At 72.5% G+C, this 97,626-nt stretch carries 97 protein-coding genes and 1 pseudogene (1 of these 98 cut by a window edge); 50 read left to right on the forward strand and 48 right to left on the reverse strand.

Annotated elements, in window-relative coordinates; all coding sequences use genetic code 11:
* Position 1, reverse strand: partial view of an aldo/keto reductase family protein gene (locus IG84_RS0114105; RefSeq protein WP_031055892.1) — a 1-nt sliver only. 992 nt of this gene lie to the left of the window's left edge; only 1 of the gene's 993 nt is visible here; its start codon straddles the left edge of the window (only 1 of its three bases is visible, at position 1); its stop codon lies beyond the left edge, outside the window.
* A 211-nt stretch (positions 2 to 212) separates the two neighbouring features.
* Here IG84_RS0114105 and IG84_RS0114110 point away from each other — a divergent pair, with 211 nt between their 5' ends.
* The 9 genes from IG84_RS0114110 to IG84_RS0114150 all read left to right on the forward strand — a co-directional run bounded on the left by IG84_RS0114110 (position 213) and on the right by IG84_RS0114150 (position 8,263).
* Positions 213 to 1,514, forward strand: coding sequence for an ATP-grasp domain-containing protein (locus tag IG84_RS0114110; protein WP_031055894.1), 1,302 nt, complete (start codon positions 213 to 215; stop codon positions 1,512 to 1,514).
* Between the two features lie 61 nt (positions 1,515 to 1,575).
* Positions 1,576 to 3,627 carry a CocE/NonD family hydrolase gene (locus IG84_RS0114115; RefSeq protein WP_031055897.1) on the forward strand — a complete coding sequence of 684 codons (2,052 nt, stop codon included), beginning with the start codon at positions 1,576 to 1,578 and terminating at the stop codon, positions 3,625 to 3,627.
* 42 nt (positions 3,628 to 3,669) lie between these two features.
* Positions 3,670 to 3,870 (forward strand): hypothetical protein, encoded by a 201-nt coding sequence (locus tag IG84_RS0114120; protein ID WP_342668431.1) that lies wholly within the window; start codon positions 3,670 to 3,672, stop codon positions 3,868 to 3,870.
* Positions 3,867 to 4,325 (forward strand): MrpF/PhaF family protein, encoded by a 459-nt coding sequence (locus IG84_RS0114125; RefSeq protein ID WP_031055903.1) that lies wholly within the window; start codon positions 3,867 to 3,869, stop codon positions 4,323 to 4,325. The genes IG84_RS0114120 and IG84_RS0114125 overlap by 4 nt, the downstream gene beginning before the upstream one ends.
* Positions 4,318 to 4,602, forward strand: a complete 285-nt coding sequence (locus tag IG84_RS0114130) for a Na(+)/H(+) antiporter subunit B (protein WP_031055905.1) — start codon at positions 4,318 to 4,320, stop codon at positions 4,600 to 4,602. The genes IG84_RS0114125 and IG84_RS0114130 overlap by 8 nt, the downstream gene beginning before the upstream one ends.
* Complete coding sequence (locus IG84_RS0114135; RefSeq protein ID WP_031055908.1) at positions 4,599 to 5,372, forward strand: MnhB domain-containing protein; 774 nt, start codon at positions 4,599 to 4,601, stop codon at positions 5,370 to 5,372. Before IG84_RS0114130 ends, IG84_RS0114135 begins: the two co-directional genes overlap by 4 nt.
* The gene (locus IG84_RS0114140) at positions 5,369 to 5,719 is read left to right on the forward strand and encodes a sodium:proton antiporter (protein WP_031055910.1); all 351 of its coding nucleotides are present in this window, start codon (positions 5,369 to 5,371) and stop codon (positions 5,717 to 5,719) included. The genes IG84_RS0114135 and IG84_RS0114140 overlap by 4 nt, the downstream gene beginning before the upstream one ends.
* Positions 5,716 to 7,476, forward strand: a complete 1,761-nt coding sequence (locus tag IG84_RS0114145; RefSeq protein ID WP_031055912.1) for a complex I subunit 5 family protein — start codon at positions 5,716 to 5,718, stop codon at positions 7,474 to 7,476. The genes IG84_RS0114140 and IG84_RS0114145 overlap by 4 nt, the downstream gene beginning before the upstream one ends.
* 46 nt (positions 7,477 to 7,522) lie before the next feature.
* Positions 7,523 to 8,263, forward strand: a complete 741-nt coding sequence (locus IG84_RS0114150) for a class I SAM-dependent DNA methyltransferase (RefSeq protein WP_031055913.1) — start codon at positions 7,523 to 7,525, stop codon at positions 8,261 to 8,263.
* Between the two features lie 10 nt (positions 8,264 to 8,273).
* Here the strand turns inward: IG84_RS0114150 and IG84_RS0114155 are convergent, their stop codons facing one another.
* Positions 8,274 to 9,380: a M20 family metallopeptidase gene (locus tag IG84_RS0114155; RefSeq protein WP_031055914.1), complete on the reverse strand. Its 1,107-nt coding sequence runs from the start codon at positions 9,378 to 9,380 to the stop codon at positions 8,274 to 8,276.
* 29 nt (positions 9,381 to 9,409) lie between these two features.
* Positions 9,410 to 10,357, reverse strand: a complete 948-nt coding sequence (locus IG84_RS0114160; RefSeq protein WP_051861704.1) for a cation diffusion facilitator family transporter — start codon at positions 10,355 to 10,357, stop codon at positions 9,410 to 9,412.
* A 145-nt stretch (positions 10,358 to 10,502) separates the two neighbouring features.
* Between IG84_RS0114160 and IG84_RS0114165 the strand changes: the two genes are divergently transcribed.
* Positions 10,503 to 11,468 carry an LLM class F420-dependent oxidoreductase gene (locus IG84_RS0114165; RefSeq protein WP_031055920.1) on the forward strand — a complete coding sequence of 322 codons (966 nt, stop codon included), beginning with the start codon at positions 10,503 to 10,505 and terminating at the stop codon, positions 11,466 to 11,468.
* 3 nt (positions 11,469 to 11,471) lie between these two features.
* Here the strand turns inward: IG84_RS0114165 and IG84_RS0114170 are convergent, their stop codons facing one another.
* The 4 genes from IG84_RS0114170 to fdh are packed head-to-tail and all read right to left on the reverse strand — an operon-like array spanning position 11,472 to position 17,659.
* Positions 11,472 to 12,500 (reverse strand): protein kinase family protein, encoded by a 1,029-nt coding sequence (locus IG84_RS0114170; protein WP_031055925.1) that lies wholly within the window; start codon positions 12,498 to 12,500, stop codon positions 11,472 to 11,474.
* A 4-nt stretch (positions 12,501 to 12,504) separates the two neighbouring features.
* Positions 12,505 to 13,446, reverse strand: a complete 942-nt coding sequence (gene nrfD / locus IG84_RS0114175) for an NrfD/PsrC family molybdoenzyme membrane anchor subunit (RefSeq protein ID WP_169749877.1) — start codon at positions 13,444 to 13,446, stop codon at positions 12,505 to 12,507.
* Positions 13,443 to 14,387 (reverse strand): 4Fe-4S dicluster domain-containing protein, encoded by a 945-nt coding sequence (locus IG84_RS0114180; RefSeq protein WP_031055933.1) that lies wholly within the window; start codon positions 14,385 to 14,387, stop codon positions 13,443 to 13,445. The genes nrfD and IG84_RS0114180 overlap by 4 nt, the downstream gene beginning before the upstream one ends.
* Positions 14,384 to 17,659: a formate dehydrogenase gene (gene fdh, locus IG84_RS0114185; protein ID WP_031055936.1), complete on the reverse strand. Its 3,276-nt coding sequence runs from the start codon at positions 17,657 to 17,659 to the stop codon at positions 14,384 to 14,386. The genes IG84_RS0114180 and fdh overlap by 4 nt, the downstream gene beginning before the upstream one ends.
* A 176-nt stretch (positions 17,660 to 17,835) precedes the next feature.
* On the opposite strand from fdh, the gene IG84_RS0114190 reads away from it, so the two are divergent.
* Positions 17,836 to 18,393 carry a cysteine hydrolase family protein gene (locus tag IG84_RS0114190; RefSeq protein ID WP_031055939.1) on the forward strand — a complete coding sequence of 186 codons (558 nt, stop codon included), beginning with the start codon at positions 17,836 to 17,838 and terminating at the stop codon, positions 18,391 to 18,393.
* An 83-nt stretch (positions 18,394 to 18,476) separates the two neighbouring features.
* Entirely contained in the window at positions 18,477 to 18,809 is a 333-nt protein-coding gene (locus IG84_RS0114195; RefSeq protein WP_030254970.1) for a hypothetical protein, read from the forward strand.
* 33 nt (positions 18,810 to 18,842) lie between these two features.
* Here the strand turns inward: IG84_RS0114195 and IG84_RS0114200 are convergent, their stop codons facing one another.
* The 6 genes from IG84_RS0114200 to IG84_RS0114225 are packed head-to-tail and all read right to left on the reverse strand — an operon-like array spanning position 18,843 to position 25,454.
* Positions 18,843 to 20,243 (reverse strand): alpha/beta hydrolase family protein, encoded by a 1,401-nt coding sequence (locus IG84_RS0114200; RefSeq protein WP_037800253.1) that lies wholly within the window; start codon positions 20,241 to 20,243, stop codon positions 18,843 to 18,845.
* Complete coding sequence (locus IG84_RS0114205) at positions 20,240 to 21,574, reverse strand: MFS transporter (RefSeq protein WP_031055945.1); 1,335 nt, start codon at positions 21,572 to 21,574, stop codon at positions 20,240 to 20,242. The genes IG84_RS0114200 and IG84_RS0114205 overlap by 4 nt, the downstream gene beginning before the upstream one ends.
* Positions 21,571 to 22,026: a MaoC family dehydratase gene (locus IG84_RS0114210; RefSeq protein WP_031055947.1), complete on the reverse strand. Its 456-nt coding sequence runs from the start codon at positions 22,024 to 22,026 to the stop codon at positions 21,571 to 21,573. Before IG84_RS0114210 ends, IG84_RS0114205 begins: the two co-directional genes overlap by 4 nt.
* A gap of 44 nt (positions 22,027 to 22,070) precedes the next feature.
* Complete coding sequence (menE, locus tag IG84_RS0114215; protein ID WP_031055949.1) at positions 22,071 to 23,579, reverse strand: o-succinylbenzoate--CoA ligase; 1,509 nt, start codon at positions 23,577 to 23,579, stop codon at positions 22,071 to 22,073.
* 54 nt (positions 23,580 to 23,633) lie between these two features.
* Positions 23,634 to 24,500 carry an amidohydrolase family protein gene (locus tag IG84_RS0114220; RefSeq protein ID WP_031055953.1) on the reverse strand — a complete coding sequence of 289 codons (867 nt, stop codon included), beginning with the start codon at positions 24,498 to 24,500 and terminating at the stop codon, positions 23,634 to 23,636.
* A gap of 18 nt (positions 24,501 to 24,518) precedes the next feature.
* Positions 24,519 to 25,454, reverse strand: coding sequence for an SDR family NAD(P)-dependent oxidoreductase (locus IG84_RS0114225; RefSeq protein WP_031055956.1), 936 nt, complete (start codon positions 25,452 to 25,454; stop codon positions 24,519 to 24,521).
* A 232-nt stretch (positions 25,455 to 25,686) separates the two neighbouring features.
* On the opposite strand from IG84_RS0114225, the gene IG84_RS0114230 reads away from it, so the two are divergent.
* The gene (locus tag IG84_RS0114230) at positions 25,687 to 26,181 is read left to right on the forward strand and encodes a MarR family winged helix-turn-helix transcriptional regulator (RefSeq protein WP_245659350.1); all 495 of its coding nucleotides are present in this window, start codon (positions 25,687 to 25,689) and stop codon (positions 26,179 to 26,181) included.
* A gap of 28 nt (positions 26,182 to 26,209) precedes the next feature.
* On the opposite strand, the gene IG84_RS0114235 is transcribed toward IG84_RS0114230, so the two are convergent.
* Together IG84_RS0114235 and IG84_RS0114240 are read right to left on the reverse strand one after the other, a co-directional pair.
* On the reverse strand, positions 26,210 to 26,740 hold the full coding sequence (locus tag IG84_RS0114235; protein WP_031055962.1) for a hypothetical protein: 531 nt from the start codon (positions 26,738 to 26,740) through the stop codon (positions 26,210 to 26,212).
* Between the two features lie 243 nt (positions 26,741 to 26,983).
* Positions 26,984 to 28,696: an IclR family transcriptional regulator domain-containing protein gene (locus IG84_RS0114240; RefSeq protein WP_031055965.1), complete on the reverse strand. Its 1,713-nt coding sequence runs from the start codon at positions 28,694 to 28,696 to the stop codon at positions 26,984 to 26,986.
* 184 nt (positions 28,697 to 28,880) lie between these two features.
* Between IG84_RS0114240 and IG84_RS0114245 the strand changes: the two genes are divergently transcribed.
* From IG84_RS0114245 to IG84_RS0114265, 5 genes are all read left to right on the forward strand, one after another.
* Complete coding sequence (locus tag IG84_RS0114245) at positions 28,881 to 30,077, forward strand: 4-hydroxybenzoate 3-monooxygenase (RefSeq protein WP_031055969.1); 1,197 nt, start codon at positions 28,881 to 28,883, stop codon at positions 30,075 to 30,077.
* A 120-nt stretch (positions 30,078 to 30,197) separates the two neighbouring features.
* Positions 30,198 to 30,872, forward strand: coding sequence for an HAD family hydrolase (locus tag IG84_RS0114250; protein ID WP_031055971.1), 675 nt, complete (start codon positions 30,198 to 30,200; stop codon positions 30,870 to 30,872).
* A 153-nt stretch (positions 30,873 to 31,025) separates the two neighbouring features.
* Positions 31,026 to 31,340, forward strand: a complete 315-nt coding sequence (locus IG84_RS0114255) for a hypothetical protein (RefSeq protein ID WP_031055974.1) — start codon at positions 31,026 to 31,028, stop codon at positions 31,338 to 31,340.
* A 35-nt stretch (positions 31,341 to 31,375) separates the two neighbouring features.
* The gene (locus IG84_RS0114260) at positions 31,376 to 32,608 is read left to right on the forward strand and encodes a cytochrome P450 (RefSeq protein ID WP_031055975.1); all 1,233 of its coding nucleotides are present in this window, start codon (positions 31,376 to 31,378) and stop codon (positions 32,606 to 32,608) included.
* Positions 32,609 to 32,633: 25 nt separating this feature from the next.
* Positions 32,634 to 33,305 (forward strand): chemotaxis protein CheB, encoded by a 672-nt coding sequence (locus IG84_RS0114265; RefSeq protein ID WP_051861706.1) that lies wholly within the window; start codon positions 32,634 to 32,636, stop codon positions 33,303 to 33,305.
* A gap of 22 nt (positions 33,306 to 33,327) precedes the next feature.
* Here the strand turns inward: IG84_RS0114265 and ligD are convergent, their stop codons facing one another.
* The 8 genes from ligD to IG84_RS0114305 form a co-directional block, all read right to left on the reverse strand.
* Positions 33,328 to 34,344 carry a non-homologous end-joining DNA ligase gene (ligD, locus tag IG84_RS0114270; RefSeq protein ID WP_031055982.1) on the reverse strand — a complete coding sequence of 339 codons (1,017 nt, stop codon included), beginning with the start codon at positions 34,342 to 34,344 and terminating at the stop codon, positions 33,328 to 33,330.
* 2 nt (positions 34,345 to 34,346) lie between these two features.
* Positions 34,347 to 34,985: a DNA polymerase ligase N-terminal domain-containing protein gene (locus tag IG84_RS0114275; protein ID WP_031055983.1), complete on the reverse strand. Its 639-nt coding sequence runs from the start codon at positions 34,983 to 34,985 to the stop codon at positions 34,347 to 34,349.
* Between the two features lie 118 nt (positions 34,986 to 35,103).
* Entirely contained in the window at positions 35,104 to 35,526 is a 423-nt protein-coding gene (locus tag IG84_RS0114280) for a VOC family protein (protein ID WP_245659351.1), read from the reverse strand.
* 258 nt (positions 35,527 to 35,784) lie between these two features.
* Positions 35,785 to 36,225 carry an SPW repeat protein gene (locus IG84_RS0114285; RefSeq protein WP_031055986.1) on the reverse strand — a complete coding sequence of 147 codons (441 nt, stop codon included), beginning with the start codon at positions 36,223 to 36,225 and terminating at the stop codon, positions 35,785 to 35,787.
* Between the two features lie 115 nt (positions 36,226 to 36,340).
* Positions 36,341 to 37,177 (reverse strand): polysaccharide deacetylase family protein, encoded by an 837-nt coding sequence (locus IG84_RS0114290; protein WP_051861707.1) that lies wholly within the window; start codon positions 37,175 to 37,177, stop codon positions 36,341 to 36,343.
* On the reverse strand, positions 37,174 to 37,542 hold the full coding sequence (locus IG84_RS40630) for a hypothetical protein (RefSeq protein WP_031055990.1): 369 nt from the start codon (positions 37,540 to 37,542) through the stop codon (positions 37,174 to 37,176). Before IG84_RS40630 ends, IG84_RS0114290 begins: the two co-directional genes overlap by 4 nt.
* A gap of 407 nt (positions 37,543 to 37,949) precedes the next feature.
* The gene (locus tag IG84_RS0114300) at positions 37,950 to 40,082 is read right to left on the reverse strand and encodes a putative bifunctional diguanylate cyclase/phosphodiesterase (RefSeq protein WP_063761795.1); all 2,133 of its coding nucleotides are present in this window, start codon (positions 40,080 to 40,082) and stop codon (positions 37,950 to 37,952) included.
* The gene (locus IG84_RS0114305; protein ID WP_031055995.1) at positions 40,079 to 40,888 is read right to left on the reverse strand and encodes an SAM-dependent methyltransferase; all 810 of its coding nucleotides are present in this window, start codon (positions 40,886 to 40,888) and stop codon (positions 40,079 to 40,081) included. Before IG84_RS0114305 ends, IG84_RS0114300 begins: the two co-directional genes overlap by 4 nt.
* Before the next feature lie 161 nt (positions 40,889 to 41,049).
* On the opposite strand from IG84_RS0114305, the gene IG84_RS0114310 reads away from it, so the two are divergent.
* Positions 41,050 to 42,867, forward strand: a complete 1,818-nt coding sequence (locus IG84_RS0114310) for a glycoside hydrolase family 15 protein (RefSeq protein WP_031055998.1) — start codon at positions 41,050 to 41,052, stop codon at positions 42,865 to 42,867.
* 101 nt (positions 42,868 to 42,968) lie between these two features.
* A complete protein-coding gene (locus tag IG84_RS0114315) occupies positions 42,969 to 43,526 on the forward strand; it encodes a hemerythrin domain-containing protein (RefSeq protein WP_031055999.1) in 558 nt (185 codons plus the stop codon).
* A 90-nt stretch (positions 43,527 to 43,616) separates the two neighbouring features.
* On the opposite strand, the gene IG84_RS0114320 is transcribed toward IG84_RS0114315, so the two are convergent.
* From IG84_RS0114320 to IG84_RS0114365, 10 genes are read right to left on the reverse strand one after another with little or no spacing between them, the layout of a single operon-like run.
* Positions 43,617 to 43,901 carry a gas vesicle protein K gene (locus IG84_RS0114320; RefSeq protein ID WP_031056001.1) on the reverse strand — a complete coding sequence of 95 codons (285 nt, stop codon included), beginning with the start codon at positions 43,899 to 43,901 and terminating at the stop codon, positions 43,617 to 43,619.
* Positions 43,898 to 44,149: a gas vesicle protein gene (locus IG84_RS0114325; RefSeq protein ID WP_051861708.1), complete on the reverse strand. Its 252-nt coding sequence runs from the start codon at positions 44,147 to 44,149 to the stop codon at positions 43,898 to 43,900. The genes IG84_RS0114320 and IG84_RS0114325 overlap by 4 nt, the downstream gene beginning before the upstream one ends.
* Entirely contained in the window at positions 44,146 to 45,033 is an 888-nt protein-coding gene (locus IG84_RS0114330; RefSeq protein WP_245659352.1) for a GvpL/GvpF family gas vesicle protein, read from the reverse strand. Before IG84_RS0114330 ends, IG84_RS0114325 begins: the two co-directional genes overlap by 4 nt.
* Positions 45,030 to 45,416 (reverse strand): gas vesicle protein, encoded by a 387-nt coding sequence (locus IG84_RS0114335; RefSeq protein WP_031056007.1) that lies wholly within the window; start codon positions 45,414 to 45,416, stop codon positions 45,030 to 45,032. The genes IG84_RS0114330 and IG84_RS0114335 overlap by 4 nt, the downstream gene beginning before the upstream one ends.
* Before the next feature lie 11 nt (positions 45,417 to 45,427).
* On the reverse strand, positions 45,428 to 46,414 hold the full coding sequence (locus IG84_RS0114340; RefSeq protein WP_037800255.1) for an SRPBCC family protein: 987 nt from the start codon (positions 46,412 to 46,414) through the stop codon (positions 45,428 to 45,430).
* Entirely contained in the window at positions 46,407 to 47,003 is a 597-nt protein-coding gene (locus IG84_RS41165) for a hypothetical protein (protein ID WP_031056012.1), read from the reverse strand. Before IG84_RS41165 ends, IG84_RS0114340 begins: the two co-directional genes overlap by 8 nt.
* Before the next feature lie 22 nt (positions 47,004 to 47,025).
* A complete protein-coding gene (locus tag IG84_RS0114350; RefSeq protein WP_031056016.1) occupies positions 47,026 to 47,274 on the reverse strand; it encodes a gas vesicle protein GvpG in 249 nt (82 codons plus the stop codon).
* On the reverse strand, positions 47,274 to 48,026 hold the full coding sequence (locus IG84_RS0114355) for a GvpL/GvpF family gas vesicle protein (protein ID WP_031056018.1): 753 nt from the start codon (positions 48,024 to 48,026) through the stop codon (positions 47,274 to 47,276). Before IG84_RS0114355 ends, IG84_RS0114350 begins: the two co-directional genes overlap by 1 nt.
* The gene (locus IG84_RS0114360) at positions 48,026 to 48,472 is read right to left on the reverse strand and encodes a gas vesicle structural protein GvpA (RefSeq protein WP_031056020.1); all 447 of its coding nucleotides are present in this window, start codon (positions 48,470 to 48,472) and stop codon (positions 48,026 to 48,028) included. The genes IG84_RS0114355 and IG84_RS0114360 overlap by 1 nt, the downstream gene beginning before the upstream one ends.
* A 2-nt stretch (positions 48,473 to 48,474) precedes the next feature.
* Positions 48,475 to 48,783 (reverse strand): gas vesicle protein GvpO, encoded by a 309-nt coding sequence (locus IG84_RS0114365; protein WP_063761796.1) that lies wholly within the window; start codon positions 48,781 to 48,783, stop codon positions 48,475 to 48,477.
* 257 nt (positions 48,784 to 49,040) lie between these two features.
* Here IG84_RS0114365 and IG84_RS0114370 point away from each other — a divergent pair, with 257 nt between their 5' ends.
* Both IG84_RS0114370 and IG84_RS0114375 read left to right on the forward strand, forming a co-directional pair.
* The gene (locus IG84_RS0114370) at positions 49,041 to 49,970 is read left to right on the forward strand and encodes an SDR family oxidoreductase (protein WP_051861709.1); all 930 of its coding nucleotides are present in this window, start codon (positions 49,041 to 49,043) and stop codon (positions 49,968 to 49,970) included.
* Positions 49,970 to 51,127 carry an FUSC family protein gene (locus IG84_RS0114375; RefSeq protein WP_037800258.1) on the forward strand — a complete coding sequence of 386 codons (1,158 nt, stop codon included), beginning with the start codon at positions 49,970 to 49,972 and terminating at the stop codon, positions 51,125 to 51,127. The genes IG84_RS0114370 and IG84_RS0114375 overlap by 1 nt, the downstream gene beginning before the upstream one ends.
* Positions 51,128 to 51,160: 33 nt before the next feature.
* Here the strand turns inward: IG84_RS0114375 and ku are convergent, their stop codons facing one another.
* From ku to IG84_RS0114395, 4 genes are all read right to left on the reverse strand, one after another.
* Positions 51,161 to 52,075 (reverse strand): non-homologous end joining protein Ku, encoded by a 915-nt coding sequence (ku, locus tag IG84_RS0114380; protein ID WP_031056027.1) that lies wholly within the window; start codon positions 52,073 to 52,075, stop codon positions 51,161 to 51,163.
* A gap of 242 nt (positions 52,076 to 52,317) precedes the next feature.
* Positions 52,318 to 52,731 carry a DUF2795 domain-containing protein gene (locus IG84_RS0114385; protein ID WP_031056029.1) on the reverse strand — a complete coding sequence of 138 codons (414 nt, stop codon included), beginning with the start codon at positions 52,729 to 52,731 and terminating at the stop codon, positions 52,318 to 52,320.
* Between the two features lie 184 nt (positions 52,732 to 52,915).
* On the reverse strand, positions 52,916 to 53,956 hold the full coding sequence (locus IG84_RS0114390) for an NAD-dependent epimerase/dehydratase family protein (protein ID WP_031056032.1): 1,041 nt from the start codon (positions 53,954 to 53,956) through the stop codon (positions 52,916 to 52,918).
* A 102-nt stretch (positions 53,957 to 54,058) separates the two neighbouring features.
* Positions 54,059 to 55,603 carry an FAD-dependent oxidoreductase gene (locus IG84_RS0114395; RefSeq protein WP_031056037.1) on the reverse strand — a complete coding sequence of 515 codons (1,545 nt, stop codon included), beginning with the start codon at positions 55,601 to 55,603 and terminating at the stop codon, positions 54,059 to 54,061.
* Positions 55,604 to 55,779: 176 nt separating this feature from the next.
* On the opposite strand from IG84_RS0114395, the gene IG84_RS0114400 reads away from it, so the two are divergent.
* The 8 genes from IG84_RS0114400 to IG84_RS0114435 all read left to right on the forward strand — a co-directional run bounded on the left by IG84_RS0114400 (position 55,780) and on the right by IG84_RS0114435 (position 66,135).
* Complete coding sequence (locus IG84_RS0114400) at positions 55,780 to 56,175, forward strand: DUF2267 domain-containing protein (protein ID WP_031056040.1); 396 nt, start codon at positions 55,780 to 55,782, stop codon at positions 56,173 to 56,175.
* Positions 56,176 to 56,456: 281 nt separating this feature from the next.
* Entirely contained in the window at positions 56,457 to 57,017 is a 561-nt protein-coding gene (locus tag IG84_RS0114405) for a hemerythrin domain-containing protein (protein WP_031056043.1), read from the forward strand.
* An 80-nt stretch (positions 57,018 to 57,097) separates the two neighbouring features.
* Positions 57,098 to 57,514 carry a CBS domain-containing protein gene (locus tag IG84_RS0114410; RefSeq protein ID WP_031056046.1) on the forward strand — a complete coding sequence of 139 codons (417 nt, stop codon included), beginning with the start codon at positions 57,098 to 57,100 and terminating at the stop codon, positions 57,512 to 57,514.
* Positions 57,515 to 57,642: 128 nt separating this feature from the next.
* Positions 57,643 to 60,765, forward strand: a complete 3,123-nt coding sequence (locus tag IG84_RS0114415) for an FAD-binding and (Fe-S)-binding domain-containing protein (RefSeq protein ID WP_078648821.1) — start codon at positions 57,643 to 57,645, stop codon at positions 60,763 to 60,765.
* An 18-nt stretch (positions 60,766 to 60,783) separates the two neighbouring features.
* Positions 60,784 to 62,610: a thiamine pyrophosphate-requiring protein gene (locus IG84_RS0114420; protein WP_037800303.1), complete on the forward strand. Its 1,827-nt coding sequence runs from the start codon at positions 60,784 to 60,786 to the stop codon at positions 62,608 to 62,610.
* Positions 62,607 to 63,734, forward strand: a complete 1,128-nt coding sequence (locus IG84_RS0114425; RefSeq protein WP_031056055.1) for an enolase C-terminal domain-like protein — start codon at positions 62,607 to 62,609, stop codon at positions 63,732 to 63,734. The genes IG84_RS0114420 and IG84_RS0114425 overlap by 4 nt, the downstream gene beginning before the upstream one ends.
* A gap of 46 nt (positions 63,735 to 63,780) precedes the next feature.
* On the forward strand, positions 63,781 to 65,733 hold the full coding sequence (locus IG84_RS42225; RefSeq protein WP_037800260.1) for a glycoside hydrolase family 15 protein: 1,953 nt from the start codon (positions 63,781 to 63,783) through the stop codon (positions 65,731 to 65,733).
* Between the two features lie 69 nt (positions 65,734 to 65,802).
* Positions 65,803 to 66,135 carry a hypothetical protein gene (locus tag IG84_RS0114435; RefSeq protein WP_031056061.1) on the forward strand — a complete coding sequence of 111 codons (333 nt, stop codon included), beginning with the start codon at positions 65,803 to 65,805 and terminating at the stop codon, positions 66,133 to 66,135.
* Between the two features lie 25 nt (positions 66,136 to 66,160).
* On the opposite strand, the gene guaD is transcribed toward IG84_RS0114435, so the two are convergent.
* Both guaD and IG84_RS0114445 read right to left on the reverse strand, forming a co-directional pair.
* Entirely contained in the window at positions 66,161 to 67,501 is a 1,341-nt protein-coding gene (guaD, locus tag IG84_RS0114440) for a guanine deaminase (protein ID WP_031056064.1), read from the reverse strand.
* A 58-nt stretch (positions 67,502 to 67,559) separates the two neighbouring features.
* Positions 67,560 to 68,054 (reverse strand): DUF5709 domain-containing protein, encoded by a 495-nt coding sequence (locus IG84_RS0114445; RefSeq protein WP_031056065.1) that lies wholly within the window; start codon positions 68,052 to 68,054, stop codon positions 67,560 to 67,562.
* Between the two features lie 612 nt (positions 68,055 to 68,666).
* Between IG84_RS0114445 and IG84_RS0114450 the strand changes: the two genes are divergently transcribed.
* Entirely contained in the window at positions 68,667 to 70,079 is a 1,413-nt protein-coding gene (locus IG84_RS0114450) for an MFS transporter (protein ID WP_425424031.1), read from the forward strand.
* A 92-nt stretch (positions 70,080 to 70,171) separates the two neighbouring features.
* On the opposite strand, the gene IG84_RS0114455 is transcribed toward IG84_RS0114450, so the two are convergent.
* From IG84_RS0114455 to IG84_RS0114465, 3 genes are all read right to left on the reverse strand, one after another.
* A complete protein-coding gene (locus IG84_RS0114455; RefSeq protein WP_031056069.1) occupies positions 70,172 to 70,822 on the reverse strand; it encodes an HhH-GDP family DNA glycosylase in 651 nt (216 codons plus the stop codon).
* A 28-nt stretch (positions 70,823 to 70,850) separates the two neighbouring features.
* Positions 70,851 to 70,970: an LPFR motif small protein gene (locus IG84_RS42610; RefSeq protein WP_281179349.1), complete on the reverse strand. Its 120-nt coding sequence runs from the start codon at positions 70,968 to 70,970 to the stop codon at positions 70,851 to 70,853.
* 63 nt (positions 70,971 to 71,033) lie between these two features.
* On the reverse strand, positions 71,034 to 71,954 hold the full coding sequence (locus tag IG84_RS0114465) for a polysaccharide pyruvyl transferase family protein (protein WP_031056071.1): 921 nt from the start codon (positions 71,952 to 71,954) through the stop codon (positions 71,034 to 71,036).
* Positions 71,955 to 72,113: 159 nt separating this feature from the next.
* Between IG84_RS0114465 and IG84_RS0114470 the strand changes: the two genes are divergently transcribed.
* The 14 genes from IG84_RS0114470 (at position 72,114) to IG84_RS0114535 (ending at position 86,736) form a co-directional block, all read left to right on the forward strand.
* Complete coding sequence (locus IG84_RS0114470; RefSeq protein ID WP_245659353.1) at positions 72,114 to 73,160, forward strand: NAD-dependent epimerase/dehydratase family protein; 1,047 nt, start codon at positions 72,114 to 72,116, stop codon at positions 73,158 to 73,160.
* A 12-nt stretch (positions 73,161 to 73,172) separates the two neighbouring features.
* Positions 73,173 to 74,816 carry a carbamoyltransferase family protein gene (locus tag IG84_RS0114475; protein WP_031056075.1) on the forward strand — a complete coding sequence of 548 codons (1,644 nt, stop codon included), beginning with the start codon at positions 73,173 to 73,175 and terminating at the stop codon, positions 74,814 to 74,816.
* Positions 74,813 to 75,871, forward strand: coding sequence for a glycosyltransferase family 2 protein (locus IG84_RS0114480; protein ID WP_078648823.1), 1,059 nt, complete (start codon positions 74,813 to 74,815; stop codon positions 75,869 to 75,871). The genes IG84_RS0114475 and IG84_RS0114480 overlap by 4 nt, the downstream gene beginning before the upstream one ends.
* Complete coding sequence (locus IG84_RS0114485) at positions 75,868 to 76,494, forward strand: D-glycero-alpha-D-manno-heptose-1,7-bisphosphate 7-phosphatase (RefSeq protein ID WP_051861710.1); 627 nt, start codon at positions 75,868 to 75,870, stop codon at positions 76,492 to 76,494. The genes IG84_RS0114480 and IG84_RS0114485 overlap by 4 nt, the downstream gene beginning before the upstream one ends.
* Positions 76,491 to 77,498, forward strand: coding sequence for a glycosyltransferase family 9 protein (locus tag IG84_RS0114490; protein ID WP_031056083.1), 1,008 nt, complete (start codon positions 76,491 to 76,493; stop codon positions 77,496 to 77,498). The genes IG84_RS0114485 and IG84_RS0114490 overlap by 4 nt, the downstream gene beginning before the upstream one ends.
* Positions 77,495 to 78,457: a glycosyltransferase gene (locus IG84_RS0114495; protein WP_031056087.1), complete on the forward strand. Its 963-nt coding sequence runs from the start codon at positions 77,495 to 77,497 to the stop codon at positions 78,455 to 78,457. The genes IG84_RS0114490 and IG84_RS0114495 overlap by 4 nt, the downstream gene beginning before the upstream one ends.
* A complete protein-coding gene (locus IG84_RS0114500) occupies positions 78,454 to 79,683 on the forward strand; it encodes a glycosyltransferase (RefSeq protein ID WP_031056090.1) in 1,230 nt (409 codons plus the stop codon). Before IG84_RS0114495 ends, IG84_RS0114500 begins: the two co-directional genes overlap by 4 nt.
* Positions 79,680 to 80,306 (forward strand): D-sedoheptulose-7-phosphate isomerase, encoded by a 627-nt coding sequence (locus IG84_RS0114505; RefSeq protein WP_031056093.1) that lies wholly within the window; start codon positions 79,680 to 79,682, stop codon positions 80,304 to 80,306. Before IG84_RS0114500 ends, IG84_RS0114505 begins: the two co-directional genes overlap by 4 nt.
* Positions 80,303 to 81,784 carry a D-glycero-beta-D-manno-heptose 1-phosphate adenylyltransferase gene (rfaE2, locus tag IG84_RS0114510; RefSeq protein WP_031056095.1) on the forward strand — a complete coding sequence of 494 codons (1,482 nt, stop codon included), beginning with the start codon at positions 80,303 to 80,305 and terminating at the stop codon, positions 81,782 to 81,784. The genes IG84_RS0114505 and rfaE2 overlap by 4 nt, the downstream gene beginning before the upstream one ends.
* Positions 81,784 to 82,908 carry a glycosyltransferase family 9 protein gene (locus IG84_RS0114515; protein ID WP_063761797.1) on the forward strand — a complete coding sequence of 375 codons (1,125 nt, stop codon included), beginning with the start codon at positions 81,784 to 81,786 and terminating at the stop codon, positions 82,906 to 82,908. Before rfaE2 ends, IG84_RS0114515 begins: the two co-directional genes overlap by 1 nt.
* Positions 82,905 to 83,858 carry a glycosyltransferase family 2 protein gene (locus IG84_RS0114520; protein WP_051861711.1) on the forward strand — a complete coding sequence of 318 codons (954 nt, stop codon included), beginning with the start codon at positions 82,905 to 82,907 and terminating at the stop codon, positions 83,856 to 83,858. The genes IG84_RS0114515 and IG84_RS0114520 overlap by 4 nt, the downstream gene beginning before the upstream one ends.
* Positions 83,855 to 84,814, forward strand: a complete 960-nt coding sequence (locus tag IG84_RS0114525) for a glycosyltransferase family 2 protein (RefSeq protein WP_078648824.1) — start codon at positions 83,855 to 83,857, stop codon at positions 84,812 to 84,814. The genes IG84_RS0114520 and IG84_RS0114525 overlap by 4 nt, the downstream gene beginning before the upstream one ends.
* A 143-nt stretch (positions 84,815 to 84,957) precedes the next feature.
* Positions 84,958 to 85,506: a type 1 glutamine amidotransferase domain-containing protein gene (locus tag IG84_RS0114530; protein WP_031056101.1), complete on the forward strand. Its 549-nt coding sequence runs from the start codon at positions 84,958 to 84,960 to the stop codon at positions 85,504 to 85,506.
* Positions 85,507 to 85,551: 45 nt separating this feature from the next.
* Positions 85,552 to 86,736: a zinc-dependent alcohol dehydrogenase gene (locus IG84_RS0114535; protein WP_031056103.1), complete on the forward strand. Its 1,185-nt coding sequence runs from the start codon at positions 85,552 to 85,554 to the stop codon at positions 86,734 to 86,736.
* 37 nt (positions 86,737 to 86,773) lie between these two features.
* Here IG84_RS0114535 and IG84_RS0114540 read toward each other — a convergent pair whose 3' ends face one another.
* The 3 genes from IG84_RS0114540 to IG84_RS0114550 form a co-directional block, all read right to left on the reverse strand.
* Positions 86,774 to 87,736: a threonine/serine dehydratase family protein gene (locus IG84_RS0114540; protein WP_031056104.1), complete on the reverse strand. Its 963-nt coding sequence runs from the start codon at positions 87,734 to 87,736 to the stop codon at positions 86,774 to 86,776.
* A gap of 160 nt (positions 87,737 to 87,896) precedes the next feature.
* Positions 87,897 to 89,468 carry a glycoside hydrolase family 32 protein gene (locus IG84_RS0114545; protein ID WP_078648825.1) on the reverse strand — a complete coding sequence of 524 codons (1,572 nt, stop codon included), beginning with the start codon at positions 89,466 to 89,468 and terminating at the stop codon, positions 87,897 to 87,899.
* 192 nt (positions 89,469 to 89,660) lie between these two features.
* Positions 89,661 to 90,674: a LacI family DNA-binding transcriptional regulator gene (locus tag IG84_RS0114550; RefSeq protein WP_031056108.1), complete on the reverse strand. Its 1,014-nt coding sequence runs from the start codon at positions 90,672 to 90,674 to the stop codon at positions 89,661 to 89,663.
* Between the two features lie 350 nt (positions 90,675 to 91,024).
* On the opposite strand from IG84_RS0114550, the gene IG84_RS0114555 reads away from it, so the two are divergent.
* The 5 genes from IG84_RS0114555 (at position 91,025) to IG84_RS40650 (ending at position 96,495) form a co-directional block, all read left to right on the forward strand.
* Entirely contained in the window at positions 91,025 to 92,425 is a 1,401-nt protein-coding gene (locus tag IG84_RS0114555) for a sugar porter family MFS transporter (RefSeq protein WP_031056110.1), read from the forward strand.
* A gap of 192 nt (positions 92,426 to 92,617) precedes the next feature.
* Complete coding sequence (locus IG84_RS0114560) at positions 92,618 to 93,889, forward strand: aspartate aminotransferase family protein (RefSeq protein WP_031056112.1); 1,272 nt, start codon at positions 92,618 to 92,620, stop codon at positions 93,887 to 93,889.
* 100 nt (positions 93,890 to 93,989) lie between these two features.
* On the forward strand, positions 93,990 to 95,501 hold the full coding sequence (locus tag IG84_RS0114565) for an NAD-dependent succinate-semialdehyde dehydrogenase (protein WP_078648826.1): 1,512 nt from the start codon (positions 93,990 to 93,992) through the stop codon (positions 95,499 to 95,501).
* Positions 95,502 to 95,647: 146 nt separating this feature from the next.
* The gene (locus IG84_RS0114570) at positions 95,648 to 95,911 is read left to right on the forward strand and encodes a chaplin (protein WP_031056114.1); all 264 of its coding nucleotides are present in this window, start codon (positions 95,648 to 95,650) and stop codon (positions 95,909 to 95,911) included.
* A gap of 116 nt (positions 95,912 to 96,027) precedes the next feature.
* Positions 96,028 to 96,495: a PPC domain-containing DNA-binding protein gene (locus IG84_RS40650; protein ID WP_051861713.1), complete on the forward strand. Its 468-nt coding sequence runs from the start codon at positions 96,028 to 96,030 to the stop codon at positions 96,493 to 96,495.
* Between the two features lie 11 nt (positions 96,496 to 96,506).
* Here IG84_RS40650 and IG84_RS42795 read toward each other — a convergent pair.
* The 3 genes and pseudogenes from IG84_RS42795 to IG84_RS38905 form a co-directional block, all read right to left on the reverse strand.
* A pseudogene (locus tag IG84_RS42795) lies at positions 96,507 to 96,743 on the reverse strand (SMI1/KNR4 family protein); the annotation flags it as partial.
* Positions 96,740 to 97,213, reverse strand: coding sequence for a hypothetical protein (locus tag IG84_RS0114580; protein WP_051861714.1), 474 nt, complete (start codon positions 97,211 to 97,213; stop codon positions 96,740 to 96,742). The pseudogene IG84_RS42795 and the gene IG84_RS0114580, both read right to left, overlap by 4 nt.
* A partial coding sequence (locus IG84_RS38905; protein ID WP_211266462.1) for a hypothetical protein occupies positions 97,210 to 97,626 on the reverse strand: 417 nt, incomplete at its 5' end. The genes IG84_RS38905 and IG84_RS0114580, both read right to left, overlap by 4 nt.

Here is a 97,626-nt window from a genome sequence, read left to right on the forward strand (position 1 = left end):
CGGTGTCAGCTCTCCTCAGTAGGACTTCTGCCCCTTCGGCACCATCCTGCCCCGTGGCTGCATGACTCCGGTGACGTGGGTACTCGGCTGATCGATCCCGGGGCAGGCGCGTGGCGCGCCGGTCTTCACGCGTGTCTGTGATGACTCGGGCGGCCGTCGCACGGTAGAAGGACGGGTAACCGGGCCCCCGCCGCCAATACGAAGGAGGTCCCTTGAGTAGGAAGAATATCTTTGTCGTCGGTCTGGACGAGGGAAACCTGACCGAGCTGGAGGCTCTTCCCGACGCCGGGGAATACGCCTTTCACGGCCTGCTCACCCCCGAGGAGCTGCAGGTCGGAGAGGTGTCCGTGCCGCAGCTCCTGGAAAAGGCGTACGGCATTCTGGACGCCTTCGAAGGCAGCATCGACGCCATCGTGACCTACTGGGACTTTCCCGCGAGCACTCTCGTGCCGATTCTGGGCGAGCGGTACGGAACGCGTACCACCAGCCTGGAGTCCATCGTCAAGTGCGAGCACAAATACTGGAGCCGGCTGGAACAGCAGAAGGTCATCGATGAACACCCGCGGTTCGGGATGGTCGATCTCTCCGCCGAGCACCCAGAGCCGCCCGAGGGTGTGCGCTTCCCGATGTGGCTCAAGCCTGCTCTGTCCTATTCCTCGGAACTCGCCTACGGAGTGAAGGACGAGAAGGAGTTCCAGGAGGCCGTGGCGAAGATCCGCGAGGGCATCAGCCGGGTCGGGCGCCCCTTCGAATACATCATGGAGCAGATGGAGCTGCCCCCGGAAATGGCCGGAGTCGGCGGCCAGGTATGCCTCGCGGAAGAGGCGATCGCCGGAATACAGGTGGCCGTGGAGGGCTACGTCCTCAACGGTGAGGTCACCGTCTACGGCACGCTGGACTCCATCAATTACCCCGACAGCTCCAGCTTCCTGCGCCACCAGTACCCCTCTACCCTGCCGCCGGACGTCGTGCAACGGCTGCGCATCGCCAGCGAGCGGGTGATGCGGCAGATCGGCATGGAGTCGGCGACCTTCAGCATTGAATTCTTCTACGACCCGCACACCGACGCGATCAATCTGCTGGAGATCAATCCCCGGCACTCGCAGTCGCACGCGCAGATCTTCCACTACGTCGAAGGCGTGCCGAACCACCACATCATGGTCGCCCTGGCCCTCGACAAGGACCCGCGGCTGACGTACGGCACGGGCCCCTACCGCATGGGCGCCAAGTGGTACTACCGCTGGTTCACCGACGCGGTGGTGAAGGACGTGCCCTCCGACGCGGACATCGAGCGCATGGAGCAGGAGATCCCCGGCGTCCGCATCGACATGGTGCCGGAACCGGGCAAGCGTCTCTCCGACAGCCCGCAGCAGGACAGCTACAGCTGCGAACTGGCCCACATCTTCACCGGCGCCGACAGCGTGGAGGAGATGACGGAGAAGTACGACCGCTGCGTGGCGGCCCTGAACCACCACTTCGAGGGCACCCCGCCGCCGGACGGCACCGGACGCTGACCGCCGGCCCGCCGGCGAGGCGGGCGAACCCCGGCACCCAGGAAAGGAGCACGGCAGCCGCATGCAGTACGTGAGCGACCTGCCCTACGCGACGAAGGAAGAGGACCACGTCGCGATCCCCATGCCCGACGGCACCCGGCTCTCCGCGCACATCTGGCGCCCCGTCACCTCCGACGGAGAGCCGGTACCGGCGATCCTGGAGTACATCCCGTACCGCAAACGGGACCTCACCTCCGTCCGCGACTCGATCCACCACCCCTATATCGCCGGACACGGCTACGCCTGCGTCCGCGTCGACCTGCGCGGCACCGGCGACTCCGAGGGCGTCCTGCTGGACGAGTACCTGGAACAGGAACAGGCCGACGCCGAAGAGGTACTGGCCTGGCTCGCCGCCCAGCCCTGGTGCGACGGGAACACCGGCATGATGGGCATCTCCTGGGGCGCCTTCGCTTCCCTCCAGGTCGCCGCCCGCCGGCCGGCGAGCCTGCGTGCCATCGTCATCGCGTCCTTCACCGACGACCGGTACTCCGACGACATGCACTACATGGGCGGCACGCTGCTCTCGGACAACCTCGCCGAGGCCGGCACCATGTTCGCCTACGCCACCTGCCCGCCCGACCCTGAAGTGGTCGGCGACCGCTGGCGCGACATGTGGCACGAGCGGATGGAGGCCAGCCGCCCCTGGGCCCTGGAGTGGCTGCGCCACCAGCGCCGCGACGACTACTGGCGGCACGCCTCGGTCTGCGAGGACTACGACGCCGTCCAGGTGCCCGTCCTCGCCTCCAGCGGCTGGGCGGACGGCTACTCCAACGCCGTGTGCCGGCTGCTGAGCAACCTCGACGTGCCGCGCAAGGGACTCATCGGCCCCTGGTCGCACAAGTTCCCGCACCTGGGCGAGCCCGGCCCCGCCATCGGCTACCTCCAGGAAGTCGTGCGCTGGTGGGACCACTGGCTCAAGGGCGCCGACAACGGCGCGATGGACGGCCCCATGCTCCGCACCTGGATGCAGGACAGCATGCCGCCCTCCACCTCCTACGAGCAGCGGCCAGGCCGCTGGGTCGGCGAACCCGTCTGGCCCTCGCCGCGCATCAAGCCGAGCGTCCACCCCCTCAGCCGGCACCGCATCGGCCCGGCACGTACGGAGGACGCGGCGGAGACCGACGACGAGACGGTGAGAGGCGACGCGCTGACCGTCGAATCCCCGCTGTCCGTCGGCCAGTTCGCCGGCAAATGGGCCTCCTACAACGCGCCGCCCGACCTGCCGTACGACCAGCGCGAGGAGGACGGCGGCTCGCTCGTCTTCGACAGCCCGCCGCTCACCGAACGTCTTGAGCTCATGGGCACCGCCACCGTCGAACTGGAGGTCTCCGCCTCCGAGCCCGTCGCGATGGTCGCCGCCCGGCTCTCCGACGTCGCCCCCGACGGCGGCGCCACCCGCGTGACGTACGGCCTGCTCAACCTCACCCGTCGGGACGGGACCGGCGAACCGCAGCCCCTCGAACCGGGCCGCCGCTACCGCGCCACCGTCCAGCTCAACTGCACCGCGCAGTCGTTCCCGGCCGGCCACCGCGTCCGCCTCTCGCTCTCCACCTCCTACTGGCCGCTGGCCTGGCCGCCGCCCCGCCCGGTCCGGCTGAGCGTCTACGAGGGGACGAGCACCCTCACCCTCCCGGTCCGGCCCAACGACGTACCCGACGACGTGCCCGACCCCGCCTTCGGCGAACCCGAGGGCACCGAGCCGGTCCCCGCCACCCAGTTGCTGCCCAAGGAACAGCGCTGGGACGTCAAACGCGACCTGGTCAACTACAACAACGCGCTGGAGATCGTGAAGGACGCCGGGCTGGTGCGGTACGAACAGCCCGGGATCGACGTCGGCCGCCGCGCGTACGAGCGGTACACCTCCGTCGCCGACGACTTCACCTCCGTACGCGGCGAATCGACCTGGACCATGCGCTTCCGGCGCGGCGACTGGGACGTGCACGTCGTCACCCACACCACCCTGTGGTCCAGCGAGGACTGCTTCTGCATCGACGCCACCCTCGACGGCTACGAAAGCGACCGCCGGGTCTTCTCCCGCACCTGGAACGAGACCCTGCCGCGCGACTCCCTGTGACCCGGGGTACCCGTCCAGCGCGTCGTCGGGAAAGGGGCGGACATGCGGTGTTCTGATGGCGGCATGGCGTGGGGCCGGGTGAGCAGCGTGGTCGAGGTGGCCGTGTGGTGGGCCGCGCTCTTCGCCCTCTGGCTGTTCCTGATCAGCACGGTCGACGCCCTGGAGATTCTCGTGGGCGGCTTGGTCTCGCTGGTCGGCGCGGCCGCCGCCGCGGCCGCACGCCGGGCGGTGACCGACCGGTGAACGCCTGGCTGGTGGCCGCCGCCGTCCTGATGGTGGCCGGCCTCGGCCCGGTCCTGTGGTGCGTGGCCACCGGACCGCTCCGCCGCCGCGTCGCCGCCCAGAACACCGGCACGCTGCTGGTCTGCCTCGTCCTGCTGCTGCTCGCCCGTGGCTACGCCCGCCCGCCGTACACCGACGTGGCCCTGGTCGTCGCCCTCCTCGGCCCGGTCGGCACCCTCGTGTACGCCCGGCTCCTCGGGCCCGAGATGGGCGACGACCCGCAGCAGGGGCCGCTCACCAAAGCCTTCGCGGTGATCGCCTCGGCGGCCGTCGTGCTGCCGCTGTGCGTCGCCGAGGGCCCCGGCCGGTCCCTGGTCAAACTCCTGCTCATCGGCGCGATCCTGGTCGGCGGCAATCTGATCTCCTCCAAGGCGCTGGCCGGCGCCCGCCCGAAGGAGGCGGACGACCATGGCTGACGTACTGATCGCCGTCGCGCTGCTGCTGGTCGCCGCCACCGCCACCGCCGCCGTCGCGGTCCGCGACCCGGCCCGCCAGGCCCTGGTCCTCTCCGTCCTCGGCCTCACCCTCACCCTGCTCTTCACCGTGCTGCAGGCCCCCGACGTGGCCCTCTCCCAGCTCGCCGTCGGCTCGGCGCTGACCCCGCTGCTGATCCTGCTGTCCGTACGCAAGGCCCGCCGCCGCTCCCTCGACCAAGTACGCGCGGAAAAGGAAGCGGAGGAGGGCGGCACATGAACCGACGGCTGCGGATGTGGGTGCTCCTGCTCGGGCTCGCCGGCACGGCGGCGCTGCTGGTCGCCGCCGCCTTCCGGCTCCCCGCCTTCGGCACCGGCTTCCACCCCTACGGCGACCGCGCCGTCCACGAGGCGCTGGCCCGGCAGACCGCCAACACGGTCGCCGCCGTCAACTTCGACCAGCGCGCCTTCGACACCCTCGGCGAGGAGACCATCCTCTTCGCCGCCGTCCTCGGCACCGTCGTCCTACTACGCCAGGCCCGCGACGAACGCCATGTCGAGCCGGCGCCGGCCGACGTCGCCGCGCCCGTACGCCGTTACGCCCTCGTCCTGCTGCCCGTCACGCTCGTCGCCGGGCTCTACATCGTCGCCCACGGCCAGCTCACCCCCGGCGGCGGCTTCCAGGGCGGCGTGGTCGCGGCCACTGCGCTGCACCTGCTCTACATCGCCGTGGACTACCGCGCACTGGAACGCATCCGCCCCCTCGGCCTCTTCGAAGTCGGCGACGCGGCCGGCGAAGCCGCGTACCTCGTCATCGGCGTCGCCGGACTGCTGGCCGGGTCCTCCTACCTCGCCAACACGATCCTGCCGCACGGCACGTTCAACACCCTCTCCTCCGGCGGCACCGTCCCGCTGCTCAACGCCGCCATCGGGATGGAGGTCGCCTGCGCGGTCGTCGTGCTCCTCGCCCGCTTCCTGGACCAGGCCGTCGAGATCGAGGGAGAAGGGGCAAACGAAGGAGAAAACGAAGGGGAAGGGGAACGGACATGATGGACGTACTGCCCTACCTGGTCGCCGCGTGGGTCTTCCTCGTCGGCTGCTACGGCCTCGCCACCAGCCGCAACCTCATCCACGCCGTCGGCTGCCTGGCCGTCTGCCAGGCAGCCACCTATGTCCTGCTGCTCGCCGTCGGCTACCGCAAGGGCGGCACCTCCCCGGTCTTCGCCGACTTCACCCCCGGCGCGCGCGCCGTCGTCGACCCCGTCGTCCAGGCCCTCGCCCTCACCGACGTCGTCGTCGGCGCCACCGTCACCGCCCTCCTCCTCGCCCTGGTCATACAGGTCGCCAAACGGCACCACACCCTCGACCCGGACGAACTGTCGGAGCTGCGCGGATGAACCACCTGCTGCCGCTGGCCGTCGCGGGACCGCTGCTGGGCGCCGCCCTCCTCGTCGCCGCAGGCCGCTTCGTACCGCGTGTCGTCGCGGAGGCCGTGGGCGGCGCCGTCGCCGCCGCCACCGCGGCCCTCATCCTCTACCTCCTGCTCGCCGTCCCCTCCCCGGTGATCGAATGGGTCGGCGGCTGGACCCCGCGCCACGGACACAGCGTCGGCATCGTCCTGCACGCCGACCACCTCGCCCTCGGCATGGCGGCGCTCGTCTCCCTCCTCGTTCTCGCCGTCCTTGTCTACTCCTGGCGCTACTTCGACGAACCGCCGCACAAACACGCCGGCTCCTTCCCGGCCCTGGTACTCCTCTTCCAGGCCGGCATGTGCGGCTTCGTCCTCACCGGCGACCTCTTCAACGCCTTCGTCTTCTTCGAACTCATGGGCGTGGTCGCCTACGCGCTGACCGGATACCGCGTGGAAGCCGCCAAGGCCGTCCAGGGCGGCCTCACCTTCGGCGTCGTCAACTCCCTCGGCGCTTACGCCATGCTGCTGGGCATCGGCCTGCTCTACTCCCGCACCGGCGAACTCGCCATGCGGCACATCGGCGCCGGGCTCGACGCCCGCGGCGCCCCCGACGCACTCGTTCTCGCCGCCTTCGTCCTCCTCCTCACCGGGCTGCTCGTCAAGGCCGCCGCCGTCCCCTTCCACTTCTGGCTCCCCGACGCGCACGCCGTCGCCCCGACCCCGGTCTGCATGCTGCTCTCGGGTGTCATGGTCGAACTCGGTGTGTACGGCACGGCACGCGTGTACTGGACGATCTTCGCCGGCCCCGGCGGCATCCCGCCCGAGGCCGTCACTCGCACGCTCCTCACCTTCGGCGTGCTCTCCGCCGCCGTCGGCGCGGTCATGTGCTGGTACCAACGCCACGTCAAACGACTGCTGGCCTACTCCACGGTCGCCCACACCGGCCTCTTCCTCATCGGCCTCGGACTGCTGAAGCCCGAGGCGACGAGCGGCATCGCGCTGTACGTCCTCGGGCACGCGGGTGTGAAGGCGGCGCTCTTCGCGTGCGCGGGCATCCTGCTGGACCGCTACGGCTCCATCGACGAGTACGAACTGCACGGCCGGGCCCCCGAACTACGCCTGACCGCCCTCTACTTCGTCGCGGGCGGACTGGCGCTCGCGGGGCTGCCCCCGTTCGGTACGGGTCTGGGCAAGGCCGTCACGGAAGAGGCCGCCGGGCCCTGGCTCACCGTCGTGTTCGTCCTGGTCTCCGCGGTCACCGGGGGAGCGGTACTGCGCGTCGCCGCCCGCGTCTTCGGCGGCTTCGGCCCGGCCCCGGCGGACGACGCGGAGTGCGAGACCAGCGGCGAACGCGAACAACCGGAGACCGAACAGCAGTTGACCCGGGTCCCCGACACCATGCTGGCCGTCCCGGGCGCACTGCTCGCCGGGGCACTGCTGGTGGGAGTGGTACCGGCCGTCCGTGCCGCCGTGGGGAGCGCGACGGACGAGGCGGCGGCCGGCGTGTCCGTGATTCCCGTACCGCCGCACTGGCCGGCCGCCGGAATGCTGCTCGGCGTACTCTCCGCGGCCGTCGCCGCCGCCCTCGCGTTCCTCGCCGTCCGCCGCCCCCAGCACACCCGCAGCCGCCACTGGGTCGACCCCCTGCGCCTCCTCCACTCCGGCCACATCGGCGATTACGTCGCCTGGACCGTCGCGGGGACGGCGCTGCTGGGGGCGCTGGCCCTGTCGGGGGTGCTCTGATAAATCCGTCGACAGCGCCCCTCCGCACCCGGCAAAGTGGCCGCCCGTGACGAGCAGTGAGCTGTGGACCCGTGCGACCGCCGACCGCTACGACGCCGAGGAGACCGAGATGTCCTCGGCCGCCGTCCTCGGACCGACTCTCGCCTTCCTCGCAGAGCTCGCCGGAGACGGCCGGGCACTGGAGTTCGCCATCGGAACCGGACGAGTGGGCGTCCCGCTCCGGGAACGCGGCGTGCCGGTGGTGGGCGTCGAACTGTCCGAGCACATGGCAGCGGTCCTGCGGAACAAGATCGACGAGGACACGCTCCCGGTAGCCATCGGGGACATGGCCACGACCGTCGTCCCCGGCGAGTTCACCCTGGTCTATCTCGTCTACAACACCATCACGAACCTGCTCACGCAGGACGAGCAGGTCGAGTGCTTCCGCAACGCCGCACGTCATCTGGGGCCCGGCGGCCGGTTTGTCATCGAGCTGGGCGTGCCGCCGCTGCGGTTCCTGCCGCCCGGCCAGGTCGCGGTGCCGTTCGACGTCTCCGAGCAGCATCTCGGCTTCGACACCTTCGACCTGGTCGAGCAGATTCTCGTCTCGCACCACTTCACCCGCGACGGCGGCGACGGCCGCTACCGCCGCGGCAGCTCCCGGCACCGGTACGCCTGGCCGGCGGAGCTCGACCTGATGGCACGGATCGCCGGGCTCGAGCTGGAACGCCGCGTCGCGGACTGGGACGGGACACCGTTCACCCAGGACTCCGCGAAGCACATCTCCGTGTGGCGCAAGCCGACCTGAGGTCGCTCGATCACCGCCCACACCTCGTCATCGACTTCACCAGGCCCGCGACGAGGTTCGCCCGCTCGGTCATGGCGTCGATCACCAGGTACTCGTGGTCGGCGTGTGCGCCGCCGCCGACCGCTCCGAGGCCGTCGAGTGTCGGCACCCCCAGCGCGGCCGTGAAGTTGCCGTCGCTGCCACCGCCGACCGCCATGCCGTCAATGCCGGGCAGCAACTGCCTTGCCAGCGCGAAGAGTTCGGCCGACGCCGAATCGGGCATCGGGGGACGGCCGACGGCTCCCTGAACCGTGATCCGAGCGCCTTCGAGATGCGGAGCCAGTGCCGCGAACGCGGACTCGATGCGCTCCTTCTCGCCGGCCGACTCGACCCGGACGTCGACGATGACGGTGGCCTCCGCCGGAACGACGTTGTCCAGGGTGCCGGCGGACGCGACGGTCGGGGTGACGGTCGTGCCGATCTCGGGCCGGCCGAGCGCCGCGATGTCCAGTACCTGGTGCGCCGCTTCGACCAGGGCGTTGATCCCGGCCGCGGGCTCCAGGCCCGCGTGCGAGGCCCGGCCCGCGATCGACACCTGGAACGTCCCGCAGCCCTTGCGGCCGGTCTTCAGGGCGCCGCCCTCGGCGGCGCCTTCGAGGACGAGCACAGCGCCACAGGCAAGGGCGCGTTCTTCGAGGAGCGCGCGGGAGGAGCGGGAGCCGACCTCCTCGTCGGCGGTCACCAGGATCTCCACGCCCGACCGGTCGTCGAGCGCCGCCACGCCGTGAATGGCCTGCACCAGACCGCCGAGCATGTCGAAGACCCCGGGACCGGTCGCCTGCCCGTCCTCCACCCTGAACGGGCGGCGGGCAAGGGTGCCCAGCGGAAACACCGTGTCATGGTGGCCGAGGATCAGCACGCGGGGATCGCCGCCGCCCGACCAGTGGACATGCGGCCCGGCCTCGCTCTCGACGAGGATCGCCTGCCCGCCGAGGCGGCTCTCGATGACCGCGGCGACCGCCTTGGCCGATGCCGTCAAGGCGTCGACATCGCGCGACGGGGACTCGACTTCGACGAGCGTCCTGAGGTCCTCGAGCATCGCCTCAACACGCACGGGAACGGCCTTGTGCATCACCATGCGGCAAGGGTAGTCGGCACGCCCTGGACTCAGCCGGTCCCCTCCGCCGTCGACGCGGAGGAGCCGCTGGGCGCATCGGCCGGGGCCTCCGTGATGTCCAGGAAGACATGGTCGGCCTGCGGCCAGGTGTGCTCGACCTCGCGCTTGATCCGTACGCACACCAGCTCCACCCGCTCGCTGTCCAGCCCCGGAGCCAGATCGATACGGGCCGCCACCAGCCATGAGTCCTCGCCGAGCCGCATCGTCAGCAGCGCCGCCACATTGTCGACCTCGGGCTGCGAGATGAGCAGCGCCCGGATGCGGTCCCGCAGGTCCTGGTCGACGGACTCACCGATCAGATGGTCGCGCGCCTCCTTGCCGAGCCGGTACGCCACGTACACCAGCAACAGCCCGATCGCGAACGATGCCGACGCCTCCCACGCCACCTCGCCCGTGAGCAGATGCAGCCCCATCCCGGCCGCCGCCAGCAGCACGCCGAGCACCGCGGCGCCGTCCTCCGCGAGGACCGTGCGCAGCGCCGGATCGCCGCCGCCGTCCTTCTGTACGCGTAGCTGATACACCGCCCTGACCAGCGAACTCCCCTCGGCGACAAAGGCCACGCCGAGCACGATCAGCCCCGCCGTATAGCCGCTCGGCGACTCCTGGGAGCCCTCGCTCAGCGCGCTGATCCCCTGGAAGAAGGAGAAGCAGCCGCCCATCACGAAGATGCCGACCGCGGCCAGCAGCGCCCAGAAGTACCGCTCCATGCCGTACCCGAAGGGGTGGCGGCGGTCGGCGGGGCGGCGGCTGCGGCGCAGCGCGGCGAGCAGGAACAGCTCGTTGAGGCTGTCGGCGACGGAGTGCGCGGCCTCGGACAGCAGCGCGGGGGAACTGGAGACCAGACCGCCGACCGCCTTTGCGACCGCGATGACGAGATTGGCGGCGAGCGCCACGACGACCGTCACCCGGGTCCGGCCGTCGGACTTCTTTCGATTCACCGTGATTCACCGCCGCCATTCGGGGGACGCGGAGGTTCCGGGAGATCAGCAATACACATCAACGGAGCGTGTACCCGGTTCGATGAAAGGGAACCACGGAAAACCCCGCAGGGGATTCCGCAACCAGCCGAAAAGGTGAGTGACGATGGTGGACGTCGGATACACGATGATGACCGAACAGGCCGGTCCGCGCGAACTGGTCGACCATGTGGTCATGGCCGAGCGCGCCGGTTTTGATTTCTCGGTCACATCGGACCATTACTTCCCGTGGCTGGCCTCGCAGGGCCACGCCCCGTACGCCTGGAGCGTGCTCGGGGCCGCCGCGCAGGCCACCTCCCGCATTCCGCTGATGACATATGTGACGTGCCCGACGACCCGGTACCACCCCGCGATCGTCGCCCAGAAGGCGGCGACGATGCAGTTGCTCGCGCAGGGCCGGTTCCGGCTCGGCCTCGGTTCGGGCGAGAACCTCAATGAGCACGTCGTCGGGCAGGGCTGGCCCACGGCGCCGGTGCGCCTGGAGAAGCTGGAGGAGGCCATCGAGATCATCCGGGCGTTGTTCTCCGGTGACGAGGTGACCTATCACGGTGAGCATTTCGATGTGGACCAGGCCATGCTGTGGGACCTGCCCGAGGAGCCGCCGAAGATCGGCGTCGCGGTCTCCGGCGGCTACTCCTGCGCGCTCGCGGGCCGGCTCGGCGACCTGGTCATCGCCACCGAGCCGAAGAGCGAGCTGCTGAAGGCGTTCGACAAGCACGGCGGCACGGGGAAGCCGCGCGTCGGCCAGATCCCGGTCTCCTACGATCCCGACCGGGACACGGCGATCGCCCGGGCGCACGACCAGTTCCGCTGGATGGTCGGCGGCTGGCCGGTCAACGCGGAACTTCCCGGCCCGTCCGGCTTCAGCGGCGCGACGCAGTACGTACGCAAGGAGGACATCGCGCAGGCATTCCCGTGCGGCGACGACGTCGGTACATACGTGGAAGCGGTCAAGGCATACGCGGACGCCGGCTTCACGGAGGTCGCCCTCGTCCAGATCGGCGGTGACCAGCAGGAACCGTTCATCGAGTGGGCACAGAAGAACCTGCTGCACGAGCTCCGGGCGTTGTGACCTCTATGGCCGCTCTGCCGGGACCGGCTGAAGTGCGGGCCAGCGGGCGAGCATGCGTTGGCGCATCGCGGTGCCGAGGCTGCTCAGTCCGCTGAGGGTGGCGTGGCCGGCCGTCATCCGGCCGACGACCCCGAGCCGGTGGACGAGCCGTTGCCGGGCCGTCGCGGTGCCCCACTTCCAGTCCCGGTGCGGAATCCGGGCCAGATGATCCGTGCTGTCGCGGTGTGCCCGCTGCACCAGCGCGTCGCCGCGGAGCAGCCAGCCGGCGCACGCGTCAGCGAGCCCGTCCGGGGTTTCGGCGCCGGTCAGGGCGCGCCACTCCGCGCGGTATGCGTGCTCGGCCCGTGCCAGCAGCGGCTCGGCAGCCGAAGTGACGCACCAGCAGGTCGGAAAGCCAATGCGCAGATAGGCGAGCTCCATCAGACCGCTGCCCAGCGACGCCTGCTCGAAGTCGATGAACCGGAGCCCCGTGTCGGTGTGGAGATCGTTGCCGGGGCAGGGATCTCCGTGGAGCAGGGCATGCCCAGGTGCCTGGCCGAGCCGGTTCACGAGGTCGTGGAGTTCGCCGGGCACACCGGAGGGGACCGGTACCTCCAGAGCCTCGGCCAGCCGCAGGAAGGACGCGATATCGGCCTGGTTCGGGCCCTGCCAGCGGGGGAGTGCCCCGGCGTCCTCCGGGCGGGCGGTGGCATGCAGCCGTGCCAGCGCGGTGGCGTAGGCGACGATCCAGTCGCCGGCCGGGCGCCGGTGATCCAGATGCTCCAGTACCAGGACCCGCTCGCCGGGATCGGTGGCCAACAGCGCGGGCACCACGGGGGTTTCGGCCCGTGCGGCGAGCCGCAGGGCTGCCACCTCACGGGCGTACCGGTCGTCGGCATCAGGAGCGTCGACGAGCTGCTTCACCACCGCCGTTGTGTCCGGCAAATCGACGCGCCACACGCGCGAGCGTGGGCTGCTGCTCAGCTTGCGGGAGCGCGCGGGCGAACCCAACGCGGCCCGTAACTCGTCCCCGAACGGCAGTCGCGACCACATGCGCTCATTCTTTCCCCCTCCGCTGCGGTTCCACCGTGTACTTCGGGTCTTCCGCCGACGCGATGCCGGCGTGGAAGACGCCGAAGCGGGTGAGGGCCGAGCCGGTCAGGAGGGCGAGGCCGCCCGCCACCGCCGCCGGACGGCTGCGGCCGCCCAGCAGGCCGGCGGTCGCGGCGCCCGCTACGGTGATCGCCTGAGCACAGCGCAGCAGCTTGCCGGCCCTGCCCGAGCGGTAGGTCTCGGCGACCATGCCGAGCCGCCGCTCGGCCGCGGTCATGGCCGCCTTGTCGGCCGCGGCGGCCAGCAGCGCGGCGCCCCGCGCGGGCGCGTTCTCCCTGGTCGGGGACGTCACCAGGGCCATACCCGAGGCGGCGGCGGTCGCCGAGGCGGCGAAGAGGTACGGCAGTTCGCGGTGGGCGCCGTGCCAGGCGGGCACCGCCGTGTCCGCGGCGAGTACCGCCGTGTACGTCGCGACGGCAGGGCCGAGCAGCGCGGCCGCCCCGGTCGCGGCGGCGCCCGCCCGCGGCAGCCACCCGGTCACCGCGCTCGCGGCCGCCGCGCCCGCCATCGGCCCGTACCCTGCCAGCAGCCACGAGCCGACACTCATCGGTGAGGTCGGCTTGCACACCCGCAGCATGTTGAGGAAGCGGTCGGGCCGGCCCAGGTCGTGGACGAGGGCCGCGGTCGAGAGGGAGATCGCCGCCAGGGACGAGACCTTCAGCGTCTTCGCCATCGTGCGGCGGCCGGTGAGCTGGGCGCCCGCGGCCAGTACGGAACCGGCGCCGGCCAGGCCGCCCGTGAAGAAGTATCCGGCGATGTCGCGGGGCTCCCACGCCGGTGCCTTGATGACGGGCCGTCCGTAGTACGAGTCGAACTCGGCGCGGGGGACCATCAGTTGCTCGCCCTTGCGCCGCCGCTCGCTCTTCCTGGCCGGGGTGCCGGTCATCGCCGTCCCTTCCGTCGCAGGAGCGCGGGGAGTACGAAGGACGTCACCGCGCCGGCCGCCAGGGACAGGGCCGCCGCTCCCGCGTGTTTCCACATCGCCGGGAGGTCGCGCGTGGTGACCACCGGGTCCGGCGGCAGCCCGTACACCTCCGGTTCGTCCAGGAGCAGGAAGAACGCGCCGTCGCCGCCGACACCGTCCTCCGGGTCGTGTCCGTAGAGCTGGGCTCCTGGCACACCCGCCTCCTGGAGCCGGTCCACGCGCAGCGCGGCCCGCCGGCGCAGTTCGTCCAGCGGGCCGAACTGGATCGAGTCGGTGGGGCACGCTTTGGCGCAGGCCGGTTCCTGCCCGGCGCCGAGCCGGTCGTAGCACATCGTGCACTTGAAGGCCCGGCCGTCGTCCTTGCGCTGTTCGATCACGCCGTACGGGCAGGCCGGTACGCAGTAGCCGCAGCCGTTGCAGATGTCCTCCTGGACCACGACCGTGCCGTACTCGGTGCGGAACAGCGAGCCGGTCGGGCAGACGTCCAGGCAGGCCGCGTGCGTGCAGTGCTTGCAGACGTCGGAGGACATCAGCCAGCGCATGTCCCCGGCGGGCTGTTGCGGGTCCTCTTCGGCGAGCGGGAGTTGCGTACGGCCGTCCGGTGCGGGCGGCTCACCCGGTACCCGGCGCGGTGCCGACTGTTCGATGAAGGCGACATGCCGCCACGTCGAGGCGCCCAGGCCCTGGGTGTTGTCGTACGACATGCCGGTGAGGGACAGGCCGTCCTCGGGGATCGCGTTCCACTCCTTGCACGCCACCTCGCACGCCTTGCAGCCGATGCAGACGGAGGTGTCGGTGAAGAAGCCGACGCGCTCGGGCGGGTCCGGGTGGCCCGCGTCCCCGGCCGGGTCCGGTTCCGGGCCGCTGAAGAGACTGCCGGTCTCGAAGAAGACGCCGGTCATGACGGCTGCTCGCTTCCCGTGAGCTCGGTGATGCCGGCGCGCCGCCGGTAGTCGGCGACCAGCCGCGGCAGGTCGGGGCCGCGCGGCCGGCGGCCCGGCCGGATGTCGGCGGTCAGCGCCTTGTCCTCCTGGATGTGCGCGTTGGGATCCAGCGCGATGGCCACCAGCTCGTTTGCCGCGTCACCGGTGACCGTGCCGTTGGGGCCCCAGTGGAACGGCAGGCCGATCTGGTGCACCGTGCGGCCCTGTACCGTCAGCGGCTTCATCCGCTCCGTCACCAGCACCCGCGCCTCGATCGCGTTGCGGGCCGTGATGACCGTGGCCCAGCCGGTGTGCTCAAGGCCCCGCTCCGCCGCCAGTTCCGGGGAGACCTCGCAGAAGAACTCCGGCTGGAGCTCCGAAAGGTACGGCGACCAGCGGCTCATGCCGCCCGCGGTGAAGTGCTCGGTGAGCCGGTAGGTGGTGACCACGTACGGATAGGTGCCGGCGCCCGGCTCGTCGCCGCTGGGGTGGTAGCGATTGCCCGGGCGGGAGTGGACCTCCCGCGCGGGCGACCGGGAACGGGACGGGTACAGGGCGTTGGTGAACGGCGAGTCCTGCGGCTCGTAGTGCGTGGGCAGCGGCCCGTCCAGCAGCCCGGAGGGCGCGAACAGCCAGCCCTTGCCATCGGCCTGCATGATGAACGGGTCGTCGCCGCGCAGCGCATCCGGCCCCTCGGCGTCGTCCGGCGGCACGTACCCCGGCTCCTTGTCCGGTACAAAGTCCGGCACGTCGCGCCCGGTCCACTTGCCCGCCTCGGCGTCCCACCAGATGTACGCCTTGCGGTCACTCCACGGCGTGCCGTCGGGCCGGGCCGAGGCGCGGTTGTAGAGGATGCGGCGGTTGGCGGGCCAGGCCCAGGCCCATTCCGCGGCGACCCAGTCCTGTTCGGTGTGCGGCTTGCGCCGGTCCGCCTGGTTCACGCCGTCCGCGTACACCCCGCAGTAGATCCAACAGCCGCAGCTCGTCGAACCGTCGTCCTTGAGCTGGGTGTACGCGGAGAGGGGAGCGCCGTCCGGGGCGCGGCCGTTGATCTCGGCGAGCACGGCGTCGGCGACCGGCTCGGCCAGCTCGCCCTGTACGGGATAGTCCCAGGCCAGGTCCTGGATCGCGCGGTCCATCGGGTCGGTGGAGGCGGCCAGCTTCGCCTTGATGCGGCGGCCGAGGTGGTACATGAACCACAGGTCGCTGCGCGCGTCGCCCTCGGGCTCGACCGCGGCGTGGTGCCACTGCAGCCAGCGGTTGGTGTTGGTGAAGGAGCCGGACTTCTCGGTGTGCGAGGCGGCGGGGAGGAAGAACACCTCCGTACCGATGTCCTCGGTGCGCAGCTCGCCGGATTCGATCTCCGGGCCGTCCTGCCACCAGGTCGCCGACTCGATGAGGGAGAAGTCGCGGACCACCAGCCAGTCGAGGTTGGCCATGCCGAGCCGTTGCAGGCGGGTGTTGGCGGAGCCGACGGCCGGGTTCTCGCCCATCAGGAAGTAGCCCTTGCAGGCGCCGTCGAGCTGGGCGAGGACGATGTCGTACGCGCCGTGCGAGCCGGTCAGCCGCGGCAGGTGGTCGAAGCAGAAGTCGTTGTCGGGCTGCGCGGCGTCCCCGTAATAAGCCTTCAGCAGGCTGACGAGGTAAGCCCGCATATTGCTCCAGAATCCCTTGTCCGTACGGCTCGCCGTGACGAACGTGTCGAGATCCTCGTGCGCGTGGGCGTGCGGCATCGGCAGATATCCGGGCAGCAGATTGAAGAGCGTGGGAATGTCGCTGGAGCCCTGGATGGAGGCGTGGCCGCGGAGCGCCTGAATTCCGCCGCCGGGCCGTCCGATGTTGCCCAGCAGCAATTGCAGCACGCTCGCCGCGCGAATGTACTGCGAGCCGACCGTGTGCTGCGTCCAGCCCACCGCGTACACGAAAGCGCTGGTGCGTTCCGGCCCTGAATTCTCGGTGAGCGCTTCGCACACGCGCAGGAACGTCTCCCGCGGCACGCCGCAGATCTCCGCGACCATCTCGGGGGTATAGCGCGCGTAGTGCCGCTTGAGGATCTGGAAGACGCAGCGCGGGTGCTGGAGCGTCGGGTCCTGCTCGGCGCTGGACTCGGCCTGGGCGCCGCCCGAGCCGTGGGTCTCGGCGTGCCCCGCCGCGTGGAGATGGCGCCCGGTCTCCGGGTCCTTCTGCAGCCGCTGGTCATGCCGCTGTTCCACGTCGCCCGAGGGCGCCTGCACGTCGGCGCCCTCGTACTGCCAGGTCTCCGCGTCGTAGCGGTGCTTCTCCTCGTCCAGGCCCGAGAAGATCCCGTCCAGGTCCTCGGTGTCCCGGAAGTCCTCGCCGACCAGGGTGGCGGCGTTGGTGTACGCCAGGACGTAGTCGCGGAACTCCTTGCCCTCGGTCAGTACGTGGTTGATGATCCCGCCGAGGAACGCGATGTCCGTGCCGGCCCGCAGCGGTACATGCAGGTCGGCGAGGGCGCTGGTGCGCGTGAAGCGCGGGTCGACGTGGATGACCGTCGCGCCGCGGGCCTTGGCCTCCATGACCCACTGGAAGCCGACCGGGTGCGCCTCGGCGAAGTTGGAGCCCTCGATGACGATGCAGTCGGCGTGCTGGAGGTCCTGCATGAAGGTGGTCGCGCCGCCGCGCCCGAAGGACGTGCCGAGCCCGGCGACCGTGGAGCTGTGGCAGACCCGCGCCTGGTTCTCCACCTGGACCACGCCGAGCCCGGTCAGCAACTTCTTGATCAGGTAGTTCTCTTCGTTGTCCAGCGTCGCGCCGCCGAGGCTCGCGATCCCGAGGGTGCGGGCCACGCGTGCGCCGTCGACCTCCCACTCCCAGGTCTCGCGGCGGGTCTCGATCACCCGGTCGGCGATCATGTCCATGGCGGTGTTGAGGTCGAGCGGCTCCCAGTCGGTGCCGTGCGGACGCCGGTACAGCACCTCGTGGCGGCGCGCGTCGCCCGTCGTGAGCTGGAGCGTCGCCGATCCCTTGGGGCACAGCCGGCCCCGGCTGACGGGGGAGTCCGGGTCGCCCTCGATCTGGACGACCCGCTCGTCCTTGACGTACACCTGCTGGCCGCAGCCGACCGCGCAGTACGGACAGACCGACTGCACCACCCGGTCGGCGGTGTCCGTACGCGGGCGCAGCTCTTCGGTGTACGCGGACATCGCGGCGCGGCCGCGGCCGAGCGGGTCCCCGCCGGTGAGCTGCCGGTACACGGGCCAGTCGCGGATCAGCCGCTGCACGCCCATGGGTCCTCCCGCCGTCGGCGCCCGGTGCCGTGATGAATGCCTCCAGGGTTGCCCCTGACGCGGCCGGGTGCCCGCCGACAGGCCGCTCACACCCGCCAATCGGACGAGCGGCGCCCGAGGTGGGGCCCGCGGGCCCCGAGGTGAGAAGCGCGTCTCGCCGGTCAACCCTGAAAGGCGTGAGTACTACCGCCCTCATCGTCATCGACATGATCAACACCTACGACCACGAGGACGCCGAGCTGCTGCTGCCCTCGGTACGCAAGGCGCTGCCCGCCGTCGTCCGGCTCATCGAACGCGCCCGCGAGGACGGCGTACCGGTGATCTACGCCAACGACAACTTCGGCGAGTGGCGCTCCCACCACGGCGAGATCCTGCAGACCGCGCTCGCCGGACCGCACGCGGAACTGGTGGACCCCATCCGCCCCGACGACTCCTCGCTGTTCATCGTCAAGGCCCGGCACTCGATCTTCTACGAGACGCCGCTGGCCTACCTGCTGTCCCAGCTCGGCATCGACCACGTCGTGCTGTGCGGCCAGGTCACCGAGCAGTGCGTGATGTACTCCGCGCTGGACGCACACATCCGGCACCTGAAGGTCACCGTCCCGGACGACGCCGTCGCCCCCATCCACCCCGACCTCGCCGAAGCGGCGCTGCGCATGATGGAACGGAACATGAACACCCGCATCTGTACGGTCGCGACGCTGGACTGGGACGCGGCCGCGCGGCGTGATTGACGGCTGCCGTGCCGGGCACTCGGGTGGCGGAAAGCAAGCCGAGCGGAACGCGAGGCGCGTTCCGTGTACGGAAGGAGCGCATGATGCCCAGCGGCTCCAACGCCAAGCGCGAGCGTCAGTACGAACACATCAAGGAAGGCGCCGAGAAGCGTGGCACCTCCTCCGGCCGGGCGAAGGAGATCGCCGCGCGGACGGTCAACAAGGAGCGGGCCCGCTCCGGCGAGGCGAAGTCGGCGAGCAAGTCCTCCACGCAGGACACGAAGTCCGCACCGGAGCGGGGCGGCCAGCGCTCCGGCAACCGCACGGGTCCCAAGGGCCCGACGAAGGACCAGCTCTACAACGAGGCCAAGCAGAAGAACATCGACGGCCGCTCCTCGATGACCAAGGACGAGCTGGCCAAGGCCCTCGGCCGCTGACCGGAGGCGTCGCGCGGCCGCTGACTGCCGGTGTTACGACCCCGGCCGGACCGGCTCCGCCGGATCGTCGCTGTGCGCGAGATCGTACGGACGCGGATACGGTCCCGGGCGGAAAGCCAGGTAACGCGCCTCCGTCGTCGGGTCGGACCGCCGCGCCTCCGCGTTGAGCGCGCCGGGCGAGGTGTCGCCCCAGCGCCCGGTCTCGACCCGGCGGCCGACCGTGTGCAGCGCCGCGAGCTGCTCGGCGGGGCTGAACGTGCAGTGCCCGGCATTATCGACAAAGCCCTGGCGCAGCAGCGCCCCGGACCCGGCGGCCGTGACGGCCCGCTCGTGCGCCGAGGTGACCTGGACCGGGACCAGCGCGTCGCCGGTGGTGTGCACGTCCAACTGCGGAGTGCGCAGCTTCCCCGTGAAGGCGATGTTGCGGGTCATGTAGCGGACGGCCGCCGGGTCCGCCTTGACGCGGGGCGCGTCGGCGAGCGTACGGAGATCGTTCCGCAGCGAGAGCCCCGCCGACTTGTAGAGCGCCTCGACCTCCTTGAAACCGGATGACTTCCGCAGCATCGCCGCGTAGTCCACGCCCGTGTTCCAGGACATGTTCCCGCCGGCCCGCTGCTCGGCCTCCTGGCGGCGCCGGAAGGCGGCGTCCAGCATCGTGCTGACCGCCTGGTACTGGTTGGCCTGCTGCGCCTCGTAGTCGTGCGGCGCGGGGCGCTCCTGCTTCGGGTCGTTCCAGCCGGGGATGTTGTGCAGGGCGGCGGCCAGCGCGATCCGCGCCCGCCCGGCCGGGGTGTCCTGGGCCTTGGTGACGGTGGAGCCGAGCTCGCCGGCGGTCCGGTCCGCCTCGTCCGCGTCCGCGAAGCCGGTCAGCGGAATGCCGGAGCCGGGGGCCAGCAGTGTTTTCAGGGCGAAGGCCGGGTCCAGGGTGGAGTTCCAGTTGGCGACGCCGCCCTGGACGAGGCCGCACAGGGACAGTGAGCCGTCGATGCGGGCGGGGTGCCGCTCGGCGATGGCGGTGGTGACGAGGCCGCCGTAGGACTGGCCCCAGGCGAGCGTGCGCCGTGCCGTGCCGACTCGGTCGGCGAAGACGTCGAGGGTGGCGAGCTGGTCGGGCACCGCCTGCTCGACGGCCCACCCGGTGGCGGAGTACGAGGAGCCGGCGAGCGCATACCCCTCGCTGAGCAGCAGCTTCTTCGTCGCGTCGTTGGAGGCGTCCACTGCCTCGTTGGGGGCGCCCGCCGGCCGGTAGCCGTGGCTGAACAGCAGCAGGGTGCCGTTCCAGTGGGCCGGGGTGTCGATCATGTACGTGGCGCCGGAGGGCAGGGTGCCTTCGAGATGGCGGGGCTCGGCCGACGCTGCGGTCGCGGGCGGCACCGCGGCGGCGAGCAGCGCGGCGACGGTCATGGCGACCCCTGCCCGTTCACGTGCTCTCATTGACGGACTCCTTCCGTGGGAATGGGTTCATCCGAGTTCTGTTCCGCGCCGAACCGGTCGCGGCTGGTCTCCCTGACCCGCCACACCGTGAGCGCGGTGACGGCCGCACCCGCCGCGAGCAGCAGCGCGACGGGCCCGCTGCCGCCGTATGAAGCGAGCAGGCTGCCGGCGATCAGCGGCGAGAACCCGGCGCCGAGCAGCGTCGCGGTCTGGTAGCCGAGCGAGGCCCCGGTGTACCGCACGCGCGTCCCGAACATCTCGGTGAGCAGCGCCCCCAGCGGCCCGTACATCGTGGACTGGGCGACGCCGTGCCCGAGGACGAGCGCCAGGATCAGCAGCCCGGGGCTGCCGGAGTCGACCAGCGCGAACACCGGGAACGCGGTGGCGGCCGACAGCACCGCACCGGCCAGCACCACCGGCCGCCGCCCGAACCGGTCGGACAGCGCCCCCGCACACGGCAGCACCAGCAGCGCCGTACAGGAGGCGAGCGTGACGCCGGTGAGGACCTGGGTGCGGGAAAAGCCCTGCCCGACCGCGTAGGACACCATGAAGCTGGTCAGCAGCGACTGCGCGACGAACGGGCCGATGCCCACGCACGCCGCGAGCAGCACGGCGCGCGGCCTGCGCAGTACGTCCAGGAGCGGCAGCCGGGCGGCGGTCCGCTGCTCCTTGACCGCGCGGAACAGCGGGCTCTCGGTGACCTTCAGCCGTACGTACAGCCCGGCGCCCAGCAGGACGAGGCTGAGCAGGAACGGCACCCGCCAGCCCCAGGTGCGGAACTGGTCGTCGGGCAGCGTGCCGACGAGAGTGACGACGGCGGTGGACAGGACCGTGCCGAGCGGCGCGCCGAGCTGGGTGAGGCTGGTCCACCGGCCGCGCGGCCGGCTGCCCGCGTGCTCGGCGACCATCAGCGTCGCGCCGCCCCACTCGCCGCCGATCGCGATGCCCTGGACGACTCGCAGCAGCACCAGCAGGATCGGCGCCCAGACGCCGATCGCGTCGTACGTCGGCAGCAGCCCGATGAGGAAGCTGCCGACGCCCATCAGCACCATCGTCATCAGCATCATCGACTTGCGGCCGAGCCGGTCGCCGAAGTGCCCGAAGACGAGGCCGCCGAGCGGCCGGGCGACATACCCGGCCGCGAAGGTCCCGAAGGCCGCGACGGTACCGGCTGCGGGCGAGGCCGCGGGGAAGAACAGGTCGCCGAAGACGAGCGCGGCGACCGTGCCATAGACCAGGAAGTCGTAGAACTCCACGGCCGTGCCGAGCAGGCCGGAGAGCGCGACCCGTCTGAGCTGCCGCGTGTCCTGGGCGTCGCTCACGGCGGTCATCCGTAGAAGCGGGAGAGGCTGCGCAGGACGCAGGCAGGCTTGGCGGCGCCCTCGATCTCGACCGTGCCGTCGACGGCGATCTGCACCCCGCCCTTCACCTCGTCCACGGAGGCGAGCGTGGCGGCGAGCCGGATGCGCGAGCCGACCTTCACGGGGGAGGGGAACCGCACCTTGTCCAGGCCGTAGTTGACCTTCGTGGTGACGCCTTGGACGTCGAGGAGGCCGGTGAAGAGGGGAATGAAGAGCGACAGCGTCAAGTACCCGTGCGCGATGGGCGCGCCGAACGGGCCCTGTGCCGCCTTCTCCGGATCGGTGTGGATCCACTGGTGGTCGCCGGTGGCGTCGGCGAAGGTGTCGATGCGGTCCTGGGTGACGTCCAGCCAGTCGCTGGTGCCGAGGTCGCTGCCGGCGAGCTTCTTGAGTTCGTCGAGGCCGTTGACGGTGACGGTCATGAGAGTTCTCCCTGAGGGGGTTGTTGAAGGAGGGTGACGGTGCGTCAGCTCGCGCTGCCGTACAGCGCGCGGACGCGGGGCTTGAGGAGCTTTCCGGAGGCGGTGCGCGGCAGTTCGTCCGCCACCACCACCGACTTGGGAATCTTGTACTTGGCCAACTGCCCGGCGAGCGCGGTAAGTACCTCGGCCGGGTCGAGGGCGCAGCCCTCCCGGGCGACGACGACGGCACGGGGCACCTCGCCCCACCGCTCGTCCGGTACGCCGATCACGGCGCACTCCGCGACGCCGGGATGGGCGAGCAGGGCGTTCTCGACCTCGGCGGGGTAGACGTTCTCGCCGCCCGAGATGATCATGTCCTTGAGGCGGTCGACGACGGTGACATAGCCGTCTGCGTCGACGCGGGCCGCGTCACCGGTGCGGAACCAGCCGTCGGCGAACGCGGCGGCGCTCTCCTCGGGCAGGCCCCAGTAGCCGGGCATCACGTTCGGGCCGCGCACCAGCACCTCGCCGGTCTCGCCGATGCCGGCCGTCGTCAGGTCGGGCCGCACCACCCGTACGTCGGTGAAGAAGTGCGGCACCCCGGCCGAGCCCGCCTTGCTCACGGCGTGCTCGCCGTCCAGGAAGAGCGCACCGGGCGCTGCCTCGGTCATGCCGTACCCCTGCTGGAAGGTCAGCCCGCGCTCCTGGTACGCGGCGATCAGCGGCCCGGACACGGGGGAGCCGCCGCAGGTGAGGATGCGCAGCGAGGACAGGTCGGCGGCCGGCCAGCGCGGGCTGCGCGCGATCCGTTCGTACATCGTGGGCACGCCGAACATGAACGTGATCCGGTGCTCGGCGATCAGGTCGAAGGTGGCCTCGGCATCGAAGGACTCCACCAGGACGCAGGTGCCGCCCTTGAGGAGGACCGGCAGGGTGAGCATGTTCAGCCCGGCGGTGTGGAACAGCGGCGCGGAGACCAGTGCCACCTCGTCCGCGGTCAGGTCGGTGTCGACCAGGACGTTGAGCGCGTTCCAGGTGAGATTGGCGTGCGTGAGCATCGCGCCCTTCGGGCGGCCCGTCGTGCCCGAGGTGTACATGATGATGCACACGTCGTCGCCGCTGACCGGCTCGTCGAGCGGTTCGGCGGTGGCGTCGGCGATCAACTCCTCGTACTCCGGCCCCACTTCGACGTACATCCGTACGCTGCCGGCCTGGTCCCGCAGCCCGTCGACGAGTCCGGCGTGGGTGGGGGAGTGCACCAGTGTGACGGCGCCCGAGTCGGTGAGCTGGTACGCGATCTCGGGCCCGGCCAGCCGGGTGTTGAGCGGTACGAAGACCGCGCCCAGCGCGCCCGCGGCGAAGAAGGTCTCCAGGAAGGCCGGGTGGTTGGGGCCGAGATAGGCGATCCGGTCGCCGCGCCGGACGCCGGCCGCGCGCAGCGCGCGGGCCAGCCGGGTGGTGCGGTCGTGCAGTTCGGCGTAGGTGGTCGCCGTGCCTTCGTGGCGGACGGCGGTGCGGTGCGGGGTCTTGCGGGCCCGGCGGGCGGGCCACGACCCCAGTCCCTCGTTGCGCACAGCGGCTCTCCTTGGGTCCTTTTGGGGGCCTTGCCGTGGGGTGCTTGCTGTGGGTCAGGCGAGCCCGAGCAGCCGGGCGGCGTTGTCCTTGAGGATCTTCGGCCGGACCGCGTCCTTGATCTCCAGCTTCGCGAAGTCCGCGAGCCAGCGGTCCGGCGTGAGCACGGGATAGTCGGACCCGAAGAGCACCTTGTCCTTGAGCAGTGTGTTGGCGTACTGCACGAGCTGCGGCGGGAAGTACTTCGGCGACCAGCCCGACAGATCGATGTGCACCCCGGGCTTGTGCGTGGCCACGGCCAGCGCCTCGTCCTGCCAGGGGAACGACGGGTGCGCGAGGATGATCTTCAAGTGCGGGAAGTCGGCCGCCACGTCGTCGACGTGCAGCGGGTTGGAGTACTTCAGCCGGATGCCGCCGCCGCCCGGAACCCCCGCGCCGATGCCGGTCTGCCCGGTGTGAAAGAGGGCGATCGCCCCGGTCTCCTCGATGACCTCGTACAGGTCGTAGGCGAGCCGGTCATTGGGGAAGAACGCCTGGATGCTCGGGTGGAACTTGAAGCCGCGTACGCCGTACTCCTCGACCAGCCGCCGCGCCTGCTTCACCGCCGCCTTGCCGCGGTGCGGGTCGAGCGAGGCGAAGGGGATCAGTACATCGGCGTTCTCGGCGGCGGCCTCGGCGACCTCCTCATTCGGCACCGGCTCGGTGCCGGTCGCGGACTCCGCGTCCACGGTGAAGACGACGGCGGCCATCTTCCGCTCGCGGTAGTACGCGGCGATCTCCGGCAGCGTCGGCTTCCGGTTGCCCTCGATCTTGAAGTACGCGCTGGAGGCGTCGGCGAGGTCGTCGTCGAGGGACGCCTGGCCCTTGCTGGAGACCTCGGCGTGCGTGTGCACGTCGATGGCCACCAGCTCGTCCACGTTCATCGCGCTGGTTGCCATGGCTCACGCCTCCGGGACGACGGGGGCGGGGATGCCCACGGTCTGCGGCTCGCGGCCCACGCTGGTGTGCCAGGCGGCCGCGACGGTCTCCGGGCGCCAGCCGCCGTCCGCGTACGCCACGGACACCTCCTGCGGGTGCGACCACAGCGTGAGCTTGTCGCCGCCGATGCCGACGCACTGGCCGGTGACGTCCTTCGCCGCGTCCGAGGCGAGGAACGGCACCAGCGCCGCGCAGTCCTCGGCCGTGCCGAAGCCCTCGCCCTTGCGCAGGAACTCCGGCAGTGGCTCGCCGCGCCGCATGGCCTCGATGTACGGCGCGAACGCCGGGATCGTCTCCGTCATCGCGGTCGCCGCGACCGGCACGATCGCGTTGACCGTGACCCCGGCCCGGGCCAGCTCCATCGACCAGGTACGGGTCATGGCGGCGATGCCGGCCTTCGCGGCGGCGTAGTTGGTCTGGCCGAAGTTGCCGCGCTGCCCGGCGGGCGAGCCGACCAGGATCAGCCGGCCGCCCTCACCCTGCTCCCGCATCCGCGCGGCGGCGGCCCGTGCGCAGGTGAAGGTGCCCTTCAGGTGGGTGGTGACGACGGCGTCGAAGTCCTCGTCGGTCATCTTCCACAGCACGCGGTCCCGCAGGATGCCCGCGTTGGTCACCATCACGTCCAGTCGGCCGAACTCCTCGACGGCGCGAGCCACCAGCCGGTCGGCGGCCTCGGTGGTGCCGACGGCGACGGCCTCGGCGACGGCCCGGCCGCCGGCCTCGGTGATCGTCTTGGCGGCCTCCTCGGCCACGGCCTCGTCGAGGTCGTTGACCACGACGGACGCGCCGGCCGCGGCGAGCGCCGAGGCGTACGCGAAGCCCAGGCCGCGGCCGGAACCGGTCACGACGGCGACCTTGCCGGTGAGGTCGACGGGGGAGTGGGCAGTGGGTTCGGACACGGCAAATCCTCTCAACAGGCGCATAGCGCTGGGGAGTTGGATGGCATAGGGGAGGCGAGCCGGGCTGTTCGCTCGGCTTCCGGCCTCGCCGTGACCGAAGCTAAGACCAATCGTTGTCGACGTCAATGGTTGTCTTCGTAATCGAAAATGCGGCATGCTGAGTGCGCTGGTGAGATGGAGAGCCGGAGAGACCGCCCCGCACCCGGGGCACCGAACAGGGAGCACGCCACCGATGACCGCCCACGGAACGCCCACCGACCAGGCCCCGCATCCACGGCCCGTCGACGCCGACGAACCGTGGATGCGGGGCCTGCACGCCGACACCGGGTATCTGCTCTACCGGCTCGGCCTGCGCTCGGGGCAGCTCTTCAACGCCGCCCTCCAGGAATCCGGCCTCCGGCTGCGGCACTACGCGCTGCTGCGCTACCTCGCCACCGTCGAGGGCGCGCCGCAGCGGGACCTGAGCGAGCGCCTCGGTTACGACCCGAGCGCCATCGTCGGCCTCGTCGACGACCTCGAACGCCTCCACCTCGTCGAGCGCCGCCCGGCCCCCGCCGACCGGCGCCGCCGCATCGTCGTACTGGCCGAGGCCGGCCGGACATACCTCCGCGACACGGACGAGGCCAGCCACCGCGTCACGGACGAACTGACTGGCCCGCTCTCGGAGGAGGAACGGGAAACGCTGCACGCACTGCTGCTGCGAGTGGCACAGACGGATCGCGGGTGACCGCGGGGGCGGCCTTACAGGCGGGGTTCTAACCCACGAACTTCAGGGTGGCGGTGCCCTTCTGCGAAGGCACTCCGTCGTCGCTGCAAGCGGCCAGGTCCAGCGCGGGTAGAACCACCACGCGAGTGGCCTTGCCGCCCGCTCCCAGGCCGTCGGTGACGTCACCGACCGACGTGACCGTGGTGGTGCCATCGCCCGCGCGCACGACATTGGTGACGGAGAACTTGACGGTACTGGTCTTCTTACCGGCGTCCCAGATGTACTGGATCTCATCGGTGCGGCCCGGCTCTGCGGTCAGCAGGCAGCTCGCCTTCTCTTTGAACGATGCTGTGCCCTCACCGCCGCGGATGCCGTCCGGCGACGAGGCGCAGTGATCGTAGTTCTCCGCGACCGTGGCGGTAAGCGTCTGCTCCTTATTTTTCATTGCGGGGCTGTACGAGGCGGTCTGTTCGCCCTCGCAGGTAAGGAGAGTGGAGTCGCCATGAGCCGAGGGAGCCAGGAACATTGCCCCGGCGGTCATACCGAGCAGTGCTGCCGTACAGCGCGCGAACATGCGCATGAAACCATCCTTGTGTCGGTCGATCGGCTGTCCCGGAACGACGAGCACAGCCAACCCAAGCGACACCGGATGAGCCCGACAACACAGCATCGAACGGCTGCACATGAACCAGCCACAGGCGCACGCACCACACGCACCAACGCCCTGGCAGGCATGTCACCGCCGGGCCCACTCGCCTCTTCGAGGCGTCCGAGTCCCCTTCACTCACACCAGTGAACCGGCGCGGTGGTTCAGGTCGGCGGCTCAGGTCAGGGGGATGCGCGCGAAGCGTCCCGCGATGTGCAGGTCCGCTTCGATGGCGGCGACCGTTGTGCGCAGTTCGGGGAGTACGTGCGTGACGCACTCCTCGGCGGTTCGGCGGACGGTGTGCATGGCGACGTTCACGGCCGCGACGACCTCGCCCGTGCCGTTGCGCACCGGTACGGCGATCGAGCGGAGGCCCTCCTCCAGCTCCTCCTCCACCAGGGCGTATCCCTGGTCGGCGACCTGGTCCAGGAGCGTGGCGAGCGCGTCGGGGGCGGTGACCGTCCGCGGGGTCAGCGGGCGCGTTTCGTTGCGGGTGAGCCGCGCGTGCCGTTCGGCGGGCGGCAGTCCTGCCAGCATCACGCGGCCCAGCGCGGTGGCGTAGGCGGGCAGCCGGGTGCCGACGGTGATGTTGACGCTCATCACGCGGGTGGTGGCGACCCGCGCCGTGTACCGGATGTCGTCGCCGTCGAGCGCGGCGAGGGACGCCGAGTCGTGCACCCGGGCGGCGAGGGCGGCCAGGTGCGGCGCTGCGATCTGGGGGAGCGAGGTGCGGGAGAGCGGCGGGTAGCCGAGCGCCAGGACGCGCGGGGTGAGCCGGAAGGTACGCCCTTGGGAGGCCACGTACCCCAGGTGCTCCAGGGTGATCAGGGCGCGCCGGGCCGTGGCCCGGGCCAGCCCGGTCGCCTCGGCGGCCGCTGACAGCGTCAGCTCGGCGCGCCCCTCGCCGAAGGCGGTCACTACGGTCAGGCCGCGGGCCAGCGATTCGATGAACTCCCGGCCCAGCTCCTGCTTGGAGGCGGCGGTCCAGGCGGCGAGCGGCTGCTCGGCGGGCTCCGCGGCGGGCGCGTCCGCGACGGCGTCCGCGGCCCGCGGCGCCTCCGCCGCCTGCCGCAACTCCCGCTCCATCGCGGCCACCGTCTCCCGCAGCCGGGGCAGCAGCGTGTCGCGCAGGGACGCGGCGCTGTGCCTGCTCGTGTGGCTCACCACGCTCGCGGCGCACGCGATCGAGCCGTCCGGGGCGCGTACCGGTACGGACAGCGCCACCAGCCCCGGCTCGATCAACTGGTCGTCCAGCGCCCACCCCTGCTCGCGCGCCTCCCGGGTGCGCTCCTCGAAGAGCTCGCCGTCCGCCGGCCGGCCGGGAGCCCGCGGCGGTACGGCCGGGAAGCCGCGGTCCTCCGGGTCGGCGGCCCGCCGCTCCCGCCAGCACACCCACTCCGCCTCGGTCCACTCCGCGGCGAACAGCGCACCCGGCGCGGTGCGCTCGGCCGGCAGCAGGTCACCGATGCGGAAGCTGAGAGACATCGCGCGCCGCCGGGTCGCCTGGTGCAGAAAGCGGATGCCGTCCCGGTCGGGGACCGCGAGGGACACCGACTCGTCCAGCGCGTCGGCGAGCGCGTCGGCGTGCCCGCCGAGCAGCCCCGGCAGCCGCAGCGCGTCGAGGTAGGCGTTGCCCAGTGCCATGACGCGCGGGGTGAGCACGGCGTCCCGGCCGTCCAGGCGCACGAAGCCCATCCGGGCGAGGGTCGCGGTCACCCGGTCGACGGTGGAGCGGGCGAGACCGGTGGCGCGCTCCAGCTCGCTCAGGCTCAGCGTGCCGTCGGCGTCGGTGAGCCGCCGCAGCACGGCGATGCCGCGCATCAGAGGCGTGACGGCCTCGGCCGGTGCCCCGGTGGCGGCGGGCGGCGTCGTGGTGTCGGTCGGTGGCATCGGCTCTCCGTTGTGGATTTCCAGTACACCGTAATCGCCCGTGGTCAAGCCGTTGACAGGCGTACGGAGCGAGCGCAGACTCATGGCCACGCATTCGTGAACATTATTTCACTACGCGAACATCCACTACAAGAGCGGTACTCGAACCGGTGCCGCACCGTCCTCGACGACGAGGAGACATCACATGCACACCACCGTCGGGATCATCGGCGGCGGCCCCTCCGGCCTGCTGCTCGCCCGTCTGCTGCACACCGCCGGCATCGACAGCGTCCTGCTGGAGCGCCGCGACCGCGCGTACGTGGAGCAGCGCCAGCGCGCGGGCATCCTGGAGCAGGCCACCGTGGACGCGCTGCGGGCCTGCGGCGCCGGGGCGCGGCTGGACGCCGAGGGCATGGTCCACGACGGCATCGAGCTGCGCTTCGACCGGCGCGCCCACCGCGTCGACTTCCCGTCGCTCGCCGACGGGCGCCGGGTGACCGTGTATGCCCAGACCGAGGTCGTCAAGGACCTCATCGCGCTCCAGCTCGCCGAGGGCGGCCCGCTGCTCTTCGAGGCGGACGTGCACGCGGTGGAGGGCGCCGACACCGACCGCCCGCTGATCCGCTACACCCACGAGGGCCAGGAACAGACCCTCACCTGCGACTACGTCGTCGGCTGCGACGGCTTCCACGGAGTGGCGCGGAACGCCGTACCGGAGCACTTGCGCACCACGTACGAGCGCGTCTACCCGTACTCCTGGCTCGGCATCCTCGCCGACGCGCCGCCCGCCGCCGACGAGCTGATCTACGCCCACTCCGACCGCGGCTTCGCGCTCGCCAGCATGCGCTCCCCGTCCGTCAGCCGGCACTACCTCCAGGTCCCCAACGGCACCGACCCCGCCGACTGGCCCGACGACCGCATCTGGGACGAGCTCGACGCCCGCTTCGCCCTCGACGCCGACCCCGGTTGGCGGCTCAAGCGCGGCCCCGTCACCGCCAAGTCGGTCCTCCCGATGCGCAGCCACGTCACCGAACCGATGGCGTACGGCCGGGTCCTGCTGGCCGGCGACGCCGCGCACATCGTGCCGCCCACCGGCGCCAAGGGCCTCAACCTCGCCGCCGCCGACGTCATCGTCCTGGCCCGAGCCCTGACCCACTGGCACACGACCGGCTCGACAGACCTCCTGGAGTCCTACTCCGACACCTGCCTGCGCCGCGTCTGGCGCGCGGAACACTTCTCGTACTTCATGACCACCACCCTGCACACCGCCCCCGACCAGCCCCCCTTCGAGACCCGCCTGCAGCTCTCCCAGCTCGACCGCATCGCGACCTCCCATCACGCCGCCGCCGAACTGGCCGAGAACTACACCGGCCTGCCGCTGGCCACGGAGCCGCCGGCCTGAGCCGCGCCGTGGCCCCCGGCCTCCTTCGCCCATTCGGCCGGGGGCCGGGATGATCGGTGCCGCTGTGACGGGTACTCCGTACATCCGGACGGAAAGGCGTCCCGGACGGAAAGGACAGTCATGGCACGCGCGGCACTCTTCGACGTCGACGGCACGCTCGCGGACAGTAATTACCTGCATGTCACGGCCTGGTGGGAGGCGTTCCGGCAGCGTGGCCACCACGTACCGATGAACGCCATCCACCACGCGCTCGGGCGCCCGTCGGGCGATCTGATCGCCCACGTGCTGGGGGAGGACCGGGACGCGAGCCAGGACGCGGAGATCAACGCCGCGCACAAGACGCTGTACGCGACGTACTTCGAGCGGCTGCCCGCGCTGGAGGCCGCGGGCGATCTGCTGCGCGCCCTGGTGGCACGCGGCTGGCGGAACGTCCTGGTCACCTCGGCCGGCGGGCACGAGCTGGGCGCGCTGCGCCGGGCCATCGACGCCGACGACGCCATCATGGACACCGCGAGCGCGGACGACGTCAGCGAGGGGAAGCCCGCGCCCGAGCCGGTGGAGCACGCCCGGGAGCTGGCCGGGGTGGCGACGGAGCGGGCGGTGTTCGTCGGGGACTCGGTGTGGGACATGCAGGCGGCGACCCGGGCCGGGGTCGCCGCGGTCGCCCTGTTGTGCGGCGGCATCCCGCGGGCCGACCTGGAGAAGGCCGGGGCCTCGGAGGTGTACGCGGATCCGGCCGATCTGCTGGCCCGGCTCGACGACAGCCTCTTCGCCCGGGTGGAGGCGGAGGACTGAGTCCGCCGCCGCTCTGAGGCGAGGCGGAAACATCCCGTGATGCCGGATATGAGTTGGCGCACGATGATGAGTTGAGGCCCGCTCGGCGGGGCACCCGTGGAATCTCGTGCAGCCCCCGGAAGGACAGTCCCGGGAAGGATGGAACGGAGCGTTATGACCCGGAAGAACGAGCAGGGCGAGAACGGGCGCAGCGCCGCCAAGGGCGCGGGCCGGGGCGACCCCCGGGACCGGGACACGGCGGCGAAGGAAGTGCTCGCCGAGTTCGAGGACGCCGAGACGCGCGTCGCCGGACCCGACGAGCGGCGGCACGTGGCCGGCGAGAGCGGGGACCCCCTGACCACCAGCCTGGACGCCCAGGAGTCCCTCGACGAGGCCGGCCGCGCCGAGGCAGGTACCGACCCGGATCAGCGGGACCAGCGACCCCCACGCGCGAAGCGGCAGAAGGCCGCGCGGCCGGAGGAGGACTGAGCGCTGTGGCTGTGCCCTTGTCGGCCCTGTCGTCCCTGTCCGACAGCACCGTGCCCCTGCTCCTGGAGGGGTACGCATGGCTGCCCGACCGCCGGCGCCGCAACGGCGGCGCGCCGGTCCGCACCCGGCTGCTGGGAAAGCCGGCGATCGCACTGCACGGCACGGATGCCGTGCGGTTCTTCTACGACGAGAGCCACATCCACCGCCGTGACGCGCTGCCGGGCCCGGTGCTCGACACGCTCTTCGGCCGCGGTGCGGTGCACACCCTCGACGGCGACCGCCACCGGGTGCGCAAGGCCCTCTTCGTCCACCTGCTCAAGGACGAGCAAGGCATCGCCGACCTGACCGAGCGCGTGGCCGCAGAGTGGCAGCGGGCCCGCGCCGACTGGTCCGGCAGCCCCCGGGTCGTCCTCTTCGACGCCTTCGCGCTGCTGCTCACCCGCGCGGTCTGCGACTGGGCGGGCATCGCGCTCGACGACGACGGCGCGCAGGAGATGGCCGACGACCTGGTGGCGATGGTGGACGGCTTCGCGACGCCGGGGCCGCGCCACTGGCGGGCCCGCCGCGCGCGCAGCCGCCAGGAGGAGCGCCTGGCACGCCGCATCGAGGACATCCGGCGGGCCGGCCCCGAGCACGAGGCGTCGGGTCGGCCGATCGGTACGGCGCTGACGGAGGTGGTCCGGCACCTGGAGGCCGACGGCGCCCCGCTCGACGCGCACACGGCCGCCGTGGAGGTGCTCAACGTCATCCGGCCGACCGTCGCGGTCGCCTGGTTCCTCACCTTCGCCGCGCACGCCCTGCACCGCTGGCCCGAGCACCGCGCGCCGCTCGCCAAGGGCGACGCCGCCTACGCCCGGGGCTTCGCCCACGAGGTACGCCGCTTCTACCCCTTCGTACCGTTCCTCGGCGGGCTGGCCGCGCGCGATCTGGAGTGGCGCGGCGAGCGCATCGGGGCGGGCACGATGGTCCTGCTCGACGTCTACGGGCAGAACCACGACCCCGACCTGTGGCCGAGCCCGTACACCTTCGACCCCACGCGCTTCACGGACGCCGAGCCGGGCCGCGACGACCTCATCCCGCAGGGCGGCGGCGAGGTCTCCAACGGCCACCGCTGCCCGGGCGAGGACATCGTGCTCGCACTGCTCCAGACCCTCGTACCGCTCCTGGCGCGGCTGGAGTACCGCGTGCCGGAGCAGGACCTGACGGTGCCACTGCACCGCATCCCTTCGACGGTACGCGGCGGGTTCGTCGTCACCGGCGTCAGCTGACCGGCGACCCGTGCAGGCGGCAGCCATGGCGTCGTACGTCTCGAAGTTCGACCGGGAGCCGGGGCTCGCGCCCGAGGCCCGGTTCCCGGTGATCGCGCTCGCGTCCTCGGCCGGCGGGCTCAACGCGCTGTTCCAGGTGCTCGGGCCGCTGCCCGCCGATCTGCCGGCGGCCGTCCTGGTGGCCCAGCACCAGCAGCCCGACCGTCCCAACAGGCTGCCGCAGCTCCTCGACGCACGCTGCCGGCTGACGGTCCGCTCCGCCCGTGACGGGGACACGATGGAGCGGGGCACCGTACTGGTCACCCCGCCCGGCTACCACCTGCTGGTGGTCAGCGACAACCGCATCGGACTGATCGCCGTCGGCGAGCGCGCGGTGCCGCCCCGGCCGACGGCGGACATGATGCTGGCGACCCTGGCCGTCACCTGCGGGCCGCGGGCGCTGGCGGTGGTCCTCACCGGCGTCGGCACGGACGCCCAGTCCGGCATCCGCGCGATCACCTGCTGCGGCGGCCGGGCCCTCGCCCAGGACGAGGTGACGTCGGCGCACTTCGGGATGCCGGCCGCGGCGATCAGCACCGGCGAGGTGGACAAGGTGCTGCCGCTGACGGAGATCGCCAAGGAGATCCACAGCCATGTGACCACGGCGGCCGGGGGAAGAGCCGAGGAGGGACCGGACAGCGGCAGCGAGGCGTGCTGACCGCCGTACGGGGCCGCTGTTGTCAGGCGGCCTGCGACGGCTCCTCCCGCACCACTTCCGACGGCCTCTTGTCGTCCCGCAGGCCCAGGAACCGCGGGTGGCGCAGCATCCCGTCCCGGGTCCACTCGGTGAAGCCGACCTCGGCGACCAGCTCGGGGCGCACCCAGTGCGCGGCCCGTTCCCGTACCGGATCGACGAACGGGGAACGGGCCCGCTCCCGCTCGTCCAGGAGACCGCGGATGCGGTGCAGCGCGGCCTGGTCGTAGCCGGTGCCGACCTTGCCCGCGTAGCGCAGCGCACCGTCCGCGTAGTAACCCAGTAGCAGCGCGCCGAACCCGACGCGGCTGCCGGCCGGCTCGGTGAAGCCGCCGATGACGAACTCCTGGCCGCGTGCGCACTTCAGCTTCAGCCAGTCGGAGGAGCGGCGCGGTACGTAGGGGCCATCGGCGCGCTTGGCGATCAGCCCCTCCCAGCCCCGCTCGCAGGCGTCGGCCAGCCGCTGCGGGCCGCCCTCGTTGCGGTGCGGGGTGAAGCGCAGCGGGGAGACGAAGCGCAGGCTGCGGCGGAGCAGGGACTTGCGGGTGCGCAGTGGCAGCCGGGTGAGGTCCTTGCCGTCCAGCCGCAGCAGGTCGAAAACGTAGTACGTCACCGCCACCGAGCTGGCGCGGGCCTGCGCGGGGTCGGTGATGCCCATCCGCTGCTGGAGCCGGGAGAACTCGGTGCGGCCCTGCGAGAAGGCGACGATCTCGCCGTCCACGGCGAAGTCCCGGGCGGTCTGGGCGGTCAGCGCGTCCGCGATCTCGGGGTACGTGTCGTTCATGGGGCGGCCGGTACGGGACAGCAGCCGGGTGCGGGTACCGTCGCGTACGGCCAGCGCGCGTACGCCGTCGAGCTTCCGCTCGAAGATCCAGCCGTCGTCGAAGTCCCGGCGGTCGGAGAGCACCGCGAGCATGGGGTGGGCCGCCGGCTCCTCGCCCGAAGGGGCGTCGGCCAGCAGCCGCCGTTGTTCGCCGGGCAGCGACTCCAACAGGCCCGCCACGCTCAGTCCTTGTTCTCGTCGGCCTCGTCGGCCGCCACCTGGCTGAGCGTCCGCCCGCTCCGTGCGGACTTGGCCCGGCGTGGGTCCGGTGCGCCGCGCTGCCCGGCCCGCTCGTCGTTCTCCTTCACCAGCAGCCAGGACTCCCGGCCCTCGGACTCCGCCGTGCGGAAGCGGGTGAGCGCATAGCCGCCGCGGAGCTTCTCGCCGTCCATCCAGAACGTGACGTGCCCGTGCTCCAGCCGCTCGGCGAAGGACGCGTCGCGGTCCTTGCGCTTCTTCGGCGGGAGCGGGCGGTACGTGCCCTGGTCCCACACGATCACCGTGCCGCCGCCGTACTCGCCCTTCGGGATCACCCCTTCGAACTCGCGGTACTCCATGGGGTGGTCCTCGGTCGGCATCGCCAGCCGCTTGTCGTGCGGGTCGGTGGAGGGGCCCTTCGGGACGGACCAGGACTTCAGTACGCCGTCGACCTCCAGCCGGAAGTCGAAGTGCATGGTCGAGGCGTCGTGGATCTGCACGACGAAGACCGGGTCGCCGCCGTCGGCGGACGGCGGCCCGGCGGCCTCCTTGCCCCGCGGCTCACGGGTCCGCTCGAAGTCGCGCTTGCCCTGGTACGTCGACAGCCCTCGCTCGCCCTTCACGGCAACCCCTTCCTGCTGGTGGCCGCTGGTGCCACGGCCGCTGGTGTCACTGCAGGTCGCTGCTGTCACTGTCGCGCACCGGCAGGCGCGGCGCACGCGGGAGCGGCGCGGCCGGCGGTCAGACGGAGCGCAGCGCGAAGGAATGGCCTCCGGGGTCCCCGAAGATGCGTACCTTCTCGGTGCCTTCCTTCCGCTCGGACTCCATCGGGTGCCCGCCGTAGTCGATCACCTGGCGTTCCACGTCGTCCATGAGGTCCTTGGGCACCAGCAGGTGCAGATGGGCCTGCTGGGAGTCGTGGGGCCGGGGCCAAGCGGGCGGCGCCGCGCCGTGGTCCCGGCGGAACGCCATCCGCGTCCCCTGGTCACCGGCGATCTCGATGAGCTCGACACCCATCTCCGCCGGCAGCTCGGCGCCGAGCAGCTTCGCGTAGAACTCCGCGACCGGCTCGGGCTCCGCACAGTCCAGGACGAGCACCCCCGCCTCGACGAAGACGGTGGATTTCCCCGGCTCCGCGCTCTCTGTCATCGCGTTCTCTGCCATCACACGCCCCTCCCCAGAACAGACCTGCCCGCCCGGCCACTGCCGGGCGGCGTCGGTCCGAGTAGCCGTATGCGGCGGTTTCATGCCCGGGACGCCAGGGTGGCGTGGTCGGCCGACGAGCCACGACGCCCGTCGGCCGGCCCGTAATCACGGGTCGGCCGACGCATCCGTGTCCTCGTACGAGGACACCTGTTCCTGTTGTCTTGTTCCTGTTGTCTTCCCTTGCCTTGATGTACTGCTTCCTCCCTTCCCAGGCGGCTACGGTTGCTTGCCGCTCCGCGCCGCCGCGCCCACGCAGACCAGCCCGAGCAGGGCCGCCAGGGCGCCGACGATGATGTTGTTCCAGATGACTCCCGCGTCCGGGCTGTTGCCGACGATCCACGGCGACACGATCAGCCACACACCGATGGCGGACATGGCCCAGCTCATGCCGTACATCCGCGCCGGTGTGATGGTGAAACCGAGCGCCAGCAGGCCGATGGCGATACCCAGGATGAGGTTGTGGGTCACCAAGGCGGGCTGGTTCGCCGTGAAGTGGACTGTCCATGGCGAGATGGCGCAGTACAGACCGACAAGGAACACCGGCCCGTCCACGAGCGCCACATCGCGACCGCCGAGCATGCGGGCGTACCTGTCCCGCATCTCGGGCACATCGGGGTGACTGGCGATATCGCCTCTGCTGTGTGAGACGTCTGCCATCAGACTCGTCTCCTTCGTTCTCCGCAGGCCCGGCCGCTGAAATGGCAAGGCACCTGCAAGCCCTATCTTGCGCTTATTTCCTCCTTATGTGTAGTTGGGAGCCCCAGCGGCGCTGCTAGCAGGGGCGCTGGGGTGGCAGGGGTCGGTCGGCGCGGCCGCTGAGAGTGGCGCGGCTGCGGCGGTACAGGCGCCAGGCCGTGGTGTGGAGGGGTTCGCGGAAGGGGGCCACGGGGGCGCCGTGACCCTCGGTCCACTGGCGGAAGAGGTCCGCCGGGGTGTCGGCCGTGACCGTCAGCCGGGCGATGCGGAGCGGGTCGTCGGCGGGCGAGCTGAAGGCGCGCAGGGCCGCCGTGGCCGAGGTCCAGCCCGCCGCGCCGACCGCGCGGCGGACCGTCGGGCTGGAGTAGCCGTGCGGGTAGGAGAACGCGGACACCGGGTGCCCGAGGACATCCTCGATGCGGCGTTTGCAGCCCGCGATCTCGGCACACAGCCGCCGCCGCGGCAGCGTGTCGAGCTGCGCGTGGGTGCGGCTGTGCCCGCCGATCCCGATGCCGTAGGCGTCGAGCGTGCTGACCTGGCGCCAGTTCAGCATCGGGGCCGGCGGCAGCAGGCTGCCGCCGGGGGGCCCGCCCGGCGCGTGCACGGCTCCTGTGGTGAGGTACAGGGTGGCGGGCAGCCCCCGCTCGGTGAGCTGGGGGGCGACCGTCCAGTAGAAGTCCGCGAAACCGTCGTCGAAGGTGAGGACGGCGCACCAGGGCGGCAGCGGCGGACCGCCGCGCAAGGCTCCGACCAGCCGCTCCAGCGGGATCACGGTGCGGCCGCTGTCGATGATGCGGTCGAGCTGTTCGGTGAAGACCCGCGGGGTGACGGTGAAGGGGGCGATCCAGGAGGGCGGGTCATCGGACACCGAGTGGTACAGGAAGACCGGCACCGGGTTCGGGTGCGGGCTCATGACGGGCGCCCGTCCGGGGCGGGAGGCGGCGCCGGGCCCGGTTCCCCCGGGGTGCGGTGGCCCGTCGGTACGGCCGGTTCGTAGGGGTCGATCGGTACGTGTGGGACGGCAGCGGCCGGCGCTCGGCGGAACCCGGCCCGGTCGCCGGGGGTGCCGGTGGCGTGCACCAGAGCGAGCGGGTGCCCGTGCAGCCGCACCCACGCCAACACGCGCCCGTCCAGGTCGTCGGCGCCCGGGCCGGCCGGTGAGCGCGGCTCACCGGTCGGAGCCAGGTCCAGTTCGACGACGCGAACGCGGGTGTCCAGCGAGTAGCGGGCGGCGATCCAGGGGCAGGCCGTCGCGGTACGCCGGCCGAAGCCGTGCATGATGTGCCCCTCCTGAGTGAGGCGAGGGGCCGGCCCGGTACGGGCGGGCACGCCGTCCCTAGGGGGCGGTGGCACGCTTGCGCGGTGCCGGCGGGCGGTCCCGGAGAAACGGGGGCCGCCGGCCGTCGGGCGTGGCCCGGGTGAAGAGGCGGTGGCGGGGCCGACGGGGCCGGCCCGGGCACAGCCTCAGGGTGACGGGGAGGGGCTGGGTGCGGCGGGACATCCCTGCCGCCGGTCCCTCCCGAGCGCCGCGAACGGCGCGGGGACTGGCATGTGCGGTCCGCTGGGGAGCGGTCCGCTCCGTCCTGAGAAAACGGAGCCAGGGCTTCAGATTTGCAGCATCCTCACCGACAGTCAAGGCAAAGCGGATGAATTACCTAAAGTATCGTGAAATGAGCTGGCCTTGGTCACTCGCTGTAGTACTCGGCGTCTTCGTGCGGGGCCGCGCGCCGCAGCTCCTCGGTGATCCGCCGGGTGATCTCGCCGGGGCGCGCGGGACGGCCGAAGTGCCAGCCCTGGCCCCAGTCGCCCCCCATGGCCCGCAGCCGCTCCGCGTCGGCCGCCGTCTCCACGCCCTCCACGGTCACCTTCAGGCCGAGCGCCCGCGCCAGCGAGACCAGCCCCTCGATGACCCGCCAGCTCTGCCGCGCGGCGGCCTCCGGCCGGTGCGTGTCCGCGAGGAACGACCCGGCGATCTTCAGCCCGGAGACCGGGAGTTCGCTGAGGTACCCCAGCGGTGACCAGCCGGTGCCGAAGTCGTCCACCGCGAGCGTGATGCCGGTGTCCGCGAGGCTGCGCAGCGTCGGCATCGAGTCGTCGTCGGTTCGCATCATGGCGCTCTCGGTGATCTCGAGCTGCAGCCGCCTCGGGTCCAGTCCGGTGGAGCGCAGCACCCTGCCGATGTCGGCCGCGAGCCGGGCGTCCCTGGCCTGGTGGACGGAGACGTTGACGTTCACCTGCGGCGCCGCGGGCCCGAACCGGCGCACCCACTCCGCCGCCTGCCCGCACGCCTCCTCCAGGACCCAGCGGCCCAGCCGCATGATCATCCCGGTCTGCTCGGCGGTGGCGATGAAATCGTCCGGGCTCAGCACGCCGAAGTCCGGGTGCCGCCACCGTACGAGCGCCTCCACGGCGGCCAGCGAGCCGTCCGAGAGCGTGCACAGCGGCTGGTAGTCCACGAAGAACTCGCCCCGCTCCAGCGCCGCCGGCATCCGCACCGACATCGCGTAGCGGGTCACCTCGCGCGCGTGGTGGCCCGGGTCGAAGAGCGTCCACCGGCCGCGGCCCGCCTCCTTGGCCCGGTACAGCGTGAGGTCGGCCGCGCGCACCGCGGCCTCCGGCGTGGTCGTGGCCACCGAGCGTTCCAGTACGCCCACGCTGGCCCGCACGGACAGCCGCCGCTCGGCGACCGGGATCGGGGTGGCCAGCGCCGCCAGCGCGGCCTTCGCCACCGTCACGGCGTCCTGCTGCCCCCGGGAGTGCTCCAGCAGCATCACGAACTCGTCGCCGCCCAGCCGCGCCACGAGATGCCCCAGCGGCGTCATCGCGTTCTCCAGCCGCCGCGCCACCGCGACCAGCAGCTCGTCACCGGCCGCGTGCCCCAGGCTGTCGTTGACGAACTTGAAGCCGTCCAGGTCGAGGTAGCAGATCCCGAACCGGGCGTCGGGGAGGGGCGCCCGGAAGAGCCGTTCGAGGCGGTCGATGAAGGCCGCCCGGTTGGGCAGCCCGGTCAGCATGTCGTGGGTGGCCTGGTGGCGCAGCCGCTCCTCCAGCCGGTACCGGTCGGTGATGTCCTCCATCAGCGCCACCTGGTAGCGCGGCACCAGCTCCTCGTCCCGGATCAGCGAGCACGTCAGGTGCGTCCAGACCACTTCGCCGTCCTTCCGGTAGTACGGCTTGGTGCACTCGAAACGCTCCCGCTCGCCCCGGATCAGCTCGTCGTACGCCTGCCAGGTGCCCGGCTCGTCCTCCGGGTGCACCAGATCGGTGATCCGGCGGCCGCGCAGCTCCTCGACGCGGCCGCCGAAGATGTCCAGCAGCGCCCGGTTGACCTCCAGGACATTGCCCTGCAGATCGCCGATGCCGATGCCGATCGGGGCGTTCTCGAACAGCGCGCGGAAGCGGGCCTCGGTCGCCCGCAGGGACCGCTCGGCCATCTGCCGCGCGGTGTCGGCGGCGGCCCGGATCTCCTCCTGGTCCCGCAGCGTCCGCTCGCGCAGCGCCGCCGCCCACCCGGCCGCGAAGGCGCCGGCCACGACGGGCCCGCGGTCCTTCGGCACCGGGTGCGCGTGCAGCAGCTCGACGGCGCGGGCCAGTACCGAGGGGTCGGTGTAGTGCGCGTCGACCAGCAGCGTCCCGGCCTCCTCGGCCGCGACCGTGCACACCGGGTCGCCCTGCCAGGATTGGCGCAGCAGTTCGGCGGTCCGGGCGGTGAGCCGCTGCCGCGCTCCGGGTTGCTCCGTGAGCCCCAGCCCTTCCCGCAGCAGCGCGGCCCAGGACTCCTCGAAGTGTGCGGACGCTCCGCGCTCCGGCTCCGTCACGGGCGACGCCCCACGCCTGCCAGGCCCGTCATCCGTTCCGGGTGCGGCCCCACCGCGTCAGGTGTCTCGGGCCGCCACTCGGGCAGGTACACCACCCCCGGATCGACGAGCTCGAAGCCGTCGAAGTACGCGGTGATCTGCGCCCGCGAGCGCATGGTGAGCGGGGTCCGAGTACGGGCGTACAGCTCCTGGTGCGCGCCGGCCTGGTCGGGGCGGCCCTCCAGCGACGCGTGGGAGAGGGCCAGCGCGCTGCCCGGCGGCAGCGCGTCCCGCAGCGCGGCGACGATGCCGGGCGGGTCCGCCTCGTCCGAGACGAAGTGCAGCACCGCGACCAGCAGCACCGCCACCGGCTCACCCGGATGCAGCAACTCGGCGACGGGGGCCTGGGCGAGCAGTCCGTACGGGTCCCGCACGTCCGCCTCGACGACCTCGACGTGCGGGTCGTCCCGCACCAGCAGCCTGCTGTGCGCGACGGCGACCGGGTCCATGTCGACGTACACCACTCGGGTCTCCGGGTGTACCTCCTGGGCGATCTCGTGCACCGCCCCGAAGGTGGGGATGCCGGAGCCCAGGTCGAGGAAGCGGGTGATGCCCTCCCCGGCCAGATACTGCACCGCGCGGCGCAGGAAAGCCCGGTTGCTCCGCATGATCATCGGCAGATCGGGCCAGAGGGAGATGGCCTGGCGGGCCATCTCGCGGTCGGCGGGGAAGTTGTGCGAGCCGCCCAGGAAGTAGTCGTAGATCCGGGCGGCGTTCGGGCGGTCCAGGTCTGTTCCCGGTGGCACCCACGACGAAGACCGCTGCATCACTGACCCTTTCCGCACCGGGCAGGGAATTCAGCCTCAGAGCTTCACATAATTCTCATATCGGGGCCATGGGCGTGCAAGCGGATGCACTGCCCACCGTGTACGCGTCCAGGCGTCCGCGGCTCGCGAGGTCGGCGGGGCCTCCCGAGAATGGACGGACCATGCCCGGACGCATCGAGGACTACGGGATCGTCGGCGACCTGGAGACGGCCGCCCTGGTCGGCCGGGACGGCTCGGTCGACTGGCTCTGCCTGCCCCGCTTCGACTCACCCGCCGCCTTCGCCGGCCTCCTCGGCACCGACGGGCACGGCCACTGGCGGATCGCCCCGGCCGGCCCGCCCCGGCACTGCACCCGCCGCGGCTACACCGGCGACACCCTGGTCCTGGAGTCGCTCTGGGAGACCCCCGGGGGCACGGTCCGCGTCCTGGACTTCATGCCCCCGCGCGACCGGGCGCCCCGGCTGATCCGCATCGTCGAAGGGCTGTCCGGCGAGGTCCCGATGTACAGCGCGCTGCGACTGCGCTTCAATTACGGCCGGGTCCTGCCGTGGGTGCGCCGCACCGGCCACCACCGCATCGCGACCGCAGGGCCGGACTCGGGCTGGCTGCGCGTGCCGCCCGGCGTGCACACCTTCGGCACCGACGGTGCCACCTGCTCGGAGTTCACCGTCCGGGCCGGCGACCGGGTCCCCTTCGTCCTCACCTGGCAGCCCTCACACGTGCGCAGCGTCCAGGTCACCGACCCCGAGCGCGCCCTCCGGGATACCGCGGAGAGCTGGCAGCGCTGGGCGGCGACCTGCCGGTACGAGGGGGAGTGGCGCCCCGACGTGGTCCGCTCGCTGATCACTCTCAAAGCCCTCGCGTACCGCCCGACCGGCGGCATCGTCGCCGCGCCCACCACCTCGCTGCCCGAGGCCATCGGCGCGCCGCGCAACTGGGACTACCGCTTCTGCTGGCTGCGGGACTCCAGCATGACGCTCTCCGCGCTGCTGCGCGGCGGCTTCCACGAGGAGGCGGCCGCCTGGCGGCGCTGGCTGGTACGCGCCATCGCCGGCGACCCCGCGGACCTGCAGACCCTGTACGGCCTGGCCGGCGAGCGCCGGCTGCCGGAGTCCACAGCGCCCTGGCTGCCCGGTTACGAGGGCTCGGGCCCGGTCCGGCTGGGCAACGCGGCGGTCGACCAGTTCCAACTGGACGTCTACGGCGAGGTGGCCGACACCCTGTACCTCGCCCAGGCCGCCGGCATCCCCATGGAACGCCGGGTCTGGACCCTCTTCCGCACTCTGATGGACGCGCTGGAGCAGCGCTGGCGGGAGCCGGACGAAGGGCTGTGGGAAATGCGCTGCGGCCGCCGCCACTTCGTGCACTCCAAGGTCATGGCGTGGGTGGCCGCCGACCGGGCGGTACGCCTCGCCGAGAAGACGGGCCTGCCCGCGCCCCTCGCGCGCTGGCGGACGCTGCGCGACGCCGTGCACGCCGACGTCTGCGCGCACGGATACGACGCGGACCGCGGCGTCTTCGTCCAGCACTACGGCAGCCGGGAGCTGGACGCCGCCACGCTCTTCATCGTCAAAACCGGCTTCCTGCCCCCGGACGACCCGCGTGTGATCCGTACGGTGGACGCCGTACGCACCGAGCTGGACCACGACGGATTCCTGCGCCGCTACTCGGACGGCGGGCCCGACAGTGGGGCCTGCGAGGGGGTCTCCGGCGACGGGCTGCCCGGTACCGAAGGCGCCTTCCTGGCCTGCTCGTTCTGGCTCGCCGACGCGCTGCTCGCCACCGGCAGGCACGCCGAGGCCCGCGCCCTCTTCGCCCGCACCCTGGCCCTCGGCAACGACCTGGGCCTGTTCGCCGAGGAGTGGGACGGCACGGCCGGCCGCCAACTGGGCAATGTGCCCCAGGCGTTCACCCATGTCGCCCTGGTCAACTCCGCGTTCGACCTCGCGGCGGCCGGCGCGGACCGCAGCGCCATGTGAGGCCGCGCGAGGCCGGTTCCCGCCGTCTCGGGGGGCCGTCGGCGGGGTACCCGGCCGGGGTCCCGCACGACGAGACACGACGAGACGAGAGGGGCCCGCACATGGCCGAGAAGCAGCAGGACGTCGTGGAGCTGCTGGAGCAGCAGCATCAGCAGATCCGCCGCCTCCTGGACGACGTCGTGAACCACAAGGGTGAGGAGCGCAAGCACGCGTTCCAGCGCGTGGTGCGCCTGCTCGCCGTGCACGAGACGGCCGAGGAAGAAGTCGTCCACCCCTATGTCCGCGACCACGTCGAGGGCGGCGAACAGGTGATCAAGGACCGGACGGCGGAGGAGAAGAGCGCCAAGGAGGCGCTGAGTCGGCTGGAGGACCTGGACGTCGACTCTTCCGAGTTCCACGAGAAGTTCGCGGCGGTCAGCCAGGACATCCGGGCGCACGCCGAGGCGGAGGAAAAGTCCGAGTTCACCCACCTGCGCGCGGTCTCGGACCGGCGCGGACTGGAGGGGCTGGCCAAGGCGGTCAAGGCCGCCGAAGCGGTGGCGCCGACCCACCCGCACCCGGGCGCCGAGTCCGCGGCGGCGAACCTCCTCGTCACCCCGGTGGCCTCCGTGGTGGACCGCACGAAGGACGCGATACGGGCGGCGATGGGCAAGAGCTGACCCACGTTGGGCAAGAACTGATCCGTACCGGAACGTCTGCGCACTCACAGGCGGCCCCGCCCTCGCGGCGGGGCCGCCGTACTACCGCTCTTACCTGTCCTCCTCCCGCGGGAGGAGGGAGCCGAGGGGGCCCAGGTCGAGGTTGAGTTCGTCGCGGCCCAGGTCGTAGCGGGCGCAGAGTTCGTCCATCCGGCGTTCCAGCAGCATCAGCGTCGTGCCCATGCGCTCCTCCTGGTCCTCGGACAGGTCGCCCTGTTCGACGCGGCGCAGCGCCTGCCGCTCCATGAGCTGGTGCAGCAGCTCCACGACGGTCAGCACCAGTCGTACGAGGTCCCGCTCGACGCTCTCCTCGTCCAGTTCCACGCGCCTGCTCACGGTAGCCTCGCCTCCTCCACGTACACCGGTTCCGCCGCTCCCGCCCCGTCCGGGCCGAGTTCGGCGAACGGCGACGGGACGTTCTCGTTCACCGAGCTGATCAGGGCGCGCAGATCGACCCGAACGAGATCCACGTCCGCGATGCGCAGGGTGAGGTCGCCGGCGATCACCACGCCACCGGCGAGCAGCCGGTCGAGCAGATCGATCAGCGCGACGGGGGCCTGCGGGCCGGCGGCGGGAGTGCTCATGACGTGCTCCGTCCGGCCTCGTCGTCCGCGTCCGCCAGGTCGGTGAAGGAGTACGGGGCCCAGGGGCCGGTCAGTTCGATCCGCAGGGCGGGGGAGCGGGCCGCCAGCTCGCCGACCCGCTCGGCGAACGTGCCGGCTTCCTCGCGGCGTACCAAGTACGCGCCGTTGAGGAGATTCGGGCCGCGCGAGACGGCGGGGCGGGCGCCGGCCGGGGCGCGGCCGGCGGCGTCGGGTGCGCCGGACGCGGCGACGGCCTCGGCGAGCCGGCCGTCCTGCGGGCGGTGCAGCCGGCTGTGCTCGGCGGTACGCGCGAGGGCGTCGTGCACCGCCCGGGCCATTCCGTCGGCCTCGTGCAGCGCGGCGTCCCCGGCCTTGCGGTCCCGCAGCCGCCGCCGCAGGAACTCCCGCCCGGATTCGGCCTCGGGCGGCTTGCGGCCGTTCGGCTTGGGGTCACCCGGCTTGCGGTCGTCCGGGAGCTGCTGGGCGTACGCCTTCACGCCCCACTCCAGCCGGCCCTCGAGCCGGCTCAGCAGCCGCTCGAACCGCTGCGTGTGCGCGGCCAGCGCGGCCCGGACCGCGTCCTCGTCGCGGTACACCGTGACCAGCCGCAGCGGCAGCACGCCGACCGCCGCCGCGGTCTCGTCCACGACCCCCCGGTGCGCCCGCGCGGTCGCCTCCAGCCACGTCAGGTCCTCCAGGCGGTCGTGTACCCCTGGCTGGTCGAACTCCGCGGCGGGCACGTCGGACACCAGCGCGGCCAGCGACCCCTCCGCCACGGTGCGCACGGGCGCGTCCCCGATGCCGAGCAGGCCGGCGGGCGGCCGGGCGCCGCGGTGAAGGACGGCGTAGGCGTACGTCAGCCGGCCGTCCTGGCGCGTGGTCACGGTGACTCCTCCTTCCGTTCCTCCAGAGCCCGTTCCTCCCGGGCGGCCTCCTCGCGGCTCTCCAGAGCGGCGAGGCGTTCCTTCAACTCGGCGTTTTCGCGGGCTAGTTCACGTTGTTCTCGGTTCCGGTCCCGGCGTTCCTGGGACAGTTCCTTGCGGCGGGCGCCGGACGACAGCGACGGGTCGTCGCGCCACCAGTCGATGCCCATCTCCTCGGCGCGCTCCACCGAGGCCACGATCAGCCGCAGTTTGATGGTCAGCAGTTCGATGTCGAGCAGATTGATCCGGACATCGCCGACGATCACCACGCCCCTGTCCAGGACGCGTTCGAGGATGTCGGCGAGGTTGGCGCCGCCGCCGGCGCCGGGAGCGGGGTAGGACATGGGGTACGCGCTCACCTCACCCGTTCCGGCTCGAGCTCGGACTCGTCGGCAGGTTCGTCGGTGGGCTCGTCCTCTTCCTCGTCCTCGTAGGCGTACGCCTCTTCCTCGTCGTCCTCGTAGGCCCCGGTGTCGCCCTCGACCTCTTCGTCTTCCTCTTCCGTGCCGGTGTCTTCCGCTACCTCGTCCTCGTACGCGTACGCGTCGGCCGACCCCTCGTCCTCCTCGCGGGCCACCGCGTCCTCGTGGGACTCGACGACCTCACCGTCGCGGATCTCGCCGCGCCAGCCGTCGGTCGCCTCGGCGCGCAGCATCACGAAGCGGCGAAAGTGCTTGAGGTCGAGCCGGGCCCGCCGTCCCTGGGCACGCCACAGATTGCCGGTCCGCTCGAAGAGGCCCTTCGGGTAGTACTCGATGACCAGCAGGACGCGGGTCAGGTCCGGCGTCAGCTCGTGGAAGGTCACCACACCCTTGACGGACGCCTTCGCGCCCTGCGCCGACCAGGCGATGCGCCGGTCCGGTAGCTGCTCGGTGACGGTCGCGTCCCAACTGCGGCTGGACCAGAGGATCTTGGCGCGCCAGGTGGAGGTGGTGTCGCCGGTGCGCTCCACGTCCTGCACGCCCTTGGCGAAGGAGCTGAACTCCTGGAACTGCGTCCACTGGTCGTACGCGGTGCGCAGCGGCACCCCGACATCCGTGTCCTCGACGACGGTGACGAACCGTCCGGTCCCGGTGCCCGTCCGCCTGCCGCCGCTGCCGCCGCGTACCAGCCGGCCGAGACCGCGGCCGAGGCTGAGGCCGATCCCGGGGCCGTTGCCCTCGGCCATGTCCTGCAGCCGGGTCGTCGCGGCGCCCAGCTTCCGGCCGCCGGCGATCAGCAGCCGCTGGGCCTGGGCCGCGGCGAACGCGGTGGCCTCCTCCTTGAGCCGGTCGGTGGCCGGGCTGCGGGCGATGCTCTCCTTGAGGAGGGCGGTGGTGCCGCCCTGTTTCTGGTCAGCCATCGGTACGCTCCCGGCTCCGGCCGGACTGCTTCCCGGACTGCTTGGCGGCCGGCTTGGCGGCGGTCCGGGGACCGGGCCTCGTCGCCCCGGACTTGGCCGTACCCGTCCGCTCCGTTGCGGCCTTCTTGGCGCGCCGGGCCCGTTGGGCGGCCGGCGTCGCCTTGGTGGCCTTCTTGCGAGGTGTGGGCTCGGGGGCGGGCTCGTCCTCCCGCTCCTCCGGCTCCTCCCGCGGGGCGGGCTCGTCGTCCTCGGCCCGCGTCTCCTCCGCACCGCTGCCGAGCCGTTCCTGGACGCCCGCGGTGCGCGCGTGCAGGCTGTCCGCCAGTCCGTCGATGCGACGGCTGACGAACGCGCTCGCCGCCGCGCGGCCCACTCCGCCCAGATCGTCCCGCAACTGGTCGCGCAGCTCCGCGAGCTGCGGGTCGGCCTTCAGCCGCTCGTCCACCAGGCCCAGCAGCCGCTGCGGGTCGAGCTGCAGCCGCCGTCCCAGGACCACGCCGCCGACGCTGAGGGCGAGCTTCGCCTTCTTCGTGCGGCCCAGTACGTATCCGCCTGCGACGGCCAGTGCCAGTGCCGCCCGGTTGTTCATCTCAACCGTCTCCTCGTCCTTCTCACAGTCCTCGGTGCCGCTGTTCCCGCGCTGCCTCCAGCCGGTCCAGCAGCTCGTCCTCGCGCCGGTCGAACTCCGCCTCGTCGATCAGGCCGTCGTCCAACTCCTGCGCCAGTGCCCGCAGTTCGTGCTGAATGACCCCGGGATCGTGGTACTGCCGCTCCGCCTCGGCGACGAGCTGGCGCAGTACCCACCCGGTGCCGCGCACCGGCGCCGCGGGCAGCAGCAGTACTTCCTTGAGCAGGCCCATCAGCCGCGGCTCGCGTGTTCGGCGGCCGGCTGGGCCGGGCGCACGAAGCTGTACGGCGGCAGCGGACCGTTCACCAGCAGCTCGAGCTGCGGCTGTTCCTCGGCGAGCCGGTGCGCCGCTTCGGTGAAGGGCGCGGTCTCCGTCCGCGGCAGGAGGAACGAGAGGTTCACCAGCCAGCCCGTCCCCTCGGGGCCCGGTGCCGACTGCTCCGCCAGCGGTGCCAGGGCCCGCTCGACCGTGTGCGCGTCGTGCACCTCGCGGGCCCGTACGGCATTGGCCACCAGCTCGCCCAGCTGCACCCGCTCGGGGTAATCGCCCCCGCCGGACGCCTGCAGGGCCTCCGTGAGGCGGCGGACCTCCGGCTCGTCGTCGACGACGAGCCGCAGCACGGCTTCCTCGCGGTGCGCCGCCTTGACGTTGAACTCCACGCGGCCGGTCAGCTCGGCGAGCTGCGTCTTGTAGTGCTCGGTGTGCTCGCCGAGTGCGCCGCGCACCGCGTCGTCGTCCGTCGAGAGGGAGCCGAAGCGCAGCGGCAGCACCGCGCCCGCGTTGCCCGTCTCGGTGAGGACGTGCTGGTGGGCCAGCAGGTCGCGGCGCTTGGGGCGCAGCCCGTCGGGGCAGTCGCTGACCACGGCGGCCAGCTCGCCGGCCCGTATGATCCGCACCGGGCGCGGCGGGTCGCCGACGCCCAGTACCGGCTTCTCGGGGGCGGGGTGGTCGGCGTGCGCGATGCCGTAGATATAGGTCGTCATCAGCTCTCCTCCTTCTTGCGGGAGCTGGTGGCGGTGCGCCGCGGGCGGCGCGGCTCTTCGTCGCCGGACCTGCCGGAGGCCGCTTCCCGGCCCTGGCCGATGGCGTCGGCGAAGGTCTCGGCGGCGCCCGAGAGCGCGCCCTTGCTCTTGCCGCGCGCGCCGGACTCGGTGATCTCGCCGACCAGGTCGGGCAGGCCGGGCTCCTTCTTGGGGCCGGACTCCAGGTCCAGCCGGTTGCACGCCTCGGCGAACCGCAGATAGGTGTCCACGCTCGCCACCACGACCCGTACGTCGATCTTGAGGATCTCGATGCCGACCAGGGAGACGCGCACGAACGCGTCGATCACCAGTCCGCGGTCCAGCACCAGCTCCAGTACGTCGTACAGTCCGCTGGTGCCACCACCGCCTCGGCTGCCTCCTTCTTGTTGAGCGGGAACCACAGTCATCTCTACGGGTTTCCTTTCGCGCGCTCGTAGCGGCCGACGCGCCGGTACCCGGTGAGCACCCCCTCCTCATCGAGGGTCAGCTCATAGAGCGCCATCAGGCTCATCGTGTCGGGCACCCTGGCGAGCTCCAGTACTTCCGCTTCCAGGAGCCAGCCGTCCCCGGTCCGCTCGAACCGGGTCACGGTCTCGGGGTGCAGTCCGGTGAGCTCGGCGAGCTGGGCGCGCGCCGCGCGCATCAGCTCGGGCAGTGCCAGGCCCTTCGCGGGGCCCCGGCCGTCGCCTTCATCCGGTGTCGTTGCTTTGTGCGTCATGAAGTCATCTCTGTGGAGCTTCTCCGTCCGGGCGTCTCCGCCGGGAAGTCCGTGTCGCACCGAGTACCGCTAAGGGGCGAGGGGAAACCCATGTGCCCCCGCCGGTTCCTACCGCCCGTCCCGGTGCCGGGTCGCCGATCTTCACGGGCGACCCGATGATGGATTGAGGCCCGCCGGGCGGGGGACCCGGCGACCAGCCGAAGGGGACGGCTGTCCAACGAATCCGGTCCACGGTCAATGCGGAGCAGGAGGCATCAGTGGCCGCGCAACCCCACGACCACCACGACGACGCGGGGAGCGGCGCCCGGAAGGGGCAGCCGCAGAACCCCAGGGAGAAGCACCCGCAGCCCGACTTTCCCGCGCAGGAGCAGGAGCACCCCGGCTGGACCGGTCCGATGGACCCGCCACCGGACCACGGTGAGGACTCCTACCGCGGCAGCGGCCTGCTGACGGACCGCAAGGCACTGCTGACCGGCGGCGACTCGGGCATCGGCCGCGCGGTGGCGCTGGCCTTCGCGCGCGAGGGCGCCGACGTGCTCTTCACCCATCTGCCCGAGGAGGCCGACGAGGCTCGCGAGACCTCCCGGCTCATCGAGGAAGCGGGCCGGAAGGCCGTCGCGGTCTCCTGCGACATCCGCGAGGAGGCCGAGTGCCGCCGGCTCGTGGAGCGGACGGTCGCGGAGTTCGGCCGGATCGACATCCTGGTGAACAACGCGGCGTACCAGATGTCCCAGCCGGACGGCATCCAGGCCATCAGCACCGAGCAGTTCGACCGGGTGCTGCGCACCAACCTCTACGGCATGTTCTGGCTGTGCAAGATGTCGCTGCCGCACATGCCCAGGGGCGGCTCGATCATCAACACCACGTCCGTGCAGGGCTACAAGCCCAGTCCGCACCTGCTGGACTACGCGACGACCAAGGGCGCCATCGTCACCTTCACGCAGGGGCTCGCCCAGATGCTTGCCTCCGACGGCGTCCGCGTGAACGCCGTCGCTCCGGGGCCCGTCTGGACGCCGCTGATCCCGGCGACGATGCCGGACACCGTGGAGTTCGGCAAGCAGGCGCCGCTGGGCCGCCCGGCACAGCCCGCCGAGATGGCGCCGGCCTATGTGTTCCTCGCGTCCGAGCACGCCTCGTTCATCACCGCCGAGATCGTGAACGCCACCGGCGGCACCCCGCTGCCCTGATGGGCTGGTGGCGCTGGATCGGGTGGGAGGCCGCCGCCGTCCTGCGCGCCGCGCGCAGCGCGGTGACCGGCCCGGGGCCCGAACGGGACGCGGCGGTGCAGTCGCTGAAGGCGGCGGCCGCCGCCGCGCTCGCCTGGGCCGTGACGGGCTGGTGGTGGGGCGCGCCGATGGCGCTGATGGCGCCGTGGACGGCGGTCGTGCTGGTGGAGAGCACCGTCTACCGGTCGGTGCGGTCCGGGCTGCAGCAGCTGGCGGTGATCGCGGCCGGCACGGTCATCGCGGCGGGCGCGGCGACGCTGACCGGCAACAAGATGGCCGCGATGGTGCTCGCCCTGCCGCTCACGGTCCTGCTGGGCAATTACGCGCGCTTCGGGCAGCAGGGCATGTACGCGTCCACGACGGCGCTGTTCGTGCTGGCCTACGGCTCGTACTCGTTGTACGACATCGGGCACCGGCTGCTGGAGTCGGTCATCGGCGCGGCCATCGGGATCACGGTGAACGCCCTGGTCCTCCCGCCGGTGCACGCCCGCAGCGTGCGGCACATGCTCTACACACTGCCGCGGGACAGCGCCCACCTGCTGCACACCATCGCCGACGGGCTGCGGGAGGCGGGCGACGAGGGGTACAGCCACCAGGACGCCGAGACCTGGCAGGACCGGGCCCGGCGGCTCGCCAACGCCGTCACCGACCTGCACACCGCGCGGAGCTGGGACCAGGAGAGCTACCGCCTCAACCCCGGTTACCGGCTGCGCCGTCGCGGCCGCGCGGCGCCGTCGGCGGACTGGGACGAGACCTGGGACGGGATCAGTGAGCACCTCAAGACGCTCACCCGGACGCTGCGCGAGGCGGCCCCCGACCGTAACGACCTGGCTCCGCCGCCGTCCGGCGCGCTCGGCCTGGCCGCCGATGTGCTGGACGCGGCGGGGGAGGTCTGCGAACACGACCTGCACCTGCTCGATGAGGGGCCGGAGAAGGAGCGCGAGGGCCGGCGGGCCGCGGACCTGGAGCGCGCGTGGGAGGCGCACGGCCGGCTCAAGGACTGGCTGCCGGAGCTGGACGGGGACTCCTCCGTCTCGCTCGGCGGCCTGGTCGCGGAGATGCAGCGGCTGCTCTACGCGCTCGGACCGCAACTGGCGCTGAAGTCCCGGGCGGCGTGAGGAGGGGCCGGTCGGCGGAGCCCCGAGGCGGCGTCAGGAAGCCCTCTTCTTCTTCTGATTCTGAGGGGTCTTCTGTTTCTGAGGCGCCTTATGGCTCTGCTGGGTCTTCTGGCCCGACCGGCTCTTCGTGCTCTTCTGGGCGCGCTTCTTCGTGCCGCCCCCGGAGCTGCCGCCCTTCGCCCGGTCCACGCTGGCCTGCAGGGCCTCGCGCAGGTCGATGACGTTGGTCGCCTTCGGCGCAGGCTCGGCCTTCTCCACCGTCTCGCCGGTGCGCTTGGCCTCCACGAGCCGCTGCACCTTCTCCTGGTACGTGTCGTGGTACTCGTCCGGGTCCCAGTCGACGGACAGCGCGTCGATGAGCTGGACCGCGGTGTCCAGCTCCTTCTTGTCCGGCTTGGTGCGCCCCGGCAGCGTCGGCAGTTCCTTGTGCGGGTCGCGGACCTCGTCGGCCCAGTGCAGCGTGTGCAGGGCGAGGATGTCGTCCTCGGCCTTCACGGCGACGAGGTACTCGCGGTTGCGCATCACGAAGGTGGCGATGCCGGCCTTGTTCGCCTTCGCCAGCGCCTCCCGCAGCAGGCCGTAGACCTTGGCGTACTCCTTGCTCTTGGGCGCGAGGTAGTACGTCTTGTCGAAGAAGATCGGCGCGACCGCGTCCAGGTCGACGAAGCCGGTGATCTCCAGCGACTTGGAGCGGCCCGGCGCGATCTCGTCCAGCTCCTCCGGCTCGACGAGCACGTACTCGTCTCCGGCGTCATAGCCCTTGACGATGTCGTCGTACGCGACTTCCTTGCCGGTGCGTTCGTTGACCCGCTTGTTGCGCACCCGGTCGGAGGTGCCGCGCTGGAGCTGGTGGAAGTGGACCGTGTGGCTCTCCGTCGCGGTCACCAGTTGGACCGGCAGGGAGACCAGCCCGAACGAGAGCGCACCGGCCCAGACAGCATGTGCCACGTACCGCCACCTCCTCGCCTCCCATCGCACCCCGTACCAGTGGGGTCCGCATCCCGGTGTGCGCCGTACGGAGCACACCGGGGGAGGGTGGAGGTTTGGGCTCCCAGGAGCGTGGCACTCGGCTTCCCGGCCGAGCGGCCGGTCATGGGAGAGATGGGAACCGCCGGGCCGGAGGGGAGAATCCGGCCCGGCGCAACCCTTGCCGGGGGAAGGACGGCCGCGCCGGGCCGCCCCACGCGAGGTCAGGTACGGCGCTCCTCGACACCGAGGCCGAGCGCCCGGGCGATGTCCTGCACATTGGCGAATTGCTGCCCGCCGGGGAGGTCCTCGGCCCGCGCCAGCACACGGTCCGGCGCGTTGTTGTCCCGCAGGGAGTCCAGCACGGTGGCCCGGTCGGCGGGGTAGATGCTGGGGTCGAGGTGGCGGGCCAGGTCCGACCGGATCTCCACGTCGTCGGCGGACATCCCCGGAGGCGTGCCGCCTTCGAGGGTCCCCTCGGGCGAGCGGCGCACCGCCGGCTGGTCCTCGCCCGCCGGCTCGGGTTCGTGCTCCTCCTCCACCCGGATGCCACGATTGGCCCGCAGCTCGCCCTCCAGGCGCTTCTTCACCTCGTCGTCCTGCAGCGGGCTGTCCGGCCCGCTCCCCTTCTCGGCCATGTCTTCCTCCAGAGGTCGGTGCTTGTGGGCTGCGTGCCGCCAGGCCGTCCGGGGCGCGCGCGGCACCTCGCGGACCTGCCGCGGCGCCTCCGGAGTGCCCGTCGCCGCGGTACCGGAAACCCGAAATGATCAGCTTCGGCCCAACGGCGCAGCGGGCCCGGACGACGGCCCGGACGGCGGCCGCTCAGGCGGTCTTCGGGGTGCTCGACAGCGGCGGCGTGGGCGCGCCGCTTGCCTTCTGCAGGCCGCTCAGCAGCGCGCCCACCGCCTCGGCGGCGGTGCTCTCCGGCCGCCAGCCCAGCTCCTCGCGCGCCCGGCCGCAGTCCATCAGCGGCAGCCCCAGCACCGCGTCGAACAGGTGCGGCGAGGCACGTACCAGCCGCAGCCGCCAGCCGGTACCGAGCGCGGCCCGGGCGGCCGCCGCGGGCATCCGTACCGTACGGGCCTTCAGCAGCCGTGCCAGGAACGGCATGTCCACCGGCGGCTCGGCCGCGAGGTTGAAGGCGCCGCGCGCGTCGCCGAGGACGGCCAGCCGGTAGGCGCGGGCCGCGTCGTCGGTGTGCAGCACCTGGAAGCGCAGGCCCGGCACGTCCGGCAGGAACGGCAGCAGCCCGGGGCGGGCCAGCTTGCCGACCGGCGCGGGCGTCGCGAGCCCGCCGAAGATCCGGCGCTGCTCGGACGCCGACTCCTCCTTGAAGAGGAACGCCGGACGCATCCGCACCACGCGCATGTCGGGGTGTTCGCGCTCGTATCCGTCCAGGACCCGTTCCAGGTACGCCTTCTCGCGGCAGTACGCGGCGTCCGGCCAGCCGTGCGTGGGCCAGGACTCGTCCACCTTGTGGTCCTTGGGGCCGGGGGAGTAGGCCCCAACGGAGGAGGCGTGGACGAGCGCCGGCACCCCGGCCCGGGCCGTCGCCTCGAAGACCCGCAGGGAGCCGAGGACGTTGGTGCGCCAGGTCTGCGGCGGGTGGTGGGTGGGCTGGAAGGCCCAGGCGAGGTGCACGACGGCCGAGGCGCCCGCGAAGTCCGCCGCGAGATCGCACTCCTCGTCCGCGATGTCGGCCGCGGTCCAGGTGGTCTTCGGCGGTGCGTCGCGCGGCGTGCGGCGCGCGATGCAGTGGACCACGTCGATCTGCGGATCCTCGCTCAGTATGCGGACCACGCTGGTGCCGACGTTTCCGGTGGCGCCGGTCACCACGACCCGCCGCTCGGGGGCACTGCTCATGAGCTGCTTCCTCTCCTGCCGCGGGCGCGCCGCGCCGGCGGGTGGACGGTGCCCGTCCCGGGTGCCCTCGCGCGCCCGCCGCTACACGTCGGGCCGACGCCGCTACACGTCGGAGCCGACGTCGAGCTGCTCCAGCGGGTGCAGCGCGGGGCCGTTCAGCACCGTGCCGTCCGTGGAGAACCGCGACCCGTGGCAGGGGCACTCCCACGCCGTCTCCGCCGCGTTGAAGGCGACCAGGCAGCCCAGGTGGGTGCAGCGCGCCGAGACCGCCTGTACCGTGCCGTCCTCGTCCCGGTACACCGCGCACCGCCGGGCGCCGACCCGTACCACCGCGCCGGTCCCCGGCGGGATGTCGGTGACGGAGTCGACGTGCGTGGTGCGCAGCCGGTCGCCGATGAAGTGCTGGGCGACCTTCGCCTGGTGGCTGAGGAACGCGGGCGCCTCGCGGACCGGGCCCCACAGCCGCCGCGGGTCGTACAGGGCGGCCCACGGCGGCGGATCCCCGCTGATCAGCCCGGCGATCAGGCGCCCGGCCAGCGCGCCGCCGCTGAGCCCCCAGCCGCCGAAGCCGGTGGCGACGTAGGTGTGCCGGGCGCCGGGGTGGAACGGCCCGATCAGCGGCACCGTGTCGGTGGAGTCGTTGTCCTGGGCCGCCCACCGGTAGGCGACGTCCGTACCGGGGAAGTGCCGCTGGGTCCACTCGGCCAGCCGCCGGAACCCCGCGACGGCGTCGCCCGTGCCGGGCGGGAACTGCTCACCGGTGACGACGAGCAGCCGCCGGTCGGTGCCGTACGGCGCGGTGCGCACCGAGCGTTTGCCCTCCTCCTCGGTGATGTACATGCCCTGTACGTCGCGGTCCGCCTCGATCGGGGCCGCGACCACCAGCTCCCGGCGGGGCGAGAGCCGGGTGAAGAGCAGCGCCCGGTCGAACACCGGGTAGTGCGTGGCCACGACCACCTCACGGGAGGTGACCGTCGCACCGGTCTCGGTCGTCACCCGGCACGGCGCGCCCTCGTGCAACCCAGTGGCACGGGTGCGTTCATACACCTGGCCGCCGTGCTCCCGCAGGTCCTCGGCGAGCGCCAGGAGGTACTTGCGGGGGTGGAAGAGCAGCTGGTCCTCGACGCGCACCGCCCCGGCCACGTCGAACGGCAGCCCCGTCTCGGTGACGTAGGCGGCGGCCAGGCCCGCCTCCCGCGCCGCGTCGGCCTCCGCGCGCAGCGGGTCGGTGCCGGCCGGGTCGCGGACGTAGGTGTACGCGGGGAAGCGTTCCAGCTCGCAGTCGATGCCCAGCTCCTGCGCGACCTCGGCGACGCGTTCGACGGCGCCCTGCTGGGAGACCGCGTACTGCAGGGCAGCGCCGCCGCCGCGGGTGCGGCGCAGCTTGTCGTAGACCAGCGTGTGCAGCGCGGTGAGCTTGGCGGTGGTGTAACCCGTGACGCCGGCGGCGATCCGGTCCGCTTCGAGGACGACGACGCGGCGCCCCGTGCGGGACAGCTCCCACGCCGTACTCATCCCCGCCATGCCGCCCCCGATCACCGTGACGTCGGCCTCGGTGTCCTCGGTCAGCGGGGCGTACGAGGTGGTGTGCGCGCTGGCCATCCAGTACGACTCGTCGATGCCGGGAAGGTCTGAAGTGTGGGACATGCGGGGACGGGTGCCCCTGCCGGCCCTGACCGAAGCCTGCCGTTCCGGTGATGCGCCCGTACGGTGGGACAGCGGCCGCCGGGGGGGCGGTGCGATCGCCGGGGCCCGTCCGGTGTTGCGGGTTCCGCCGGGACCCGGACCATGGGAGGGGGCGACCCGGGTGAGGAGGCGGCATCATGGGCGGCGATCTGCTCGCGGCGGTGCGGACCTCGGGGCGCTACCGGACCCTCGCGGAGGCCGAGCGGGCGGTCCAGCACGTGCTGGCGGCCTTCGTGGGCCAGCTCACCGGCGAGGAACGGCGCGCGTTCCTGAAGTCGGTGCCGCCCGAGGCCGGGCGGTACCTCGCCGGCGGGATAAGGGACGAGCGGCCCCGCACCGCGTGCGAATTCGTGGACAGCGTGGCGGCCCGCACGGAGGGCGCCACGCACGCCACCGCGCGCTGGGACGCCAGCACCGTCCTCACCGCGATCGGCGGCCACCTGGGCGAGGAGCTGCTGCAACGGGTGCTGGCGCAGCTTCCCCGGGGCTACGCGCTGCTGTTCGGCCGCGCCGATCTGACCCCCACCGCGTAATCCGCTCTTTCCGGGACGTTTGGCCGCGCCGTGGCATGGCACTCGTGCGCCGGGCCATGGGCTCCATGGGGATGGGAAAAGCGCCGGGCCGGGACCGTCGTACCGGCCCGGCGCGCACCCCTGTACGGCACCCCTGTGTGGAAATGAATGAATGTGAGCCATTCGGCCCAATCCTGCCCGATCGGTCGAGTTGCGGCGTTACGGGACTGAGGTAACGGGAACTCGTCCGATGGCGCCCGGAGGGTCCGGCCGCGCCGCTTGCGCGAAAGGTGGCAGCACTCATGGGTCACGGCGGCGACGTCATCGAAGAACTCACCACCGACCACCGCGAGGTGACCGAGCTCTTCCAGCAGATCGAGAGCAGCACACCCGGCTCGGACGAGCGCAAGAGCCTCGCCGACCACCTGACGATCGAGCTGGTCCGGCACTCGGTGGCCGAGGAACAGCACCTGTACCCGGCGGTGCGCAAGCACCTGCCCGAGGGCAACGCGCTCGCCGACAAGGAGATCGCCGACCACGGTCGCGTGGAGGAGCTGCTGAAGGAGCTCGAGAAGACCGACGCCGAGCACCCCGACTTCAACCACCTCGTCGTCAAGCTACGCACCGAGGTCACCGAGCACGTCAGGGACGAGGAGGGCCGGCTCTTCCCGCAGTTGAAGGCCGCCTGCCCGCAGGAGGAGCTGGACGCGCTCGGCGAGAAGATCCGCAGCGCGAAGAAGTCGGCGCCCACCCGCCCGCACCCCAAGTCCCCGACCACGCCGCCCGCGAACAAGCTGCTGGCCCCCGGCGCGGGGCTGGTCGACCGGGCCCGCGACTTCGTCACCGGGCGCGGCAAGAAGTAAGCACGGCCCAGCAGGTACCCCACCCACGTCGCCTGGGTCAGCCACGTCACCTACGTCAACGAGGAGAGACGAGCAGTCATATGCCTACCGCACGCGACATCATGTCCCCCGGCACGGAGTGCATCGGCGCCGAGGACAGCGTCCTCGAGGCCGCCCGGCGGATCACCTCGCTCGGTGTCGGAGCCCTGCCGATCTGCGGCACGGACAACAAGCTCAAGGGCATGCTGACCGACCGCGACATCGTCGTGAAGGTGCTCGGGGCCGGCAAGGACCCGGAGAAGACCACGGCGGGCGAGCTGGCGCAGGGCGAAGCGGTCACCATCGGCGCCGACGACGGCGCCGAGGAGATCTTCGCGACCATGGCGCACCACAAGGTCCGCAGGCTGCCCGTCATCGACGGCCACAGCCTCGTCGGCATGGTCGCGCTGGCGGACGTCGCCCGCGCGCTGCCCGACCCGAAGGCCGGGGACCTTCTCGAAGCGCTCTCGACGGACTGAAGCGCCGGCCCGCCGGTCCCTGGTACGCCCGCCCGTACGGCCGGGCGTACCGGTGTCACCGGCGGGCGCACGCACGTACGGGCGCCGGCGCACCGCAAGGAGACGGCGGACGGACGAGGAAGGTGACCATGGCACCGAACGAGGAAGCGGCGCTCACCGATCGCAAGCCTGCGGCGGCGGGCGGGGTCGCCGACCTGGACGCGGGCGCGCTGGAACGGGCGCTGCGCGAACGGGTCGACGGGGAGGTGCGCTTCGACGCGGGCAGCCGCGGCGCGTACGCCACGGACGGCTCGAACTACCGGCAGGTGCCCATCGGCGTGGTCGTGCCCCGGAACGTGCGGGCGGGCGCCGACGCGGTCGCCGTGTGCGCGGAGTTCGGGGCTCCGGTGCTCTCCCGTGGCGGTGGCACGAGCCTGGGCGGCCAGTGCACCAACACCGCGGTCGTCATCGACTGGACGAAGTACTGCCACCGTCTCGTCTCGGTCGACCCGGAGCGCCACACGTGCGTCGTCGAGCCCGGCATCGTGCTGGACGACCTCAACCGGCAGCTCGCGGAGCACAAGCTCAAGTTCGGGCCCAAGCCGTCCACGCACAGCCACTGCGCGCTCGGCGGCATGATCGGCAACAACTCCTGCGGTGCCTCGGCGCAGGCGTACGGCAAGACCGCGGACAACGTACGCCGCATGGAGGTGCTCACCTACGACGGCACCCGGATGTGGGTCGGCGCCACCTCCGACACGGAGTACGAAGAGGCCGTGGCCGGCGGTGGCCGCAAGGGCGAGCTCTACCAGGGCCTGCGCCGCATCGCCGACCGCTACATGGGTGACATCCGCCGGGGCTACCCGCGCATGCCGCGCCGCGTCTCCGGCTACAACCTCGACGCGCTGCTCCCGGAGAACGAGTTCCACCTCGCCCGCGCCCTCATCGGCAGCGAAGGCACCCTGGTCACCGTGTTGCACGCGGAGCTGGACCTGGTACCGGTACCGCCCTACGAGGCCATGGTCGTCCTCGGGTACGACGACATCTGCGCCGCGGCCGACGATGTGCCGCGGCTGCTCGAACACTGCCGGCCCAGCCAGCTCGAGGCGATCGACGGGCGGATGGCCCAGCTCATGCGCGAGGAAGGCGCGTTCCTGGACTCCCTCGAACGCTTCCCGGAGGGCGAGAGCTGGCTGCTGCTGCAGTTCAGCGGCGACAGCCGGGAGGACGTCGACGGGCAGGCGTGCGACCTGCTGCGCGCCATCGGCCGGCGCGAGGACGCCCCGGACGTGGCGTTCTCCGACGACCCCGAGCGCGAGCAGAAGATGCTCAAGGCGCGCGAGGCCGGGCTCGGTGTGACCGCGCGGCCGCCGGACGACCGGGAAACCTGGGAGGGCTGGGAGGACTCCGCCGTACCGCCCGCCAGGCTCGGCGACTACCTGCGGGATCTGAAGCGGCTCTTCGCGGAGTTCGACTACGACCACCCGTCCCTCTACGGGCACTTCGGGCAGGGCTGCGTGCACACCCGCATCCCCTTCGACCTCAAGACCGCCGAGGGTGTCGCCGACTTCCGGGCGTTCGTGCACCGCGCGGCCGATCTCGTCGCCTCCTACGGAGGGTCGCTCTCCGGCGAGCACGGGGACGGGCAGGCCCGCGGCGAGCTGCTGACGAAGATGTTCGGCGAGCGGCTGGTCACCGCGTTCGGCGAGCTCAAGGCGCTGTTCGACCCGGACGACCGGATGAACCCCGGCAAGATCGTCGCGCCCTACCGCGTCGACGAGAACCTCCGGCTCGGCCCGCACTGGCGCCCCGAGAGCCATGACACCCACTTCGGCTATCCGGAGGACGACCACTCCTTCACCCGCGCGGTCATGCGCTGCGTCGGCATCGGCAACTGCCGTACGCACTCCGGCGGCGTGATGTGCCCCTCGTACCGGGCGACCAACGAGGAGGAGCACTCCACCCGGGGGCGGGCCCGGCTGCTCTTCGAAATGCTCGGCGGGCACGGTGACTCGCCCGTCACTGACGGCTGGCGCTCCACCGAGGTCAAGGATGCCCTGGATCTCTGTCTGGCGTGCAAGGGCTGCAAGTCCGACTGTCCGGTCGGCGTCGACATGGCCACCTACAAGGCCGAGTTCCTCGCCCACCACTACGAAGGCCGGCTGCGGCCTGCCGCACACTACTCGCTGGGCTGGCTGCCGCTGTGGGCCCGGCTCTCCCGGGCAGCGCCGCGGCTGGTCAACGCCGCGCTGAGCGCACCGGGCATCGGACGGCTCGGGAAGCGCGCGGCCGGGGTGACCGGGGAGCGCGCGGCGCCGGTCTTCGCCGAGGAGTCCTTCGTCCAGTGGTGGCAGGCGCGCGGCACCCCGGAGCCCGACCCCGCCGACCCGCGCACCGTCGTCCTGTGGCCGGACACCTTCAGTACGTACTTCCACCCCTCCATCGCCAAGTCGGCGGTGCGCGTACTGGAGGACGCGGGTTTCCGCGTCGCCGTGCCGACCCGGGCCGTGTGCTGCGGCCTGACCTGGATCTCCACCGGGCAGCTCCGCACCGCCAAGCGCGTCCTCGGGCGCACCCTGGAGGCGCTGCGGCCCTGGCTGGAGGCCGGTACACCGGTCATCGGCCTGGAACCGTCCTGCGCCGCCGTCTTCCGCGCCGACGCGCCGGAACTCATGCCGGAGAACGAGGATGTCCAGCGGCTCGCCGGGCAGTTCCGCACCTTCGCCGAGCAGCTCCTCAACCACGCGCCGGACGACTGGCGGCCGCCCCGGCTGGCCCGTACCGCCACCGTGCAGACCCACTGCCACCAGCACGCCGTCCTCAAGGACGACGCCGACCGGGAGCTGATGCGCCGGGCCGGCATCGAGGCCGAGGTGCTGGACGAGGGGTGCTGCGGGCTGGCCGGCAACTTCGGCTTCGAACGCGGCCACCACGACCTGTCGATGAAGGTCGGCGAGCTCGGCGTGCTGCCCGCCGTACGGGACGCCGCGCCCAGCACCCTGGTCATCGCCGACGGCTTCAGCTGCCGTACCCAGATCGAGCAGGGCGGTACGGGGCGGCGCGCGCTGCACCTCGCCGAGGCCCTCGCGCTCGGCCTCGACGGGCCGCTCCCGGCCACCGGGCCAGAAACGCTCGCCCAGCGGCCCGCCGCCCGCACCCGGGACGCCCGGCTGCTCACCGCGGGCGCGCTGGCCGCGCTCGGCGTCGCCGCCGCCGTCGCCGGCCGGTCGGCGGCCCGCCGTTCCGCACCGCACGTCACCCATGTGAAATGAGAGGTAATCCCAGTGTCGATCAAGGTGTCCGACTACGTTCTCCAGCGGCTGCGCGAGTGGGACGTCGACCACGTGTTCAGCTACGCGGGTGACGGCATCAACGGCCTGCTGGCCGCCTGGGGGCGGGCCGACAACAAGCCGGAGTTCGTCCAGGCGCGGCACGAGGAGATGGCCGCGTTCGAGGCGGTCGGCTACGCCAAGTTCTCCGGCCGGGTCGGCGTCTGCGCCGCGACCTCCGGGCCCGGCGCCATCCACCTCCTCAACGGCCTCTACGACGCCAAGCTCGACCACGTCCCCGTCGTCGCCATCGTCGGCCAGACCAACCGCAGCGCCATGGGCGGCTCCTACCAGCAGGAGGTCGACCTGGCGAGCCTGTACAAGGACGTCGCCTCCGACTTCTGCGAGACGGTGACCGTCCCCGAGCAGCTGCCCAACGTCATCGACCGGGCCATGCGCACCGCGATCGCCCGGCGCACCGTCACCGCCATCATCATCCCCGCCGATGTGCAGGAGCTGGACTACTCCCCGCCGCAGCACGCGTTCAAGATGGTGCCCTCCAGCCTGGGCATGGCACAGTACGCGCCGGTCCCGGCGAACCCCGAGGTCGCCCGCGCCGCCAAGGTCATCAACGAGGGCGAGAAGGTCGCGATCCTGATCGGGCAGGGGGCCCGCGGCGCCCGCGCCGAGGTCGAGGAGCTGGCCGACGTGACCGGCGCCGGCGTCGCCAAGGCGCTGCTCGGCAAGGACGCGCTGCCGGACGACCTGCCGTACGTCACCGGTGCCATCGGCCTGCTCGGCACCCGGCCGTCGTACGAGCTGATGATGGAGTGCGACACCCTCGTGGTGATCGGGTCCAGCTTCCCGTACACCCAGTTCATGCCCGAGCTGGACCAGGCGCGCGCTGTCCAGATCGACATCGACCCGCACATGGTCGGGATGCGCTACCCCTTCGAGGTCAACCTCGTCGGCGACGCCAAGGAGACGCTGCGGGCGCTGCTGCCGCAGCTGAAGCGGAAGAAGCACGGCGACTGGCGCAAGAAGATCGAGAAGAACACCAAGCGCTGGTGGGAGGTCATGCAGCGGCGCGCCGCCGTGGACGCCGACCCGATCAACCCCGAGTACGTCGTGCACGCGCTGGACCAGCTTCTGCCCAACGATGTGATCCTGGCCGCCGACTCCGGCTCCGCCGCCAACTGGTACGCGCGCCACCTGCGGCTGCGCGGCGCCATGCGCGGCTCGCTGTCCGGCACCCTGGCCACCATGGGCCCCGGCGTGCCCTACGTCATCGGCGCCAAGTTCGCGCACCCTGAGCGGCCCGCGCTGGCCATCGTCGGCGACGGCGCGATGCAGATGAACGGCATGGCCGAGCTGATCACCGCGCGCAAGTACTGGCGGCAGTGGTCCGACCCGCGGCTCATCATCGCCGTCCTGAACAACGAGGACCTCAACCAGGTCACCTGGGAGATGCGGGCGATGTCGGGCGCGCCGCAGTTCGAGCCCTCGCAGCACATCCCGGACGTGCCCTACGCCGACTTCGCGCGCTCCATCGGCCTCGGCGGCGTCCGCGTGGAGAAGCCCGGCGATGTGGAGTCGGCGTGGCGCCAGGCCCTCTCCGCCGACCGCCCGTTCGTCATCGACTTCCGCACCGACCCGGCCGTGCCGCCGATCCCGCCGCACGCCAGCTTCGACCAGATCGAGGCCGCGGCCACCGCGATCCTCAAGGGCGACAGCGACCGCGCCGACATGATCAAGCAGGGCTTCAAGGCCAAGGTGCAGGAGATGCTGCCGGGCCACCGCCACCGCGAGGACCGGCCCGGCACCGAGGACGGCAAGAACGCCCGATGACGGACGAGCAAGAGGAGCACGACGGACCCCCGGTGGAGTCGGTCGGGACGGCGGTGTACACCGTCCCGACCGACGCCCCGGAGGGGGACGGCACCCTCACCTGGAACTCCACGACGCTGGTGCTGGTCACCGTGCGGTCCGGCGGCACCACCGGCTTCGGGTACACCTACGGCGCGCCCGCCACCGCACAGGTCGTCAGCGGCCTGCTGGCGGACGTGGTGACCGGCCGCTGCGCTCTGGACGTACCGGGCGCCAACGAGGCGATGAGCCGGGCCGTCCGCAACGCCGGGCGGCCCGGCCTCGTCGCCGGCGCGATCTCGGCCGTCGACCTCGCGCTGTGGGACCTCAAGGCGCGGCTGCTGGACCTGCCGCTGGTACGGCTGCTCGGCGCGTGCCGGGCGGAAGTACCCGTGTACGGGAGCGGCGGCTTCACCACGTACGACGCGGGGCAGCAGGAGCGCCAGCTTCGGCACTGGGTCGAGGAGCAGGGCATCCCGCGCGTCAAGATCAAGATCGGTGAGTCGTGGGGCAGCGCCCCGTGGCGGGACGCTGAGCGCGTCACCGCGGCCCGCCGCGCCATCGGCGACACCACCGACCTCTACGTCGACGCCAACGGCGGCTACTCCCGCAAGCAGGCGGTCCGCGTCGCGGCCCACCTCGCGAGTCAGGGCGTCACCTGGTTCGAGGAACCGGTCTCCTCCGACGACCTCACCGGGCTCGCGCACATCCGGGCCGCCGTCACCCCGGACGTCACCGCCGGCGAATACGGCTACACCCTGCCGTACTTCGGGCACATGCTGCGCGCCGACGCGGTGGACTGCCTGCAGGCCGACGCCACCCGCTGCGGCGGCCTCACCGTCTGGCTGCGCGCCGCCGCGCTCGCCGAGGCCGCCGGGCTGGAACTCTCCGGGCACTGCGCCCCGCACGTCCATGCGCACGCGGCCGCCGCCGTGCCCAACCTGCGCCACCTGGAGTGGTTCCACGACCACGTCCGCATCGAGAACCTGCTCTTCGACGGCGCCCTCGACCCGGCCGGCGGCACCATCCGGCCCGCCGCCGACGGCGCGCCCGGACACGGGCTGACGCTCCGCGCCGACCTGGCCGAGCAGTACCGCACCGGCTGACCCCTCGCCCGGTACGGAGCACCTCGCGACACCCCCACGGAGACCGATGACCGCCATCGAACTGCCCGAGAGCCACGCCTATCCGCCACAGGTGCTGCGCGACTACGCGGTACTGGCCGACGGCGAGCGTGCGGCGCTGGTCGGCCCGCGCGGCGAGATCTGCTGGCTGTGCGCCCCGCGCTGGCACGACGAGGCGGTCTTCGCCACCCTCATCGGCGGGGGCGGGGTCTATGCGGTGACGCCGCGGGAGCGGTACGTGCCCGGCGGCCACTACGAAGAGGGCACGCTGATCTGGCGCAGCCGCTGGATCACCCGGAGCGGCATCGTCGAGTGCCGGGAGGCGCTGGCGTTCCCGGGCGACCCCGACCGCGTCGTCCTGCTGCGCCGGGTGCTGGCCTGCGAAGGCCCGGCGCGGCTGCGGGTGGTGCTGCATCCGCTGGCCGATTACGGCGCCGAGCCGCTGCGCGAGCCGCACCGCGACGAGCACGGCGTGTGGACCGCCCGGGCCGCCGGCCTGCACCTCCGCTGGACGGGCGGCGCGCAGGCCCGCCTCACCGACGAACCGGCGGACCCAGGCCCCGACGCGGACCCCGGTCCCGGCAACGACCCCGGTCCCGGCAACGACCCCGGTCCCGGCAACGACCCCGGTCCCGGCAACGACCCCGGCACCGGCAACGACCCCGGCACCGAGCGGCACTTCGACCGCCGCCGCGCCACCCGGCTCGTCCTCGACCTGCGCCTCGACGCCGGCCGGCAGCACGACTTCGTCCTGGAGATCGGCCGCACCGCGCCGGACGGCCCGCCACCGGAGCCCGACGCCGCCTGGTCCCGAACCGAACGGGCCTGGCAGGAAGCGGTGCCCGCGCTGGACCACACCGTCGCCGCCGCGGACGCCCGCCGGTCCTACGCCGTACTGCGCGGCATGACCGGCGCGCGCGGCGGAATGATCGCGGCGGCCACCACCAGCCTCCCCGAACGCGCCGAAGAAGGCCGCAACTACGACTACCGGTACGTCTGGATCCGCGACCAGTGCTACGCGGGCCAGGCCATGGCGGCGGTGGGGCACTACCCGCTGCTCGACGCCGCCGTCCGCTTCATCGGCGCGCGGCTGCACGAGGACGGGCCGCATATCGCCCCCGCGTACACGGTCGACGGCGGCCCCGTACCCGACCAGCGGGAACTGGACCTGGCCGGCTACCCCGGCGGCTACGATCGGATCGGCAACCGCGTCAACCGGCAGTTCCAGCTCGACGCATTCGGCGAAGCGCTGCTGCTGTTCGCCGCCGCGGCCCGTGCCGGCCGGCTCGACGGCGACGGCTGGAAGGCCGCGGAGATCGCCGCGGACGCCGTGGCGCGCCGCTGGCGGGAGCCGGACGCCGGCATCTGGGAACTGGACGCGCGCGCCTGGACGCACAGCCGCCTCATCTGCTCCGGCGGGCTGCGCGCGATGGCCGCGGCCGGGCCGCCCGGACCGCAGGCCCGCAAGTGGCGCGCGCTCGCCGACACCCTCCTCGACGTCACCACGGCCACCGCGCTGCACCCCGACGGCCACTGGCAGCGCGCCGCCGACGACCCGGCGCTGGACGCGGCCCTGCTCATACCGTCCCTGCGCGGCACGCTGCCCGCCGACGACCCGCGCACCCGCGCCACGCTGCGGGCCTACAAGGATCGGCTGACCGACCACCACTTCGCGTACCGCTTCCGGCACGACGAGCGGCCGCTGGAGGAGGCCGAAGGTGCCTTCGTGCTCTGCGGCTTCGCGATGGCGCTGGCGGAACACCAGCAGGGCAGGGAGACCGAGGCGTACCGCTGGTTCGAGCGCAACCGTGCCGCGTGCGGCACGTCCGGGCTGTACTCCGAGGAGTACGACATCACGCAGCGTCAGTTGCGGGGCAATCTGCCGCAGTCGTTCGTGCACGCGATGATGCTGGAGTGCGCGGTCCGGCTGGCCGGCGGCGTGCCCGAACGGCCCACCTCCTCTCGCGGTGACCGGACCTGAGGAGTGGAGTGGAACGTGCCACCGGTCCGCACTCCCGGCGGGCCGGGGACGACCACGAGGAGACGTGACATGCCGCGAGGTTCCAGCAACAAGCGCGAGCGCCAGTACGAGCACATCAAGGAGGGCGCCCAGAAGCGGGGCACCTCGACCGGCCGGGCGAAGGAGATCGCCGCGCGGACGGTCAACAAGGAGCGGGCCCGCACCGGCGAGTCGAAGACGGCGAGCAAGTCCTCCACGCAGGACACCAAGTCGGCGTCGCAGCGCGGCGGCCAGCGCTCCGGCAACCGCACGGGCCCGAAGGGGCCGACGAAGGACCAGCTCTACAACGAGGCCAAGCAGAAGAACATCGACGGCCGCTCCTCGATGAGCAAGGACGAGCTGGCCAAGGCCCTCGGCCGCTGAGGGCCTCTGCCGTCAGCCCGACCGGTCACCGGCCGCCCGCGCCGCGCCCGGCCGGTGCGCAGTCCCGGTCGTGGGCGCGCCGCCCCGCGACATACGTGGCGCGCACCGCGCGGTCGTCGCCCATTGCCGCCAGGACGAACAGCAGCTCCTCGATGTCCTCGGCGCGTGCCGCGCGCCGGGCGAGCAGCGGCGTGGCCCGGGGATCGAGCACCACGAAGTCCGCCTCCTGCCCGGGCGCGAGGGAGCCGACGGTGTCCGCGAGGCCCAGCGCGGCGGCGCCGCCCCGCGTGGCCAGGTAGTACGCCTGCACGGCGCCGATCGGGGCACCGCACAGCGCGGCGGCCTTGTACGCCTCGTACACCGTCGACAGCATCGAGAAGGTGGGGCCCGCGCCGACGTCCGTGCCGAGTCCGACGGTCACCGGGCGCGGGCCGCCCGCGGTCTCGCGCACCGGGAAGAGCCCGCTGCCCAGGGCCAGGTTGGAGCCGGGGCAGTGGGCCAGTGCGGTGCCGGTGGCGGCGCAGCGGTCGCGCTCGGCGGGGGAGAGGTGGACGCCGTGCGCGAGGACCGCGCCCGGCCCGAGCAGGCCGTAGTGGTCGTAGACGTCGAGGTAGCCGGCGCGGCCGGGGAAGAGCGAGCGGGCCCACTCGACCTCGTCGGGCGTCTCCGACACATGGGTGTGCAGCAGGGTGCCGGGATACTCCCGCCACAGCGCGGCAGCCGCCTCGAGCTGCTCCGGCGTACTGCTGGGCGCGAAACGGGGCGTGATCGCGTACTGGGCACGGCCCTTGCCGTGCCAGCGGGCGAGCAGCGCCTTGGACTCCTCGTAGCCGCCGCGCGCCGTGTCGAGCAGCGCGGCGGGCGCGTTGCGGTCCATCAGGACCTTGCCGCAGGCGATCCGGAGGTTCTGCCGGGCCGCCTCCTCGAACAGCGCGTCGGCGGACTCCGGGTGGACGGAGCCGAAGACCAGCGCGGTCGTGGTGCCGTTGCGCAGCAGCGCGTCGCAGAAGACGGCGGCGGCCTCGCGGGCGTACCGGCCGTCCGCGAACCGCTCCTCCTCGGGGAACGCGCGCCGCTCCAGCCACCCCATCAGGTCGGCGCCGAAGGCCGCCATGACATCGGTCTGCACACAGTGCACGTGGGTGTCGACGAACCCGGGGAGGATGACGTGGTCCGGGTAGTGGACGAGGCTGACGTCCGCGGGGAGCAGGTGGCGCAGCGCGGCGTACTCGCCGGCCGCTGTGATCCGGCCGTCGGCGCAGATCAGCAGCCCGTCCGGCACGTACGAGAACGCCTCGTCCCGGCCGGTGCGGAACGGGTCCCCCGGGAAGCGGACGAGCGGGCCGCGCACGGCGGTGACGGTCATGTCCCCCCTCTCCACCGCGTCCCCCCTCTCCACCGCGTGTCCGCCCCTTTCCACCGCGTCAGGGCAGCGGCGGGGACTCGTCGTCGTTGACGTTCTCGTCGTCCACGACGTGCACCGCCGCCTCCTCGGCACCCGCGGCGCCGCCGTCGATGCCCACGTCCCGGGCGACGACGTCGTTGGCGTTCCGGCCGTGGTCAGGGAAGCCCTGGTCGCCGCTGACGAGGCGCCCGGCACGGTCCTCCCCGGCCTGCTCGTCCACCGGCTCGCCGTCGCCGTCCGGCAGGTCACCGATGCCGTTGCCCTCGGGGGGCGCCACGTCCGGGACCTCTTCGGACAGTCGCTCGTCCAGGCTCTCGCCCCTGCGCTGTTCGTTCGCCGTGGTGCCCGTCTTGTTCACCGCGAGCGGCTTCTCGGGCGGCGAGTAGCCCTGGTCCAGCTGCTGATCGGCATCCGGCTCGTCGAGGGCGTCCTCCATGTCGAGGTCGTCGGGCTTGGCCGACACGTCGTAGGCGGGCGGCTGGTAGACCTCGTCACCCATCGCCTCGTCGGACATGGCCGCTCTCCTCTCCTGGACTGCCGTTCCGCAGCACGGGTGCCCGTTTCTGCCCCCGTGCACCCACCCTGCGGAACCGTCACACATTGTGCAAATGCAACGTCGGACCGTCAGCGAGTACCCGTGTGTCACAGGCTCACCGCCCCCTGTGAGAATGCGCACCCACTCGGTGGATCCCTTGGGGCACAAGGGCTCCACGAGGGATCCGCGACAGGGTGACGGCCATCGCACCCCAAGAGCGTTTCCCCGGCCGCACCGTTATGTGAAAGTCGAATCTTGTCGTGCCCGGGGCGTGCGCAGCCGCGCTCTCCTCCGGTCCGGCACCGACCGATTCTCGGCACTCCAGGCCCGCCACCGCACACAGCCGTGCCCGCCGCGCCCGCCGAGCCGCTTTCCGAGCCTGACGGGCTCTTCACGAAGTGTTCTGACGTGCCTTCTCCCGTGCTTGCTCCCGGCCACGTTCCCGCGCAGCCGACCGCATCCGAGAGTGCGACCGCCGCCGATTCCGCGGTCACCGCCGACCCCGTGGCCGATACGGCCGACCCGGCCGATCCGGCCGGTGATCCACGGGGCGGCAAAGCCCCCTCCTCCGTACGCCGGTACACCGCGAACCTGAAGTACCTCTTCAGGCGCGGCCGTACGGGCGGCACCGGCGGCGACCACGCGCCGTGGCGCTCGCTGCGCTACCGCAGCATGCGCTGGTGGTCGGTGGCCAACCTGGTCTCCAACGCCGGTACCTGGATGCAGCTCACCGCCCAGAACCTGCTGGTACTGCAGCTCACCGGGTCCGCCGCCGCCACCGGCCTCTCGCTCTCCGTACAGGCGGGCCCCGGCCTGCTCATGGGCCTCTTCGGCGGCGCGGCCGTCGACCGCTGGCCCCGTAAGGTCACCGCCGCGGTGAGCCAGGCCCTGCTGGGCCTGGTCGCGTTCGCCACCGCCTTCCTGGTGGCCACCGACCAGCTCAGCTACGGCGTGCTCATGGCGCTGTCCGCCGTCACCGGCATCATCGCCACGGTCGACGGGCCCGCCACCTCGCTGCTCGGCAACGACCTCGTACGCCGGGAGGACGTGCCCTCGGCCATCGCGGTCGGCTCGCTGGTGCACAGCGTGGGCCGGCTCGGCGGTACGGCGCTGGCCGGTGTGGCCGTCGGCGTCCTCGGCACGGGTGCCGCGTACGCCGCGAACGGCTTCTCCTTCCTCTTCGTCGCCGCGGTGATCCCCTTCCTGCGGCCGGTCAGCCAGGCGCTGCGCGGAGCCGGGGCCGACAAGGCCGCGGCGAAGGCGCCGGTGAGCCTGGAGAAGGCCGAGAAGGCCGACAAGGCCGAGAAGGCCGAGAAGGCCGAGAAGACTGAGGTCGAGAAGGCACCGGAGCCCGTGGCGGCCGATCCCGAGCCCGCCATGACGGCCCGCGAGGGCATCGCCTTCTTCATGCGCCGCCCGCGGCTGGTGGCGCTGGCCGTGATCACCGGCCTGAGCGCGATCTTCGGCCGGAACTACCAGCTCACGCTGGCCGTCCTGGTCACCGGGCCGCTCAGCGCGGGCGCCGGCGCCTTCGGCACGGTCTCCTCCGTCCTGGCCGCCGGTGGCATCGTCGGCGCGATCCTCGCCGCGCGGCTGCGCAAGCCCTCGGTCAAGCTCGTCGGCGCGCTTGCCGCTGCGGGCGGACTGCTCCAGGCCGTCGCGGGGCTCTCGCCCTCGCTCATCCTGCTGCTGGTCCTCGTGCTGCCGATGTCGGTGGTGGAGTCGGTCTCCGACACCGCGGGCACGACCGTGCTGCAGACCGACCCGCCGGCGAACATGCGCGGCCGTGTGCTCGGCGTCTGGCGGAGTCTGAGCACGGGCTGGGGGCTGGTGGCCCCGCCGCTGCTCGGCCTCCTCATGGAGTGGGCCGGCGCGCGCGGCGCCCTGGTGGCCGGCGGCCTGATCATCGCGGCCGTGACCGGCCTGGGTGCGGTGCTGCACACCCGCAAGGGCACGATCCGGACCGCGCCGGCCACGGCGGTGGCCTACCGGACGGCCGCCTGACCGGCACCTACGTACCTCCGCACGCGTGAAGGGGCCGGGACTCGTGGTGAGTCCCGGCCCCTTCGCGTCGCTGTGAGGTCTCCGTCGCCTCGCTAGGACGTCTCCTCCTCGACGTCCTCGACGACGGACTTCTCCAGCGCGGCCCGGACCAGCGCCGCGGCCAGCGTGGCGGTGTCGTCGGCGGACACCAGCCGCGCCAGCTCCTCCGGCTTCTTGGGCAGGCCGAGCCGCTCAGCGCCCTGCAGAGCCTTACTGTCGAGATACGGGGCGAGGTCCCGCCACACGGCCTGGGCCTCGCGCAGGAAGATGTCCGCGCCGGCCGGGCCGAGCCCGGGAACCTTCTGCAGCAGCTCCTTCAGCCGGTCCACGTCCCCGCCGGCCTCGTCCCGCAGCCGCCGCAGGTCGCCGTGGTACTCCTCCAGCAGGAGCTGCGCACCGTCCCCGAGCTGGGTGGACGTGCGCTCGTCGTACCGGCGGTAGCTGCCCCGGCCCAGGGCGTCGACCCGCTGCTGCCAGGTCGCGTCCCGCATGGACCGGGCGTCCCGCATCCCCGCCTCGAAGAGCTCGCGCGCCGCGGCCACCGCCACCGAGGCCCGGATGCGCGCGCTGAGCAGGCAGGAGAGCACGAGCAGTTGGTACAGCGGCTGTGGGGTGTCACGGAGCGTGATGCCCGCCTCCGCTGCGTAGGTCTGCCCGTGCGTCTCCAACAGGGCCTGCACGGTCTTCCGCCGGTCACCCGTCATGCCGGTACTCCTTTGAGAGGGGGCGGGACTAGTGGGCGCCTCGCGAGGCGCCGCCGAAGAGCCGGGCGAGCGCACGGAAGGGGAGTGTCACCACGGCGGCGATGGTGCTGCCGATGGCCCGCAGTACGTCGGCGATGGCGCTGAGCACGATTCCTCCTCATATCAGGGGAACTGTTCCTGTCCCTCGGGTTACCGGAATCGCGGAACGTAATCATGGCCGGTGGGACACGCGGGCCCGCTCCATGAGCCGCGCCCGCCGCGCCGCCGCGGCCCGGCCCGCGGGGGAGAGGCACCACTCCCACCACCGGTCCAGCGCCTTCGGCGTCACCTCGTCCGCCGGGACCACCGCGGGCCAGCGCAGCGCCCGCGCCTGGGCGCTCACCTTCGCGCCGCCCAGTACGGGATCGACGGCCAGTACCGGCGTGCCCGCCCGCAGCGCCAGCACCATGCCGTGCAGCCGGTTGGTGACCACGGCGTCGAGCCGGGCGGCGAGCCCCATGAACTGCTCCGGGGTCGCGCAGTGCCGCCAGTCGTCGATGGCGAGCCGGGTGTCGGCGGCCACTCGTGTGCAGTCCAGCCGGGTGAGCCACTCGATCAGCGCTCCGCCGACCGTGTCGTGCCGCCGCCGCTCCGCGTACTCGCCCTGCCCGTACGTCAGCACCACCCCCACCAGAGGTGGCACCGGGTGCAGTGGGGCCGCTGCGGCCAGGTCGACGGAGGGTGCGGCGGCCGGTTCGTCCCGGGCGAAGACCCGGTCGAAGCCGCTCACCGCGGGGTCGCCGGGGTCGATGACGCTCACGCCGACGGCGAGCCGCCGGCAGTTGCTGAACTGCCGGTGCAGCCGCAGGAGTTGCTCTCCGTACACCGGGCCGCAGGTGAAGACGACGTGGTCGTACGCGGCGGGGTCGGCGGCGTCCAGCGGCATGCGGTCCGGTGCGAAGCCGCGGCTCCAGGCGGTGTCGTGCGCGATGCCGCACGCCGTGAGCGCCTCGGAAACCCGGCGCTGGGCCAGCGCGTCGCCGACCGTGACCTCGCCGTCGTCGAAGCTGAACCACCCGGTCAGCAGCGTCCGTCCGGGTCCTCCGGGACGGGCGAGCAGGTCGTCGGTCAGGGCGGTCAAGGGCTCTCGCATGCCGTACTCCTTCGCGTTTGCGCGCACGCAGGACGCGCACTCAAGAGGCGTACCCGTGCTGTCGCCGGTAGAACGGACGCAGATGTGTAAATGCATGGAAATAGGACACTCAAGGTCCGTGTCACCCAGTGCCATGCCGCACGGAAAGGAGGACGACGCGTGACTGCCCTGCCCTTGCGACCGACGTGGCGGCGTGCCGTCGTGACCGGAGGCGCCGGCTTCCTCGGTTCCCACCTCTGCGAACGCCTGCTGGAGAGCGACGTCGAGGTCGACTGCGTGGACAACCTGTCCTCGGGATCGATGGACAACATCGAGCACCTGCTCGGCCGCCCCGGCTTCCGCTTCCTGGACCGGGACGTCTGCCTCCCGCAGTGCGTCGAGGAACTCCGCGGCCCCTACGACCTGGTCCTGCACTTCGCGTGCCCCGCCTCACCGGCCGACTACCTCCGGATGCCCCTGGAGACGCTCGACGTCGGGAGCCTCGGGACGCGGAACGCCCTGGCCATCGCGCACCGCGACAGTGCACGCCTCGTCCTCGCCTCCACCTCCGAGGTGTACGGCGACCCCCTCATGCACCCGCAGCGTGAGGACTACTGGGGGAACGTCAACCCGGTCGGCCCGCGCAGCGTGTACGACGAGTCCAAGCGGTTCTCCGAGGCACTGGTCACGGCGCACGTCGGCGCCAAGGGCACCAACGCCGGCATCGTGCGGATGTTCAACACCTACGGTCCGCGGATGCGCGCCCACGACGGCCGCGCCGTCCCCACGTTCATCTGCCAGGCGCTGGCCGGCGAACCGCTGACCGTGGCCGGCAGCGGCGAGCAGACCCGCTCGCTGTGCTACGTCGACGACACGGTCGACGGCGTGCTGCTGGTGGCCGCCAGCCGCGCGGTGCGCCCCGTCAACATCGGCGGCGGCGACGAGACGCCCGTCGCCGAGATCGCGCGCCGCATCGTGGCGCTGACCGGCTCCAGGTCGGAGCTGCGGTACATCGAACGGCCCGAGGACGACCCCGAACGGCGGCGGCCCGACACCTCGCTGGCCCGCGAGATGTTCGGCTGGGAGCCGAAGGTCGCGTGGGAGGAAGGGATCAAGCGCACCATCGGCTACTTCGCGAGCCGCGATCCCCGCGAACGGCTCACCGCGCAGCCGGCAGCGGCCCCTCCCGCCCACGCCGCCCAGCCCGAAGAAGCCCCGCACCCGTGAACGGATCACTCCATGCGCGTCCTTGGTGTCAACGCTCTCTTTCATGACCCCGCAGCAGCCCTCGTCATCGACGGCACGACCGTCGCGGCCGCGGAGGAGGAACGGTTCAGCCGCCGTAAGCACGGCAAGCGCCCGGTCCCCTTCTCCGCCTGGGAACTGCCCGAGCTCTCCGCCCGCTGGTGCCTGGAACAGGCCGGCCTGACCCCCGCGGACCTCGACGCCGTCGCCTACTCCTACGACCCCGAACTCTCCCGCCCCGCCGAGATGATGGGCCTGGACGACCCCTGGGACCACCTCCGCCAGGAGTACGCCCGCCGGGCACCGGAGTTCCTCGCCGAAGCGCTGCCGGGCCTGAAGCCCGAACGCGTCCGCTTCGTCGCCCACCACGTCGCCCACGCGGCCTCCGCCGGGCTCGCCTCCCCGTACGACGACAGCGCCGTCCTGGTGCTCGACGGCCGCGGCGAGTGCGCCTCGCACCTCGCGGGCGCCTACTCCGACGGCGAGCTGAAGGTCCTCGCGGCCCAGGAACTCCCGCACTCCCTCGGCCTGTTCTACGAAGAGCTCACCGAGCACCTCGGCTTCCTGCGCAGCAGCGACGAGTACAAAGTGATGGCGCTCGCCTCCTACGGCACGCCCCGGTTCCGCGACCAGCTCCGCGAGTACGTCTACGCCGACGGCACCGGCGGCTACGTCGCCGAACACGTGCCCTGGGAGCGGATGGTGCCGCGCCGGCTCGCAGGGCGCCGCATCACCAGCGACCACGCCGACCTCGCCGCCAGCGCCCAGGCGTGCCTGGAGGACATGACGCTCGACCTCGGCCGCTGGCTGCACGAGAAGACCGGCCGGCGCACCCTGTCCCTGGCCGGCGGCGTCGCGCTGAACTGCGTGGCCAACTCCCGCCTGTACCGGGACGGTCCGTACGAGGACATCTGGGTCCAGCCGGCGGCGGGCGACGCCGGCACGGCGCTCGGCGCCGCGCTGCACGTCGCCCAGGAACAGGAAGCGGCCCCCGTCGCCCCGATGCCGACCGCCGCGCTCGGCCGCGGCTGGTCCGACGAGGAGCTGCGCGCCGTCCTGGAGGAGGCCGCCGTCCCGTACGAGGAGCCCGACGACATCGCCGAGACGGTCGCCGAGGAGCTGGCGAACAACGGGATCGTCGCCTGGTACCAGGGCCGCAGCGAGTACGGTCCGCGGGCGCTCGGCCACCGCTCCCTGCTCGCCCACCCCGGACACCCGGACAACCTCGAACGGCTCAACGCCGTGAAGGGCCGCGAGGAATTCCGGCCCGTCGCGCCGATGGTGCTGGAGGACCGGGCCCCCGAGCTGTTCGAGGGCGGGCCGCTGCCCAGTCCGTACATGCTCTTCGTGCACGACGTCCGCGAGCAGTGGCGGTCGAAGATCCCCGCCGTGGTGCACGTCGACGGCACGGCCCGCGTCCAGACCGTCGAGGACCGCACCGAACCACTGGTGGCCCGGATGCTCGCCGCCTTCGACCGGCGCACCGGTATCCCCGTCGTCGTCAACACCAGCCTGAACACGGCGGGCCGCCCCATGGTCGACAGCCCGCGCGAGGCGCTGGAGTGCTTCGGCAGCGCGCCCGTCGACCTGCTGGCCATCGGGCCGTTCGCGGTCCGCCGGGGGAGGGCGTTCGCATGACACCACCCGACACCCCCGCGAGTACCGCGACCGGGACCGCGGACCCCGCACACCGCGCCGCCGGAGCGGAGGTCTCCTACGCCGTCGTCATACCGACCCTGGGCAGGCCCTGCCTCACCGACTGCCTGCGGGCCCTCGCCGAGGCCGGCGAGCCGTGGCCCGACCAGGTGGTACTGGTCGACGACCGGCCCGAGCCCGGGGAGCCGCTGCCGCTGGAGGCCGCGGGCCCGCTCCAGGACCGCATCCGTACGACGGCCACCGGCGGGCGCGGCCCCGCCGCCGCCCGGAACGCGGGCCTCGCCGCCGTCGGCACCCCCTGGGTCGTCTTCCTCGACGACGACGTGCGGGTGACGCCCGACTGGAGCCGCCGGCTCACCGCCGACCTCGCCGCGGCCGACGTCCGCACCGGCGGTGTCCAGGGCCGCCTCCACGTGCCGCTCGACGCCGGCCGCCGCCACACCGACTGGGAGCGCGGCACCGCCGGCCTGGAAGGCGCCGCCTGGGCGACCGCCGACATGGCCTACCGCAGCGCGGCCCTCCGCGACGTCGGCGGCTTCGACGAGCGGTTCCCGCGCGCCTTCCGCGAGGACGCCGACCTCGCGCTGCGCGTGATGGACGCGGGGTGGGCACTGCGCCGCGGCGAGCGCGTCACCCACCACCCGGTACGCCCCGCCGACCGCTGGGTCTCCGTACGCGTCCAGCGCGGCAACGCCGACGACGCGCTGATGCGGCGGCTGCACGGCGGCGACTGGTGGCACCGGGCCGACGCACCGCGTGGCCGGCTCGCCCGGCACGCCGCCATCACAGCCGCCGCCACCGCCGCGGCAGCGCTCGCGCTGGCCCGCCGCCCGCGCGCCGCCGCGCTCGCCGGGTCCCTGTGGGCGGTGGGCACCGCCGAGTTCGCCTGGGCCCGCATCGCCCCCGGCCCGCGCACCCGGCACGAGGTCACCACCATGCTCTGCACCAGCGCGGTCATCCCGCCGCTCGCCGTCGCCCACCGCCTGCGCGGCGAGCTGGCGCACCGGCGCGCGGCGGCCTGGCGAGGTGCCGCATGAGCGATCCGCGCCACGACGACACGCTCCCCGCGGGGGATACGCCCGGCGGGCGGCACGAGCGGCCCGCCGCCGTCCTCTTCGACAGGGACGGCACCCTCATCGAGGACGTGCCCTACAACAGCGACCCGCGGCTGGTCCGCGTGCTGCCCGGCGTGCCCGAAGCGCTCCGGCTGCTGCGCGCCGCCGGCATCCCCACCGCCGTCGTCAGCAACCAGTCGGGCGTGGGCCGCGGCCTGCTCACCGAGAATCAGGTACGCCTGGTCAACGCCCGGGTGGACGACGCGCTCGGCGGCTTCGGCACCTGGGTGTACTGCCCGCACCACCCCGAGGACGGCTGCCACTGCCGCAAGCCCAAGCCCGGCCTGGTCATCGAGGCGGCCCGGCGGCTCGCCGTACCGGCCGCGAAGTGCGTGGTGATCGGGGACATCGGCGCCGACGTGCTCGCCGCGCACGCTGCCGGTGCCCGCGCCGTCCTCGTACCCAACGCCGTCACCCGCGCCGAAGAGGTCACCGCCGCACCGCACATCGCGCCCGACGTGCTCAGCGCCGTTCGGCAGTTGCTCGGCCACGGCCCGGAGACCGCGCCCGTCCCCGTCGCGGAGACCTGGGGGTGGGACCGGTGAGATCACTCGTGGTACGCCTCGACAGCTTCGGCGACGTGCTGCTGGCCGGCCCGGCCGTCCGGGCGGTCGCCGCGCAGTCCGAGCACGTCACCATGGTGTGCGGGCCGCGCGGCGAGGACGCGGCGCGGATGCTGCCCGGGGTCGACGAGGTACTGGTCTGGGAGGCGCCCTGGGAGGGCTTCAACCCGCCGAGCGTCGAGGACGCCGATGTGGAGGGCCTGATCCGCCGGGTGCGCGAGGGCGCGTACGACACGGCGCTCATCCTCACCTCGTTCCACCAGAGTCCGCTGCCCGCCGCCCTGCTGCTGCGGATGGCGCACGTCGGCCGGATCGGCGCCGACAGCCGCGACCACCCCGGGCGGCTGCTGGACGTGCGCCACCGGCGGCTGCCGGACCGGCACGAGGCCGAGGCCGCGCTCGACACCGCGGCCGCGCTCGGCTTCGTCCCCGAGCCCCGCGACGACGGCCGGCTGCGCGTGCTGCCGCCGCCGGACACCGTGGGCCTGACCGGCAACGGCCCGTACGTCGTGGTGCACCCCGGCGCCAGCGCACCGGCCCGCGCCTGGAGCCCGTACCGCTGCGCCGAAGCGGTCGCCGCGCTCGCCGACGCGGGCCACCGCGTCATCGTCACCGGCGGCCCCGACGAGGTCGCACTGACCCGGGAGGTCAGCGGCGAGGTGGCGCGCGACCTCGGTGGCCAGACCGACTCCCGGAGCCTGGCCGGAGTGCTGCGCTCCGCCGACGTCGTGGTCAGCGGGAACACCGGGCCCGCGCACCTGGCAGCGGCCGTCGGCACGCCCGTCGTGTCGCTGTTCGCTCCCGTGGTACCCGCCGAGCGGTGGGCGCCGTACGGAGTGCCGACGATCCTCCTCGGCGACCAGCAGGCGCCGTGCGCCGGGACCCGTGCGCGGCACTGCCCGCAGCCAGGACACCCCTGCCTGGACGACGTCACCGCGACCGACGTGGTGCTCGCCGTGCAGAAACTGCTCAAGGAGAGCACATGAACATCCTCATCTGGCATGTGCACGGCTCCTGGATCACCGCATTCGTCCACGGGGCCCACACCTACCTGGTCCCGGTGACACCGGACCGCGGCCCGGACGGCCTGGGCCGCGCCCGGACCTGGGACTGGCCGTCGAGCGTCCAGGAACTCTCCCCGGAGCAACTGCGCGAGGCCGACATCGACCTGATGGTCCTGCAACGCCCGCACGAGGTGGAGCTGGCGTACGAATGGACCGGGCGGCGCCCGGGACGCGACGTGCCCGCGGTCTACGTCGAGCACAACAGCCCGCACGAGACGCCCGTGGACACCCGTCATCCGCTCGCCGACCGCGACGACATCCCGCTCGTCCACGTCACCCACTTCAACCGGCTGATGTGGGACAACGGCCGCGCCCCGACCACCGTCGTGGAGCACGGCATCATCGACCCGGGCCCGCGCTGGACCGGCGAGGAGCAGCGGGCCGCCGTCGTCGTCAACGAACCGGTGCGGCGCGGCCGTACCACCGGTACCGACCTGCTGCCGCGGTTCGCCGCCGCGGCACCGCTGGACGTCTTCGGCATGCGCACCGACGGGCTGGCCCGCCACCTGGGCCTGTCACCGGACCGGTGCCGCACCCGTGACCTGTCGCAGGACGAGCTCCACACGGCGCTGGCCCACTGCCGGGTGTATGTGCATCCGATCCGGTGGACCTCGCTCGGGCTCTCCCTGCTGGAAGCCATGTTTCTCGGTATGCCCGTCGTGGCACTGGACACCACCGAGGTACGCGAGGCCGTCCCTGAGGGGGCCGGCGTGGTCTCGAACCGGCTGGAGACGCTGACCGACGCGGTCCGCGCCTTCAGCGCCGACCGGGACCTCGCCGAACGGACGGGCCGGGAAGCGAGGGCCGCCGTACAGGCCCGCTACGGGGTGGGGCGCTTCCTGGACGACTGGGACCAACTCATGAAAGAGGTCACGCGATGAAGCACGAAGCATCCGCCCCCCACGTCGCCATGGTCTCCGAGCACGCCAGCCCGCTGGCCGCACTCGGCGGCCCGGACGCGGGCGGTCAGAACGTGTACGTGGCACAGCTCGCCCGGCACCTCGTCCGCCGCGGGCACGACGTCACGGTCTACACCCGGCGTGACGATCCCGCACTGGCGCACACGGTCACCACCCGCGACGGCTTCAAGGTCGTGCACGTACCGGCCGGGCCCCCGGCTCCCGTGCCGAAGGACGAACTGCCCGCGCACATGCCGGAGTTCGGCCGCTACCTGGCAAGCACCTGGGCAGCGGCGCCGCCCGGCCTCGTGCACGCGCACTTCTGGATGTCGGGCACGGCGGCCCTGGCCGGCGCCCGCGACCTGGGCATCCCCGTCGTCCAGACGTACCACGCGCTCGGCACCGTCAAGCGGCGCTACCAGGGCTCGGACGACACCAGCCCGCCCGAGCGCATCGAGACCGAGGCCCGCATCGGCAGAAGCTGCCGCCGCGTCCTTGCGACCTGCTCCGACGAGGTCGGCGAGCTGCTCGCGATGGGCATCCCGCGCAGCCACGTACGCGTCGTGCCGTGCGGCGTGGACACCACCCACTTCGCGCCCGTCACCGGCGCCCGGCGCCCGGACGCGCCCAAACGGCTGCTCGCCGTCGGCCGGCTCGTCCCCCGCAAGGGCTTCGACCGGGCCATCCGCGCCCTGGCCGGCATCCCGGACGCCGAACTGCTCATCGCCGGCGGGCCCGAGGAGCCGCTGCTCTTCGACGACCCGGAGGCGAACCGGCTGCGCAAGGTGGCCGAGGAGCACGGCGTGAGCGAGCGGGTACGGCTGCTGGGCCGGGTCTCGCACGAGGAGATGCCCGCCCTGATGTCCAGCGCCGACCTGGTGCTCTCCCTGCCGCGCTACGAGCCGTTCGGCATCGTCCCCATCGAGGCGATGGCCTGCCGCACCCCGGTGGTCGCCACCGCCGTCGGCGGGCACCTCGACACGGTCGTCGACGGCGTCACCGGCGTCCTCGTACCGCCCGTCGAGGAGCACGGCCTGGACCGGATCATCCGGAACCTGCTGGCCGATCCCGAACTGCTCGCCCGCCTCGGCGCCGCGGGCCGCGAACGCGCCCTGGACCGCTACACCTGGGACCGCGTCGCCCAAGGCGTCGCCGCCGTCTACGACGGCCTGCTCTCCGTACCCGCACTCTCGGGGGTGGCCCGATGACCGCACTCGACGACGGCCGGCACTGCGACGAACTGCAGGACGCGCTGGCCCGCTTCCGCGCTTCCGCCTCCCGCATCGAATCCTGGGGCTGCCGCCTCGCCGACCGCCTCGGCCGGGGTGCCCGGCTGCTGGTCGCCGGCAACGGCGGCAGCGCGGCCCAGGCCCAGCACCTCACCGCCGAACTCGTCGGCCGGTACCGCGAGGACCGCCCGGCCTACTCGGCGCTCGCACTGCACGCCGACACCTCCTCCACCACCGCCATCGCCAACGACTACGGCGTGCAGGAGGTCTTCGCGCGGCAGACCCGCGCCCACGGCCGCCCCGGCGACGTCCTGCTGCTGATGTCCACCAGCGGCGCCAGCGCCAACCTGCTGACCGCCGCCACCGAGGCCCGCCGCATCGGCATGACCGTCTGGGCGCTGACCGGGCCGGCCCCCAACCCGCTGGAGGCGGCCGGGGACGAGGCACTGTGCGTGGACGCGCCGGTACCCGCCACCGTCCAGGAACTCCACCTGGTCGCCGTCCACATGATCTGCGAGGCGTTCGACCGGACCGTCGCCCGGCAGGACGGTGCCGTACGCCAGGAACCGGCCCTGGACGCCGTCCGGGTGGAGGAAGCATGAGCCGTAACGCGCCGCTGCTCGTCGTCGGCGACAGCCTGCTCGACCACGACCTCTCCGGACGTGCTGAACGCCTCGCGCCCGACGCGCCGGTACCGGTACTGAAGGGGCTGCGCCGCACCGTCCGGCCGGGCGGCGCGGCGCTCGCCGCCTGCCTGGCCGCCGAGGACGGCCGCGAGGTCACCTTCGTCACCGCGCTCGGCGATGACGAGACCAGCCGTACTCTGCGCCGGCTGCTCTCCGACCGGGTCCAGCTGGTCGAACTCCCGCTGTCCGGCGCGCTCTCCAGCAAGACCCGGCTGATGGCACGGGACCGCCCGCTGCTCCGGCTGGACGAGGGCGACGGCCGGGCGGGCGGCGCGACGGAGGAGGCCGAGCAGGCCATCGCCGCCGCCGACGCCGTGCTGGTCGCGGACTACGGCCGGGGCACCGCCGACGCCGTACGTCCGGCGCTCGCCCGCGCCGCCCGGCACGTACCCCTCGTCTGGGACCCGCACCCCAACGGGCAGCCGCCCGTCCCGGGCGTGAAGCTGGCCACCCCGGCGGCCACTGAGGCCCGAGGCTTCGCCACCGCGCTCGCCGAGGACGCCCGTCCGGTGACCCGCACCCGGTCCGGCCGCGACGAGCCGGCTTCCGACGGCGCGCGCGTCCAGCTCGCGCAGGCGGCGGCCGACGCCCGTACGCTGCTGCGGTCCTGGAAGGCCGCCTCGGTGGCGGTGACGATGGGGGAGCGCGGCGCGCTGCTGACGCACGGCGAGGCACCCATGCTGGTGCCCGCACCGTGGAGCGCGCAGGGCGACGCCTGCGGCGCCGGGGACTGCTTCGCCGCCTGCGCCGCCGGGCTGCTGGCCGACGAGGCGCTGCCCGAGGACGCCGTGCAGGGCGCGGTGCACGCGGCCACCCAGTTCGTCGAGGACGGCGGCGCACACGGCTTCACCACCCACTTCACTTCCGCGGCCGCACCCCAGGGCGGCGGCGAGAGCGCCGCCGAACTCGCGGCCCGGGTACGCGCGGCGGGCGGCACCGTCGTCGCCGCCGGCGGCTGCTTCGACCTGCTGCACGCCGGACACGTCGCACTGCTGCAGGCCGCCCGCCGGGCCGGCGACTGCCTCATCGTGTGCCTGAACTCCGACGCGTCCGTACGCCGCCGCAAGGGCGACGAACGGCCCATCGTGCCCGAGGCCGACCGGGTACGCGTCCTCCAGGCGCTCGGCTGCGTCGACGCCGTCACCGTCTTCGAGGAGGACACGCCCGAGCAGGTACTCCAGGACCTGCGCCCGCACATCTGGGTCAAGGGCGGCGACTACGCCCTGACCCGGATGCCGGAGACGGAGGCACTGGAGGGCTGGGGCGGCCAGGTGATGCTGCTGCCCTACCTGGACGGGCGGTCCAGCACCAAGCTGGCCGAGCGCGCCGCCGGCCGGCTCGCCGAGCCGCACGGCGACCCGCTGCCCGGTGCCGCGGCCGACAGGGTGGTGTGATGACCTCCGCCGTACCGACCGGACCCGCCTCGCCCCGCCCCCGCCTGCTGGTGCTGCGCGCGTTGGGCCTGGGTGACCTGCTGGCCGGGGTGCCCGCGCTGCGCGCCGTACGCCGGCACTTCCCCGGCCACGCGATCGTGCTGGCCGCGCCCCCGGGCCTGAGCGACGCGGCGCTGGCCACCGGCGCCGTGGACGCCGTGCTCGCCGCGCAGGCACCGGGCCGTGGCGTGCCCTCCCTGCGGCACTGGCCGGGCGCGCCCCCCGACGTCGCCGTCGACCTGCACGGCAACGGCCCGGCCAGCGCCGACGTGCTCGCCGAGCTGCACCCCGGGCGGCTCATCGCCTACGCCGCGCGGGACTCGCCCGCCGCCGCGCTGGAGATCTGGGAGCGCGGCGAGCACGAACGCACCCGCTGGTGCAGCGTCCTCGGCGCGTACGGCATCGCCGCCGACCCCGATGACTACCGCATCCCGGCACCGGACGAGCCGTCCGCAGCGCCGGGTGCCGTGGTCATCCACCCCGGGGCCGACGCCGGCTCCCGCCGCTGGCCCGCCCGCCGCTTCGGCGCCGTCGCCGCGCGGCTGCGTGCCGCGGGACGACGGGTGGTGGTGCTCGGCGGCCCGGGGGAGGAGGACCTGACCCTGACCGTCGCGGAGGCCGCGGGGCTCGGCCCCGGCGAAGTCCTCACCGGCGGGCTGCCGTTCGCCGAGCTGTCCGCGCTGGTCGCGCACGCCGCCGTGCTCGTCAGCGGCGACACCGGCACGGCCCATCTCGCGGTCGCCCACGGCACGCCCTCGGTCACCCTCTTCGGCCCGGTGCCGCCGCGCCTGTGGGGCCCGCCGCCCAGCGACCGGCACACCGCCCTGTGGCACCCGGGCCCGCCCGGCGACCCGCACGGCACCGAGCCCGACCCGCTGCTGCTGCGGATCGGCGTGGACGAGGTACTGGAGGCGGTGTTCTGGCACGACCGCGAGATCGACCCCATGCCCCGCGTCACGGAGACCGGCGGCGGACCGCCCGGCCGCTCCCGGCTGCGGCGCAGGCTGCGGGCCCCCGGCGCGGTCCCGTACCACAGCGCACCCGGCGCGGCCCGGCCCCGGACCACGGGGGAGGCCCGCCCATGACCGCCGACCAGCACGCCGTCCCCGGGCTCACGGAGGACAACGCGCGGCCCACGTCCCGCACCACCGTCGCGATCATCACCCGCAACCGCCGCGACAGCGTCCTGCACACCCTGGACCGGCTGGCCGAACTCCCCGAGCGGCCCCCGGTGATCGTCGTGGACAACGGCTCCGACGACGGCACGGCCGACGCCGTACGCGCCCACCCGGCCGGCGCCGAGGTGCTCTGCCCCGGCCGCAACACGGGCGCACTCGGCCGGACCCTCGCGGTGCGGCACGCCCGTACCCCCTATGTCGCGTTCAGCGACGACGACTCCTGGTGGGCCCCCGGCGCGCTGACCACCGCGGCGCGGCTGCTGGACGACCACCCGGACCTCGGACTCGTGGCGGCGCGCACCCTCGTCGGGACGGACAACGAAGAGGACCCCCTGAACGCGGTGCTCGCCGACTCGCCACTGCCGCCGTCCGACAGATTCCCCGGCCGGCCCGTCCTCGGCTTCCTGGCCTGCGCCGTCGTCGTCCGCCGCACCGCCTACCTGGACGTCGGCGGCTACCACCCGCTGCTGTTCTTCGGCGCCGAGGAGACGCTGCTCGCGTACGACCTGACGGCGGCGGGCTGGGGCGTGACGTACACCCCCGAACTCACCGCCCACCACCACCCGGACGCCACCGCGCGGCTCGGCCGCTCCCCGCTGCTGCAACGCAACGAAGCGCTCACCGGCTGGCTGCGCCGCCCGCTGCGCGTCGCCCTGCGGCGCACCGCCACGCTGGCGGGAGCAGCCGCGCGCGGCGAACCAGGCGCGGTACACGCCCTGTTGGGACTGCTCGCCCGCCTCCCGCCCGCGCTCGCCAAGCGCCGGCCGCTGCCCGCCGACGTGGAGCACGCCATCGGCCTCCTGGAGCGCCCGGCCCGTACCCCGTCCTCCGTACGACCAGGGACACACCAGCCATGACACAGCACGAGGGGCACCACACAGTGGCGGCGCCGGAGGACAGCGACCGGCAGGCGGCCGGGCCGGACGGCCGCACGACCGTCGTCGTCATCACCCACAACCGCCGCGCCGAACTTCTGCGTACGCTCCGCTCGTTGCGTGCGCTGCCGGAGCGGCCGCCGGTCATCGTCACGGACAACGGTTCCACCGACGGCACGGCGGAGGCGGTGGCGCGGGAGTTCCCCGAGGTACGGCTGCTGCGCCCGGGCCGCAACCTCGGTGCCATCGGGCGCAACCTCGCCGTGCACTTCGCGGTGACGCCCTACGTGGCGTTCTGCGACGACGACACCTGGTGGGACCCCGGCGCGCTGCGGCACGCGGCGGACGTCCTCGACGAGAGGCCGCGGCTGGCCGGAGTCACCGCCCGGATCGTCGTGGAGCCGGCGGGGACCGAGGACCTGGTGGTCGCCGAGCTGCGCGACTCCCCGCTGTCCGGACCCGACTGGCTGCCGGGACCCGCGCTCGGCTCGTTCCTCGCCGCCGCGACCGTACTGCGCACCGAAGCGTTCCGGGAGGGCGGCGGCTTCCACCCGGGACTGTGGCTGGGCGGCGAGGAGGAGCTGCTGGCCACGGACCTCATCGAACGCGGCTGGTGGCTCGCGTACGACGAGCGGCTGACGATCCATCATGCGGCCTCCACCGTCCGGGACAGCACGGAGCGGCGAGTGCTGGGGCTGCGGAACACCTTGTGGTTCACCTGGCTGCGGCGGCCGCTGCTGCCCGCGGTGCGGCGCACGGCGCACCTGGCGCGCACCGTCCCGCACGACCGCGCCTCGCTGCGCGCCTTCCGCCGCGCCCTGGCCGGGCTGCCCTGGGTGCTGCGGGAGCGCGCCGCCGTCTCCGCCGGTACGGAGGCGCGGATCGCAGCACTGGAGGAGGCGCGGCGGGGGTCCGGGGCGCGGCGGTACGTGGGGTGAAGTGGCGGTACGTGGAGTGAATCGGCGGCGGCGCGGCGCGTTCGGCCCAGCAGGACACGCATGGTCCGCCACCACCGTGGAACCCTGGACAAGGCACTCATACCACCCCCTTATTCCGATCGTTCCGTAAGGACGTGAGCGCAATGCAGATCGCATTCCTGGTGGCCCCCGAAGGTGTCGAGCAGGTCGAGCTGACGGAGCCGTGGCAGGCCGTGAAGGACGCCGGGCACACCCCGCGGCTGGTCTCCACCAAGTCCGGGCGGATCCAGGGGTTCAACCACCTCGACAAGGCGGACACCTTCGACGTGGACTCCGCCGTCGGCGACGCGCGGGTCGAGGACTACGGCGGTCTGGTGCTGCCCGGCGGCGTCGCCAACCCCGACTTCCTGCGCATGGACGAGCAGGCCGTCGCCTTCGTCAAGGGCTTCTTCGACGCGGGCAAGCCCGTCGCCGCCATCTGCCACGCCCCCTGGACACTGGTCGAGGCGGACGTGGTGCGCGGCCGCACCCTGACTTCCTGGCCCAGCCTGCAGACCGATATCCGCAACGCGGGCGGCACCTGGGTCGACGAGGAGGTCAAGGTCTGCACGGGTGGCCCGAACACACTGATCACCAGCCGCAAGCCGGACGACCTGAGCGCCTTCAACAGCGCGCTGGTCAAGGAATTCACCGCCCAGGACCACCAGTCCTGAGCGTCCCCCACTCCTGACACAGCTCTTTCCGAGCAGGAGGCAGCGATGCGCGCCCTCACCTGGCACGGGAAGCGGGACGTACGGATCGACACCGTCCCCGACCCGAAGATCCAGGATCCGACCGATGTGCTGGTGAAGGTAACCTCCACCGGCATCTGCGGCTCGGACCTGCATCTGTACGAAGTACTCGGCCCCTTCCTGGAGCCCGGTGACATCCTCGGCCACGAACCGATGGGCGTCGTCGAGGAGATCGGCTCCGAGGTCACCCGGCTCAAGCCGGGGGACCGGGTCGTGGTGCCCTTCAACGTCTCCTGCGGCACCTGCTGGATGTGCTCCCAGGGCCTGCACTCGCAGTGCGAGACCACCCAGAACCGCGAGCGCGGCAAGGGCGGCTCGCTCTTCGGGTACACCAAGCTGTACGGCCAAGTGCCGGGCGGGCAGGCCGAGTTCCTGCGCGTCCCCTTCGCCGACCAGCTTCCGATCAAGGTGCCGCACGGGCCCCCGGACGACCGCTTCGTCTACCTCTCCGACGTGCTGCCCACCGCGTGGCAGGCGGTGGAGTACGCGGACGTCCCGCCCGGCGGCACCGTTACGGTCCTCGGCCTCGGCCCGATCGGCGACATGGCCTGCCGGATCGCGCTGCACCGCGGCGCCTCGAGGGTCATCGGCGTGGACCTGGTACCGGACCGTCTCGCGCGGGCACGGGACCGCGGTGTGCACACCCTGGACCTCAACGAGTTCGGCAAGCACACCGCCGATGAGATCCGCCGGCTCACCGACGGCCGGGGCACCGACGCCGTCATCGAGGCGGTCGGCATGGAGGCGCACGGCACGCCCGGCGCGAAACTCGCCCAGCAGGCCGTCGGGCTGCTGCCGAGCGCGGTGGCCGAGAAGATCACCGAACGCGCCGGGGTGGACCCGCTCGCCGCCCTGAACACCGCGATCGACGCGGTCCGCCGGGGCGGCACCCTCTCCATCTCCGGCGTCTACGGCGGCAACGTCGACCCGCTGCCGATGCTGACCATGTTCGACAAGCAGCTCCAGATCCGGATGGGCCAGGCGAACGTCCGCCGCTGGGTGGACGAGATCCTGCCGCTCCTCGACGACGCGGACGTGCTCGGCGTCGAGGACTTCGCCACCCACCGGCTCCCGCTGGAGGAGGGCCCGGAGGCGTACGCCACCTTCCAGGCCAAGCGGGACGGCATGGTCAAGACACTGCTGCAGCCGTGATGCGGGGATGCCGTGAGGCGACGCCGCGCCCGTGATGTCAGGCCGGCAGGCCGAACTCCTCGGCCCAGCGCATGACGTCCCCGGTCGCGGCGTTCCCGCCGCACAGCACCAGCCCGATCCGGGCCTCGTCCCCGACCCGCTCGACCACCTGACGGGCCGCCGGCAGCAGACAGCCGGCGGCCGGTTCGGCCCAGACCTTCGCGTGCTCCGCGAGGTCCAGGACACCCCGCACCGCCTCCCGGTCCGGCACCACCAGCACCTCGTGCACCAGCTCCGCGACATGGTCGTACGTGAGCTGCGAGGCGGCCGGGGCGCTCAGCGTGGACACGATCGAGGACAGCTCGACGGGCACCGGGCCACCCGCGGCGAGCGCCTCGGACATGGCCTGCGCCCCTTCGGTCTCCACGCCCCAGACGCGTACCCCGGGGCGGCGCGCGCGGAGCGCCGCGGCGACGCCCGAGATCAGTCCGCCGCCCCCGATGCTGACCAGCACGTCCGTCAGCTCGCCCGCGTCCTCCGCGAGCTCCAGGCCGACGGTGCCCTGGGCGGCCACCACCACCGGGTCGTCGAAGGGGTGCACCAGCGTCAGGCCGTCCGCCTCCAGCTCCGTCACCAGCTTGAACGCGCTCTCCATGTCCTCGGTGAGCTGCACCGAAGCGCCGGCCGCCTCGGCGATATTGACAGCACGCGCGGGCGCCGACCGCGGCATCACCACGGTCGCCTTCAGGCCCAGCGCTCCCGCCATCACGGCCAGCCCGATCCCGTGGTTGCCGCCGCTCACCGCCACCACGCCCGCGGCCCGGTCCGCCTCGCTCAGCGACAGCAGCTTGGCCGTCGCCCCGCGCGCCTTGAAGGAGCCGGTCCGCTGCAGCAGTTCCAGCTTGGCGGTGACGGGCGCACCGAGCAGCGCGGTGAGGCCGGGACTGGACACCGTCGGAGTCCGCACGACGTATTCGGCGATCCGGTCGGCCACTGCCTCGATGTCCGCGATGCCGATCACGGCACCCTCCCTCTCCGTCGGCGTCCACTCCGCTGCCACCTGCTGTGATGCGGGCGGGCAGGGCTCCGACCCTACAACTCGCGGGCGGGAGGCCACCGACGTCCGGACACCCGGCGCGTACCGGCCGGTACGCGCCGGGTGTCCGGCTCTCGGTGGCGCCTTACCAGGCGGACCGCAGCGGCCACACCGTGAGCCGCTCGACGCGCATCCCGCCCTCCTCGGCGAAGGTGCCCAGGCCCGTGGCGTCCGGGCCGGGGAAGATCTGGTCGGTCAGACAGACCGTGCCGTCGCCCGCGTACACCTCCACCGACGAGCGGTCCACGATCAGTCGCAGCCGCAGCACGCCGTCGGTGAGCGCGAGCGGGGCGCGGTGCACGGCGGGGAACTCCGCGGCGAAGCCGACGTCGCCGGACGCCGTGCGGTCCACGTACAGCTCGCCGCCGCCGGCGTCGTAACCGATCCGCGTCCGGTGCCCGCCGCCGGTCCGCACCTCCAGGCCGCACTGCCGCGCCCCGTCCGGCCGGAGCACGGCCTCGATCTCGTACGTCTGGCCGGCATCCTGCAGCAGCCGGGTGGCGCCCGCCCGGACCCGGCGGCCGGTGATCCGCAGCGCCGGGGTGCGGCGCAGCGTGGCCAGCTCGGCGACCGGCTGCTGGACGAGCTCGGCGCCGCCGTCCGGCGCGGCCCGCAGGCCCAGTTCGCGGGGGAAGCCCATCGCGCTGCGCCACGGACTGGTGGGGATCTTCTCGCCGTACAGCCAGTTGTTCATCCAGGCGACCATGATGCGGCGGCCGCCCGGCGCGTCGTTGTACGTCACGCCCGCGTACGCGTCGGCGCCGTGGTCCAGCCAGCGCGGCGCGTCGTGCGGGTCGGCGGTGAAGCGGGTGCCGTCGAAGTCGCCGGTGAAGTACTGCCCGGCCGAACCGCCCGCCGGGCCACCGGGGTTGAGGTTGACGATCAGTACCCACTTGCGGCGCCCCGCGTCGTCGCCCACGGGCAGCTCGAAGAGGTCCGGGCACTCCCACACGCCGCCGGTCGCCGCGCTCGGCCCGAAGTCGCTGCGGTGCGTCCAGGTCTTGAGGTCGGGCGAGGTGTAGATGCTGATGCGGTGCTCGGCGGAGAGCGCGAGGACCATCACCCAGCGGGCGGTCGCCTCGTGCCAGAACACCTTGGGATCACGGAAGTTGTCCGAGCCGATGTCCAGCACGGGATTGCCCGAGTACCGCTTCCAGGTCGCACCCTCATCGATGCTGTAGGCGAGCGACTGCCGCTGCTTGCCGGTCGCCTTGACCATGCTGGTGTAGATCGCGACGAGCGGGGGATTCGCCGCGGTGCCCAGGCCGCTGGTGTTGTCGCGGTCGAAGACGGCGCTGCCGGAGAACACCATCTCCTCGTCCGTCTGCGGGATGGCCACCGGCTGCTCCTCCCAGTGCAGGAGGTCGGTCGAGACGGCGTGGCCCCAGGACATGTTGCCCCAGGTCGTGCCGGCGGGGTTGTACTGGAAGAAGAGGTGGTACTTCCCGTTGTGGTGGATCAGCCCGTTGGGGTCGTTCATCCAGTTCTTGGCGGGGGAGAAGTGCACCTGCGGACGGTACTGCTCGTCGTATGCGCGCAGTGTGGCTGCCGTCGCCGGGCCGGTGGACCAGGCGCTCAGCGCGCCGGCACCGGCGAGGGCGAGCGCACCGGCGAGAACGGTGCGGCGGGCGGGGTGGCGGTGCGGGGTGTCGGGCATGCGGGTGCCTCCGGTAGGGCAGCGCGGCCAACTGGCCTGCGTGCGGGGCAGGGAAACGGCGGATGAGTCCCGCGCGTCCACGGCTCCCGACGAACCGGACGGCTGGGGTGGTGCGTTCAAGCGCGGCCGCCGCCGACATGGCGACCGCGGCAGACTGTAGAAGGCCGTGCTCGGAAATGTCCAGAGCAGCGGTCAGTGCGCCGGCTCCGCGGGGCACCCGCACGACGTCCGGTGCACCAGCGTCGGCTCCAGCAGCACGGTCCGCTTCGCGCCGTCCGGGTCCGCGAGCCGGTCGATCAGCATCCGTACGGACTTGGCGCCGATCTCCTCGACCGGCTGGGCGATGGCGGTGAGCTGCGGCTGCAGCAGATCGGCCCACTCGAAGTCGTCGAAGACGCTCAGGGCGACGTCCTGCGGCGCCTTCAGCCCCAGCCGGGCCAGCGCCCGCAGCACACCGAGCGTCATGTGGTTGTTGCCCACCACCAGCGCGGTCGGCGCGTCCTTGCCGCGCAGCAGCCGCTCGGTGACCTGCTGCGCCATGTACGCATGGCTGTGCCCGGGGACGACCAGCTCCTTGGCCGGGTCCAGGCCCTGCCGCTTCATGCCGCGCTGCCAGCCGCGCACCCGCTCCGAGCTGGTACGGATGCCGCGCCGCCCGGCGACCATGCCGATCCGGGTGTGCCCGAGATCGGCGAGGTGGTCGACGAGGCGGGCCGTGGACTCCACGTTCGCCGTGCCGATCTGGTCGAAGGCGGGGGAGGCGCAGCGGTCGATCAGAACGGTGGGCAGGCCGGTGTCGGTGAGGTATCGCAGCGCGGCACTGCGGGGGCCGGCCGCGGTGGCCAGCAGCAGTCCGTCGACGCGGCGCTGGTGGAGGTTCTGCACGACCCGCAGCTCTTCGGCGGGGTCGTCGTGGGTGTCGGCTATCAGCAGTGTGTAGCCGGCGGCGCGGGCCGTGGCGTCGATCGCCGAGACCATGTCCGCGAAGTGGAAATTGGTGACCGCGGAGACCGCGAGGCCGAGCGTCTTGGTGCTGGAGGTCACCAGCGAGCGGGCGATGGTGTTGGGGATGTAGCCGCTCTCGCGCATGGCGGCGTGGACCTGGTCGCGGGTCTCCTCCTTCACGAACCGGGTCCCGTTGATCACGTGGGACACGGTCGAGACCGAGACCCCGGCCCGACGTGCCACGTCGGCCATGGTCGCCATGCGTGCCTCCTCCGGTCTGCCGTCTCCGTGATCGTACGTGAAGCGGTCCGCGAGAAAAGCGCTTGCGCAAACGCTTGCGCGAAATCGTTCGAGCAGTCACGATGCCGTACCGGGCGGTCGCATCCCGACCGGACGCCCCGGCACTCAGCGTCGCGTGCCGAGGCATCCGTGGCCGCCCCCACTCCGGCTGCCGTGCGACGCGGCACCGGCTCCCGCCGCCCGTCCCGCCGACGGACGCCAGGCGGCGGGAGCACCGCACGCCCCGGTCCGCAGGACGACCGGGCCGGGGCCCGGCGGAGCGCAACCGGTATCAGCTGACCCCGCGTCAGCCCACCTGAAGGAGAGCTGCCTTGGCCCGCACCGACCACGTCCTCACGCCAGAACCGGGCGCACCGCCGCGCAAGCGCGGACGTGCCGCGGTCATCGGCGCGTCCGCCGTCGCCGCGCTCGGCGGCTTCCTCTTCGGCTACGACACCGGAATCATCTCCTCGGCCCTGCTCCACATCACGCCGGAATTCCACCTCAGCTCCGGCATGCAGCAGGTCACCGTGGCGTCCCTGCTGCTCGGCGCGATCGTCGGCGTGCTGGTCAGCGGGGCGGTCACCGACGCCGTAGGCCGCCGCCGCACGCTGCTCACCGCCGCCGGCATCTTCACCGTCGGCGCCCTGGGCTGCGCCGCCGCGCCGGACGACACCGTACTGATCGCCGCTCGCTTCGTCCTCGGCCTCGCCATCGGCACCGCCTCGCTCGCCGTGCCCGCCTACATCGCCGAGATCGCGCCCAAGGAGAGCCGCGGCAAGCTGGTCTCGCTCAACCAGCTCATGATCACCGTCGGCATCTTCGTCTCCTACCTCGTCGGCTACGCCTTCGACGACGTGGAGGAGGGCTGGCGCTGGATGCTCGGCATCGGCGCCGTACCGTCCCTGCTGATGCTCGCCGGCGTCTTCCGGCTCTCCGAGAGCCCGCGCTGGCTGCTCACCCACGGGCGCCCCGACGAGGCCCGCGCGGTGCTCGGCCGCACCCGTACCGCGGAGGAGGCCGAGCGCGAGGTCCGCGAGATCGAGACGCTGGCAGCCCAGGAGTCGAAGATCGGCTACCGCGACCTGCTGCGCCCCGCCATGCGCCCCGCGGTCATCCTCGGCGTGGTGGTCGCCGCGACCAACCAGCTCGTCGGCGTCAACGCGGTGATCTACTACGCGCCCACCATGCTCCAGCAGGCCGGCTTCGCCAGCTCCGCCGCGATCCTCTCCTCGCTCGGCATCGGCCTGGTCAACATGGTCCTCACCGGCATCGCGCTGCTCCTCGTCGACAAGGTGGGCCGCCGCCCGCTGCTGCTCGGCGGCACCGGCGTCGTCGTCCTCGCCCTCGTCCTGCTCGGCGCGCTCTACCTCTTCGGCGACGGGCAGCCCGCCAGCAGCGGCCTGCTGGTCGCCGGGCTCTGCCTGTACATCGGCGCCTTCGCACCCAGCCTGGGCCTGGCGATCTGGCTCATCAACAGCGAGATCTTCCCGACCGCCGCCCGCGGCAAGGCGTCCTCCTTTGGCAACGTCACGCACTGGGGCCTGGACTTCGCCATCTCGCTCACGGTGCTCACCACGATCCAGGCCCTCACCCCGACCGGCCTGTTCTGGCTGTACGCCGTCTTCGGCCTGCTCGGCGTCGGCTACCTCTACCGCAAGCTGCCCGAGACCAAGGGCCGCAGCCTGGAGGACATCTCGGCCTCCCTGCGCGGCGACCGGGCACAGGCGTGATCAAGCCGCGGAACGCGGCGACTGCGGGCCCGGCGCCCGAAGTCGCCGCGCGCGGCGAACACGTTGGTCGTTGACCCTCCCCACTCCTCTCCCACAAGGTGAGTAGGAGCCTGTGGTTGATCCCGTCAGGGGCCGGGCACAGACTCCACCATCCATCCGCACCGCTTCAACGCCGTGGGAGAGAGCTGTCGTATGAGCCACCTTTCCGAGCATCTGCGCCAGGCCACACCCGTCGTCGCCGAGCGCGGCGAGGGCGTCCACCTCTTCGGTACGGACGGCCGCCGCTATCTGGACTTCACCGCCGGCATCGGCGTCACCAGCACCGGCCACTGCCACCCGCGCGTGGTCGCCGCCGCCCAGGAACAGGTGGCCACCCTGATCCACGGCCAGTACACGACCGTCATGCACCAGCCGCTCCAGAAGCTGGTCGCACGGCTCGGCGACGTACTGCCCCAAGGGCTGGACAGCCTCTTCTTCGCCAACTCCGGCAGCGAGGCCGTGGAGGCCGCGATGCGGCTCGCCCGGCAGGCCACGGGACGGCCCAACATCGTCGTCTGCCAGGGCGGCTTCCACGGCCGCACGGTCGCCGCCGCCTCCCTCACCACCTCCGGCACGAAGGTCCGCACGGGCTTCGGCCCGCTGATGAGCGGCGTGCACGTCGCGCCGTTCCCGAACGCGTACTACTACGGCCGGCACTACGGCTGGGACGAGGAGGCCACCACCCGCTTCGCGCTGCGCGAGTTCGACCACCTCCTGCAGACCGTCACCGACCCCGACGACACCGCCGCGATCATGGTGGAGCCGGTGCTCGGCGAGGGCGGCTACGTTCCGGCCAACAGCGCCTATCTGCAGGGCCTGCGGGAGCGCGCCGACCGGCACGGCATCCTGCTGATCCTGGACGAGGTGCAGACCGGCGTCGGGCGCACCGGCCGCTTCTGGGGCCACGACCACTTCGGCGTCCGCCCCGACATCGTCATCACCGCCAAGGGCCTGGCCAGCGGCTTCCCGCTGTCCGGCATCGCCGCGTCCGACGAGATCATGTCCAAGGCCCGGCCCGGCTCGCAGGGCGGTACGTACGGCGGCAACGCGGTCGCCTGCGCCGCGGCCCTCGCCACCCTTGACGTGGTCGAGGACGAGGGGCTGGTCGGCAACGCCGCCACGATGGGCGCCCGGCTGCGCTCCGGCCTGGAGGACGTCGCCGCCAAGCACCCCGCCATCGGCGACGTACGGGGGCTCGGCCTGATGCTGGCGAACGAATTCACCACCGAGGACGGGGAACCGGACCCGAAGACCGCGACGCGCGTCCAGCAGGCCGCCGTCGAGGAGGGGCTGCTGCTCCTCACGTGCGGCCCCTGGGGCAACGTCGTCCGGCTGATTCCGCCGCTGATCGTCACCGAGCAGCAGATCGACGAGGGGCTGCGGGCCTGGTCCGCCGCCGTCCAGGCGGGCTGCGCCGACCGCTGAGACCCGGCCTGCGCCGGACCGGCCGGTTCCCTCGCACGAGGGGACCGGCCGCCCGTACACCCGCCCGCTCCGCGTACCGACCCGCCGGGAGGCACCGCTCATGACCACGACCACCAGCACCCAGCCGTCCGGCTCCCCGGACGCACCGCGCTCCGGCATCCGCGTCATCGACGCCGTCCCCAAGCAGCTCTTCATCGACGGCGGGTGGCAGGACGCGGCCGGCGGCCGCACGCTGCCCGTGGACGACCCCGCCACCGGCCGCGAACTGTGCCAGGTCGCCGACGCCGCGGCCGAGGACGGCCGGCGCGCCCTGGACGCCGCGGTCGCCGCGCAGGCGGACTGGGCGGCCACCGCGCCGCGCGCCCGCAGCGAGATCCTGCGCCGCGCCTACGAGCTGATCATCGAGCGCAAGGAGGACCTCGCCCTCCTGATGACCCTGGAGATGGGCAAGCCGCTGGCCGAGGCGCGCGGCGAGGTCGGCTACGCGGCGGAGTTCTTCCGCTGGTTCTCCGAGGAGGCCGTGCGCATCGACGGCGGCCTGTCCCGCACCCCCGACGGCGCCAACCGCGTCCTGGTGATGCGCCAGCCCGTCGGCCCCTGTCTGCTCATCACGCCGTGGAACTTCCCGCTCGCGATGGGCACCCGCAAGATCGGCCCGGCGGTCGCGGCCGGCTGCACGATGGTCCTCAAGCCGGCGCCCCAGACCCCGCTCTCCAGCCTGGCGCTGGCCGCCATCATGACCGAGGCGGGCCTGCCGCCCGGCGTCCTCAACGTCGTCACCACCACGGACGCGGCCGGCGTCGTGGAGCCCCTGCTGCGCAGCGGCGACATCCGCAAGCTGTCCTTCACCGGCTCCACCCAGGTCGGCCGCATCCTCCTGGCCCAGTGCGCCGACACCGTCGTACGGACCTCCATGGAGCTGGGCGGGAACGCGCCGTTCCTCGTCTTCGCCGACGCCGACCTGGACAAGGCCGTGGACGGCGCGATGGTCGCCAAGATGCGGAACATGGGCGAGGCGTGCACCGCCGCCAACCGCTTCTTCGTGCACCGCTCCGTCGCCGACGACTTCGCCACCCGGCTCGCCGAGCGGATGGGCGCCCTCACCGTCGGCCCCGGCACGCAGGACGGCACCGACGTCGGCCCGCTGATCGACGCTGCGGGCCGGAACAAGGCCGCCGACCTGGTCCAGGACGCCGTACAGCGCGGCGCCAAGGCCCTGATCGGCGGCGAGGCACCGGACGGCGCGGGCTACTTCTACCCGCCCACCGTCCTCACCGACGTGCACCCCGGCTCCGCGCTGATGTCCACCGAGATCTTCGGCCCGGTCGCCGCGATCCTCACCTTCGTCGACGAGGACGAGGTGGTTGCCGCCGCGAACGACACGGAATGGGGCCTGGTCGGCTATCTCTTCACGGAGAACCTGGACCGCGCGCTGCGGGTCGGCGAACGCCTGGAGACCGGCATGGTCGGCGTCAACACCGGGCTGGTCTCCAACCCGGCCGCGCCCTTCGGCGGCATCAAGCAGTCCGGGCTGGGCCGCGAGGGCGGCCGAGCCGGCATCGAGGAGTTCCTGGAGATCAAGTACCTGGCCATCCCGGCGGGCCAGGGCTGACCGGCCAGGGCTGTCCGGCTGACGCCGATGCTCCGTACGGACTCATGTGCTACTGCAATCAGGCGGTCCCGGTTCCGGCCAGGTGGCGAACGGGCCGCGGCCGGTGACTCTCCCAGAGAACAAGCCACCTCCTCATGGGAGAAAACATGTCCATCCGTACCGCCCTCGTGGCGACCGCCCTGGCCGCCGCGACGGTCCTCGGCGGCGCCGCCACCGCCGTCGCCGACGCCGAAGCGGAGGGCTCGGCCCACCGCAGCCCAGGTGTTATCTCGGGCAACGTCATTCAGGTGCCGGTGCACGTTCCGGTCAACGTGTGCGGCAACAGCATCAATGTCATCGGGCTGCTGAACCCGGCCTCGGGCACCTGCGTGAACGACGGTCACCACGGCCGCCACCACAAGAAGCACTGACCGGTCGCTGTACCGCATCGGCACCCGCCGCCGGACCCACCGGGTTCGGCGGCGGGTGCCGTCGGGCAGGCGCACGGCACACGTGCCGCGCACCATCGACGGGCGGAGGCCGCGCGATGAAGACCAGGCTGCTGTACGAGGAGGCCGGGCTGCGCACGTTCGCACTGGTCATGGACAAGGGCGACGAGGCAGCCGCCCGTATCACCGCCTTCGCGCGCGAGCAGGGCATCAGCGGCGCGGGACTGACCGCGATCGGCGCCTGCCGCCAGGCCACCCTCGGTTACTTCGACCCCAAGATCATGGATTACCGCAGCACCCACTTCGACGGCCAGATGGAGGTGCTCGCGGCCGGCATCAAGGCCCTGATTGAGGTTTTGCTGCTGGTGCGGCACATGGAACACGAACATGTGGTCGCCGGGGATGAAGGTCAGGGCAGGGCCCAGGCTTCGGCACGCCAGCCAGGCAGCTCCTTGTCCAACCACTCCTCGACGGTCCTCCGCCAACGATCCGAGGATTCGCTGTCGGCGACCTCGGCCCAGGCGTCCTTTGCCATGTCGGGGTCGATGAACAGGCTGTCGAGGTAGGCGTCGAAGTCGTCGGGGTCCTCGAAGCCCTGGAGCGGTTCGGGTTCGCAGGCTGAGAGATGGACTGAGTAGGCTAGGCTCCCTCCACCCGCCATCTCCAAGAACGAGCGGTACGCCGCCGGCAGGGCGAGTCCGACCTCGCGTTCAAGGGCGTCGAGTTCGTCCTGGTCGAACGGCCTGAACGGGCCACCTACCAGACGACCCCGATACCAACGAGAGAGCTCCTCGTGCTCGAAGTCGTGGATCAACTGCTCCTCACGTCGAACTCGGTTCGGTTATGGGCGATGGTGGCGAGCAGGTCTTCAATGCGGCAGTCCACGGCGGTGTTGGTGACAGGCTCGAAGCCGACGACGTTCCGGGCTGTGTCGGCAATGTCTGAGGGGGAGAAGCTCCAGCCCTCGATGCGGCTCCATCCGGCCTCCACCCGAGCGTGGTTCCCGTCTGGGGACGTCACGCGCAGCCACCCCGTGCACTCGTCGGAGAAGTCGAAAGGCAGGAAGGCTGCGCCCCCGGTCGGCCTCAGCTGTTGGACTTGCTCACCCCATTGTTCGAGGAGGCGGGCGAGTTGTTGTGCCACGTCCGCGCCAGCCGTCGGAGTCCGGTCGCTGGCGAAGTAATACGAGTCGCAGACGTGCCGCCACACGCCGAGTCGCAACACAAGGTCGTCGTGGATGCCTTGATCGGTGGTGCGCTTGAGGCGCAGTGCGACACGGTTCACGACCAGGACTCCAGTTGCGGATTCGAAGGCGCCGCAGCCCAGGGCCCACGATGCCCTCCGCAGCTCTCCCGCTCCGCGGCGAATACCGCCTCGGCGCACGGCTGGTGGCGGAAGTTCAGCGGTGACGGCAGCAAGGCCAAGGTCATCGTGTGGCTACAGGTGAGGGCCAAGAAGGGCAGCCGCTGGCACACGGTCGCCAAGGGCGTGAAGAACGTCAAGCCGGCCAAGAAGGGCAGTCGGAAGTCGAGCACCACCGTTCGGAAGAAGTGCAACAACCACAAGACACGGTAATGGCGTAGCTTGATCGACGTCGGCATCATCGGTGTCGACGACTCGCCGGAGAAGGCGTACACCAAGATCGTGAAGCTGCGTTGCGGCGTGTGATGTGAGCACTGGGAAGCCGGTTGGGGGAC

This window comes from Streptomyces ochraceiscleroticus (assembly GCF_000720485.1).
GTDB classification, from domain to species: domain Bacteria; phylum Actinomycetota; class Actinomycetes; order Streptomycetales; family Streptomycetaceae; genus Streptomyces; species Streptomyces ochraceiscleroticus.

Bases quoted from the DNA above. Each gene is read 5' to 3' on its own strand.
- IG84_RS0114115 (WP_031055897.1), top strand. From the start codon at position 1,576: ATGCAGTACGTGAGCGACCTGCCCTACGCGACGAAGGAAGAGGACCAC.
- IG84_RS0114120 (WP_342668431.1), top strand. From the start codon at position 3,670: ATGCGGTGTTCTGATGGCGGCATGGCGTGGGGCCGGGTGAGCAGCGTG.
- IG84_RS0114130 (WP_031055905.1), top strand. From the start codon at position 4,318: ATGGCTGACGTACTGATCGCCGTCGCGCTGCTGCTGGTCGCCGCCACC.
- IG84_RS0114135 (WP_031055908.1), top strand. From the start codon at position 4,599: ATGAACCGACGGCTGCGGATGTGGGTGCTCCTGCTCGGGCTCGCCGGC.
- IG84_RS0114140 (WP_031055910.1), top strand. From the start codon at position 5,369: ATGATGGACGTACTGCCCTACCTGGTCGCCGCGTGGGTCTTCCTCGTC.
- IG84_RS0114145 (WP_031055912.1), top strand. From the start codon at position 5,716: ATGAACCACCTGCTGCCGCTGGCCGTCGCGGGACCGCTGCTGGGCGCC.
- IG84_RS0114155 (WP_031055914.1), bottom strand. From the start codon at position 9,380: ATGGTGATGCACAAGGCCGTTCCCGTGCGTGTTGAGGCGATGCTCGAG.
- IG84_RS0114165 (WP_031055920.1), top strand. From the start codon at position 10,503: ATGGTGGACGTCGGATACACGATGATGACCGAACAGGCCGGTCCGCGC.
- IG84_RS0114170 (WP_031055925.1), bottom strand. From the start codon at position 12,500: ATGTGGTCGCGACTGCCGTTCGGGGACGAGTTACGGGCCGCGTTGGGT.
- nrfD (WP_169749877.1), bottom strand. From the start codon at position 13,446: ATGACCGGCACCCCGGCCAGGAAGAGCGAGCGGCGGCGCAAGGGCGAG.
- IG84_RS0114180 (WP_031055933.1), bottom strand. From the start codon at position 14,387: ATGACCGGCGTCTTCTTCGAGACCGGCAGTCTCTTCAGCGGCCCGGAA.
- fdh (WP_031055936.1), bottom strand. From the start codon at position 17,659: ATGGGCGTGCAGCGGCTGATCCGCGACTGGCCCGTGTACCGGCAGCTC.
- IG84_RS0114195 (WP_030254970.1), top strand. From the start codon at position 18,477: ATGCCCAGCGGCTCCAACGCCAAGCGCGAGCGTCAGTACGAACACATC.
- IG84_RS0114200 (WP_037800253.1), bottom strand. From the start codon at position 20,243: ATGAGAGCACGTGAACGGGCAGGGGTCGCCATGACCGTCGCCGCGCTG.
- IG84_RS0114205 (WP_031055945.1), bottom strand. From the start codon at position 21,574: ATGACCGCCGTGAGCGACGCCCAGGACACGCGGCAGCTCAGACGGGTC.
- IG84_RS0114210 (WP_031055947.1), bottom strand. From the start codon at position 22,026: ATGACCGTCACCGTCAACGGCCTCGACGAACTCAAGAAGCTCGCCGGC.
- IG84_RS0114220 (WP_031055953.1), bottom strand. From the start codon at position 24,500: ATGAACGTGGACGAGCTGGTGGCCATCGACGTGCACACGCACGCCGAG.
- IG84_RS0114230 (WP_245659350.1), top strand. From the start codon at position 25,687: ATGACCGCCCACGGAACGCCCACCGACCAGGCCCCGCATCCACGGCCC.
- IG84_RS0114235 (WP_031055962.1), bottom strand. From the start codon at position 26,740: ATGCGCATGTTCGCGCGCTGTACGGCAGCACTGCTCGGTATGACCGCC.
- IG84_RS0114240 (WP_031055965.1), bottom strand. From the start codon at position 28,696: ATGCCACCGACCGACACCACGACGCCGCCCGCCGCCACCGGGGCACCG.
- IG84_RS0114245 (WP_031055969.1), top strand. From the start codon at position 28,881: ATGCACACCACCGTCGGGATCATCGGCGGCGGCCCCTCCGGCCTGCTG.
- IG84_RS0114250 (WP_031055971.1), top strand. From the start codon at position 30,198: ATGGCACGCGCGGCACTCTTCGACGTCGACGGCACGCTCGCGGACAGT.
- IG84_RS0114255 (WP_031055974.1), top strand. From the start codon at position 31,026: ATGACCCGGAAGAACGAGCAGGGCGAGAACGGGCGCAGCGCCGCCAAG.
- IG84_RS0114265 (WP_051861706.1), top strand. From the start codon at position 32,634: ATGGCGTCGTACGTCTCGAAGTTCGACCGGGAGCCGGGGCTCGCGCCC.
- IG84_RS0114280 (WP_245659351.1), bottom strand. From the start codon at position 35,526: ATGGCAGAGAACGCGATGACAGAGAGCGCGGAGCCGGGGAAATCCACC.
- IG84_RS0114285 (WP_031055986.1), bottom strand. From the start codon at position 36,225: ATGGCAGACGTCTCACACAGCAGAGGCGATATCGCCAGTCACCCCGAT.
- IG84_RS0114290 (WP_051861707.1), bottom strand. From the start codon at position 37,177: ATGAGCCCGCACCCGAACCCGGTGCCGGTCTTCCTGTACCACTCGGTG.
- IG84_RS40630 (WP_031055990.1), bottom strand. From the start codon at position 37,542: ATGCACGGCTTCGGCCGGCGTACCGCGACGGCCTGCCCCTGGATCGCC.
- IG84_RS0114305 (WP_031055995.1), bottom strand. From the start codon at position 40,888: ATGCAGCGGTCTTCGTCGTGGGTGCCACCGGGAACAGACCTGGACCGC.
- IG84_RS0114310 (WP_031055998.1), top strand. From the start codon at position 41,050: ATGCCCGGACGCATCGAGGACTACGGGATCGTCGGCGACCTGGAGACG.
- IG84_RS0114315 (WP_031055999.1), top strand. From the start codon at position 42,969: ATGGCCGAGAAGCAGCAGGACGTCGTGGAGCTGCTGGAGCAGCAGCAT.
- IG84_RS0114325 (WP_051861708.1), bottom strand. From the start codon at position 44,149: ATGAGCACTCCCGCCGCCGGCCCGCAGGCCCCCGTCGCGCTGATCGAT.
- IG84_RS0114335 (WP_031056007.1), bottom strand. From the start codon at position 45,416: ATGTCCTACCCCGCTCCCGGCGCCGGCGGCGGCGCCAACCTCGCCGAC.
- IG84_RS0114340 (WP_037800255.1), bottom strand. From the start codon at position 46,414: ATGGCTGACCAGAAACAGGGCGGCACCACCGCCCTCCTCAAGGAGAGC.
- IG84_RS41165 (WP_031056012.1), bottom strand. From the start codon at position 47,003: ATGAACAACCGGGCGGCACTGGCACTGGCCGTCGCAGGCGGATACGTA.
- IG84_RS0114350 (WP_031056016.1), bottom strand. From the start codon at position 47,274: ATGGGCCTGCTCAAGGAAGTACTGCTGCTGCCCGCGGCGCCGGTGCGC.
- IG84_RS0114355 (WP_031056018.1), bottom strand. From the start codon at position 48,026: ATGACGACCTATATCTACGGCATCGCGCACGCCGACCACCCCGCCCCC.
- IG84_RS0114360 (WP_031056020.1), bottom strand. From the start codon at position 48,472: ATGACTGTGGTTCCCGCTCAACAAGAAGGAGGCAGCCGAGGCGGTGGT.
- IG84_RS0114365 (WP_063761796.1), bottom strand. From the start codon at position 48,783: ATGACGCACAAAGCAACGACACCGGATGAAGGCGACGGCCGGGGCCCC.
- IG84_RS0114375 (WP_037800258.1), top strand. From the start codon at position 49,970: ATGGGCTGGTGGCGCTGGATCGGGTGGGAGGCCGCCGCCGTCCTGCGC.
- IG84_RS0114385 (WP_031056029.1), bottom strand. From the start codon at position 52,731: ATGGCCGAGAAGGGGAGCGGGCCGGACAGCCCGCTGCAGGACGACGAG.
- IG84_RS0114390 (WP_031056032.1), bottom strand. From the start codon at position 53,956: ATGAGCAGTGCCCCCGAGCGGCGGGTCGTGGTGACCGGCGCCACCGGA.
- IG84_RS0114395 (WP_031056037.1), bottom strand. From the start codon at position 55,603: ATGTCCCACACTTCAGACCTTCCCGGCATCGACGAGTCGTACTGGATG.
- IG84_RS0114400 (WP_031056040.1), top strand. From the start codon at position 55,780: ATGGGCGGCGATCTGCTCGCGGCGGTGCGGACCTCGGGGCGCTACCGG.
- IG84_RS0114405 (WP_031056043.1), top strand. From the start codon at position 56,457: ATGGGTCACGGCGGCGACGTCATCGAAGAACTCACCACCGACCACCGC.
- IG84_RS0114410 (WP_031056046.1), top strand. From the start codon at position 57,098: ATGCCTACCGCACGCGACATCATGTCCCCCGGCACGGAGTGCATCGGC.
- IG84_RS0114415 (WP_078648821.1), top strand. From the start codon at position 57,643: ATGGCACCGAACGAGGAAGCGGCGCTCACCGATCGCAAGCCTGCGGCG.
- IG84_RS0114425 (WP_031056055.1), top strand. From the start codon at position 62,607: ATGACGGACGAGCAAGAGGAGCACGACGGACCCCCGGTGGAGTCGGTC.
- IG84_RS42225 (WP_037800260.1), top strand. From the start codon at position 63,781: ATGACCGCCATCGAACTGCCCGAGAGCCACGCCTATCCGCCACAGGTG.
- IG84_RS0114435 (WP_031056061.1), top strand. From the start codon at position 65,803: ATGCCGCGAGGTTCCAGCAACAAGCGCGAGCGCCAGTACGAGCACATC.
- guaD (WP_031056064.1), bottom strand. From the start codon at position 67,501: ATGACCGTCACCGCCGTGCGCGGCCCGCTCGTCCGCTTCCCGGGGGAC.
- IG84_RS0114445 (WP_031056065.1), bottom strand. From the start codon at position 68,054: ATGTCCGACGAGGCGATGGGTGACGAGGTCTACCAGCCGCCCGCCTAC.
- IG84_RS0114455 (WP_031056069.1), bottom strand. From the start codon at position 70,822: ATGACGGGTGACCGGCGGAAGACCGTGCAGGCCCTGTTGGAGACGCAC.
- IG84_RS0114465 (WP_031056071.1), bottom strand. From the start codon at position 71,954: ATGCGAGAGCCCTTGACCGCCCTGACCGACGACCTGCTCGCCCGTCCC.
- IG84_RS0114475 (WP_031056075.1), top strand. From the start codon at position 73,173: ATGCGCGTCCTTGGTGTCAACGCTCTCTTTCATGACCCCGCAGCAGCC.
- IG84_RS0114480 (WP_078648823.1), top strand. From the start codon at position 74,813: ATGACACCACCCGACACCCCCGCGAGTACCGCGACCGGGACCGCGGAC.
- IG84_RS0114485 (WP_051861710.1), top strand. From the start codon at position 75,868: ATGAGCGATCCGCGCCACGACGACACGCTCCCCGCGGGGGATACGCCC.
- IG84_RS0114495 (WP_031056087.1), top strand. From the start codon at position 77,495: ATGAACATCCTCATCTGGCATGTGCACGGCTCCTGGATCACCGCATTC.
- IG84_RS0114500 (WP_031056090.1), top strand. From the start codon at position 78,454: ATGAAGCACGAAGCATCCGCCCCCCACGTCGCCATGGTCTCCGAGCAC.
- IG84_RS0114505 (WP_031056093.1), top strand. From the start codon at position 79,680: ATGACCGCACTCGACGACGGCCGGCACTGCGACGAACTGCAGGACGCG.
- rfaE2 (WP_031056095.1), top strand. From the start codon at position 80,303: ATGAGCCGTAACGCGCCGCTGCTCGTCGTCGGCGACAGCCTGCTCGAC.
- IG84_RS0114515 (WP_063761797.1), top strand. From the start codon at position 81,784: ATGACCTCCGCCGTACCGACCGGACCCGCCTCGCCCCGCCCCCGCCTG.
- IG84_RS0114520 (WP_051861711.1), top strand. From the start codon at position 82,905: ATGACCGCCGACCAGCACGCCGTCCCCGGGCTCACGGAGGACAACGCG.
- IG84_RS0114525 (WP_078648824.1), top strand. From the start codon at position 83,855: ATGACACAGCACGAGGGGCACCACACAGTGGCGGCGCCGGAGGACAGC.
- IG84_RS0114530 (WP_031056101.1), top strand. From the start codon at position 84,958: ATGCAGATCGCATTCCTGGTGGCCCCCGAAGGTGTCGAGCAGGTCGAG.
- IG84_RS0114535 (WP_031056103.1), top strand. From the start codon at position 85,552: ATGCGCGCCCTCACCTGGCACGGGAAGCGGGACGTACGGATCGACACC.
- IG84_RS0114545 (WP_078648825.1), bottom strand. From the start codon at position 89,468: ATGCCCGACACCCCGCACCGCCACCCCGCCCGCCGCACCGTTCTCGCC.
- IG84_RS0114550 (WP_031056108.1), bottom strand. From the start codon at position 90,674: ATGGCGACCATGGCCGACGTGGCACGTCGGGCCGGGGTCTCGGTCTCG.
- IG84_RS0114560 (WP_031056112.1), top strand. From the start codon at position 92,618: ATGAGCCACCTTTCCGAGCATCTGCGCCAGGCCACACCCGTCGTCGCC.
- IG84_RS0114565 (WP_078648826.1), top strand. From the start codon at position 93,990: ATGACCACGACCACCAGCACCCAGCCGTCCGGCTCCCCGGACGCACCG.
- IG84_RS0114570 (WP_031056114.1), top strand. From the start codon at position 95,648: ATGTCCATCCGTACCGCCCTCGTGGCGACCGCCCTGGCCGCCGCGACG.
- IG84_RS40650 (WP_051861713.1), top strand. From the start codon at position 96,028: ATGAAGACCAGGCTGCTGTACGAGGAGGCCGGGCTGCGCACGTTCGCA.